Genomic DNA, 93,324 nt, shown 5'->3' on the forward strand with positions numbered 1-93,324 from the left:
CGGGGGAGTCGGACGCGGCGACCGTCAGCAGCGCGGTGAGCCTCGCTCCGGGCCACCCGGCGACGTCGTCCAGGCGGGCGGAGGCCCAGCCGAAGCGGCGGTAGCGGGCGGACTTGTGACCCACCATCGCGTCCAGCGTGTTCACCGCCCGGAACGCCAGCAGCCCGGGCGCGCCCGCGAGGCCGCCCCACACCAGCGCGTTGACGACCGCGTCGGCGGTGTTCTCCGCGACGGACTCCACCACGGCCCGCGCGATCTGCTGCTCGTCCAGGCCGGACGGGTCGCGCCCGCACAGGTGGGGGAGCCGTTCCCGAGCGGCCGTCAGGTCGCCGTCCGCCAGCGACTTCCCGATCGTCCGGGCCTCCCGGGAGAGCGACGTCCCGCCGAGGACGGTGAAGGTCGCACCGGCGGTCAGTGCCGCCGAGGCCAGCGGCGAACGCCGCACGGCCCGCGCGGCGAGCGCCGCGCCGCCCGCGACGGCGCCGACGGCGATCGCGGTGTAGGCCGCGCCCGCACCGCGGTGGTCGCGCCAGAGCCGGCGTTCCAGTCGGGTCGCGGCGGTGCCGAACAGGGCGACGGGGTGTCCGCGCCGAGGGTCGCCCAGCCGGGCGTCCGCGAGATATCCCGCGACCGCGCCCACCAGGTACGGGGCAGCCCGCATGGCGTCGTGTCCTCACTCAGGGTCCGCGCCCTGGATCGACGGAACGAAGGCCAGAGTCTCCTGACTTCCGGTCACCCCCTCGTCGTGGGGCGCCCGGTCACAGTGGCGGGACCGCGCCGGACTCGCACCGGCTTCCTCTGTTTACCTCCGTTTGGCCCGAAGATCCCACCACGCCCGCTTCCGGCCAGTCAACCGACGCGACAGAGCGTTTGGTCACACACCGTCGCCACCCGCAGACGTCGGGAGGCGGCGGGAGCGGGCCGGACCCGCCCCCCGAAGCCGTTCCGGAAAAGGCCCGCCCGGTCCCCCGCGGTACGTGTCCGCCCCCCTCCGCGGGGAGGACGACGCCGGCCCGCCGGAAGCCCACCCGGATTCGAATGGTGTGCGAATTGAAGAATCGTCAGGGGGCAATCGGTACGGGCCCGGAACCGGCCCCGCCGTCACTCCCGGTGGGGTTCCGATTCGCCGTGGGGCGGGCGGGCAGGTGCACTGGAGGCAGTGGATCGTCAGGACTCGGGAGATTGCCATGCGTTGGGGAACCGCCGCCGTTGTCGCAGCCGCCGCCGCAGGGGCCGGAGTGGGGGCGTTCCTGCTGCTGGGCCGGAAGGTGTCGGACGGGGTGGTGCAGCCGGGAGCGGTGGAGCCGCCGCCGGCGGTGACGGTGCACGAGCTGGGGCCGGGGCGGGTGACGCTGACGGCGACGCCGGACACCGTCCGGCGCGGGCACTACGCCCTGGAGTGGGGGGAGGGCGGCCACGCGGTGGTGGGGGAGGTGCTGGCGGCCGCGGGCGGGCGGGTGACCAGGCGGCTGGAGCGGGCGGAGCACGGCACCCTCGCCGTCGGCACCGAGGTGCGGCTGACCCCGCGGGTGCTGATCGGGGATCCGCGCAGCGCGCTCGGCCTGGACTTCACCGACACCGCCGTGCCCGGCGATCTCGGCGCGTTCCCGGCGTGGCGGACGACCGGGATGCGCGGCACCTGCGTGGTGCTGATCCACGGCGCGGCCGCGGGCCGTTCGCAGGCGCTGCCGGTGCTGCCGCTGCTGCACGCCCTGCGGCTGCCCACGCTGACCGTCACCTACCGGGGCGACGCCGGCGCCCCGGTGTCGCCGGACGGGCTGGCGCACTTCGGTGAGACCGAGTGGCAGGACGTGGACGCGGCGATCGGGTCGGCGCTCGACCACGGCGCGGGCCGGGTGGTGCTGTGCGGGTGGTCGATGGGCGCGACCATCGCGCTGCAGACGGCCGCCCGTTCGGCCCGGCGGGAGCGGATCGCGGGGCTGGTGCTGGACTCCCCGGTGCTGGACTGGTCGGAGTCGGTGCGCCGGGCGGCGGCCGGTCGCGGCGCGTCCCCGATGCTGGCCGAGCTGGGCGCGCTCTCCGCGCAGGGCCGCACCGGCGTGGACCTGGCGGACTTCGCCCGGATCGCGTCGGGCGCCGACCTGCCCGCGCCGACGCTGCTGCTGCAGAGCCCGGACGACCCGATCACGCCGTGGGCCCCCGCCCGGCGGCTCGCGGCGGAGCGGGAGGACCTGGTGAGCCTGCACTCGGTGCCACATGCGCAGCACGCGGCGCTGTGGAACGCCGATCCGGCGGGGTACACCGAGGCGCTGCGGCGGTTCCTGACCCCGTTGCTGTGAGCGTCCGGCGGGTGCGCGGCGGAACCGGAACCGGGTCCGCCGCGTCCTCATGTCGTAGCGGTGACCCCCTGCGACATGTCCATGACGGAAAGCGGAGTGGTTCGTCCCGCTTTGACACGGCTTGTCCGCCCGTCGTTCGAACGGTTCGGACAATGCGCCGAGACAGCCCGGCAGTCGATGTGACAGAAGGCCGGTGCAAGGGGAAGACTGCACGGCGTGACGTCTCGGAACCCGCGCGACCGTGATGCCCCGCACCCGCCCCGCCGCATCGGTGCGACGGTGACCCGTCTGCCCGGAACGGCCGTCGGGCGTGCGGAGGGCACCGTACCCGCCGCAGCCAACCGCCGCCGGGTACCCGCCAAGCCCGGACGGGGCCGAGTGCCTGTCCCGGACGGCTTCCCCGCACCCGCCGAGCTCGCCCCGCTGGCCCGCCGGATGCTCGCCGACGCGGTCCGCGTCGCCCACTGGGCCGGCGAGCTCACCGAGGTCGACAAGCGCGGCGAACTCCTCCCCGAGGACGCCCGCGCCGCCGGCCGCGCCCTCTCGATGACCGTCGGCGCCGCCGCCAACGCCTGGGGCCAGGCGCTGCTGGTCGGCCTGGTCGAGCTCCGCGACGGCGGCGCCGGGCCGGGCTGGCGGCTGCACGCCTGGGAGCGCGACGACGAGGCCGTGATCCGCGGCTGGTCCGCGCTGTTCGACGCCTGGACGCTGCTCGCCCCGGTGCCGCCCGCCGCGCTCCGCGGGGTGTTCGCCCAGCTGGCCGGCCAGGCGGTCGACCAGGCCCCGCAGCTGCTGTCCTTCCTGCACCTGGTGGACGGGCCGGTCGCCGACAGCGAACTGCTCGAACTGCTCCGCCGCGGCCTGGACGAGCGCCGGCTCGGCCCGGGCACCTTCCCGCTCTCGCCGGTGCCGCACGCCGCGTCCGCGGTCTCCGCCGTCCGCGGCACCTGCCGCGAACCGCAGATCGACACCCCGCACTCGCCCGCCGACGTGGCCGCCGTCCTGGACTGGATGCTCGACGGCCTGGCCGCCGTCGGCGCGCTCGGCCGGGAGGACGAGGCCGCCGAGCTGTCCCCGCTCGGCCACTGGGCGGTGCGGGCCAAGCTGGAGGAGATCTGCACCGTCGCGCAGACCGCCGCCGGCCACATCGAGCAGAGCGCGCAGGAGCTGCTGAGCGCCTGCGCCGACTACAGCCCGGGGCCGGCCCGCGCCGAGTTCCGCGCCTGGGTCGCCGCCCGCCCCGCCGACCGTGCGGTCGCCGAACTGCTGGAGGCCGCCCGCGGCGAGGACGCGCTGGTCCGCGGCCTGGCGTTCGAGGCGCTGCGGGTGGTGGCGGGCTCCACCGCCGAGCAGGGCGTCCGGGCCGCCGTCGAGGAGGCCGTCCTGCGGCCCTACGCGCTGCTCTGGCTGGCCGAACAGCTGGACGAGGGGGGCGTCTCCCCGGCCGACGTGCTGGGCGCGGAGGACGCCGCCTGGCTGTGGGTGGACACCGCCGCCGCCGTCCTCGACCACGGCGAGACCGCGCTGCTGGTCGGGCACGTCGAGGGCGCGTCGGCGGGCGAGCCCGTCCGGCTGTTCCACCGGGCCCGGCAGTCCGGCCACCCGCGGGCCGCGAGCGTGCTGACGGCCGTGGCCTCGGTGCACCCGGACCCGGCGGTGGCCCGGGCCGCCCGCCGCAGCGCGTTCTCGGTGCACACCGGCGGCGCGTGACCGCACCGGACCACGAGAAAGCCCCCCGCTCGGACCGAGCGGGGGGCTTTCTGCTGTGCCGTCGTCAGCCGCGGTTCTCCGCGCGGCGGGCGCGGACCACGCCCACCTTCTCGCCGACCTTGCGGCGGATGACCAGCAGCGGCGCCATCGCGGCCAGCGCGATCTGGGCGAGCGCGCCGATGTGCATCAGGGTGTCGCCGCCGGGCAGGCCCGCCGCCCAGGAGGCCAGGCAGCCGATGGAGACCACGATCCAGGCCACCGTCGCGGTGGCCAGCAGGCCCTGCGGCTTCGGGTACTCGATCCGGCTGACCATCAGGTAGGCCACACCGAAGATCAGCAGCAGGCCGGGGACGAACGGCGGGTCGAGCAGCACGATCGCGATGACGGTCATCGCGCCCATCGGGCACGGCATGCCCTGGAAGATCCCCGGCCGCATCTTCACGGCCGAGAATCGGGCGAGCCGCAGCACCACCGCCAGCAGGACGGTCAGCGCGATGAACGCCGACAGCTGCTGGTTGGAGCCGGAGGAGACCAGGCCCCACACCGCGACGAAGTACGCCGGCGCGATGCCGAAGCTGATCAGGTCGGCCAGGTTGTCGAGCTCGGCGCCGAGCGCGGAGGAGCGCAGCTTGCGCGCCACCAGGCCGTCGAAGAGGTCGCACATCGCGCCGATCAGCAGCAGCGTCACCACGGTGGCGGCGCTGTGCTTGACGGGGGCGTTCGACTCACCGGTGAGGTGCGGCATCAGGATGCCGGTGGTGGTCGAGTAGATGGCGAGGAAGCCGCAGACCGCGTTGCCGAGGGTCAGGAAGTCGGCGGTGGACAGGTGCTGCGGGGAGCGGGGCGCGCGCAGTTCGCGGTCCCGCGCCCAGCGGCGGCGGCGCAGCTCGGTGGATTCCTCGTCGGCGAGGCCCACGAGAGCCTCCGGATCAGTCACGGTCAAGGCGAGTCACCCCGGCGGTGGTCTTCTGGCCGACCGTGACGCCGACCTCGACGCCCGCCGGCAGGTAGGTGTCGACGCGGGAGCCGAAGCGGATCAGACCGACCCGCTCGCCCTGCTCGACCTTGGTGCCGGCGTCCATGTAGGGGACGATGCGGCGGGCGACGGCGCCCGCGATCTGCACCATCTCGATGTCGCCGAGCTCGGTGTCGAAGTGCCACACGACGCGCTCGTTGCGGTCGCTGTCCTTGTTGAACGCCGGGACGAATCCACCGGCGATGTGCTCGACGGACGTCACGGTGCCGGGCAGCGGCGCGCGGTTGACGTGGACGTTGAGCGGGCTCATGAAGATCGCGACCCGGGTGCGGCCGTCCGGCCACTCGTCGATGGACTGGACCACGCCGTCGGCCGGGGAGATCACTCTGCCGGCGCCGATCTCACGCTCGGGGTCGCGGAAGAACCACAGCATGCCCGCGCTGAGCGCGCAGGCGGGCACGGCCGCCAGGGCCCACTTGCCGGAGCGCCGGGTGAGGGCGGTCGTCACGGCGGCGGTGGCCAGCGTGGGGACGAACCAGGGGGTGGCACCGCGCGCGATGGTCACGCGGGGACGCCGACCCTCGGGAACGAAACCCTGGGCGGAGGTGTGAGGGGACGGGCTGATGGGCATCGAAGACCTTTAGTCGCGGGCCCCGCGCGGGGACACAGAATGGCCCCTGGACGGGGGCCACCGCGGGGATCGAGTTGTCTGGGACGGCTGCTGTCCCGGTGGATGCTATCGGGACCTGCCGGTATCTGGGCAAGCCGCCTGCTAGTCGAACTACGCCTGCCTGCCGAGTCGTGCACCTGCTATGTGTACGACCGTAACCGGACGGGGTGCGGTTCCCCAAGAGGTCTCGGGTCACGGGTGATTCACGTCTCAGCGACACGCCGGTCACAGGCAGTGCACGGAAGCGGCCGTCCGGCGCGTACCTGGGGAAACGCGCCGGGCGGCCGCATCGTGCGCCGTGCCCGCCCCCGGGTCGGCTGACCAGGCCGGGGGGCGGGCACGGTCCGGCCGGGGCGGGCCCGCACGCCCGCCACCGGCTCCGGAACGGGACTGCCTCAGTCGGCGAGCCGGTACTCCTCCAGCAGGCGACGTCCCACGATCATCTTCTGGATCTCCGCCGTACCTTCACCGATCAGCAGCATCGGGGCCTCCCGGTACAGCCGCTCGATCTCGTACTCCTTGGAGAACCCGTAGCCGCCGTGGATCCGGAACGAGTCCTCGACGACCTCCTTGCAGTACTCGGAGGCCAGGTACTTGGCCATGCCGGCCTCCAGGTCGTTGCGCTGCCCGCTGTCCTTCTTGCGGGCGGCCATCACCATCATCTGGTGCGCGGCCTCGACCTTGGTGGCCATCTCGGCGAGCTTGAACTGGATCGCCTGGTGCTCGGCGATCTTCTTGCCGAAGGTGGTGCGCTGCTGCGCGTAGGCGATGCCCAGCTCGAAGGCTCGGCGGGCCACGCCGCAGCCGCGCGCGGCCACGTTGACGCGGCCGACCTCGACGCCGTCCATCATCTGGTAGAAGCCCTTGCCGGGGACGCCGCCCAGGATGCGGTCCGCCGGGATCCGGACGTCCTGGAGCACCAGCTCGGTGGTGTCGACGCCCTTGTACCCCATCTTCTCGATCTTGCCGGGGACGGTGAGGCCTGGAACGGTCTCGTTCGGCCCGAAGCCCGGGGTCTTCTCGATCAGGAAGGTGGTCATGTTCTTGTAGGGCGTGCTGCCGCCCTCGTCGGTCTTGCAGAGCACCGCGACCACGGACGAGGTGCCGCCGTTGGTCAGCCACATCTTCTGGCCGTTCAGGACGTAGAACTCTCCGTCCTTCACGCCCTTGGTGGAGATCGCCGACACGTCGGAGCCGAGGCCCGGCTCGGACATCGAGAAGGCGCCGCGCAGCTCGCCGGCGGCCATCTTCGGGAGGAAGTAGTCCTTCTGCTCCCGGGTGCCGTGCGCGTTGATCATGTGCGCCACGATGAAGTGGGTGTTGACGATGCCGGAGACGGACATCCAGCCGCGGGCGATCTCCTCCACCACCAGGGCGTAGGTGAGCAGCGACTCGCCGAGGCCGCCGAACTCCTCGGGGATGGTCAGCCCGAACAGGCCGAGCTGCTTCATGCCCTCGACGATGGCGGTCGGGTACTCGTCCTTGTGCTCGAGTTCGGTGGCGACCGGGATGATCTCCTTGTCGACGAACTCCCGCACGGTGGCGAGGATGTCCCGCTGGATCTCGGTGAGGCCGTCGGTCTGTGCGAGGCGTCCCATCGTGCGGCTCCGTGACTGCTCAAGAGGGTTGGGGGTGAGGGGGCTCCGCGGCGCGTGGCTGCCGCGGAGCCCCCGGTACCGGGTGGGGGCTGGGCCGATGACGGCGGCCCGCCCGTCCGGGGTCCGGGAGGCCGTCAGGCCAGCGGCTCGGGGCGGCCGGGCTGGTCGCCGCCGCGCTCCTTCAGGTACTGCTCGGTCGGCACCATCACCTTGCGGCGGAAGGTGCAGACGACGGTGCCGTCCTGCTTGTAGCCCTTGGTCTCGACGTGGACGATGCCGCGGTCCGGCTTCGAGGTCATGTGCTTGTCGAGGACCGTGGTCTCGCCGTAGAGGGTGTCGCCGTGGAAGGTCGGCGCGATGTGGCGCAGCGACTCGATCTCCAGGTTGGCGAGCGCCTTGCCGGAGACGTCCTCGACGCTCATGCCCAGCAGCAGCGAGTAGACGTAGTTGCCGACGACGACGTTCCGGCCCTGCACGGTGGTGGTCGCGTAGTTGGCGTCCAGGTGCAGCGGGTGGTGGTTCATGGTCAGCAGGCAGAAGAGGTGGTCGTCGTACTCGGTGACGGTCTTTCCGGGCCAGTGCTTGTAGACCGCGCCGACCTCGAACTCCTCGTAGGTGCGTCCGAACTGCATGGCTCAGGCTCCCGGGATCTCGAACTTGGTGGTGCGCTCCATGCCCGCGGCGCGGCCCTTGCCGGCGATGACCAGGGCCATCTTGCGGCTGGCCTCGTCGATCATCTCGTCGCCGAGCATCGCGGAGCCCTTGGCGCCGCCCGCCTCGGAGGTGCACCAGTCGTAGGCGTCGAGGATCAGCTCGGCGTGGTCGTAGTCCTCCTGCGCCGGCGAGTAGATCTCGTTGGCGGCGGAGACCTGGTCCGGGTGCAGCACCCACTTGCCGTCGAAGCCCAGCGCGGCGGAGCGGCGGGCGACCTCGCGGTAGCCCTCCTGGTTGCGGATCTGCAGGTAGGGGCCGTCGATGGCCTGCAGGTCGTTGGCGCGGGCGGCCATCAGGATGCGCATCAGGATGTAGTGGTAGGCGTCGGCGCCGTAGCCGGGCGGCTGCTCGCCGACCACCAGGGACTTCATGTTGATGGAGGCCATGAAGTCGGCCGGGCCGAAGATGATGGTCTCCAGGCGCGGCGAGGCCTGCGCGATGGCGTCCACGTTGATCAGGCCCTTGGCGTTCTCGATCTGCGCCTCGATGCCGATCTTGCCGACCTCCAGGCCGACCGTCTTCTCGATCTGGGTGAGCAGCAGGTCCAGCGCGATCACCTGCTGGGCGTCCTGCACCTTGGGCAGCATGATGCAGTCCAGGTTCTGCCCGGCGCCCTCGACCACGGTGATGACGTCGCGGTAGGTCCAGTGCGTGGTCCAGTCGTTGACCCGGACCACCCGGGTCTTGCCGCCCCAGTCGCCGTTGTTCAGGGCGTCCACGATGTTGTGGCGGGCGCTCTCCTTGACCAGCGGGGCGCAGGCGTCCTCCAGGTCCAGGAAGACCTGGTCGGCGGGCAGGCCCTGGGCCTTCTCCAGGAAGCGCGGGTTGCTGCCCGGCACCGCCAGGCAGGAACGGCGCGGACGGAGGCGGTTCACAGTCATGAGGGGAGTTCCTTCCGGGTCAGCTGGTCGCGGCGGTGGTCGCGGCCCACGGCTGAAGCCTGTTGGCCAGCCGGATCTCGTCCACGATCCGGCCGATGATGGTGGTGATGCCGAAGTCCTTGGGTGTGAACACGGCAGCGACTCCGGCGGCCCTGAGGGCCTCGGCGTCCGCTGCCGGGATGATGCCACCCACGATCACCGGCACATCCTCCACCCCGGCCCGGTCCAACCGCTGTATGACGTCGGGCACAAGCGCCGGGTGCGCGCCGGACAGGATGGACAGGCCGACGCAGTGCACGTCCTCGGCGACGGCGGCGGAGACGATCTGTTCGGGCGTCAGGCGGATGCCCTGGTAGACCACCTCGAAGCCGGCGTCGCGGGCCCGCACGGCGATCTGCTCGGCGCCGTTGGAGTGCCCGTCCAGGCCGGGCTTGCCGACCAGCAGGCGCAGCTTGCCGGTGCCGAGTTCGGCGGCGGTGGCGGCCACGGCCTCGCGGACGGCGGCGAGTTCGCCGCCCGGCTCGGCGGCGACCGCGACCGGCGCGCCGCCGACCCCGGTGGGGGCGCGGTACTCGCCGAACACCTCGCGCAGCGCGAACGACCACTCGCCGGTGGTGGCGCCGGCCCGGGCGCAGGCGAGGGTGGCGGCCATCAGGTTCTCCTCGGTGGCGGCCACCTCCTTGAGGCGGGCCAGCGCGACCTGCACCGCAGCCTCGTCCCGACTGCCGCGCCAGGCCTCCAGGTTGGCCAGCACGGACCGCTCGGAGGCCGGGTCGACCACCATGATGGCGGTGTCCAGGTCGGCGGTGAGCGGGCTCTCCTCGGTGGTGTCGAAGCAGTTGACGCCGACGATCTTGTCCTCGCCGGCCTCGATCCGGGCCCGCCGGGCGGCGTGCGAGGCCACCAGGCTGGACTTCAGGTAGCCGGACTCGACGGCCGGGATCACCCCGCCCATGTCCAGCACCTTGGCGATCTCCGCCTCGGCGCCGGCCAGCAGCTCCGCGGTCTTCTCCTCGACCACGTGCGAGCCGTTGAACAGGTCGCCGTACTCCAGCAGGTCCGACTCGTACGCCAGCACCTGCTGGATGCGCAGCGACCACTGCTGGTCCCACGGCCGCGGCAGGCCCAGGGCCTCGTTCCAGGCCGGGAGCTGGACGGCCCGCGCGCGGGCGTCCTTGGACAGCGTGACGGCCAGCATCTCCAGCACGATGCGCTGGACGTTGTTCTCCGGCTGCGCCTCGGTCAGGCCCAGCGAGTTGACCTGCACGCCGTAGCGGAAGCGCCGCTGCTTGGCGTCCTCGATGCCGTAGCGCTCCCGGGTGACCTTCTCCCAGAGCCGGGTGAAGGCCCGCATCTTGCACATCTCCTCGACGAAGCGGACGCCCGCGTTGACGAAGAAGGAGATCCGGGCGACCACCTCGCCCATCCGCTCGGCCGGGACCTGCCCGGAGTCGCGGACGGCGTCGAGGACGGCGATCGCGGTGCACATCGAGTAGGCGATCTCCTGGACCGGGGTCGCCCCGGCCTCCTGCAGGTGGTAGCTGCAGATGTTGATCGGGTTCCACTTCGGGATGTGCGCCACCGTGTAGGCGATCATGTCGGTGATCAGCCGGACGGAGGGGCCGGGCGGGAAGACGTGCGTCCCGCGCGACAGGTACTCCTTGACGATGTCGTTCTGGGTGGTGCCGGTGAGCTTGGCGATGTCCGCGCCCTGCTCCTCGGCGACCACCTGGTACAGCGCCAGCAGCCACATGGCGGTGGCGTTGATGGTCATCGAGGTGTTGGTGCGCTCCAGCGGGATCCCGTCGAACAGGGTCCGCATGTCGCCCAGGTGCCCGACCGGCACGCCGACCCGGCCGACCTCGCCGCGGGCGAGGACGTGGTCGGAGTCGTAGCCGGTCTGGGTCGGCAGGTCGAAGGCCACCGACAGGCCGGTCTGCCCCTTGGCGAGGTTGCGCCGGTACAGCGCGTTGGAGTCGCTCGCCGTGGAGTGGCCGGCGTAGGTGCGCATCAGCCAGGGGCGGTCGCGTTCCTGAGCGCCCATCAGATGTCCCGGAAGGCGTTGATCTTGGTGAGGTGCTGCGCCCGCAGCTCCTGGTCGCGCACGCCCAGACCCTCCTGCGGGGCCAGGCAGAGCACGCCGACCTTGCCCTGGTGGGTGTTCCGGTGCACGTCGAGCGCGGCCTGCCCGGTCTCCTCCAGCGAGTAGACCTTGGACAGGGTCGGGTGGATCTTGCCCTTGGCGACCAGGCGGTTGGCCTCGAAGGCCTCCCGGTAGTTGGCGAAGTGCGAGCCGACGATGCGCTTCAGCGACATCCACAGGTAGCGGTTGTCGTACTGGTGCATGTAGCCGGAGGTGGAGGCGCAGGTGACGATGGTGCCGCCCTTGCGGGTGACGTAGACGGACGCGCCGAAGGTCTCGCGGCCGGGGTGCTCGAAGACGATGTCCACGTCCTCGCCGCCGGTGAACTCGCGGATCTTCGCGCCGAACCGCTTCCACTCGCGCGGGTCCTGGTTGTGCTCGTCCTTCCAGAACCGGTAGCCCTCGGCGTTGCGGTCGATGATCGCCTCCGCGCCCATCGCCCGGCAGATCTCCGCCTTCTGCGGGCTGGAGACCACGCAGATCGGGGTGGCGCCGCCGGCCAGCGCGTACTGGGTGGCGTACGAGCCGAGGCCGCCGCTGGCGCCCCAGATCAGCACGTTGTCGCCCTGCTTCATGCCCGCGCCGTTGCGCGAGACCAGCTGGCGGTAGGCGGTGGAGTTGACCAGGCCCGGGGAGGCGGCCTCCTCCCAGGTGAGGTGCTTGGGCTTGGGGAGCAGCTGGTTGGTCTTCACCAGGGCGATCTGGGCCAGGCCGCCGAAGTTGGTCTCGAAGCCCCAGATGCGCTGCTCCGGGTCCATCATCGTGTCGTTGTGGCCGTCGGGGGACTCCAGCTCGACCGACAGGCAGTGTGCGACGACCTCGTCGCCCGGCTTCCAGGCGTTGACGCCGGCGCCGGTGCGCAGCACCACGCCCGCCAGGTCGGAGCCGAGCACGTGGTACGGCAGGTCGTGACGCTTCGTCAGCGGCGACAGGCGGCCGTAGCGCTCCAGGAAGCCGAAGGTGGAGACCGGCTCGAAGATCGAGCTCCACACCGTGTTGTAGTTGACCGAGCTGGCCATCACGGCCACCAGGGCCTCGCCGGGGCCGAGTTCGGGCAGCGGCACGTCGTCGAGGTGGAGCGACTTGCGCGGGTCCTTGTCGCGGCTGGCGAGGCCGGCGAACATCTGCTCCTCGTCCTTGTGGAGCGTCACGGCCCGGTAGGACTCGGGCAGCGCGAGGCCCGCATAGTCGGCGGACGTGGCGTTGCCGCTGAGGATCGCGTCGAGAATTTCCTGCATGGCTGCCTCCGAAGGCGTACCTGTGCGAGGGACACAGGGCGTCTGGGGGAGCCGGGAGCGGACACCGGCTTCGCTGAGGGTCTGAGGGCGGTACTGCGGTGGTGCGACGGAAGGGGTGGGGTCGCGGGTGCACGTCCCCCGGGTAGGGGGGACACCGGACGACGGCGCGCCGAGGTGGGGAGCCGCGGCGCCGCGACCGGTGGCAACAAGGTAGTGGCACCCTGTGCCACTCGTAAAGACACGGGGTGCCAACTTGTGGCGTGAGCCAGGACACTCCGTGCCGGGGCGTGCCGGGGACGCGCGAAGGCCCGTTCCCGAAAACGGGAACGGGCCTTCGAATCTGCCTGTCACCTGCTGAAACTGCCTGGATTACACGGTGTTTCGCCCCGCCAGCGCGGCCCGGATCGAATCCACCACGGTCTCCAGCGGAGCATCCGTGCGGGCCACTGTGATCAGTACCTCACCACCGGGGCTGGCACTCAGTGCGCTCACGGCAGCGGAGTCCTCCGGTGTCACACCGTCACCATTGGCACCCGGTGCCACGGTGGTGCCGCGGCGGCGGGCGCCGCTCGGCGGGGTCGGCCAGAACGTCCCCCGGATCACCTCGAAGGAGTGGTCGAGCTGCGCCTCCACGTCGCCGTGCCCGCCGGCCCGCAGCCACCGCCGCAGCACGTGGTTGTGGGCCGCGACCACCGCCGCCGCCGACACCTCGGCCAGCATCGAGTCGTCGTCCCCGCCGCGCTGCCAGCCCGGCGGGGTCTGCTCGGCCGCGTCGAAACGGCCCAGCAGGTAGCGGGTGAACAGCCGCTCGTACCGGGAGACCACCGCGATCTCCCGCTCGCGCAGCGCCGGCACCTGGCGGATCAGCTGGTAGCGGGCCACCGACATGTCCGGGGTGGAGGCGTACATCCGGAGCACCTCCTTGATGCCCCGGCACACCACGTCCAGCGGGTGCTCCTCCGGCTCGGCGCTGGCCAGCAGGTCGGCCACCCGCACCAGGGTGTCGTCGTGGTCCGGGAAGATCGCCTCCTCCTTCGACCGGAAGTACCGGAAGAAGGTGCGCCGGGCGACCCCGGCCGCGGCCGCGATCTGATCGACCGTCGTCTCCTCGTACCCCTGGGTGGCGAACAGCTGCATGGCCGCCGCCGTGAGGTCCTGGCGCATCTGCAGCCGCTGGGCGGCGGCCCGGCGACTGCCCGGTCCGGACTCCACCCCCGACCGCGACTGGTCCGGCCCGGCGGCCGGTGGCTGCTGCTGGGCAGGCGAGGTCTGGCGATCCATGCCGGGAACGCTACACGCACCCGGTGCCGCCCCTGCCGGCCTGGCCCTGCGCACCGGTGCCGAGGGGGGCGTCACGGCGGGCCGGGGCCACCGCGAGGAGACCGCGCCCGCACCCCAAGGAGGCCGCGGAACGGCCGGGTTGACGCCCCCGGCGGGCGACGGACGGGGGCTCGGCGAGGATCCCGGACGGCCGGTCATCGCCGTGCGTGGTCGCGGAAACCGCGGCCGGTCTTGCGGCCCAGGCAGCCCGCCGCGACCAGGTGCTCCAGCAGCGGCGCGGCCGCCAGACCCGGCTCCCGGAACTCCTGGTGCAGCACCTTCTCGATGGTCAGCGACACGTCCAGGCCCACCACGTCCAGCAGTTCGAACGGGCCCATCGGGTAGCCGCAGCCCAGCTTCATCGCGGTGTCGATGTCGTCCACCGTCGCGTAGTGCTCCTCCAGCATCCGCACCGCGTCGTTCAGGTACGGGAACAGCAGGGCGTTCACGATGAAGCCGGCCCGGTCGCCGCACTCCACCGGGTGCTTCTTCACCGTGCCGCACAGCTCCAGCACGGTCGCCGTGACGTCCTCCGCGGTCAGCACCGTGGAGACCACCTCGACCAGCCGCATGGCCGGCGCCGGGTTGAAGAAGTGCATGCCGACCACGTCCTGCGGGCGGCCGGTCGCCGTCGCGCAGGAGATCACCGGCAGCGAGGAGGTGGTGGTGGCCAGCACCGCCCCCGGCTTGACGATCTTGTCCAGGGTGGCGAACAGCTCGCGCTTCACCGCGAGGTCCTCCGCCACCGCCTCCACCACCAGGTCGACGTCCGCCAGGTCCTGGTAGCCGGCCGCCGGGGTGACCAGCGCCAGCGCCTCGTCCCGGGCCTGCTCGGTCAGCCGGCCGCGCGACACCGAACGCTCCAGCGCCTTCGCCAGCTGCGCCTTCGCCCGCTCCGCCTTCTCCTGGCTGCGGGCCGCCAGCAGCACCGGGAAGCCCGCCTTCGCGAACACCTCCACGATGCCGGTCGCCATCGTCCCGCTGCCGCACACGCCGACGCTGCGCACCTCGCGGCCGGCCGGCCGCGGCTTCGCGGCCGCGGCCCGCTCGTCGACCACCTTGGACGAGCCGGGGGCCGCGTAGGTGTAGAAGCCGCGGCCCGACTTGCGGCCCAGCAGGCCCGCCGCGACCAGCTGGCCGAGGATCGGCGCCGGGGCGTGCAGCCGGTCCCGGGACTGCTCGTACATCGCCTCCAGCACCGTGCGGGCGGTGTCCACGCCGATCAGGTCGAGCAGCGCGAGCGGGCCCATCGGCAGGCCGCAGCCCAGCCGCATCGCCGCGTCGATGTCCTCCCGGGTGGCGTACCGGGACTCGAACATCGCCGCCGCCTGGTTCAGGTAGGCGAACAGCAGGCCGTTGGCGATGAAGCCCGCCCGGTCGCCCGCCGCGACCGGCTCCTTGCCCAGGTCGCGGGCCAACTCGGCCACCTGGTCGGCGGCCTGAGGCGACGTCAGCACGGTGCGGACCACCTCGACCAGCTTCATGGTGTGCACCGGGTTGAAGAAGTGCACCCCGAGCACCCGCTCCGGGCGGGCGGTGGCCGCCGCGATCCGGGTCACGCTCAGCGCGGTGGTGCCGGTCGCCAGCACCGTCTCCGGCGGGCAGATCCGGTCCAGCTCGGCGAACAGCGAGCGCTTGAGCTCCAGGTCCTCCGGGACCTCCTCGATCACCAGGTCCGCCTGCGCGGCCGCGGTCAGGTCGTCGCCGACCTCGATCAGCGCGAGCAGCGCGGTGCGCTCCTCGGCGGTCAGCCGCTCACGCGCCACCGCACGGGCGGTGGCCGCCTCGATCCGGTCCAGCGCCCGCAGCGCCTGGGTCGGGCCGGCCTCCACGCCGATCACCCGCCGGCCGCTGCGGGCCACCGCCACGGCCACGCCGGCACCCATGGTGCCCAGGCCGACGACGGCAACAGTGGGGAAGGGACGCTCCATTGTCCTGACTCCTTGTCATGGGCCCGTGCCGCGGCCCCCGCCACCACCCGGCCGCGGCAGCGCGAACCCGGGTGGAGGGTGTGACGGGGGAGGGTGTGCCGGCGGCACGGGAGAAACGGGGAACGGAAGAAGAACAGCGGCGACCCCGCGGTACGGACCGGTCCGCTCCGGTTCCGTCGAGGGGCACGTGCCGTGGTGCTCAGGCGCTCCGACAAAGATCATGAAGCGACGCCGACGCGCACACAGAGGAAAGAAACGCGACCGCCCGGTGCGGCTCCCGAAGCCCGGCGCTGGCGCGTGCCGACACTGTAGCCCAGCTACTGGCGGGTAGGAAGAGGGAAAGACCCGTCGGCCGGGTGTCGAACTGCCCATACTGTGGCCGCAGCTCCCCGAGGAGGTCACCATGGCTGTCATGACGACTGAGCGCCCGCAGATGGAACTCGACGAGTTCAGAGAGATCGCCATAGCGGCAGAGCGAAGGGACGTGGTGCTCGAGTTCATCAACGGCAGGATCGGAGTCAAGCCGGTGCCCGACGGCGACCACGGCGAGATCATCATGTGGGTGCTGGAACGCTGCCTGGCGCAGCGTCCGGACCTGCGGCTGTACCCCGAGCAGGGCTTGCAAGTGGCGAACTACCGCAACGGGCGCGCCAAGCCGGACGGTTCACTCGCCCCCCGCCGCAACTTCGCGGGCCAGGGGGAGTGGGCCGACCCCTCCGGTGTGCTGATGGTGGTCGAGGTGACGTCGTACGACACCGACGCCAACCGGCGCGACCGGGTGGAGAAGCCGCAGGCCTACGCGGAGACCGGCATTCCGGTGTACCTGCTGGTCGACCGGGACGCCGGTTCGGTGACGGTGCACAGCGAGCCCGACAACGGCCGCTACGAGAGCGTCGTGACGCTGGCGTTCGGGCACGTGGCCGAGCTGCCGGGCCCGGTGAACGTGACGCTGGAGACCGAGGAGCTCAAGGAGTTCATCCGCTGAGTGCGGAAGACGACGGCCCCGCCCGGGAGTTCCGGGCGGGGCCGTCGTGCGGGCGGTGACGGGTCAGTGCGCCATGACGGGGACGGCGTCCTCGACGGCGGCGGTGGACTCGTCGTGCTGGGGCTTGCCGGCGTTGATCAGCGTGAAGGCGGTGACGCCCGCCAGCAGCAGGATGCCGAACGCGGCCCAGATGGCGATCGAGTAGGAGTGCACCTGGGTCTGCAGCGCGAACAGCTTCGGGTCGGTGGCGGTGGCCATGTGCGCCTTCGCGTACGAGGTGCCGGCGCTGTGCGCGACGGTGCTCAGCAGGGCGGTGCCGATCGCGCCGCCGACCTGCTGCGAGGTGTTGACCATCGCGGAGGCGACACCGGCGTCGCGCGGCTGGACGCCGTAGGTGGCCAGGCTCATCGCCGGCATGAACGCGGTGCCCATGCCGAGGCCCATCAGCACCAGGCCGGGCAGGATCTGCCAGTACGAGGTGTTCACGTCGATCTGGGTCAGGATCAGCAGGCCGAGCGAGGCGACCACGAAGCCGGGCGCCATCAGGTACCGGGCCGGGACCCGGGTCATCAGGCGGGCGCCGATCTGGGTGGAGCCGGTCACCATGCCGGCCACCATCGGCAGGAAGGCGAAGCCGTTGACCAGCGGCTTGTAGCCCAGCACGCCCTGCATGTAGAGGGTGAGGAAGAGGAACAGGCCGAACATGCCGATCACGGCCATGCCGAGCGAGAGGTAGACGCCGCCGCGGTTGCGGTCGGTGATCACGCGCAGCGGCAGCAGCGGGGCGGAGACCCGGCTCTCGACGACCACGAAGGCGGCCAGCAGCACCGCCGCGGCCACGAACAGGCCGATGGTGCTGGCGTCGCCCCAGCCCTCGCTCTCGGCGCGGGTGAAGCCGTACACCAGGGAGACCAGGCCGAGGGTGACCAGCAGCACGCCCGGGATGTCGAGGCGGTTGCGGTTCAGGCCGACGGCGGGCTCGCGGATGACCATGACCGCGCCGGCGATGGCGACCACGGCGAACGGGATGTTGACGTAGAAGGTCCAGCGCCAGTTCAGGTACTCGGTGAGCGCGCCGCCCAGGATCAGGCCGATCGCACCGCCACCGCCGGCGACGGCGCCGTAGATGCCGAACGCCTTGGCGCGCTCCTTGCCGTCCGTGAACATCACGGCGAGCAGCGACAGCGCGGCCGGCGCGAGCAGCGCGCCGAACACGCCCTGCAGGGCGCGGGCGCCCAGCAGCATGGCGGTGTTGACCGCGGCGCCGCCGAGCGCGGAGGCCGCGGCGAAGCCGACCAGGCCGACCATGAAGGTCCGCCGGCGGCCCCACAGGTCGGCGACCCGGCCGCCGAACAGCAGCAGACCGCCGAAGGCCAGCGCGTAGGCGGTGATCACCCACTGGGTGGTGCTGTCGGCGAAGCCGAGGTCTTCCTTGGCACGGGGGAGCGCGATGTTCACCACGGTCGCGTCGAGCACGACCATCAGCTGCGCCAGGGCGATGAAGAAGAGCGCCTTCCACCGGCGTGGATCCGGCTGGAGGGTTTCGGACATGGAGGTACCCACCTGTGAGTGCGAGAGAGCGTACGAGACGTGCGGAAGCATGCGGAACGGCGCAGACCGGTCAGGTCGGACGGTCCGTCAGGAGTCGTGGAGCGCGAGGCCGTTCGGCCCGGGCGGGGCCGAGGGGTTCAGACGCGGTGCGTGAGGTCCTCCAGGGTCACGGCACGGCCGGGCAGCGGGGACGGCGCGACGGTGCGCAGTCCGTCCAGCAGGAGCTGGAGGTGACGGTGGACGAACCGGTCCAGGTCGAGGCAGCCGGTGCCGGGGAGCGGTCGGGTGAGCTGGGAGACGGCGACCAGGACGTCGCCGGCCCCGATGTCGGAGCGGAGCAGCCCGTCGTCCTGCGCCCGGGTGATCAGGTCCTCGGTGACCTGCTTCAGTTCGGCGCGGGCGTCGACGAGCTCGGGGTCGTTCGGGTCGGTGGTGCCGGACAGCAGCGAACAGAGCGCGCCGATCCGCTCGTCGGCGGCGGCGTGCACGAAGCGGCTGACCGCGGCGAAGGAGTCGGGCTCCTCGGCGGTGGCCGCGTGCGCGTGCGCCATGACCCGTTCGATGACGGCGAGCGTCACCTGCTGGATCAGCGTCCGGCGGTCGGCGAAGTTGCGGTAGAGCGTGGCGTTGCCGACGCCGGCCCGGCGGGCGATCTCGTCGAGCGGGGCCATCGCCCCGTGGTCGACGAAGGCCTCGCGGGCGGCGGCGACGATGCGCGCGCGGTTGCGGGTGGCGTCCGCGCGCCGGCGGGGGGCGGCGACCGTGGTCATGGTGTGTGCGCTCCCTTCGGGCGGCGGTGGAGAGCGGGGAAGGACTCCCCGTTTCCCTGCGGACAGTGGTTCAAACGGGGAGTTGGTCCCCGGAATTTCATCATCTGATGTGACCTGCGTCACATTGCTGCTTCCACGGACGGGTGACCCGTCGGCCGAGTCGCCCGGACACCGCATCGTCGCAGGCCAGCATGGGTGCATGAGCACCGTGAAGCCGCGCGCCGAGCGCGCCGCCGAGGCCCGGTTGGCCGCCACCAGGATCGAGGCCGAGGGCGTCGACGGCGTGATCGTCGGCTGGGTCGACAACTCCGGCGTCACCCGGGTCAAGACCGTCCCCGTCCGCGGCCTGGAGAACGCCGCCCGCTGGGGCCTCGGCGCCTCGCCCTGCTTCGACGGCTTCCTGGTCGACGACTCGCTCGCCCCGTCCGCCGGCCCGGTCGGCGACCTGCGGCTGGTCCCCGACCTGGCCGCGCTGCACCGCCTCGCCGCTCAGCCCGGCTGGGCCTGGGCCCCCGGCGACCGCTGGACCCAGCAGGGCGACCCGCACCCCGGCTGCCAGCGGCAGTTCGCCCGCCGCGCCACCGAGGCGCTCGCCGAACGCGGCCTGACCGTCCGGGCCGGCATCGAGGTCGAATGGATCGTCGACGGCGGCGAGGCCGGCCCCGCGTACGGCATGCGCCGCCTGATCGGCCACAGCGACTACCTGCGCGACCTGCTGCGCACCCTGCGCGAGCAGAAGCTGACGGTCCTCCAGCTCCACCCCGAGTACAGCGACGGCCAGTTCGAACTCTCCCTCGCCCCCGGCGACCCGGTCGAGGCCGCCGACACCGCCATGCTGGTGCGGCACACCGTGCAGGCCGTCTCGCTGCGGCACGGCCTGCGGGCCAGCTTCGCGCCCGTCACCGCGCCGAACGGCGTCGGCAACGGCGGCCACCTCCACCTGAGCCTGTGGCGCGACGGCCAGAACCTCGGCCACGGCGGCAGCGGCCCGCACGGCCTCACCCGGGAGGCCGAGGCCTTCCTCGCCGGGGTGCTGGCCGAACTGCCCGCGCTGCTCGCCCTCGGCGCCCCGTCCGTCGCCAGCTACCTGCGGCTGGTCCCCGGGCACTGGTCCGGCCCGCACCGCTGCTGGGGGCTGGAGAACCGGGAGGCCGCGCTGCGGCTGATCACCGGCTCCGCGCCCGAGCAGGCCAACGCCGAGATCAAGTGCTTCGACGCCGCCGCCAACCCCTACCTGGCCGTCGGCGGGGTGCTGGCCGCCGGCCTGGCCGGCCTCGGCGCCGCCCTGCGGCTGCCCGCCGAGACCCCCGGCGACCCCGACGGCGTCGCCGAACGCCTTCCCGCCGGCCTCGGGCAGGCGGCGGACGCGCTGCGCAAGTCCGAGGTGCTGCGCGCCGCGATGGGCGACCCGCTGTGGCAGTCGGTGCTCGACGTCCGGGAGGCGGAGATCGCCCTGTTCGCCGAACTCGGCCCGGCGGAGATCATCGAGGCGGTCCGCTACCGGTACTGACGGGCCGTCAGCGCGGCGCCCGGTCCTTCACGGCGAGGGAGGCCAGCGCGTCCCGGAGCCGCGGGCCGAGATCGGCGGCGCCGGCCTCGTGGTGGGCGACCGGGAAGGACACCGCCGGCGGCTTGTCGCTCCACCAGAAGAACTGGCGGGCCGCCCGGCGCACGAACACCGTCGCGCCCACCACGTTGTTGACGAAGACGACCTCCAGCGCGGGGAACCCGGCCGGGTCGGCGGCCGGGTCCTCCACGTGGAAGACCTGGGTCCGCAGGCTGCGGTGGTCGATGCCCTCCACGGAGGTCGCCAGCAGCTCCGAGCCGGTGAACCGGTAGCCCTCCGCCAGCAGCGCGTCCATCACCGCCTCGTGCAGCGGCAGGGCCGCCACATGGAGGAAGTCGACGTCCCGGACGTCGTCCGAGTCGTAGCCGAGCGTGGTGACCAGGGACAGGTCGACACCGGTCGACCGGCCGCCGAGCTCGGTGACGGGGCAGTCCCAGCGGAGCCGGCCGTGGAAGCCGATCCGGCGGTCGGTGTTCCGCTCCACGTCGAACCACGTGATCTCGGGGCGGAGGTCGGTCTCGTCGCCGTCGACCGTGGTGCCCTCCCAGTCGCGGGCCTTGCTCACCACGTCCAGGTGCAGATCGTGGATCCGCAGCTTCAGCCAGCCCGCCCGGAACAGCACCTCGCCCTCGATCCGCTGCCCCGGCTGCGGGAGGACGGTGCCGATCACGGTGTCGATCCGCGGGTCGTGGCCGTTCCCGTCGCCGATCCCCAGCAGCTTCCGCAGCCCCATCGTCCGCCTCCCCGCGCAAAGTTCGGGCAAAGCCTAACGCCGCCCCGGCCGGGAAAACCCGCCCGCGGCGGGAGAGCGCCGCCCGGCTATGCTCGGCCCCCTGACCGCACCGAGGAGGGGGCCGCCGGTGGCCGAGCGAGGAACGTCGGAGAACGGGCCCGAGGCGGAGCTCACCGACCCGCCCGAGGTCGAACTGCGGCTCGACGACCCGGAACTGACCGACCGGTGGATCGCCGGCACGGCGGTGGTCCGGGCCGGCCGCCAGGCGCTGGAGCAGGTCGACTTCAGTATGGAACTGGTGGCCGACGCCTACAGCCACCGGGGCAAGCACCTGGAGATGGTGGTCTGCGGGCTCACCGTCGACGACTACTGCTTCGAACTGGCCGCGGGCGAGGAGCACCAGGTGCGGTTCCGGCGGGAGCTGCCCTGGGAGTGCCCGTTCACCGAGTACGAGGGCCGGGGCTTCGACTTCGGGGTCGGCGTGCGGGCCACGCTGCGCACCACCCCGGCCAAGCCGGGCGGCATCCGCCACCGCGTCCCGCTGCGGATACCGCCCACCGCCGCGCCGGCCGCCGCCGTCGCGGCCTTCGCCGAACTCGGCTACACGGAGCGCTCCGCCCGGGTGATCGACCAGCGCATCCCGGGGGCCGGGCAGTTCTACTCGGGCCACCAGTCGCTGTTCCTCACCGACCCGGCCGGGCAGGGCCGGGACTTGTCGCAGCTGGAGCTGTCCTTCGCCACCAACCAGGTCGGCGCCCTGCTGCACCTGCGCCGGGCCGCACCCGGCAAGTACAAGTGGACGTCCCGCCCGCCCACGGTCACCTTCCCCGTCGCCCACCACGAGACCCCCTACGCCGACCTCACCACCCGAGCCCGCGCCGCCCTGGATGAACTCCGCCTCCTGGAGCGCGCCTAGCCTTCAGCGGTGCCCCGGCTCCTGGAGCGCGCCTAGCGGTTCTCCGGCTCCGCTGTCGGTACCGTCCAGCCCGGGCACATGGCGATTGCGGTGAGTTGACTCGGCGTCAGCAGGGGTGGCTTGCCGGCCTCGGGGCTGCCTGCGCCCGCCGGGTTGAGGGCCGTCACGCGGACCCGGGTGCCGTCGGGGCGGAGGACGTCGACGATCGACTCGGTGGCGCCCTGCGAGCCCGGGACGGGGCGGGCGTCGACGCTGCGGAGGCGGGTGTCGTCCTCCAGCACGGCGGCCTCGGCGAACCAGTTCTGCGCGGCCCGGTCGGCCTTCTCCTCCTGGACCAGCAGCTCGACGGTGCGCCTGCCGTCCGTCAGGGTCGCCCGCTGGTTCGGCCCGGCGCCGGTGCTCGTCAGCACCTTCAGGCCGGGCGGCAGCAGGTCGGGGCGCTGCACCCGGATGCCGGTCACCGAGATGTTCGGGACGCCCGGCGTCAGCGCCGCCTCGAAGGTGCGCCACCCCGGGTCGGCGGCCAGCGCCCGCAGCTGGGCGACGCTCAGCAGCGGCTCCGGCCGGGTCGGCTCGCCCGAGGCGGTCGCCGAGTTGAACGAGGCGACGGTGACCCGCGTCCCGTTCGGCGAGTTCAGCTCCACCTCGGTGTACTTCTTCGGCGCCGCGTCCGGCGTGGTGTACTCGGTGACGGACACCCGGGTGCCGTCGGGCTCGGTCGTCTCCTCGCACTTCACGCCCTGGATCGGGTAGCTCGCGCACGCCTTGGACCCGCCCCACCCGACGGTGTTGTAGATGTCCACGCCGAGCACGCTCGCTCCGCGGCCGTCGTCCAGGGTCAGGACCGCGTTCGCCGTGCCGGACGGGAACGCGGCCACGCCGAGCGTCGATCCGGAGGAGCGCACCACCCGCAGACCCTTCGGCAGCCGCTCCGCCACCGCGGACACCAGGTGCGCCTCCTGCGGGATCAGGCCGACCTCGGACGGCGCCGGCGGGGCGGACACCGCCGGGGCGACGCTCTCCGTCCGCAGCACGGGCGGCAGCACGGCCGCGGACACCCCGGTCACGGCCAGCACCGCGACGGCCGCGCCCAGCACCGTCCGGCGGCGCTGCCGACGGCGGCCGAGGGCCGCGCCGCCCATGGCCAGGCGCGGGGTGTCCGGCAGGAAGCTCTCCCCGGTCTCGTGGAAGACCCGCGCCAAGCGGTCCTCGAAGTCGTGCTCGGGCAGTGCGGACATGCGTGATCACCGTCTCCGGGTGAGAAGGGCAAAGGGGAACAGGGTCGTTGACGGCACGTCAGTGCGCGGCGAGGTCGTTGAGGCCGTCGCCCAGCAGGGCCCGCAACCGGGTCAGCGCCCGGGAGGACTGCGACCGCACCGCACCCGGGCGGCAGCGCAGGATTTCCGCGGTCTCCTCGACGCTGACGTCCTCCCAGTAGCGCAGCACCAGCACCGCGCGGTCCCGCGGCGCGAGCCGGGCCAGCGCCTCCAGCAGCGTCATCCGCAGCGTGCTGGTGTCCTCCGGGCCCGCCAGGTCCGGCAGTTCGGCGACCGGGCGCTCGCTCGAACTGCGCCGCCGGTGGTGGTCGATGAACTGCCGGTACAGCACGCCCTGCGCGTAGCCGGCCGGATTCTCTATCGCCCGGCCGCCGAACAGCCGCCCCGGTCTGCGCCACACCAGGTACATCCGGCTCAGCGTCTCCTGCACCAGGTCCTCGGCGAGATGGGTGTCGCCGCCCGTCAGCAGACAGGCCGAACGGAAGAGCGGGCCGGACCGGTTGGCGGCGAACTCCGCGTACTCCAGGTCGCCGCTGCGCACTGCTGCTCGTGCCACGTTCGCTGTTCTCCCCCGGCTCCGTACCTTGTCACCCTTCTGACGTACCGGGGTGCCGGGGACGTCACGGGCCCGACCCGGGAAGTTTCCGCCCGGTCCGGATCGCGGAGGGGAGCGGCGGGTTCAGCGCCGCGGACGCTCGCCCGCGCCCCGGCAGAACGGGCACGCCCGGCTGCCCAGGCAGTCCCCGCAGCGCACCTGCCCCTCGGTCCGGCCGCCCCAGGTGACGCCGCCCATCGTCCAGCCGCGGCCCCAGCAGCGCTCGCACCAGCCCAACCCCTCGCACTCCGGGCACAGTTCGTGGCCCGGCCGGACGTTCTCCGGCGCGAGCAGCGGCTCCGGCCGGACGAACTCCTCCGGCAGGTGCAGCGCCATCGGCTCCAGATCGGCCCGACAGAGCGTCAGACCGCGCACCGGGTTCAGGTGCAGGCGCAGCGTCATGCCGTCCCGCCAGGCGTGCAGCACCGTCGAACCGGAGTCGGTGTGCTCCACCGTCACCTGCCAGTCGGCCAGCGCCGCCTTCGCCCGGGCCGGCAGGTCCGCCGCGTCCGGCGTGCGGTCGAAGGCGACCTGCCGGTGGTAGGCGAAGCTCAGCGGATTGCCGAAGGCGGTGATGTCCGGATGCTCCGGGAGCCCGACCACCGGCGCCATGCCGGGCACCAGCGCCTCCAGCAGCTCAGCGACCTCGGCGAACAGCCGCTCACCGCGCCGCCGCAGCTCCGCCCGCGCCCCGGGTATCTCCTCGCCCGCCATCGCCCCTCGCTTCGACGTGCCGCCAACCGGCCGGGCGCGTCCGGGAGTTGATCGACGCACGCGCCGGGCCCGCCGATTCTAGGCACCCGCCCCGCCCGACCGGCAGCCCCCCACGGAGACCGGGGACTCCCGGGAACGGGCGGACGGCCGGACCGGGCGAGTGGTACGAAGACCGGATGACGAGCTACTGGCAGGGCGAACGCGTACGGCTGCGAGCGGTCGAGCCCGGGGACGGGCCGCTGCTGGCGCTGCTCTCCGAGCAGGAGGAGCGGCTCGGAGACCTGCTCAACCCGCCGCGCTCCGCCGAGGGCTGGCAGGCCCGCGCCCGCGAACTGGCCACCGCCGACCCGGCCGCCGACACCTGGACCCTGATCGTCGAGTCGCGGGCCGACGGCACCCCGGTCGGCTCGATCGGCGTGCACCGCGCCGACCCGCGCAACGGCTGGTTCGAGTACGGCATCACCGTCGGCGCCGAGCACCGCCGCCGCGGCTACGGGGCCGAGGCCGCCCGGCTGGTGATCCGCCATCAGTTCGAGGAGCGCCGCTACCACAAGGCCACCGCGAGGGTCTTCGCCCACAACCTGCCCTCGCTGGAACTCCAGCGCCGCCTCGGCTTCACCGAGGAGGGCCGCCTGCGCCGCCACGCCTTCCTCTCCGGCCGCCACCTCGACGTGGTCCTGCTCGCCCTCTTCGCCGAGGACTTCCCGGCCGGTCACGGAGCGCCCGCACAGCCCTGATCCGAAACCCGATGGCAGGCCGGGTCGTTGCCCTGACACGATGACGGCCCGTCCGACCGGAGGAGCCCACCGTGCCCACGCCCGCCGACCGTCTCGCCGAGGCGCGCGAGTCGAGCGACCCGGCCGCGCTGCGCGCCCTCACCGCCACCGGGTACGCCTTCGTGGACCAGGCCCTGGCGGTCAACCCGCACACCCCGCCGGACGCGCTGGCGGTGCTGGCCGGGGCCCGGCACAGCGTCTGGAACGACAACTGCCTGCTGGGCCTGCTGGCCGAACACCCCGCCGCGGACGGGGCGGTGCTGCACGCCGTACTGGCGGCCGTGGCGGAGCGCCTCGCGGCGGGGGAGCGGCCCTACACGGCGGCGCTCGCGCTGGCGCGGCGGCCGGAGCTGCCGGCCGACGGGGTGCGGGCGCTCGGGCGGACGGCGGGGGCGTCGGCCCGGCTGCGCAGGCGGCTGGCGCGGGCGCTGGACGGGCGCGGCTGAGCGGCTCCCGGGTGCCGCCGGGCGAAAGTTTCAGGTCCGGAACCGGCGGGCGGGTGGCCGGAATGGGCGCGCTCCCACAGCTTGTCTTCGAACTGAGCTGGGAGGAAAGGGAGTTGTCCCTGCCATTGGCTGCGCAGTCTCTTGACACCGCCGATGGCCCTCTCGATATTTGGGAGCGCTCCCACAGCCACCCACCCCCACCCGAGGAGCCGTCATGTCTCCACCCCGCAACCGGGTTTCGGCGCTCACCGCCGCCCTCACCCTGCTCACCGCCGGCCTGTCCACCGCCGTCGTGGTGCCCGCGGCGGCCGCCGCCGTCCAGTGCTCGGTCGACTACACGGCCAACGACTGGGGCAGCGGCTTCACCGCCAACCTTTCGATCAACAACAAGGGCACCGCCGCGCTCAACGGCTGGAAGCTCACCTACTCCTACGCCGGCAACCAGACGCTCTCCGGCGTCGGCTGGAGCGGCACCTGGAGCCAGTCCGGCAAGAACGTCACGGTGGTCAACGCCGACTGGAACGGGACCATCCCGGCCGGCGGCTCGGCCAGCGCCGGCGCCAACTTCTCGTACAGCGGCACCAACGCGGCCCCGACCTCGTTCGCGGTCAACGGAACCGCCTGCACGGGTGCGCACGCCGCCCCGACCACCGCCCTGACCAGCCCGGCGCCGGGCGCCAACTACCAGGCGGGCGCGACGATCCCGCTGTCCGCGACGGCGAGCGCCGCGGACGGCGCGAGCATCAGCAAGGTGGAGTTCTACGACAACACCACGCTGCTCGGCACCGCCACCACCGCCCCGTACACCTTCAGCTGGACGGGCGCGGCGAGCGGCAGCCACTCGATCTACGCCAAGGCGTACGACAGCCTCGGCGCGAGCAGCGAGTCCACCCCGGCGGGCATCACGGTGGCGTCCGGGCCGGCCGTCACGGCCACGCCGGTGACGCTCTCGGTGAACCAGGGCAAGACCGGCAGCTTCACCGTGAAGCTGTCCAGCCAGCCGAGCGCGAACGTCACCGTCACCACCACCCGCACCTCGGGCAACACCGGACTGTCCGTCACTTCCGGCGGGACGCTGACCTTCACGCCCAGCAACTGGTCCACCGCGCAGACCGTCACGCTGACCGCCGACGCCTCCTCCACCGGCTCGGCCACCTTCACCTCCGCCGCCACCGGCTACACCTCCTCGGCGGTCACGGTGACCGAACTGGCCGCGGCGTCCGGCGTGTACAACGACCGGTTCCTGCAGCTGTACAACAAGATCAAGGACCCGGCGAACGGCTACTTCTCGCCCGAGGGCATCCCCTACCACTCGGTGGAGACCCTGCTGGTCGAGGCCCCCGACCAGGGCCACGAGACCACCTCGGAGGCGTACTCGTACCTGCTCTGGCTGGAGGCCCAGTACGGGCGGGTGACGAAGGACTGGTCGAAGTTCAACTCGGCGTGGACGCTCATGGAGACGTACATGATCCCGGGTCACACCGACCAGCCCACCAACTCGGCGTACAACGCGTCCAAGCCGGCCACCTACGCGCCCGAGCACCCGCTGCCGAGCGACTACCCGTCGGCCATGGACTCCTCCGCCACCCCGGGCAACGACCCGATCGCCGCGGAGCTGAAGAGCGCGTACGGCACCGACGACATCTACGGCATGCACTGGCTGCAGGACGTCGACAACGTGTACGGCTACGGCAACGCGCCCGGCAAGTGCGAGGCCGGTCCGACCGACACCGGGCCGTCGTTCATCAACACCTACCAGCGCGGCGCGCAGGAGTCGGTGTGGGAGACCATCCCGCAGCCGACCTGCGACAAGTTCACCTACGGCGGCAAGAACGGCTACCTGGACCTGTTCATCAAGGACAGCTCCTACGCCAAGCAGTGGAAGTTCACCGACGCGCCGGACGCCGACGCCCGCGCCATCCAGGCCGCCTACTGGGCCGACACCTGGGCCAAGGCCCAGGGCAACGGCTCGCAGGTCGCCACCACGGTGGCCAAGGCCGGCAAGATGGGCGACTACCTGCGGTACGCCTTCTTCGACAAGTACTTCAAGAAGGTCGGCAACTGCGTCGGCCCGACCGCCTGCGCGGCCGGAAACGGCAAGGACTCCGAGCACTACCTGCTCTCCTGGTACTACGCCTGGGGCGGCGCCACCGACACCTCGGCCGGCTGGGCCTGGCGGATCGGCGACAGCGCGGCGCACGGCGGCTACCAGAACCCGATGGCCGCGTACGCCCTGGTCAACGACCCGGCGATGGCCCCGAAGTCGACCACCGGCAAGAGCGACTGGACCACCTCGATGGCCCGTCAGGTCGAGTTCACCCAGTGGCTGCAGTCCAGCGAGGGCGCGATCGCGGGCGGCGCGACCAACAGCTGGAACGGCAGCTACGACACCCCGCCGGCGGGCACCCCGACCTTCTACGGGATGTTCTACGACGAGGCGCCGGTCTACCACGACCCGCCGTCCAACCAGTGGTTCGGCTTCCAGGCCTGGGGCCTGGAGCGGATGGCCGAGTACTACTACTCCAGCGGCGACGCCAAGGCCAAGGCCATCCTGGACAAGTGGGTGACCTGGGCGCTGTCCAAGACCACCTTCAACGCCGACGGCAGCTACCAGATCCCGTCCACGCTGTCCTGGAGCGGCAAGCCGGACACCTGGAACGCCGCTTCCCCGGGCGCCAACACCGGCCTGCACGTGAGCGTCGTCGACTACACCAACGACGTGGGCGTGGCCGGCTCCTACGCCAAACTGCTGTCCTACTACGCCGCCAAGTCCGGCAACACGGCGGCGAAGACCGCCGCGCAGAAGCTGCTGGACGGCATGTGGGCCAACAACCAGGACGCGATGGGCATCTCGGTCCCCGAGACGCGCACCGACTACAGCCGCTTCAAGGACTCGGTCTCGGTGCCGACCGGCTGGACCGGCACCATGCCCAACGGCGACCCGATCAACAGCAGCTCGACCTTCCTGTCGATCCGGTCCTGGTACCAGAACGACCCGTCGTTCGCGAAGGTGCAGAGCTACCTGAACGGCGGCTCCGCCCCGACCTTCACGTACCACCGGTTCTGGGCGCAGGCCGACATCGCCACGGCGATGGCCGCCTACGGTGAGCTGTTCGGCGGCTGATCCTCCGTCAGCCGCACGTCCCCCCAGCGCGGGTGCCCGGTCCGACCGACAGCGGACCGGGCACCCGTCCGTTCTACGACGATTGCTTTACTACCTCTTGATTTTTGTCATATGGGCTGAATAGTCTCCCGGCCATTCGTGCGCCTTCGATCACCTCGACCGCGCCGCCGACACTCGGGAGGGTCAACCCCTATGAGAGTTCCCCGGATCCGCCGCTCCGCACTCCTCGCCGCCGGTCTCGCAATGATCACGGCCGGCGCCCTCGCCGGACCGGTCGGCAGCGCCGCCGCGGCCACCCCTTCGGCCGCCGCCGGGCAGCCGATGAACTACGTGGTGAACACCAAGGCCAACCACGGGCAGACCAAGAAGGCCGAGCGCGAGATCCAGGCGGCCGGCGGCAGCGTGGTCGCCTCCTACGAGCAGATAGGCGTGGTGATCGCCCGGTCCAGTGACCCCGGCTTCGCCGCCCGACTGCGCCAGTCCAAGACCATCGACTCGGTCGGCGCCAGCCGCACCGCCGGCATCCAGGCCGCCGACGTCGAAGCCACCGTCGAGGAGACCGCGGCGCCCGCCGCCGCCGACGGCAACGAGCCGCTCTGGGCCAACCAGTGGGACATGCGGCAGATCGGCGTCGACCAGGCCCACACCACCACCCTCGGCAGCCGCGACGTGGTCGTCGGCGTCCTCGACTCCGGCATCGACGCCACCCACGAGGACCTGGCCGCCGCCGTCGACCCGTCGCTCTCCGCGTCCTGCCTCAGCGGCAAGGCCGACACCAACTGGCAGTCCTGGCAGCCCACCAGCAGCACCCACGGCACGCACGTGGCCGGGACCATCGCCGCCGCGAAGAACGGCAAGGGCGTCGAGGGCGTCGCGCCGGGCGTCCGGCTGGCCGCGGTCAAGGTCGTCGACGGCGGCGGGTTCATCTACCCCGAGTACGCGATCTGCGGCTTCGTCTGGGCCGCCGAGCACCACTTCACCATCACCAACAACAGCTACTTCGTCGACCCGTGGATGTTCAACTGCGCCGACGACCCCGACCAGGGCGCGATCAGCGAGGCCGTCCGCCGGGCCGTCGACTACTCCCGCCGGGGCGGCGTCCTCAACGTCGCCGCCGCGGGCAACGAGAACATCGACCTGGCGCACAAGACCGTCGACGTCAGCAGCCCCGACGACACCGTCCCCGGCGACCGGCCGATCGACGCGAGCTGCCTCAACCTGCCCGCCGAACTGCCCGGCGTGATCGCGGTGTCGGCGATCGGCGCGAAGGGCGACAAGTCCTACTACTCCAGCTACGGCCTGAACAAGGTCACCGTCTCCGCCCCCGGCGGCGACGCGACCGCCTTCCAGGCCCCCGACACCCCCGACCGCCGGGGCTCGATCCTCTCCACCCTCCCCGGCAACAAGTACGGCTACATGTCGGGCACCTCGATGGCCTCCCCGCACGTGGCCGGCGTCCTCGCACTGCTCGCCTCCACCCACCCGGGCGCCGGCCCCGAGCAGCTCCGCACCCTCCTGGTGAACCAGGCCGACCCGCACGCCTGCCCCACCGGCGTGTTCAACCCCGGCGGCACCGGCGCCTACACCGCCACCTGCGAGGGCAGCACCGCCAACAACGGCTTCTACGGCGCGGGCATCGTCTCCGCGGCGAAGGCCGCCCGCGGCTGACCCGCCGTCAGCCGGCCCTCGCCGGCCGGGCGCGGCCCGACTCCGGTCGCGCCCGCACCCGGCCGGCGGCGGTCGGGCTGCGCGCCGCGAGCTGCCCGACGGGGCGTCGACTGTGCCGTGGCCTCGCCTCGCCCGGAGACGGCCGGCGGGCGCCACCGCGACGGGGGCCGAGACCTGCGGGGCCGGCGGCCGGGGAGTCGGTGGTGGGGTCGCCGCGGGGCCGACGGTGAGTCGGGTGCGCCGCGGGCCGTTGCCTCCGCCGTGGGTCGGTGGACAGCGGGAGCCGCCGGTCCGGTCCGCCTCGCCGCCGCCGCGACCTGCCCGACGGCGCGTCAACTGTGCCGGTGGTCGCGGGCCGGGGGTGGCGCCCCGGTGGGCGGGAGGCGGGCGCTGGTCAGGCTTCGCGGTCGACGTGCCGGGACCAGTCCGACTCGACGGAGGCCAGGCCGGCGCGGTTGGGGACCTGCTTGAGCCAGGCGGGGCGGGCCGCGGTGCGGGCGGCGGCGGCCCGCTCCTCGGCGGCGCGGATCTGCTCGGGGGTGGCGAAGCCCTCGGGGAGCCAGGCGGAGGACTGCTCGACCCTGGCGGCGAGGTGTTCCACGTACGCGGCGCGGACCGCGGCCGGCGAGTCGAAGCCGGGCTCGTCGGCCAGCCAGGCGTCCGGCACCAACGCGGCGACCTCGGCGAGCAGTTCGGGGGTGACGAGCGGGGCGAGCGCGGCGTCCGCCGCGGCGACGTCGGGGCCGTAGCCGCCCAGGGCGTGGCCGCTGAGGTCGTAGCGCTTGTGCACCGAGGCGCGGGCCGAGGACCAGCGGTGGTGGAAGATCAGCCCGGCGCCGTTGTCGATCAGCCAGAGCCTGCCGTGCCAGACCATCAGGTTGGGGTTGTGCACGCTGCGGTCGACGTTGCCGGTGAGGGCGTCCAGCCAGACGACGCGGCCGGCCTCGGCGGGGGAGACGTCGATCATCCCGGGCGTGAAGTCGCGGGCGCCCGGCAGCAGGTCCATGCCGAGGTTGCGTCCGGCGCTGGCCCGCAGCAGGTCCTGGATCTCCTGGTCGGGTTCGTGGGCGGCGACCGCCGGGTCGAAGTCGACCAGGACCAGGGGCGGCACCCGCAGGCCCAGCCGCCGGGCCAGTTCGCCGACGATCACCTCGGCCACCAGTGCCTTCACGCCCTGCGCCGCACCGGTGAACTTCACCACGTACGTGCCCAGGTCGTCGGCCTCCACCACGCCGGGCACCGACCCGCCCGCCCGCAGCGGATCGACGTACCGCAGCGCCGTCACCTGTTCCAGCATCCGCCCACCCTAACGCGAGGGGGTTCCCGGTTTGGCGGGGGCAGGCCGCGGTGGTTGGCTTGGCGGCTATCGAGTGCAGACGCGCGGACGCGCGGACGACCGGATCCGAGGAGCAGTGAGCTGATGGGCAAGGTGCACGCCACCACCGAGCGGACGTACGGGGCCGACCCGGCCCGGGTGTACGAGGCGCTGGCCGACTACGCGGTGACCCGGCCGAAGCTGCTGCCCGCGCAGTACAGCGAGTACGAGGTGCGGGCGGGCGGCACCGGCGCGGGCACCCAGGTGCACTGGAAGCTCCAGGCGACCGAGAAGCGGGTCCGGGACTGCCTGTTCACGGTGACGGCGCCGACCCCGGACACCCTGGTGGAGACGGACGCCAACTCCTCGATGGTGATCACCTGGACGGTCGCGGCGGCCGGCGCGAGCGGCAGCAAGGTCACCGTCGAGGCGAGCTGGACCGGCGCGACCGGCATCGGCGGGTTCTTCGAGCGGACCTTCGCCCCGAAGGGCCTGAACCGGATCCACGACCAGGTGCTGGCCAACCTGGCGGCCCAACTCGGCTGAGCCCCACCGCGATTCGGACACCCGTACGGCTGGTCAGCCGTACGGGTGTTCTGCTTCCCCGGAAGGGTGAAGCGGGCCTGGGCAGGCGGGATCCTCAACTTAGGCTCCGGGCCGTGCAGCTGACGATCCTTCATGTCTCCCAGCCGGTCGACGGCGGCGTGGCCCGGGTGGTGGCCGACCTGGTCCGCGGCCAACGGGCCTCCGGCTGCCGGGTCCTGGTGGCCTGCCCGCCCGGCGGCCGGCTCGCCCGCGAGGCCGCCGCCGCCGGCGCCCGGGTGCTGGACTGGCCCGCCGAACGCTCGCCCGGACCGGGCACCCTCCGGGAGGCGTGGCGGCTGCGCCGGATCCTGCGCCGCACCGCACCGGACGTGCTGCACCTGCACAGCGCGAAGGCCGGACTGGCGGGCCGGCTGGCCGCCCGCGGCGACCTGCCGACCGTGTTCCAGCCGCACGCCTGGTCGTTCGCCGCCGTCGAGGGCGCGCTGGCCGACGCCAGCCTGCGCTGGGAGCGGTTCGCCACCCGCTGGGCCCGCACCGTGCTGTGCGTCAGCGAGCAGGAGCGGGCGGACGGCGTGGCGGGCGGACTGGTCGCGCACTGGCGGGTGGTGCCCAACGGCGTCGACCTGGAGCACTGGGCGCCCGTCGACCGGGCGTCCCGGCGGTCCGCCCGGATGACCCTGGGCCTGGAGCAGTCCGCCCCGCTGGCGGTGTGCGTGGCGCGGCTGTGCCGGCAGAAGGGCCAGGACGTGCTGCTGGACGCCTGGGCGGCGGTGCAGGAGCGGCTCCCGGCGGCCCGGCTGGTGCTGGTCGGCGGCGGCCGGAGGCGGACGCGCTGGCCGCGCGGGTGCGGACGCTGCCCGACCCGTCCCGGGTGCGGCTGGTCGGCGCCGTGGCGGACCCGCGGCTCTGGCTGGCCGCCGCCGACCTGGCGGTGCTGCCCTCGCGCTGGGAGGGGATGGCGCTGGCGCCGCTGGAGGCGATGGCCTGCGGGCGGCCGGTGCTGCTGACCGACGTGCCGGGGTCCAGGGAGTGCGTGCCGCCGGGTGAGCTCGGCCGTTCGGTGGTGCCGCCGGAGAATCCCGGTCCGATGGCCGAACGCCTGGTCGAATTCCTCTCCGACCGGATCGAGTGCGAACGGCGCGGTGTTCTGGCCCGTGCGCATGTGGCAGATCATCACGATATCCGGCAAGTAATTCCGCAGGTGGCGGCAATTTACCGGACGATTGTTCGGAGCCGGGTGGTCCCGGTGGGCCGCAGGTCCCGTGTCCCGCAGCGGTTCTGATCGTTTGTCAGGCCGTGATCGCCGACCCGAACGAGGCGGCCGTCTTTCCTGAATGTCTGATTATTGGGCGGGTGGAATGAAATGGCATGTCAGCTGCCAATGCGTGTAAGGGCGTTCGGTAATGTCTGATTCTGCCTGCTTCGTCACCATTCCTGGCAAAGAGATGGCCGACCGCCTTTCCCGGCAGCAGGTGCTTACCTGGACAGCAGGGGAGTGCGTGCGCTGATGACCATTGACCACGAGAGCGTGCCGCATCCGGGGCGGGTCCTGGCGGGCCCCGGGCGCCACGGCACGCACCACGGCGCCGGGCTGCTCGACCGGCCGGGCACCCGGCCCTGCCGCCCCGGCCGACCTCCGGGCCGGTCGCCGCCGCGGCCGCCCGCACTCCCGGGCCGCCCTGCCGCTCGCGCTGGCCGCCGCCGACGCCCTCGCGGTCGGCCTGGCCGTCGCCGCCACCGCCCCGGCCGGCTCCCGCCCCGTCGCCACCGCCGCCCTGCTGCTGCCCGCCCTGCTCCCGCTCAACCTGGCGGGCGGCCTCTACCGCTCCCGGCTCAGCCTCTCCGCCCTCGACGAACTCCCCGCCCTGGCCGCCCGCGCCACCGTCGCCACCGCGTTCGCGGTCACCGCCGACGCCTGCCTGACCGGCCACTGGAGCGACCTCCGCGCGATGGGCCCGATGCGGCTGCTCGCCCTGCTCGCCCTGATGCTCCCGATCGCCGCCCTCGGCCGCGCCTACGTGCACCACCGCACCCGGCTGGCCCGCCGCCGCCGGCCCAGCCCCGCGCTGATCCTCGGCGCCGGCGAACTCGGCCAGCGGATCGCCGCCGTCCTCACCGCCCGCCCCGAGTACGGCCTGCGGCCGGTCGGCTACCTCGACCCCGACCCGGTGCTGCTGCCGCCCGGCGGCCCGCTGCCGGTGTTCGGCGGACGCGAGGCGCTCGGCCGGGTGCTGCGCCGCTACCGGGTCCACCACGTGCTGGCCACCGGCGGCGCCGCCGATGACGCCGAGACACTGGCCGCGCTGCGGCTGGCCGCCCGGCTCGGCTGCCAGGTCTGGCTGGTCCCGGCCTGCGCGAGTTCGACTCGGTGCAGGGCGTCGGCGACCACCTGTGGGGATTCCCCTGCATGCGGCTGCCCGCCCCGCGATGCGCCGCCACGGCTGGATCGTCAAGCGCGGCTTCGACATCGCCGCGGCCGGCCTCGGCCTGCTGCTGATCTCCCCGGTGCTCGCCCTGTGCGCCCTCGCGGTGCGCCTGGAGACCGGCCCCGGCGTACTGTTCCGCCAGCAGCGCACCGGCGTCGACGGCCGGGTGTTCACCCTCCTCAAGTTCCGCACCCTGCGCCCCAGCAACGAGCACGAGTCGGCGACCCGCTGGAACATCGCGCAGGACCACCGGGTGGGCCCGGCCGGCCGCTTCCTCCGCAAGACCTCGCTGGACGAGCTCCCGCAGCTGTGGAACGTCGTCCGCGGGGACATGAGCCTGGTCGGCCCCCGCCCCGAACGCCCGTACTTCGTCATGCGGTTCAGCCAGGCCTACCCCGAGTACGCCGACCGGCACCGGGTGCCCGCCGGGCTCACCGGCCTGGCCCAGGTCAACGGCCTGCGCGGCGACACCTCCATCGAGGACCGGGCCCGCTTCGACAACCGCTACATCGAGGGCTGGACGCTGTGGCAGGACGCCAAGATCCTGCTGCGCACCGCGGCCCTGGTGGTCCGCCCGGACGGAAGCTGACAGCGCACGTGGCCCTCACCCTCCAACTCCCGCTCCCGGCCCGGCGCCTGGCGGCGATAGCCGCCCCCGGCCGAGCCGGCTGGCCGCCGCCACCGTGCTGCTGGTCTGCGTCCCCACCGGCGAGAAGGACGTCACCGCGGCCGTCCACGTCACCCCGGCCGACCTGGCCTCGCTGGCCCTGGTCGGGCTGATCGCCGTCGACCTGCTGCGCGGCCGGCTGCCCCGGATCGACCCGGCCGCCGCCGCCCTGTTCGGCGCCGTGGTGCTGGCCGCCGCGGTCGCCACCGTGCACTCCGTCGACCCGTCCGCCAGCCTCACCGGCTTCGTCCGGCTGGTGCAGATCTTCGTGCTGGTGCCCGCCGCCGTGCTGCTCGCCGTCCGCGACCGGAGCGACCAGCGGCTGGTGCTCGGCTCGTTCGTGCTGGCCGCGCTGATCGAGGGCGCGGTCGGCGCGAACCAGTACCTGACCCGCACCGGCGCCTCCTACACCGGGCAGCCGATCCGCGCCGTCGGCACCTTCGGCGCGCTCGACATCATGGCGATGTCCACCGTGGTCTCCTACGGCATGCTGGCCGCCCTCGCGCTGGCCCTCGCCGAGCGACGCCCGGGCGGCAGCCGCCGGCTGCGCCGCGCGATGTGGGCGAGCGCCGCGTTCCTGGCCTTCCCGCTGGCGGTCTCGTTCAGCCGCGGCAGCTGGATCGCCACCGCGGTCGCCGCCGCCGTGCTGCTGCTGCGCGCCGACGCCCGGCTCGCCGTCCGGAGCGTGCTGATCGGCGCGGCCGCCGCGGTGGTGCTGATCGGCGGGCTCGGCCTCGGCGCGTCCGGCGTCGCCGAACGGCTCGGCTCGATCGGCTCGGTCTCCGCCGCCCCCGACCAGTCCGTCTCCGACCGCTACGACCTGTGGTCCACCGCCGTCCGGATCTGGCAGGACCACCCCGCCACCGGCGCCGGCCCGAAGGCCTTCCAGCAACTGCGCGACAGCCACGCCCCGTTGCGGCTCTCCTCCGGCAGCGACGCCGCCGACGCCACCATCGGCTTCCAGCGCGAGCCGCTGCTCTCCCCGCACAACATGTACTTCCTGGTGCTCAGCGAACAGGGCCTGCTCGGCGTCCTCGCCTACCTGGCGCTGTTCCTGACCCTGCTGCTGGGGTGCCTGCGCCGCGCGACCGGCCCCGGCCTGGCCGCCCTCGCCCTGCTCGCCTGGGTGCTCTGGGACTTCCTGTACGCCGACATCGGCGGCACCACCACCGTGCTGACCTCCGTCGTGCTCGGCCTGGCCGCCCGCACCGCGCTCCCCGGCCCGGACGCCGGCGCGGCGGACGGTCCTGCCGCCGGCCCGGAGGACGGCCCAGACTCCCGTGGAGCGTGCGGCGCATGACGACCGATCAGCCGCTGGCCCAGGCCGCCCCGGCCGCCACCGCCCCGTACCGGCCCCGCGGGCGGACACCGACGCGCCGTCCCGGAGCGGCTTCCTGGCCAAGGCGTTCGGCGTCACCGCGCTGCTCAGCGCGGCCGGCTCCGGCCTCGGCCTGCTCCGCGACCTGCTGCTGGCCCGCTACTTCGGCGCCAACCAGGGCACCGACGCCTTCCTGGTCGCCTGGACGGTGCCGGAGACCGCCGCGCCGCTGCTGATCGAGGACGCGATGGCGTTCCTGATGGTCCCCGCCTTCAGCCTGGCCCTGGTGCTGCGCGAGGAACGCCCGCACGGGCCCGACCCGGTACGGCAGTTGACCCGCTCCACGCTGCCCTGGCTGCTGCTCGCGCTGTGCGCGCTGTCCGCCACCGCCGCGCTCGGCGCCCCGCAACTGGTCGAACTGATCGCCCCCGGCCTGGCCGACCCGCAACTGGCCGTCACCTGCACCCGGATCACCGCGATCACCGTGGTGCCGTTCGGCGTGGCCGGCTACCTGGCCGCCGCGCTGCGCGCCCAGGCCGCCTACACCGCGCCCGCCGTCATCTACGTGATGTACAACCTGGGCATCCTGGCGCTGCTGCTCAGCGGCCACCGGCTGCTCGGGGTGCGCTCCGCCGCGCTCGGCGTGGCGCTCGGCAGCCTGCTGATGGCGGGCGTGCTGGTGGTGCCGTTCGTCCGCCGGCTGCGCACCCGGCGGCGGACGGCCCGGCAGCGCGGCGCCGGGCGCGGGCTGGTGCTGATCCCGCTGGCGCTGCTGCCGGTCGCCGCGTTCTCGCTGACCCGGCAGTCCCAGGTGTTCATCGAGCGGTTCCTCGGCTCCGGCCTGCCGCCCGGTACCATCTCGCACCTCAACTACGCCGCGAAGGTCAGCCAGTTGGCGATGACCTCGGCGATCCTGATCGTCACCGTGACCTTCCCGGTGGTGGCCCGGGCGATGGCCGCGGGCGACCTCGCGGCCGCCCGCGACCGGGTCGAGAAGGACCTCGGCCAGGCCGCCGCCCTGGTGCTGCTCGGCACCGCCTTCCTGCTGGCCTGCGCGCCGGCCGTGGTCGCGCTGCTGTTCCAGCGCGGCGCGTTCGGCCCCGCCGACACCGACGCCACCGCGGCCGTCATCCGGGTCTACTCCTTCGGCCTGCCCGCGCAGGCGATGATCGGCGTGATGGTGCGGCCGTACTTCTGCGTCCGGCCGGTGGTGCGGCGCGCCGAGGCCCCGCGCGCCGAGGGCGACCGGACCACCTGGCTGGACTGGTACCCGGTCGGCGCGATGACGCTCGGACTGGTCGTCACCTTCGGCCTCGGCGTCACCCTCACCCCGCGCTTCGGGGCGCCCGGCCTGGCCGCCGGCAACGCGGTCGGGATCACCTGCACCGCGGCGCTGCTGATGCGCGGCCTGATGCTGCGCGGCATCGCGCTGCGGCTGGGCCTGGTGCTCGGCGGGCAGGCCCGGCTGCTGGCGGCGTCGATCGCCGCGGCCGGGGCCGGCTCGCTCGCCGTCCGCACCGCCACCGCGCCGCTGTCCGCCGCGCTGCTCGGCGGCGCCACCGTCCTGCTGGTCTTCGCGGCCCTCGGCGCGCTGTTCGGCGCCGCCGAGGTCCGCGGCCCGGTCCTGGCGCTGCTCGCCCGGGCCCGGCGACCGCACGCCCCCTCACCCGCCGAAGGGAAGCCGCATGGACGCTGAAGCCTGTCTGCCGGCGCAGGCGCTCGCACCCCGCTTCGCCCCCTGGATCCTGATGTACCACTCCGTCGCCGACGAGACCGAGGACCCGTACCTGCTGACCGTCAGCCCCGAGCGGTTCGCCGAACAGATGGACTGGCTGTATCGCTCCGGCCGGCGCGGCGTCAGCGTCCGCGAACTGCTGGCCGCCCAGGCCCGCGGCCGGGAGTCCAAACTGGTCGGCCTGACCTTCGACGACGGCTACGCCGACTTCGCCCGGCACGCCGTCCCGGTGCTCCGCGACCACGGCTTCACCGCCACCGCGTACGTGCTGCCCGACCTGCTCGGCGCCTGCAACCACTGGGACAGCGAAGGCCCCCGCAAGCAGCTGCTGACGGCCCGGCAGGTCACCGAACTCGCCGAGGCGGGCTGGGAGATCGGCTCGCACGGCCTCGGCCACCGGGCCCTGGCCGGCCTCTCGCCCGAGGAGCTGGAACGCCAGACCCGGGAGAGCCGGCGCGCCCTGGAGGACCTGGTGGCCGGCCCGGTCAGCGGCTTCTGCTACCCCTACGGCGCGGTCGACCTGCCCGCCGCCCGGGCCGTCCGGGACGCCGGCTACGACTACGCCTGCGCCATCGACCACTCCTCGCTGACCGGCCGCCACGCCCTGCCGCGCAGCTACGTCGGCGACCGCGACGGCGCCTGGCGGCTGCGCGCCAAGCACGGCCGGCACCACTGGCGGGAGGCCGTCACCGGGCTGCGCTGGGCCCCGCCGAGGTCCGCCGCGGGGGCGCGGCCGTGAAGGTCCTGCACGTGGTGACCGGCCTGCACGCGGGCGGCGCCGAACGCCAGCTCGCCCTGCTGCTGCGGCACCTGCCGAAGGACCAGCGGCACGAGGTGGCCACCCTGACCGACCCCGGCACGGTGGCCCGCGAACTGCGCGCCGACGGCGTCACCGTCCACCACCTCGGCATGCGCGGCAACCGCGACCTCGGCGTGCTGCCCCGGCTCACCCGGCTGATCCGGAACGGCCGCTACGACCTGGTCCACACCCACCTGTACCGCGCCATGCTGTACGGCCGGCTGGCCGCCCGGCTCGCCGGGGTGCGGGGCGTGCTCGCCACCGAGCACTCCCTGCAGGCCGGGGTGATCGAGGGCCGGCCCACCTCCCGGGGCGTCAAGGCGCTCTACCTGGCCGCCGAACGGCTCGGCAGCACCACCCTCGCGGTCTCCGGCCAGGTCGCCGCCGTGCTCGACGCCTGGGGCGTGCCGGCCCACCGGGTGCGGCGGCTGCCGAACGGCGTGGACGCCGCCCGGTACCGGTTCGGGCCCGCCGAGCGGGCCGCCCACCGGGCCCGGCTGCGCGCCGAACTCGGCCTGCCCGCCGACGCGTTCGTGGTCGGCGGGGTCGGCCGGCTGGTCGACGGGAAGCGCTTCCACGTCCCGCTGGCCGCGCTGGCCGCGCTCCCGCCCGCCGCCCGGCTGCTGCTGGTCGGCGAAGGCCCCGCCCGCGCCGCGCTCACCGCCCGCGCCCAACGGCTCGGCGTCCGCGACCGGCTGGTGCTCACCGGCGAACGCGACGACGTGCCCGAACTGCTCACCGCCATGGACGTGCTGGTCTCGCCGTCCCGCGCCGAGACCTTCGGCCTCGCCGCCCTGGAGGGCCTGGCCGCCGGCCTGCCGGTGCTGCACTCCGCCTGCCCGGCGCTCGCCGACCTGCCGACCGCCGCCGCCCCGCACGCCCGCCTGCTGCCCTCCGAACCCGACCACTACGCCCGCGAGTTGACCGCCCTGGCGGCCGCTCCGCCCGGCCTCCTCCCGGTGCCGCCCGCCGTCGCGCACTACGACATCACCCGGATCGCGGCCGAACTCGCCGCCCTCTACCGGGAGTCGGCCGGCGCTCTGCCCGGCCCCCGGCACCCCGCGCGGCGACGCACCGAACCCGCCCGCCTCCCGTCCCTGTAGCACCTGGAGCCCCCGATGCCCGATCCCCGCCGCAGCGCCCGCGCGCTGGCCCGCCGCTGGTGGCCGCTGGCCGTCGCCGTCCCGCTCGGCGCGGTGGCCGGCGCCGGCTACGCCGTCGTCTCGCACCCCTCCTACGTCGCGAGCTCGTACGTGGTGGTGGTCCCGCAGAACCCCGGCGACAACGTCAACACCGTCAACTTCGCCCAGGCGTACGGCCGGCTCACCGGCCAGCCGCAGGTGCTGATCGGGGCCGCCGCCGAGACCCACCACACGGTCGCCACGCTGACCAAGCTGGTCCGCGGCACCACCTCCCCGGACGCCCCGGTGATCGCGATCACCGGCACCAGCAGCACGGCCGACGACGCCGTGCAGAACGCCGACGCGGTCGCCCGCTCGCTGATCGCCTTCGGCAGCGCCAGCAGCAAGGAGACCGGCGTCAAGCTCGTCCAACTGGCCGCCGCCGCCGAACCCGACGCCCCCGCCTCGCCGTCCGCCGCGCTGGACACCGCGGTCGGCGGCGCCGCCGGCGTGCTGCTCGGCGCCCTGGCCATGCTCACCCGCCGCAAGGCTGCCCCTGCCGAGACCGCCGAGACCGCCGGGGCCGCCCCCGCCGCGCTGCCCGCCCAGGCCGCCGCCGGGACCGGGCCCGAGGCGGTGGCCGCCCGATGAGACTCCGTCAGCGGGCCGCCGCCGACCCCCGGGTGCCCGTCCAGGCCGGCCGCGCCGCCGCCGACCGCGAGCGGTGGACCGCCGAAGTGCTGCGCACCGACGACGCCCTGGACCTGGTCGCCGAGGAGTGGGACGACCTGTACCGGCGCTGCGCCACCGCCACCACCTTCCAGGCCGCACCCTGGCTGCGCTCCTGGTGGCGCGGCTACGGCCGCCCGGGCGCGCTGGTGCTGGTGCTGGTCCGCCGCGACGGCCGGCTGGTCGCCGCCGCCGCGCTGCGCCGCCGCGGCCCGTTCGGCGCGCTGACCAACCTGGGCGCGGGCCTGGTCGACTTCACCGACGTGCTGCTCGACGACGAGTGCGCCGACCGCGCCGCCGCCGAACTCGCCGCCGCCCTGCCGCTGCGCCTCCCGTGGCACAGCCTGGAACTGCGCGAGGTGCACCCCGAGGCCGCCGTGCAGAGGGTGTTCGCGCACTGGCGCGGCCGCCGGCACCGGTTCGCCGACTCGCTCTGCCAGTACCTGCCGGCCGTCCCGATGGACGAGCTGCTCAAGCGGCTGCCCGGCAAGACCGCCCAGCGCAGCCGGGTCAAGCTGCGCCGGATCGCCGAGGCCGGGATCCTGGTGCACTCCGCGACCGCCGACGAAGTCCCGGACACCGTCCGCGAGTTGCTGCGGCTGCACCGCCTCCAGTGGCAGGACCGCGGGGTCACCCCGGAGCACCTCACCGGGCGCTTCGAGGAGCACCTCGTCGAGTCCACCACCGGCCTGGTCGCCACCCGCCGGGCCGCCATACACCGCTTCGAGCTCGACGGCGAGCTGCTGGCGGTCAACCTGGTGCTGCTGTGCGCCCCGTTCGGCGGCCTCTACATGTACGGCGCGCACCCGCGGCTGCGCGAACGCTTGGACATCGCCGGCCTGCTGTTCGGCGCCGCGCTGGACGAGGTGCGGTCCGCCGGGATCCCGCAGTTGAGCCTGCTGCGCGGCCAGGAGCCGTACAAGCAGCGCTGGCGGCCCGACCGGCTGGCCAACCAGCGACTGGTGCTCGGCCCCGGCCGGCTCGCCCCGTGGGCCGCCGCCCGCGCCCTGCGGGTGCGGGCCCGGGGCGCCGCCGTACACCTGCTGCGGACCAGGCTGCCCGGCCTGAAGGAGGCGCTAGTGCGCCGACGCCTTGGGTGACGGCGGCGACGGCGGCGGGGACGGCTGGGCGGACGCCTTGGCCGGCCCTGCCGCCCCGGCCGAGCCGGCCATCAACTGCCGGTACACGGCGGCGGACCTCGGGTTGTCCTTGCACTCCCAGAAGCCGTGCGGACAGTAGTCGGTGACGGTCTGGTAGGCGGTGTCGTGGGTGCGCATCCACTCCACCATCCGCCGCACGAACTCCGGGTTGTCGCCGTTGCGGAACAGCCCCCACTCCGGGTACGAGACCGGCTTGCCGCGCTTGGCCGCGAACTCCACCTGGTCCTGCAGCCCGTACGGCTCGGTGACGTACTCGTCGAAGGTGCCGCCCGCCGGCTGGTCGTAGCTGTCCATGCCGATGATGTCGACCACGTCGTCGCCCGGGTAGCAGCGGGTCCACGGGACGGCGTCCAGGCCGCGGGTCGGGGTGAAGTCGAAGGAGAAGCGCTGCCCGGGCACCGAGCGCATCACGCCGACGATCCGCCGCCAGTACGTCTTCCACGCCGCCGGGTCGGGCTTGCAGCGCGAGGTGTAGGTGACGCCGTTCATCTCCCAGCCCAGGGTGAGGACGGTGTCGGCGCCGCCCAGCGCCACCAGCTTGCGGGCCAGCATCAGGAAGTGCTGGTCGAACTCGCCCCGGTTGCCGCGCTCCAGCAGCCGGGCCACCTCCTCGTCCGGCACGTTGCCCTCGTTCGGGACCAGCATCGGCACGCCCAGCACCAGCCGCCGCGACGGCTCGCCCTGCCGCCACTGCGACCACAGGCCGAGCACCGCCGCCTCGCCCTCGACGTCCTGCCAGCTGTTGCCGGCCAGGTAGGTGTGGCCGACCTGCATGTTGGCGTTGTCCAGCCAGGCCGCCATCCGCGCGATGTTCGGGATGTAGTCGTCCCAGGAGCCGACGAAGGCGCCGAACGGCACTTCGTGCGGGGCCCGTTGCACCACCGGCCGGGGCGCCCCGCCGCGCGGCTGGACGGCGTCCGAGGAGAGTGCCGTGTGCCGCTCGGTCTGGCTGAGCGGAGTGCCCGACGGCACGCTCGCGGTCGTCATCAGCAGCAGAGCGGCGGCGGCCAGGGTCAGGCGTCCGAGGCGCATGGGCTCTCTCCGAACGGGCTGGGGGCAACTTCGGCCCTCGGAGCCTAGCCTGACAGAACGTCATAAAGGCCGCATGTCACCCCATCGGGTCACCGCCGTCGCGGTCAGCCGAAGGTGTTGCACTTGGCCGGATCGCCGGTCCGGTAGCCGGTGGTGAACCACTGGGTGCGCTGGGCCGAGGAACCGTGCGTCCAGGTCTCCGGGTTGCTCTTCCCGGTGGCCCGCTGCTGGATCCGGTCGTCGCCCACCGACTCGGCGGCGTCCAGCGCCCGCGCGATGTCCTCGTCGGTCAGCCGGGTGATCAGCGGCCGGCCGGTGGAGGCCTGCGGGGTGGTGGTGGCGTGGTGCGTCCACACGCCCGCGTAGCAGTCGGCCTGCAACTCCAGCTTCACCGAGGCGCTGTCCGCGCCCTGCCGGTCGCTGCCCACCCGGTCCATGGTGCCGAGCAGGGTCTGCACGTGGTGCCCGTACTCGTGGGCCACCACGTACGCCTCGGCGAACGGGCCGCCCTGGGCGCCCAGTTGGCGGGTCATGTCGTTGAAGAAGCCGAGGTCGAAGTAGGCCTTGTGGTCGCCCGGGCAGTAGAACGGCCCGACCGCCGAGGACGCCGGGCCGCAGGCCGTGGACACCCGGTCGGTGAACAGCACGGTCTGCGCCTGCGCGTACTTCCGGCCGCGCGAGGCGAAGTCGGCCTGCCAGTAGTTCTGCACGCTGTTGACCACCGCGAGGATCCGGCAGTCCTGCCGCTTGTTGGCGTCCGCGCCGGTCCGGCACTCCTGGGACACCTGGTCCGCGCCGGCGCCCTGCCCGGCCGGCTTGGCGCCGTCGGAGCCGGACAGTCCGATCATGCCCGGGTCCACGCCGAGCACCAGGGCGATCACCAGGCCCAGGATGCCGATCGCGCCGCCGCCGATCGCCAGGCCGCCGCCGGGGAAGCCCCGCCGGTCCTCCACCTGCGAGTCGTCGAGCCGGGCATCGTCGTCAAACTGCATCCTGTTTCACCTCTGTAACAGTCCTTTGGCCCTTCGAAGCCGTACCCTAACGGGCCGCCCGGGCCGCGGAGGCCTTCGGTGACGCAGGTCGGAGCAGGTTGTGTCGGAACCGTATAAGGGCTGCCGCGGTGGCGTGGCGCGTTCGAATCCAGCTGAATTCCGTCACGGGCGGACGGTACGCTCCGGCGGTGTCCTTCAATCCGCTGCGCAGTCTGTCGCCCCGATCGGTCCTGCCCGCCGCTGCCGTCCTGCTGGTCCTCGCGGCCGGTGCGGCGGCGCACGCCAACCGCCCGCAGCCGTTCGGAGACCAGGTCCTGCCCGGAGCGGCGGACGTCAGCCCGGTCGGCGCGCAGTCGGCCGGCGCGGGCGACCTCGACCTGCAGGTCGGCCCCGGCCTGGAGGCCTACTCGAAGACCACCGGCGCCCACCTCTGGTCCTACCGCCGGGACGGCAGCACCGCGCTCCACCAGACCATGATCGGCAACAACGTGGCGGTGGTCTGGGACGACGGCATGGTCACCTCCGTCGACCCGGCCGACCACTCGGTGCGCTGGCACCGCAGCGTCCCCGGCCTGGCCGACTGGCTGCACGCCGACGGCGAACCCGGCGCGGCCGACCGCACCGAGGAGCAGCGCCGGAAGCTGGCGGAGCACCGCGCGGCGATCGCCCTCCAGCCGTCCGCCGACCCGAAGGCCGACGCCTTCGTCACCGTGGTCACCCCCGGCCTGCTGATGGGCTTCCGCGACCGCGACGGCGACCTGCGCTTCAACTCCCGCCCCCCGGCGGGCTGCACCTTCGACCCGGCGCGCACCGCGCATACCGACGACGCGGTGCTGATCCCCCGGGCCTGCCCGCCCGCCCCCGGCTCCGGCACCCGCCCGCTGCCCGGCGGCGTCATGGTGTTCTCGCTCAACGCCCCCGGCAACTTCCTCAACACCGGCCCCGACGTGGAGATGCGCGCCCTGGACGGCCACCGGGTCGCGATCGACGACGGCCCGGTCATCGGCACCTGGGTCTACGACACCACCCGCGGCGCCCGGGAGAGCAACTGCGGCGCCGCCTCGGTGCCGTTCGCGGCAGCGGCCCCGACCTGCGAGAAGTGACCGGGCAGGGCCGGCGCGGGCGGGTGCGGGAACAGGGGGCGCGCAGGGGTTCGGGCCCTCGCGTCCGGCCGCCGGAAGAAAAGGGATTGGCGGCCTCCCGTAGACTGGAGCGCATGGCTGAGTGCCATACCCACGTCTAGGAGTGACCCCAGCCATGATTTCCGCGAACGCCCTGGAGCTTCGTGCCGGTGCCCGCATCCTGATCGAGTCCGCCAGCTTCCGGATCGCCCCGGGCGACCGGATCGGCCTGGTCGGCCGCAACGGCGCGGGCAAGACCACGCTCACCAAGGTGCTCGCCGGCGAGGGCCTGCCCGCCGGCGGCACGGTCACCAGCTCGGGCGAGGTCGGCTACCTCCCGCAGGACCCGCGCACCGGCGACCTCGACGTGCTCGCCCGGGACCGCATCCTGTCCGCCCGCGGCCTCGACACCGTGCTCAAGAAGATGCGCGAGAACGAGGAGCGGATGGCCAACGGCAAGGGCGCCACCCGCGACAACGCGATGAAGAAGTACGCCCGGCTGGAGACCGAGTTCCTGACCAAGGGCGGCTACGCGGCCGAGGCCGAGGCCGCCACCATCGCCGCCGCGCTGGGCCTGCCCGACCGCATCCTCGGCCAGCCGCTGCACACCCTCTCCGGCGGTCAGCGCCGCCGCGTCGAACTGGCCCGGATCCTGTTCTCGGACGCCGACATCCTGCTGCTCGACGAGCCCACCAACCACCTCGACGCGGACTCCATCGCCTGGCTGCGGGACTTCCTGAAGACCTACAAGGGCGGCTTCATCGTCATCTCGCACGACGTCGACCTGGTCGAGACGGTCGTCAACAAGGTCTTCTACCTGGACGCCAACCGCTCCGCCATCGACATCTACAACATGGGCTGGAAGCAGTACCAGCAGCAGCGCGAGGACGACGAGAAGCGCCGCAAGCGCGAGCGCGCCAACGCCGAGAAGAAGGCCGCGACGCTGAACTCGCAGGCCGACAAGATGCGCGCCAAGGCGACCAAGACCGTCGCCGCGCAGAACATGGCCCGCCGCGCCGAGAAGCTGCTCTCCGGCCTGGAGCAGGTCCGCCAGTCCGACAAGGTCGCCAAGCTGCGCTTCCCGGACCCGGCCCCGTGCGGCAAGACGCCGCTGACGGCCGAGGGCCTGTCGAAGTCGTACGGCTCGCTGGAGATCTTCACGGACGTGGGCCTGGCGATCGACCGCGGCTCCCGGGTCGTCATCCTCGGCCTCAACGGCGCCGGCAAGACCACCCTGCTGCGGATGCTGGCCGGCGTGGAGCAGCCCGACACCGGCGAGGTCATCCCCGGCCACGGCCTGAAGATCGGCTACTACGCCCAGGAGCACGAGACGCTCGACCCCGAGCGCACCGTGCTGGAGAACATGCGGTCCGCCGCGCCCGACACCGACCTGGTGCAGATCCGGAAGATCCTCGGTTCCTTCCTGTTCTCCGGCGACGACGTGGACAAGCCGGCCGGGGTGCTCTCCGGCGGCGAGAAGACCCGGCTCGCGCTGGCGTCGCTGGTGGTCTCCAGCGCCAACGTGCTGCTGCTCGACGAGCCCACCAACAACCTGGACCCGGCCAGCCGCGAGGAGATCCTCGGCGCGCTGCGCACCTTCACCGGCGCGGTCGTGCTGGTCACCCACGACGAGGGCGCGGTCGACGCGCTCCAGCCCGAGCGGATCATCCTGCTCCCCGACGGCGTCGAGGACCTGTGGAGCCCCGCCTACCACGACCTGGTGTCGCTGGCCTGAACCCCGCCCGCCGCCCCGGCGGACCGTCCGGGTCCGTCGGACGGAACCGGCGAGTAGACGCCGGGTCGGCCGCCGGTACGAGGGGAACTGGTCTTCCGTCGATCCCGGGAACACCCGGGCCGGTCCGCCCGTTGGCTCTTCGGCCCCCCGCTGCGGTACCCGGCCGCCCTCCCCGCCCGGCCGGGCTGAGCAGCGGATTCGCTCACCGGGGCGAATCACAGGAGGGGGCGCACACCCTCCGTGAGCGCCGTAGTGCGGAGCGAACACCACCGGCCGCGCCCGCATTCCGACGACGGACCTTGTCGAATGGGTGGCCAGGAGCCTTGCAATGGGTGATCATGGGAATCTGACCGATCACCTCTACGAGGAGGCACGGGTGGCCGAGACTCTGAAAAAGGGCAGCCGGGTGACAGGCGCCGCGCGTGAAAAGCTCGCGGCCGATCTCAAGAAGAAGTACGACTCCGGCGCGAGCATTCGCGCCCTCGCGGAGGAGACGGGCCGCTCCTACGGCTTCGTCCACCGGATGCTCAGTGAGTCCGGGGTCAACCTCCGGGGTCGCGGCGGTGCCACTCGCGGCAAGGGCAAGGCCGCTGCGGCCGCCGGTTCCTGACGGTCCATCACATCCGGCGGGCGGCGCCCGAGCAGCCCCGGCCGCCCACGCTGCACCAGCATGCTGCTCGCCATGCACGACGTTCCACACGGATCGGCGGCCGGGTTCTCCCGAGCCGCCGACCGCCGTTTCCGGGCCCTTCCGTCGGGCATTTCGCACGCATTCCCCGGGCATTCCTGTACGCGGATCCGGGGCTTTGTTACTCTCCAGTAGCCCGTCGGGGTCGGCGGGCGTCCCCGCCTGTCGCTGGAGGTAGCACCGCCATGACCACCCACATCCCCGACGCCGACCGCACCGCGTGGGAACAGGCCGGCGTCCGCCTCGACCTGGACGGCGAACTCGCCGTCGTCACGCTCTGCGACCCCAAGCGCCGCAACGCCCAGACCCCCGCCATGTGGCGCGCCCTCGCCGCGATCGGCCGCGCCCTCCCCGGCACCGTCCGGGTCGCCCTCCTCCAGGCCGAGGGCAGCTCCTTCTCGGCCGGCCTCGACCGCGCCATGTTCACCCCCGAGGGCATCCCCGGCGAGACCGGCTTCCTCCAGCTCGCCGCCTCCACCGACGCCGAACTCGACGAGGCGATCGCCTCCTACCAGGAGGCCTTCACCTGGTGGCGGCGCGCCGACCTGGTCTCGGTCGCCGCCGTCCAGGGCCACGCCGTCGGCGCCGGCTTCCAGCTCGCCCTCGCCTGCGACCTCCGCGTGGTCGCCGAGGACGTCCAGTTCGCCATGAAGGAGACCTCGCTCGGCCTGGTCCCCGACCTCACCGGCACCAAGCCCCTCACCGACCTGGTCGGCTACGCCCGCGCCCTGGAGATCTGCGCCACCGGCCGCCGGGTCGGCGCGGAGGAGGCCGTCGCCACCGGCCTCGCCAACGTCGCCGTCCCCGCGGACGAACTCGCCGCCGCCGCGCGCGACCTCGCGGCCGCTCTGCTGTCCGCCCCGCGCAGCGCCGTCATCGAGACCAAGGCCCTCCTCCAGGGCGCGGGCGGGCGCAGCTACGACCAGCAGCGCGCCGCCGAGCGCCAGGCGCAGGCGCGCCGCCTGCGGGACCTCGCCGGCATGTAGGCGCGGCAGCACCGGCCGGCAGGGGCGCGTGCGGGTACCTCGAAGGTGCTCGCCGTGCCCCTGTTTGCGTGCACCGGCGCGCGTCCTGCGTGGCGAAATGTCAGGGTTGGGGTGATTTGCGATATAGCTGGACTCGAACGTCAGGAGGCCCGACATGGCGCAGCCCCACACCCCCACGCCCGCAGACCTGCAGAAGAACGCGACGGAGTCGCACGCGTCGACGCCGAGCGACGAGCGCGGGCGTACGGCGCTCGCGGTCGGAGTGGTGGAGAAGATCGCCGGCATGGCGGCCCGCGAGGTGTCCGGGATCCACGCGCTGGGATCGGGCTTCTCACGGACGTTCGGTGCGATGCGCGACCGGGTGCCCGGGACGAAGTCCAGCATCGGTCGCGGGATCAAGGCGGAGGTCGGCGAGAAGCAGACCGCCATCGACATCGCGCTGGTGGTGGAGTACGGCGTGGTGATCCCGCGGCTGGCCGGCGAGGTCCGGTCGAACATCATCGAGGCGGTCGAGCGGATGACCGGCCTGGAGGTGGTCGAGGTGAACATCGCCGTGAACGACGTGCACCTGCCGGACGAGCCGGACGAGGAGGAGGAAGAGGAACCCTCGACCTCCGGACGGCGCCCCCGGGTGCAGTGAGCCTCCCGACGAGCCATCGAGCCACTGAACTGCTGAGCCATTGAGGCACGGAGACGGACCCCGAAGGAGTGGGCGGATGAACCTGGCGTTGGTGGGCCTGCTCGTCGGCATGGCCCTAGGTTTCGCCGGCTACTTCGGCGGTTTCGCCGCGTTCCTGCTGGTCGCGGTGCTCGGTGCCGCGGGCTTCGTGGTGGGCCGGCTGATCGAGGGGGACATCGACCTCGGTGACCTCGGCGATCTGCTGCGCGGCCGGGACCGGCGGGGCTGATGGCGTACTCGGGGGCGGTGGCGGGCCCGCCCGCACAGCGCGGCAGCGAACAGATCGCGGACCGGGTGTACCGGCGGATCGCGGCCCGCGCCGCCGCCGACGCGCTCGCCCCGGCCTGGCATGGCCGCCCGGACCCGCCCTACCCGAAGGTCTCGGCGCTGTACGCGCACGGCCGGGTCCGGCTCACCCTGCACGTCGAGCTGCCGTTCCCGTGCGACGTCGCGGAGCTGAGCCGGACGGCGCAGGACGCGGCCTGCACCCGGGTCGCCGAGCTGACCGGTACCACCGTCACCTCGGCCGAGGTGATCGTGGACCGCCTGCACCCCGCGGGGCTGCGATGAGCGACACGGCGAAGGACCCGAGGAAGCGGAGCGCCGGCCGCTGGCTGCGCTCCGAGCGCGGCGTGGTCACGGCGCTGGTGGTGGTGGTCCTGGTGGTCGCCGCCGGGACGCTGCTCTACGACGTGATCGCGGTGCGGGCCGGCGGCCAGGCCCGGCCCTGGCGGAAGGACCTGGCCCACCAGTTGGCGACCCGTCACCTCGACGACCCGTGGGTGCTGGGCATCGCCGCCGGCGTGGCGCTGCTCGGACTGCTGCTGCTGGTGCTGGCGTTCGGACGCGGACTGCGCGGCTGGCTGGCCCTGGAGCCGCGCGGCACCGCCATGCACCGCAGCGCGGTCGGCGCGCTGATCGCCCGCCGGGCGCAGCAGCGCGCCGACGTGCACTCCTGGAAGGTGAAGGTGGGGCGGCGGCGCACCCGGGTGACGGTCAGCGGCACCACCGACCCGGCCGGGGTGGAGCGCGACCTGCGGGCCGAGCTGGCCCGGATCCCGCTGGCCGCCCCGCACCGGCTGGACGTCCGCACCAAGCCGGTGCGGGAGCGCCACCACCGCCGTGAACTCGCCGAGCTGGAGCCGCCCCGATGAGCCGACGCGCCGTCAACCGCACCCTGCTGGCCGTGGTCGGCCTCCTGCTGCTGGCCGGCGGGGTGCTGGTGCTGCTCGGCGGCCTGGACGTCTACCGGCACCTGGGCGTCACCCCGCCGCCGCACTGGCCGTTCACCTCGCCCGACCAGCCGGTGCTCAGCACTGCGAGCCGCACCCGCTGGAAGGACGAGACCTGGTTCTGGCCGGTGGCGATCGCCGTGCCCGCGCTGGTGGTGATCGGCGGCCTGTGGTGGCTGTTCTCGCAGCTGCGCCGCGGCGGCCCGGCGGGCGTCGACCTGCCGTCCCCGGCCGCGCCCGGCCGGCCGCACTTCGCCCTGCACGTGCGCAGCCGCGCCGTCGAGGACGCGATCGAGACGGAGACCGTCGCCCTCCCCGAGGTCGACCGGGTGACCGTCCGCGTCACCGGCGCCGCCCGACGGCCCGAGGTCCACACCGTCCTCCGCCTCACCCCCGGCGCGGACACCGCCGCCCTGGTCGACGCCTACCGCACCGGCCCCGTCGAGCACGCCCGCCACTCCCTCGGCCTGGCCACCCTCCCCGCCGAACTCCGCCTCCGCATGGCCCGCCCCCGCAAGAACCGCACCAAGACCCCCCGCGTCCACTGACGCCGGTCCGCGGGCAGGTTCGCGGTCGCCGGCAACGGCCCGCCGGCGACCGCGACTTGCGGACAGTCGGTCCGTCCCGGGCTACAGGCCCCGGGTCGCTCCGCCGTCGACCGGGACCATGAGGCCGGTGAGGTAGGAGGCGGCGGGGGAGAGGAGGAAGGCGGCGGTGCGGCCGAACTCCTCGGGGGTGCCGTAGCGGCGGAGGGGGATGGCTGCGGCGGCGGACTCGCGGGCGGCGGCGGGGTCGGGGGCGAGGGAGTCGAGTTCGCGGACCCGGTCGGTGTCGATGCGGCCGGGGAGCAGGCCGAGGACGCGGATGCCGCGGGGGCCGAGTTCGTCGGCGAGGGTCTTGGCGGCCATGGCGAGGCCGGGCCGCAGGCCGTTGGAGATGCCGAGGCCGGGGATCGGCTGGCGGACCGAGGTGGAGAGGACGAAGGCGATGACGCCGCCGGAGGGGAGGCGTTCGGCGGCGGCCCGGGCCAGCCGGATCGCGCCGAGGAAGACGGAGTCGAACGCCGCGCCCCAGGCCTCGTCGCTGGCGGTGGCGACCGGCCCGGCGGCGGGCCGCCGACGCTGATCAGCATGCCGTCGAAGCCGCCGAACCGGCTGGTCGCGGCGTCGATCAGGCGCTGCGGCGTGGCCGGGTCGGCGTTGTCGGCGGCCACGCCGTACGCGCGGTCGCCGAGGGCGTCGGCCGCCGCGGCGACCGCGGCTTCGGTGCGGCCGGTGACGACGACGCGGGCGCCTTCGGCGACGAGTTGTGCGGCGGTGGCGTGGCCGAGTCCCCGGGTCGAGCCGGTGACCACGTACACCTTGTCCTTGAGTCCGAGATCCATGCCGACCATTCTCGCCGGTCGGCCGGGCCGGGTGACGGAGGGTCAGCCCACCGGGATGCCGGGGTTGACCAGGGCGGTGCCGCCGGTGACGGTGTTGTCGGCGGTGACGGTGACCGGGCAGGCGGCGCGGTCGTAGTCGGTGACGTCGATCGCGTACTTCGCGGCGCTGGAGCCGCCGGCCCCGGTCAGGTCGGAGCGGTTGTTGCGGAAGACGGTGCCGCAGCCCCAGCCGGCGGCCTGGCTGTGGACCTGGTAGCCGTCGTTCATGGTGCGGACGCCGGTGTTGTTCTCGATGACGTAGCCGTTGCCCTTCACGTCGACCCACGAGTCGTCGTAGTTGACGTTCGTCAGCCCGTTGCCGTCGAAGCGGTTGCCGGAGACCAGGCCGCCGGTGGTGCCCTCCTTGAGGTCGATGTTCTCGCCGCCGATGTTCGGGCCGATCACGTTGTCCAGGATCTGCACGTAGTCGCTGCGGTCGGTGAGCGTGTTGGCGGTGCCCACGTACACGCCCTCGCCCTTGCCGTCGTGGGCGGTGCCGGTGTCGTGCACGGTCGAGTTGCGGAGCACGCCGTGGCTGGAGGAGGTGCGGAAGTGCACGCCCTCCATGGTGGTGTGGTGGACCGTCACGCCGTCGAGCACCACCCAGTCGGAGGCGTCGACCATGATGCCCTTCTGCGCGCCGGTGACGGTCAGGCCCTGGACGGTCCAGTAGGAGGCGCCGTTCAGGGACAGGCCGTAGCCGCCGCCGGTGGAGGTGGTGAGGACCGCGCCGGGGGAGCCGGTGAGGGTGATCCGGGCGGCGGCCGTGCCCGGTGTGGTGATCTTGAAGTTGCCGGTGTAGGTGCCGTCGGTGAGCCGGATGGTCCTGCCGGGGGCGGCGGCCGTCAGCGCGGCCTGGAGCTGCTTGCCGGTGGAGACCGTGACGGTGTCGGAGGACGGCGTCGCGGCCCAGGCCGGGGCGGGGAGCAGGGCGGCGGCGAGGGCGGCGACGCCCAGCGCGAGGCGGGGGCGGTGCGTCATGACGGTGCGCTCCTGGTGGGGGAAAGAGCGGATCAGGACAACTGCACCGTCAATGTGGAGTAGACCAATACGGGCCGTCAATGGCTGTGCGCCGACCAGGTGCGGCGACCGGCCGTCAATGGCGCGCGACCGGGAACCGTCCGAAGATGGGGGGACCGGACCACCCACCCGAGGTGCAGCGCATGGAGAGTCGGCGGTTGCCGTACATCGACGGCGTCGCGGCCGCCCTGGTCGACGGCGACGGACGCGTCGTCGGCTGGACCGCCGCCGCCGAGCAGCTGCTCGCCCTGGACGCCGCCCAGGTCACCGGCCGCCCCGCCCGCGAACTGCTGGCCGACGGCGCCGTCGACGAGCACGTGCTGGGCCGGCGGGCCGGCGAGGTGCGGCTGCGCACCGGCACCGGCGACCCGCTCGCGGTCGCCTACCAGGTGCTGCCGCTGTCCGGCGCGGGCGGCGAGGTCCGCGCCCTGGTGCTGGCCACCCCCGCCGACACGGTCGCCCGCCGGCGCCAGGACGAGGCGTTCACCCGCGAACTGTTCCTGCAGGACCGGGTCGGCCTCGCGGTGTTCGACTCCGACCTGCGGCTGCTGCGCACCAACACCCACCTGCTGCCCTACACCGGCCTGCCCGACGGCCTGGCCGGCCACCACCTGCGCGACTTCCTGCAGCCCGAGGACGCCGACGCGACCGAGGCGATCCTGCGGCACGTGATCGCCACGGGCGAGCCCGTGGTCCGCACCGCACTGCGGATCCGCACCCTGGACGACCCCGGCAGCGGCGTGGTGATGGAGATCCAGGCGTTCCGGCTGCAGTCCCTGGACGGCGCGGTGATCGGCGTCACCGCGCTGTTCGGCGACGTCACCGAACTGCACCGCTACCGGCGGCGGGCCGACGTGCTGCACCGGGCCACCGCCGCCGTCGGCGGCTCGCTGTCGGTGGCCGGCACCGCCGAGGACCTGGCCGGGGTGCTCGTCCCCGGCCTCGGCGACCGGGCCGAGGTGGACATCGCCGAGGCCGTGTTCACCGGCGACGAGCCGCAGCCCGCCGGAGACGGCCGGCTCGCCGTCCGGCGCACCGCCACCGCCGGGCCGCCGCGCGCCGACGACCGCCCGCTCGGCCCGCTGGGACGCGAGGAGCTCGGCGGCCCGGCCGGATCGGTCCCCGACCCGCCGTCGATGAGCGCCCCGCTGCAGGCCCGCAGCGGCCCGCTCGGCCGGGTCACCGTGCACCGCGACCGCGCCGAGGGCCCCTACCGGCGCGAGGACCTCGAACTGCTCCGGGAGATCGCCGCCCGGGCCTCGCTCGCCCTGGACAACGCCCGCCGCTACACCCGCGAGCACCGCGCCGCCGTCGGCCTCCAGCGCAGCCTGCTGCCGCCCGCCGAGACCGCCGTGCCCGCCGCCACCACCGCCAGCGTCTACCGGCCCACCGACACCGCGACCGGCGTCGGCGGCGACTGGTTCGACGTGATCCCGCTCTCCTCCGCCCGGGTCGCCCTGGTGGCCGGCGACGTGGTCGGCCACGGGCTCCAGGCCAGCGCCACCATGGGCCGGCTGCGCACCGCCGTCCGCACCCTCGCCGACCTGGACCTGGAGCCCGACGAACTGCTGGTGCACCTGGACGACCTGGTCTCCCAGCTGGTGGTCGAGGGCAGCGAGGAGGAACGCGAACGCGGCGTCGCCGACCCGTCCGGGGCGACCTGCGTGTACGCCGTCTACGACCCGGTGTCCGGGCTCTGCCAGACCGCCAGCGCCGGGCACCCGCCGCCCGCCGTGGTCCACCCCGACGGGCGGGTCGAGTACCTGCCGGTCAACCCGGGCCCGCCGCTGGGCGTCGGCGGGCTGCCGTTCGAGACCGCCGAGTGCGCGCTGCGCGCGGGCAGCGTGCTGGCGCTGTACACCGACGGACTGATCGAGGGCGGCGACGGCGGCGACCTCGACGAGGGCATGGCGCAGCTCGCCGCCCAGCTCGGCGCGGCCGACCTGGACGGGGACCTGGCCGCCGCCGGGCGGGCGATCGTCGCGGAGATGGCCACCGCCGGGCAGAGCGACGACGTCACGCTGCTGCTGGCCCGGCTGCACCCCGTGCTGCCCGACGACACCGCCGCCTGGACCATCGAGGCCGACCCGTCGGCCGTCGCCGGGGTGCGGGAGGCGGCCAGTCGCACCCTGGAGCAGTGGGGGCTGGGCGAGCTGGTGTTCACCACCGAACTGGTGCTCAGCGAACTGGTCACCAACGCGATCCGGTACGCGGGCGGGCCGGTGATGGTGCGGCTGATCCGCTCCTCGGTGCTGACCTGCGAGGTGTCCGACCCGTCCGCCACCCAGCCGCGGATGCGCCGGGCCCGGCTCACCGACGAGGGCGGCCGCGGCCTGTACCTGGTCGCCCAGCTCACCGAACGCTGGGGCAGCCGCTACACCCGCACCGGCAAGACCATCTGGGCCGAACAGCCGCTGGAGCCGTCCCCGCTCAGCTGGTAGCGCCGACCAGTTCCTCGGCCTTGGCGGGCTGCGCCGCCTGCTGCTTGGCCTCGCGGCGGGCGAGCACCACCAGGCCGACCGGGATCAGCGTGGTGAACAGCCACCACTGGATCGCGTACGCCATGTGCGGGCCGATGTCGGAGTGGCCGGGTTCGGCGAGCAGGGTGGGGGAGGCGCCGGCCGCGGGCTGGGAGGAGGCCAGCTCCAGGTAGCCGCCGAGCACGGGGGCGCCGGAGTACTTGGCCTGCTCCGCGCTGTTGATCACCTTGTACATCCGGTCCGGCAGGCCGCCGCGGTTCTTCACGCCCAGCGAGGCGTACGTCTCGTCGGCGCGCAGCCGCCCGGTCACCGTCACGTCGCCGGACGGCGGGGCGGGCACGGCGGGCAGGCTGGCGGCGTCCGCGGCGGACTCCACCCAGCCGCGGTTGACCAGCACCGAGCCCTTGCCGTCGGCCAGCACCAGCGGGGTGAGCACGAAGTAGCCGATGGAGCTGCCGCCCGGCTCGGTGCGGCCGCGGACGACCACCTCGTGCGCGGTGTCGTAGTGCCCCTGCGCGGTGACGGTGCGCCACACCTGGTCGCCGGGGACCGACCAGCCCGGGGAGGAGAGCGAGTCGAAGGCGACCGGCGGGCTGCCCAGGTTGCGGGCCACCAGGTCGTTGCGGGCCACCCGCGCCTCGTGGCGGTGGTACTGCCAGAAACCCAACCGGACCATGGTCGGGATCAGCACCAGCGCCAGCAGGACGATGACCGCCCAGCGCGCGGACAGCATGAATCGGTACACACCCGGCACGCTAACCCTCCTTACCGCCGCGTCACGCACCGGGGTGCGGCGCGACCTCCCGCAGCAGCTGCAGGAACGCGTCCTCGCCGACCACCGGGGTGCCGTACTCGCGGGCCTTGCGGGCCTTGCCGCTCCACGAGGTGGGCTCGTTGGTGACCAGCAGGCTGGTGAGCCGGCTCACCGAGGAGGCGATGTGCAGGCCCGCCTCGATCATCCGGTCCTCCAGCAGTTCGCGGTCGGTGGCGGTGTCGCCGGTGATCGCCACCCGCATGCCCTGCACCAGCGGCGAGCCGTCCACCCAGCGCCCCGGGTTCGGGTACGGGCAGGCCGGGCGCTTGCGGGAGGGCCGGTACGAGCTGCTCCAGGAGCCGCGGGACGGGCCGGCCGGGGCGTTCTCGCCGAGGTCGGTGACGGCCACGCAGGCGGTCAGCGGCAGCGGCACCCCGCCGTTGCGGGCCAGCTGGAGGGACGGGCGGAACACCTCGGCGAGCACCCGGGCGTCGTCCAGCGCGTGGTGCGCCTGACGCTGGCTCACCCCGAAGTGGGCGGCCAGCGAGGAGAGTTTGCCGTTCGGCAGGGGCAGCCGCAGGTCGCGGGCCAGCACCATGGTGCACAGCCGCTGCTCCACCGGGGCGCGCAGGCCGGCCCGGGAGAACTCACGGGAGATCATGTTCCAGTCGAACAGGGCGTTGTGGGCGACCATCACCCGGTCGCGCAGCCGCTCGGCGAGCTCGGCGGCGACCTCCGGGAAGGTCGGCGCGCCCGCCAGCACCTCGCTGGTCAGGCCGTGGATCCACACCGGGCCGGGATCCCGCTCCGGGTTGACCAGGGTGTACCAGTGGTCGGTGATCTCGCCGTCCGGGTCGAGCTGGTAGACGCCCGCCGAGATGACCCGGTCCGAGCGCCCGAGTCCGGTGGTCTCCACGTCGACCACCGCGAAGCCGCGCCCGGTGCCCCCGCCGGGGCCGGTGCGCTGTGCCGGGAGCGGCGAGGTGGTGAATGGCGCGTACATAGCGCACCACTTTACGGGGAGCCGGGGCGGGCTCCGGCCGGATCGGCGGTTCCGGGGGCGTCCTACAGTGGAACGCGGGTGCGAACCCGGCATCCGACCCCTGCACCGAAGGACAACCCTCATGCGCGCCACCGTGATCCACGGCCCCCAGGACATCCGGATCGAGGAGGTGCCCGATCCGCGGATCCAGCGCCCCACCGACGCCGTGGTGCGGGTGCTGAACGCCTGCATCTGCGGCAGCGACCTCTGGGCGTACCGTGGCGTGGCCAAGCGCCAGGCCGGCCAGCGGATCGGCCACGAGTTCCTCGGCTTCGTCGAGGAGGTCGGCGCCGAGGTGCGCGATCTCACAGTCGGCGACCTGGTGGTGGCCCCGTTCGTCTGGTCCGACGGCGTGTGCGAGTACTGCCGCGAGGGCCTGCAGACCTCCTGCCCGCACGGCGGGTTCTGGGGGATCCCCGGCTCGGACGGCGGGCAGGGCGAGGCGGTCCGGGTGCCGTTCGCGGACGGCACCCTGGTGAAGCTGCCCAAGGAGGCGGCCGGCGACGAGAAGCTGCTGCCGGCGCTGCTGGCGCTGTCCGACGTGATGGCGACCGGCCACCACGCCGCGGTGTCGGCGGGCGTGCGGCCCGGCGCGACCGTCGCGGTGGTCGGCGACGGCGCGGTCGGCCTGTGCGGCGTGCTGGCCGCGCACCGGCTGGGCGCGGGCCGGATCATCGCGCTCGGCCGGCACGAGGGCCGCACCGCGATAGCCCGCTCCTTCGGCGCCACCGACGTGGTGCCGGAGCGCGGCGACGCCGCGATCGAGGCGGTGCGCGAGCTGACCGGCGGCCGGGGCGCGCACGCCGTGCTGGAGGCGGTCGGCACCGAGGAGTCGATGCGCACCGCGATCTCGATCGCCCGGGACGGCGGCGGGGTCGGCTACGTGGGCGTGCCGCACGGCGGCAGCGCGGGCGTGGACATCCGTCAGATGTTCGACCGGAACGTGCGGGTGGGCGGCGGCGTCGCCCCGGCCCGGGCGTACATCCCCGAACTGCTGCCCGACGTGCTGTCCGGGGCGATCGACCCGGGCGCGGTGTTCGACCGGACGGTGGACCTGGACGGGGTGCCCGAGGGCTACCGGGCGATGGACGAGCGGACCGCGCTGAAGGTCCGAATTGCCTTCTGACGCAGTCTGATTGGCGGATCATCAGATCGGGGCGGCCGTGCGACGGCCGCCCCGTTCCGCGTTCCGGTCAGTTTTCGGCCGGAACGTGCGGGGAACCTTCTCGCGACCACGTTCCGGATCTAGCATGCAGCGCACTCCGAGTGACGCCCCACACGCCCGTCCGATCGTCCGCCGCACCGAAGACGACAGGAGGCCCCGCGTGGCACCCCCGCCCGAGACCGCCCCGGAAACGTTCCAGCACATCGAGCAGTCCCCCGAGTTCCGCCAACTGCGCAGCTCCTTCCGGAACTTCGCATTCCCGGTCACCGCCGGATTCGTGCTCTGGTACCTGCTCTACGTCCTGCTCTCCTGCTACGCCCCCGGCCTGATGAGCACCAAGGTCGTCGGCAACGTCAACCTCGCGCTGGTGCTCGGCCTCCTCCAGTTCGCCAGCACCTTCGCCATCGCCGCCTGGTACGCCCGGCACGCCGACCGCCGGCTCGACCCGAGCGCCGCCGCCATCCGCTTCCGCGCCGACGCCGTGCTGCCCGCCCAGGCCGACCACACCACCGTCGCCGAGGAGGCCGCCGAATGACCCACCTGGCCAGCTCCGCGAGCGACCACCGCACCCTGATCATGTGGCTGTTCGGCGTCTTCGTGGTCGCCACCCTCGGCATCACCCTGTGGGCCGGCCGGCAGACCCGCGACGCCGCCGACTTCTACGCCGGCGGCCGCGCCTTCACCGGCTTCCAGAACGGCCTGGCGATCTCCGGGGACTACATGTCCGCCGCGTCCTTCCTCGGCATCGCCGGACTCATCGCCCTCTACGGCTACGACGGCTTCCTCTACTCCATCGGCTTCCTGGTCGCCTGGCTGGTCGCCCTGCTGCTGGTCGCCGAACCGCTGCGCAACTCCGGCCGCTACACCATGGCCGACGCCCTCGCCTTCCGGATGCGCCAGCGCCCCGTGCGCACCGCCGCCGGCATCTCCACCATCGTGGTGTCGATCTTCTACCTGCTCGCCCAGATGGTCGGCGCCGGCTCGCTGGTCGCCCTGCTGCTCGGCGTCAGCGGCGACGGCGCCAAGCGCTGGACCATCGTCGCGGTCGGCGCGCTCATGGTGATCTACGTGACCGTCGGCGGCATGAAGGGCACCACCTGGGTGCAGATAGTCAAGGCCGTGCTACTGATCGCCGGCGCCGCGACCATGACCGTCATGGTGCTGGCCAAGTACCACTTCAACCTGTCCGGCCTGCTCGGCGCCGCCGCCGACGCCAGCGGCAAGGGCCACGCCTTCCTCGAACCCGGACTCAAGTACGGCGTCACCGGCACCACCAAGCTCGACTTCCTCAGCCTCGGCATCGCCCTCGTCCTCGGCACCGCCGGACTGCCGCACATCCTGGTCCGCTTCTACACCGTGCCCACCGCCAAGGCCGCCCGGAAGTCGGTGCTCTGGGCGATCGGCATCATCGGCGTCTTCTACCTGATGACGCTCGCCCTCGGCTTCGGCGCCGCCGCCCTGGTCGGCCCCAAGACCATCAAGGCCTCCAACACCGCCGGCAACACCGCCGCCCCGCTGCTCGCCGAACAGCTCGGCGGCGGGGCCGGCTCCACCGGCGGCGCGGTGCTGCTCGCGGTGATCTCCGCCGTCGCCTTCGCCACCATCCTCGCCGTGGTCGCCGGACTCACCCTCGCCTCCTCCTCGTCCTTCGCGCACGACCTCTGGGCGAACGTGATCCGGCGCGGGAAGGCGAGCGAGAAGGAGGAGGTGGCGAGCGCCAAGCTGGCCGCCGTCGCGATCGGCGCGACCGCCATCGTGCTGTCGATCTTCGCCGACAAGCTGAACGCCGCCGCCCTGGTCGCGCTGGCCTTCGCGGTCGCCGCCTCCGCCAACCTGCCCACCCTGCTGTACTCGCTGTTCTGGAAGCGGTTCAACACCGCCGGCGCGGTCTCCGCCACCTACGCCGGACTGATCACCTCCGTCACCCTGGTGATCTTCTCCCCGGTGGTCTCCGGCAACCCCAGGACCTCGCTCTTCCCGCACAGCGACTTCCACTGGTTCCCGCTGGAGAACCCCGGCCTGGTGTCCATCCCGGTCGGCTTCCTGGCCGGCGCGATCGGCACCTGGCTGGCCCGGAACCCGGCCGACCCGGCGAAGTACGCCGAACTCGAGGTCCGTTCGCTCACCGGCCTCGGCGCGCACTGACGCCGGAGCAGCCCGCACGCACCGTTAAGCTGGCCCGGCCGCCGCCCGGCGGCCGGGCCAGCTTGGCTTCCAGGGAAAGGCGGGCCGCGATGCTCCTCGACACCTACGGACGACAGGCCGTCGACCTGCGGGTCTCCCTCACCGACCGGTGCAACCTGCGCTGCACCTACTGCATGCCCGAAGAGGGCCTGAACTGGCTCGGCAAGCCCGAGCTGCTCACCGACGAGGAGATCGTCCGGCTGGTCGGGCTGGCCGTCCGCGACCTCGGGGTGCGGGAGGTCCGCTTCACCGGCGGCGAACCGCTGCTGCGGCCCGGACTCGTCCCGGTCCTCGCCGCCTGCGCGGCGCTGGAACCCCGGCCCGAGATCTCCCTCACCACCAACGGCATCGGCCTGGCCCGGGTCGCCCCCGCGCTGCGGGACGCCGGCGTCGACCGGGTCAACGTCTCCCTCGACACCCTCGACCCCGCCGTCTTCCAGCGCCTGACGCGCCGTCACCGCCACCAGGACGTGCTCGACGGCCTGGCCGCCGCGGAGGCCGCCGGGCTGCGGCCGGTCAAGCTCAACGCCGTGCTGATGCGCGGCGTCAACGAGCACGAGGCCGCCGACCTGCTGGCCTGGGCGATCGAGCACCGCTACCAGCTCCGGTTCATCGAGCAGATGCCGCTGGACGCCCAACACGGCTGGGACCGCACGCAGATGGTCACCGCCGAGGAGATCCTCGCGCTGCTGCGCACCCGCTTCACGCTGACCCCCGAACCGTCCGCGGCGCGCGGCGCCGCCCCCGCCGAACGGTGGCTCGTCGACGGCGGCCCCGCGACGGTCGGCGTCATCGCCTCCGTCACCCGCCCGTTCTGCCGCGCCTGCGACCGCACCCGGCTGACCGCCGACGGCCAGGTCCGCAACTGCCTGTTCGCGACCGGCGAGACGGACCTGCGCGGCGCGCTGCGCTCGGGTGCGAGCGACGCGGAACTGGCGGAGCTGTGGCGCGCGGCGATGTGGGGCAAGAAGGCCGGCGCGGGCATCGACGACCCGGAGTTCCTCCAGCCCGCCCGGCCGATGTCGGCGATCGGGGGCTGACCGGAGGTCAGGAGACCGGGCCCTCCAGGAGGTCGAGGGCGGTGGCGGCACGGCCGGCGGCCGGTCCGGCGGCCAGCTCGCGGAGGTAGCCGCGGAGCGTCCCGACGATCCGGTACGGGTCGGGGAGAGCGAGGAACTCGGCCACGGCGGCGGGCAGTTCGACGTCGGGGAGGGCCACGGCGCGCAGCACGGCGGTGGCCGCGCGCTCTTCCCCGTCGGAGTGCCGGGCCGCGGCCAGCGCGGCGTCCCAGGCGGCAGCCGGGCCGTCCGATGCGGGGTCGAGCGACTCCAGCATGGCGGCTTCGAGCAGCACCGCGGCGTGGGCCGGGTCCTGGCGCGCGGCCTCGGCCAGGGCCTCCCGGGCGGGCTGCCGAAGGCCCTGCCGGCGAAGGACGGAGACCAGGTCGCAGCGGGCGTCGAGCTGCGAGGGGTCGAGGGCCAGCACGGCGGTCAGATCGGCGTGCGCGTCGTCGAGGCGGCCGGCGCGGCGGTGCAGTTCGGCCCGGAAGTAGCGGGCGAAGACGTGGCCGGGTTCGAGGGCGAGGGCGGCGTCCAGGTCGGCGAGGGCCTGCTCGGGGCGGTCGGCCTGGTGGTGGGCCGTGCCGCGGCCCAGGTGGGCGCCGGCGTTGTCCGGGTCGACGGCGAGGGCGGCGGTGAAGTCCGCGACCGCCCGGTCCGGCCGGCCCGCCAGGCGGTGCAGTTCGCCGCGGCAGTGCAGCGCCCACGAGTGGGCCGGGTCGGCGGCGACCGCCCGGTCCAGGTCGGCGAGTTCGAGGTCCGTCCGGCCGGCCTCGCGGTGCAGCAGCGCCCGCCGGACCAGCGCCCAGCCGTCGTCGGGATTCAGGGCGAGCGCGGCGTCGAAGTCGGCGAGCGCCTGCTCCGGCCGGCCGGCCGCGGCGTGGGCGGTGCCGCGGCCGAGGTGGGCGGCGGCGAAGGCCGGGTCGAGGGCCAGCGCCGCCGTGTAGTCGGCGACGGCCTCGGTGTGACGGCCCGCCAACTGGTGGGTCTCGGCCCGCTGGTGACGCGTCCAGGGATCCTCGGGTTCGAGGGCGAGGGCGGCGTCCAGGTCGGCAAGGGCCTGCTCGGGCTGCCCGGCCTCGTGGTGGGTCCGGCCGCGCCGGGCGAGGGCGTTGGCGTAGTCGGGCAGGGCGGCGAGGGCGGCGGTGAAGTCGGCGACGGCGAGGTCGAACCGGCCTGCGGCGCGGTGCACTTCGCCCCGTTCGCAGAGCGCCCACGCGTAGCCGGGGTCGGCGGCGAGGGCGGCGGTGAAGTCGGCCAGGGCCCGGTCCGGCCGGCCGGACATCCGGTGGACGAGGCCGCGGATGCTGAGCGTCCAGGCGTCGCCGGGTTCGAGGGCGAGGGCGGCGTCCAGGTCGGCGAGGGCCTGCTCGGGCCGGCCGGCCTCGTGGTGGGTGCAGCCGCGCCAGGCCAGCGCGGTCGCGTAGTCGGGGACGGCGGCGAGGGCGGCGGTGAAGTCGGAGACGGCGAGGTCGAACCGGCCTGCGGCGCGGTGCACCTCGCCCCGTTCGCAGAGCGCCCACGGGTAGCCGGGCTTGTGGGCGAGCGCGGCGTCGAGGTCGGCCAGGGCGTGGTCCGGGCGGCCGGCCAGGCGGTGGGTGATGCCGCGCTCGCACAGCGTCCAGGCGTCCGCGGGGTCCAGGGCGTGGGCCGCGTCGAGGTCGGCGACGGCCTGGTCGAACCGGCCCGCCCGGCGGTGGATCTGCCCGCGCCAGGCAAGGGCATTGACGTTGCCGGGGTCGGCGGCGAGGGTAGCGGTGAAGTCGGCGACGGCGAGGTCGAACCGGCCCGCCACCAGGTGGATCGCACCGCGCTCGCACAGCGCCCGGACGTTGTCGGGTTCGAGGGCGAGGGCGGCGTCGACGGCGGGGAGGGCCTCGTCCGGGCGGCGGGCCACCCGCAGGGCCATGCCGCGGAACAGGAAGGCGTCGGCGTGGTCCGGATCGGGGGGCACGGCCGCCGCGCGCTCCGCGACGGCGGCGGCCAGCAGGTGCGGCCGGTCGCGGGCCGCGCGGACCTCCGCGGCGAACGGGGTGCGGTCGAGCGCCGCGTCGAGGTCGGTGACGGCCAGGTCGTGCCGGTGGAGGTAGGAGTGCACGCGGCCCCGGTGGAGCAGGGCGGGCAGCAGGTCCGGGGCGAGCAGCAGGGCCCGGTCCAGCAGGGCGAGGGCCGCGGTGTCGTCGTCCCGGTCGATCAGCCGGCGGCCCTGCCAGGCCAGGGCCCGGGCGCGCAGGCGGGCCGGCCGGCCGGGGGCGGCCAGCGCGTCGAGGACGGGGACGTCGGGTTCCGGCGCGGTGACGGCGGTGCGCAGCAGGGCGGCCCAGCCGAGCAGTTCGGGGTCGGCGGTGTCGCGGGCCGCGAGGTCGAGGGTGTCGGCCCAGGCGGTGAGCGAGTCGGGGGAGCGGCCGGCGGCGTCGGCGAGCCGGTCGAGGGCGGCCGGCAGTTGGGCGGCGGGGTCGGTGCAGAGCAGGTGGTAGGTCTCGTCCAGCAGGTGGCGGCGCAGGCGGGCGTCGCTGCGCAGGAGGGAGAGCGGCAGGCTCCGTTCGAGGGCGGCGCGGGCGGCGGCGTGGTGCCGGGCGAGGCGGGTGTGGCCGTCCTGCCAGGCGTGCGGGGAGCGGACGCGGTGGCGCCGGAGCAGGCTGGCGCGGACCACGGCGTGGTACTGGTGGGCGTCGCCGCGGCCGGTGACGAAGGGCTGGTCGAGCAGCCACTCCCAGCCGCCGGCGGCGGGGTCGTCGACGGCGTGGCAGTACAGGTCGCGGTCGAGGCGGGGCGGCAGGGCGGCGGCGAGCACGGTGTCGCGGAGCGAGGGTTCCGGGATCCACTGGAGGAAGCGCTGAACGGCCTTGTCCACGGCGTCCGTTCCGGCCTCGGCGACGTCGCCGGCGGAGTGCGGGTCGGTGCCGGCCAGCAGAGCGAGCAGCAGCGGCAGGCCGAGGGACATCCGGACGATGGCGTCGACGGCGTCGGGGGCGAGCACGCCGCGGCCGGCGAGCAGGTCGCGGGCCTCCTGCTCGGTGAAGGCCTCCAGGGCGACGTCCACCACGGCGGGGCGCAGCCGGGCCCAGTCGCGTTCGGCGAGTTCGTCGCGGCCGGCCAGCACGATGATCACTTCGAGCGGGAGGTCGCCGTACCCGCCGTCGATCAGCTCGCGGAGCCAGCCGTCGAGGTGGCGGCCGGTGATCTCCCAGGTGTCGAGGAACAGCACCACCCAGGGGGCGGGCGGACGTTCGCAGAGGCGGGCCAGTTCGGTGACGAACGCCCGGCTGAGGGCGATGAGTTCGGTGTCGCCCGCGGGCCGGCGGCGGCGGACGGCGGCGATCAGGCGGTCGGTGCCCTGGGCGACCGTCTCGGGGGTGGTGAAGGCGGCGCTGCCGGGGGCGAGGGTGTTGGCGGCGCCGAGGGCGGCGTGGGCGACCACCCGGGCGGGCAGCGAGGGCAGGTCGGTGTGTTCGGCGGGGGCGGTGCGGTCCCGCCGGTACTGTTCCAGGGCCCGCTCGAAGTCCTTGAACGGGGCGGTGGGGGAGGCGAGTTGGGCGGCGAGTGCGGCCAGTGCGGTGTCGATGCCCTGGACGTCGGTGTCGTCGATGCGGGCGGTGCGGCCGCCCGCCCGGCGGGCGGTCTCCTGCCACTGGGCGATCAGCGTGGACTTGCCGATGCCGCCGACGCCGCGGACGTGGAACAGGAAGTCGGCCGGGTCGGGGCCGGCCTCCGGGTCGGGGTTGCGGCCCAGGTTCTCGGCGAACAGCGCGAGTTGGGCCCGCCGGCCGACGAACTGGGAGTCGACGCGGCGGCGCAGGGCCTCCGCCCGGGACATCCGCCGTGGACCACGAGACACCGCATTCCCCCCACCGCCGCCGTGCGGACCACGCTACTGGGCGGCGGGAAGCCGGCGGCCGGTTATCCGGAGAACGGCCCGGCGCCCTCGAACGGCTCGGTGTCCTTGAGGAAGCCGCGGACGGCGAGGAACTGGCCGAGGGTCTCGCGGTGGGTGTCGCAGGCCAGCCAGGCCTTGCGGCGGTCGGGGGTGTGCAGCTTGGGGTTGTTCCAGAGCAGCGTCCAGGCGGCGGCCTCGCGGCACCCCTTGGCGGAGCACTTCGGGGGGCCGTCCGGGCCGTCGGTGCCGGTCGGGGTGCCGAAGAGGGGGTGCGCGGTGTCCATGGGTTCGATCCTATGCCCGGGCATGACGACGCCGGGCAGCCACGGGGGGAGCTGCCCGGCGTCGGTCCGTCGCTCCGACGGGGGATGCGGAGCGCTTAGGAAGTATGGCACGGTACGGGGCCGGGAAGCTCGTCCGTCCGGTGATTAATTTGAGGATCGTCTGAGCTTTCCGGCGGTCATACCGCCGCAACAACGGTCATATCGGGCAGCGGAATTGAGGGATTCTCAATCCTGTGGCCGGTTATCGGCGGCGGTGGCCGAAGAGCTGCCCGCCCCGCCGCCGCCCGTCCCGCCGGGGCCGAGCATCAGCGGGGTGTCCGGCGAGAACGCGAAGGTCGAGGGCAGCCCCGGCGCGCGCTCGCGGCCCGCGTTGGCGATCAGCACCGCGAAGTACGGCAGCAGCACGCCGCCGGCCAGCGCGGCGAACGCCAGCCAGCGCTGCACGTCCCACAGGATGACGGCGAGCAGCACGCACACCGTGCGGATCAGCATGGAGATCACGTACCGGCGCTGCCGGCCCCGGACGTCCTCGCTGAGGCTGCTGCGGGCACCGGTGATCCGGAAGACCTGGTCGTCGTCCGCGCTCTTGCGCATGTCCATCCATCCTCGGTCGGTCCGGCTCCCTACGACCGACCACGGTAACCCCGCTGACGCCGCACCGACCCACGCGGGGTCGGTGCGGCGCTCAGGAGGTGCGGCGCAGGTACTGGACGGGCACGGCGTCGGTGAGCCAGACACCGTTCGCAGACACCCGGAATTCGTAGCCGGCCCGGGCCATCGCCGCCGCGTCGACCTCCAGCACCACCGGGCGGCCGTGCCGGGAGCCGACCGTGACGGCCGTCCCGGTGTCGGCGGACAGGTGGACGTCCTGCCGGGACATCGGGCGCAGCCCCTCCGCCAGGATGTACCGCAGGCTGCGCTCGGCGGTGCCGTGGAACAGCACGTCCGGCGGGGTGACGGCGGGCAGGCCGAGGTCGACCTCGACGGTGTGGCCCTGGCTGGCCCGGATGGACCGGCCGTCCTCGGAGTAGGCGAAGCGGCGCTTGTTGTTGGTGGCGACCACGTGGTCCAGTTGGGCGCGGCCGAGCGGCCGGCCGTGCCGGGCCAGCGCGGCGAGCAGGGCGTCGACCTCCACCCAGCCCGCCGCGTCCAGGGAGACCCCGACGGAGCCCGGGTCGTGTCGCAGGATGCGGCTGAGCATCTTCGACGTCTTCACGGTGTACTTCTCGTCCATCGGGATCCCCCCAGGGTCGGCCGGCCGGTCAGGAGGCCTGACTGACCGAGCTCATGTTGAAGTCGGGCACCCGCACCGGCGGCATCGCGGCCCGGGTGAACCAGTCGCCCCACTCGCGGGGCAGGCAGCGCTCGGTGCGGCCCGCCTCGGTGATCCGGCCGAGCAGGTCGACCGGCGACTCGTTGAAGCGGAAGTTGTTGACCGCGCCGACCACCTCGCCGTTCTCGACCAGGTACACGCCGTCCCGGGTGAGGCCGGTGAGCAGCAGGGTGGCCGGGTCGACCTCGCGGATGTACCACAGGCAGGTCAGCAGCAGGCCGCGCTCGGTGCGGGCGACCATCTCCTCCAGCGTCGGCGCGTCCGGCGCGGAGCTCTCCAGCACCAGGTTGTCGACCGGCGGGGTGAGCGGCAGCCCGGACAGGCCCGCCGAGTGACGCGTCGTCAGCAGGTGGGCGAGGCGGCCGTCGCGCAGCCAGTCGGTGGCGGCCAGCGGCGCGCCGTTGTCGAACACCGAGTCGTTCTCGCCGGAGGACCTGGTCAGCACGAACGGGGCGGCCTGCAGGCCGGGTTCGGCCGGGTCGGAGCGCAGCGTCAGCGGCAGCGGGCTGAGCTGCTCGCCGACCCGGGTGCCGCCGCCCGCCCTGGAGAACACCGACCGGCCCTCGACCGCGTCGCGCGCGCCGGACGACCAGGACAGGTAGACCAGCAGGTCGGCGACGGCCGACGGCGGCAGGATCGTCTCGTAGCGGCCGGCCGGCAGGTCGATCCGCTTGCGGCCCCAGCCGAGCCGGCGCGTCAGGTCGGCGTGCAGCGCGGTCACGTCGACGTCCGCGAAGTCCTGGGTGGCGGCGCCCGCCCAGGCGGAGCCGGACAGGTCGGCGGTCTTGGCGTTCAGCTCGACCGTGCCGGTGGGCTGGTCGTGGCGCAGCCGCAGGCCGGTGGAGCTGCCCAGGTAGGAGGAGAGCAGCTCGTGCCGGGCGAAGCCGTACAGCAGCTCGCCGTTGGCCCGGGCGCGGGCGAAGGCCTCGCCGAGGGCCGGCGCGAACGCGTCGAACACGCCGATGTCGGTGACCTGCGGGGCCGCGGTGAACCGCGGGTCGGCGGGCCGGCCGGTGATCAGCGGCTGGGCGTCCTCCGCGGGCTCGGCGGCCCGGGCGGCGGCCTCGGCGGCGCGCACCAGCTGCTCGACCTCGTCGAGCGTGACGGCCTCCTGGGCGACCACGCCGGAGGCGGTGCCCTGCGCGCCGTTCACCGTGGAGATCACGGTCAGCCGGCGGCCGCGGGTGACGCCGTTGGTGGTCAGCGCGTTGCCGGCCCAGCGCAGGTTGGCGGTGGACTCCTCGTCGGCGATCACCACGCAGCCGTCGGCGCGGGACAGTTCGAGGGCGCGTTCCACCAGCTCGTGGGGGTGCGTGAGGGACATCAGTGACCCGCCTCCTGCTGGGTGTTGAGCACGTTGACCTGACGGAACAGCGCGGACGGGCAGCCGTGGCTGACCGCGGCGACCTGGCCCGGCTGGGCCTTGCCGCAGTTGAAGGCCCCGCCGAGCACGTACGTCTGCGGGCCGCCGACGGCGCTCATCGAGCCCCAGAAGTCGGTGGTGGTGGCCTGGTAGGCGAAGTCCTTCACCTGGCCGGCGAGTTCGCCGTTCCGGATGGCGTAGGCGCGCTGCCCGGTGAACTGGAAGTTGTAGCGCTGCATGTCGATCGACCAGGAGCGGTCGCCGACGATGTACAGCCCGTTCTCCACCTGGGAGACCAGGCCCGCGGTGTCGGGGCCGTCGGCGGCCGGCTGGAGCGAGACGTTGGCCATCCGCTGCACCGGCACGTGCGCCGGGGAGTCCGCGTAGGCGCAGCCGTTGGAGCGCTCGAAGCCCTTCAACCGGGCCATCGGGCGGTCGAGTTGGTACCCGACCAGGACGCCGTCCCGGATCAGGTCCCAGGACTGGGTGGCCACGCCCTCGTCGTCGTAGCCGATGGAGGCCAGGCCGTGCTCGGCCGTCCGGTCGCCCGTGACGTGCATCAGCTCGGAGCCGTACTTCAGGCTGCCCAGCTGGTCGAAGGTGGCGAACGAGGTGCCCGCGTAGGCGGCCTCGTAGCCCAGCGCGCGGTCCAGCTCGGTGGCGTGGCCGATCGACTCGTGGATGGTCAGCCACAGGTTGGACGGGTCGATCACCAGGTCGTAGCGGCCCGCGGCGACCGACGGCGCGCGCATCTTCTGCGCCAGCAGCTCGGGCAGCTCGGCCAGTTCGGCGTCCCAGTCCCAGCCCGTGCCGCGCAGGTACTCCCAACCCCGCCCGGCCGGCGGCGCGATGGTGCGCATCGAGTCGAACGCGCCCGTCCGCTCGTCCACGCTGGTCGCCTCCAGCCACGGGTGCAGGCGCACCCGCTGCTGGGTCGTCACGGTGCCCGCGGTGTCCGCGTAGAACTTGTTCTCCTGCACCGTCAGCACCGCCGCCGACACGTGCGAGACGCCGTCCGCCGCCAGCAGCCGGGAGGACCACTCGGCCAGCAGGCCGGTCTTCTCCGCGTCCGGCACCTCGAACGGGTTCACCTCGTACGCGGAGACCCACTCCGCGTCCGGGTACACCGGCTCCGGGGCCAGCTCCACCCGCTCGCCGGAGCCCGCCGCGCGGCTGATCCCGCCCGCCAGCCGGGCCACCGCCACCGCCTGCTCGGCGACCGCCGCGGCGGCCTGCGGCGTCAGGTCCACCCCGGCCGCGAAACCCCAGGAGCCGTCCAGCAGCACCCGGACGGCGAAGCCCAGCTGCACGGTGTCCGACGAACCGGACGGGCGGGCGTCCCGCAGCCGCCAGGACGCCGAACGGACCCGCTCCAGGCGGAAGTCGGCGTGCGAGACGCCCAACTGCCGGGCCCGGGACAGGGCCGCGTCCGCCAACGGACGCAACGGGTAGGAGAGGAAGTGAGGATCCAGCGCGGAGGGGGGCATCGGGCTCCCTGGGTCGAGGGTCGGGTGCGGCGGGCCGCCCCCGGGCCGAGGGCACCCGATCGCATCATCCCCGTCGACCGGCCGTTCGGCCAGCAAATATTCCCCGCGCCGCCCTGACGGTGCGTCAGGCCGGTGCTACGCCAGCGCCTCCCACCAGCCGTCCAGCTCCGGCGGATCCGCCACCTCCACCCGCTGGCCGGGACGCGGCACCGCCAGTGGCACCCCCTGCGCCTTCGCCTCCGCCAGCAGCCGCTCCACCGGCTCCGCCCAGCGGTGCGGCGCCAGGTTGAACGTGCACCAGTGCACCGGCAGCAGCAGACCGCCGCGCAGCTCCAGGTGCGCCCGGACCGCGTCCTCCGGAGTCAGGTGGATGTCCGCCCACGCGTCGTCGTACGCGCCGATCGCCATCAACGCCGCGTCGAACGGGCCGTGCTGCTCGCCGATCCGGGCGAAACCCTCGAAGTAGCCGGAGTCACCGGTGAAGAACACCTTCCGCTCCGGCCCCGCCACCACCCACGAACCCCACAGCGTCGGATTGCGGACGAAGCCACGGCCCGAGAAGTGGTGCGCCGCGGTCAGCGTCAGCGTCAACTCGCCGAGCGTGCACGTCTCGTCCCAGTCCAGCTCGATGATCCGGTGCTCCGGCACGCCCCAGCGGCGCAGGTGCCCGCCGATGCCCAGCGGCACCGCGAACGGCGCCGACTGCAGCTCCACCAGCCGGCGCACCGTCGCCATGTCCAGGTGGTCGTAGTGGTCGTGCGAGATCAGCACCGCGTCCACCGGCGGCAGCGATGCCAGCTCCACCGGCACCGGGTGCAGCCGCTTCGGCCCCGCCAGGTGCGAGGGCGAGCAGCGGTCCGACCAGACCGGGTCCACCAGCACCCGGCAGCCGTCCAGCTCCAGCAGCGCCGACGCGTGCCCGAACCAGGTCACCGCCACGCCCTCGGACGCCGCCGCCGGCTGCTCGGGCGCCGCCAGCGGCACCGGCCCGGCCGGCACCCGCCCGTCCTTCTCGAACAGCATCCGGCGCAGCGTCGCCCCGTCCGGACGGCCCGGCGCACCCGGCGACACCAGCGACGGCGCGTTGTGGAACACCCCGTCCCGGAACTGCGGGGACACCCGCACCCGCGGGTCCAGCGGATCCGGGCGGCGCCCGAACTGGGCCGGCAGCTCCCGCAGCGCCCACGCCGCCGCACCCGCCACCGCCAGTGCCGCCACCGCCGTCAGCGCCCGGCGGCCGACCCGGCCAGGGTGTGCACCACTCATCGCGTCCGCTCCGATCGGCTCGCTCGAACCGGCGCCCCGGACTCTCCGAAGCACCCCCGGGGCAACGCCCGCCACCGGCCCGGCGTTCCCCGGACCCGGCCGCGACCCGGATTGTCGGGAAGCGACAGAACTCACCCGGGATTGCCTGTCGAAGGCCGCTTCGCCCGAGCTCGCACCCTACCGATAGCGTCACAGGTGGCTACGCGTGCGGTCGGCACGCGCACATCGACAGGGAAAGAGGTAGGCCGTTGAGCCGCTCGGTACTCGTCACCGGAGGTAACCGGGGGATCGGCCTGGCGATCGCCCAGAGCTTCGCCGAGGCCGGCGACAAGGTCGCCATCACCAGCCGCAACGGCGAGGTCCCCGCGGAACTCGCCAAGTACGACGTCCTCGCCGTCCGCGCCGACATCACCGACACCGAGCAGGTCGACGCCGCCTTCACGGAGATCGAGGCCGCCCACGGCCCGGTCGAGGTCCTGGTCGCCAACGCCGGCATCACCAAGGACACCCTGCTGCTGCGCATGTCCGAGGACGAGTTCACCTCCGTCCTGGACACCAACCTCACCGGCACCTTCCGGGTCGTCAAGCGCGCCGCCGCGAAGATGCTGCGCGCCCGCAAGGGCCGCGTGGTCCTGATCTCCTCCGTCGTGGGCCTCAGCGGCTCCGCCGGCCAGGCCAACTACGCCGCCTCCAAGGCCGGCCTGGTCGGCTTCGCCCGCTCGCTCGCCCGCGAGCTCGGCTCCCGCAACATCACCGTCAACGTGATCGCGCCCGGCTTCGTCGACACCGACATGACCGCGGTGCTCAGCGAGGAGCGCCGCAAGGAGATCGTCTCCGGCGTCCCCCTGGGCCGCTACGCCGCCCCCGCCGAGATCGCCTCGGCCGCGCGGTTCCTGGCCTCCGACGAGGCCGCGTACATCACCGGAGCCGTCATTCCCGTCGACGGCGGATTGGGCATGGGTCACTGACCATGACTGGAATTCTCGAAGGCAAGCGCATCCTGATCACCGGCGTGCTGATGGAGTCCTCCATCGCCTTCCACACCGCGAAGCTCGCGCAGGAGCAGGGCGCCGAGATCATCCTCACCGCCTTCCCCCGGCCCAGCCTCACCGAGCGGATCGCCAAGAAGCTCCCCAAGCCGGTCAAGGTCCTGGAACTCGACGTCTCCAACGCCGAGCAGCTGGCCGGCATCGCCGACCAGGTCCGCGAGCACCTGCCCACCCTGGACGGCATCGTCCACTCCATCGGCTTCGCCCCGCAGGACGCGCTCGGCGGCAACTTCCTGGACACCCCCTGGGAGTCCGTCGCCACCGCCATGAACGTCTCCGCGTTCTCGCTGAAGTCGCTCACCACGGCGCTGCTCCCGCTCATGCAGGACGGCGGCTCGGTCGTCGGCCTCACCTTCGACGCGCAGTTCGCCTGGCCGCAGTACGACTGGATGGGCCCGGCGAAGGCCGCCCTCGAGTCCACCAACCGCTACCTCGCCCGCTACCTCGGCGAGCGCGACATCCGCTGCAACCTGATCTCGGCGGGCCCGATCGGCTCGATGGCCGCGAAGTCGATCCCCGGCTTCCCGGACCTGGCCGCGACCTGGGACTCCCGCTCCCCGCTCAAGTGGGACCTCTCCGACCCGGAGCCGGCCGGCCGCGGCATCGTCGCGCTGCTCAGCGACTGGTTCCCGAAGACCACCGGCGAGATCATCCACGTCGACGGCGGTCTGCACGCGATCGGCGCGTAGCGCCCGACCGGGGCCCGTGGGGGCGCCTACCGGCCCGTCAGGGCAGGGGAGGCGCCCCCACGGGCCCCTCGTCGTCGGCCCCCGGGCTCAGTTCTTGCAGCGGCCGATGGCACGGCCGGCCGCCTCGGCGGCCTTCTCGACGTCGCCCGCGCGGATCGCGTCCAGGATGTCGGCGTGCGGAACCCAGCGGTGGGGGAGCAGGTCGGGGCCGACGTCGTGCCGGAGGTGGGCGAGCAGGACCTCGCCGAGGTCGGCGTAGATCGCGGCGAGGACGTCGTTGTGGGCGGCGGCCACCACGGCGTGGTGGAACGCGGCGTCGGCCTGGATGAAGTCCTCCGGGTCGCCCGCGTGCCAGGCGGCGTCGCGGCGGGCCAGGGCGGATTCGAGGAGTTCCAGGTCGCGCGCGGTGCGCCGGGTCGCGGCGAAGCCGGCGGCGGAGGTCTCCAGGGTGGCGCGGAGCTCGGCGACCTGGTCCTGGTCGGCGTCGGCGAAGCGGCGGTGCATGACGCCGGCGAGCTCGCTGGTGGCGAGGACGTAGGTGCCGGAGCCCTGGCGGATGTCGACCAGCCCGTTGTGGGCGAGGGCGCGGACGGCTTCGCGGATGGTGTTGCGGGCGACGCCGAGCTGGTCGACGAGTTCCGCCTCGGTGGGGATGCGTGATCCCACCGGCCACTCGCCCGAGGTGATCTGGGCCCGGAGCTGGGCGATCACCTGGTCGGAGAGCGGGGTGCGGCGAGTGGTCGACAGCGCCAAGATCGGCTCCTTCTGTGGTCTACCTCATCAGGATACCGGGGCGACGTAAGTCATCCCATGATTCTATGATTGCGCCATGTCTACCGCAGCAGACCCCTCCGCCCCCGAGACCGGGAGTCCCGCACCAGCCCCGACGTCCTCCGCCACCGCGACCGGCCCGTCCCCGGCGGTCCGCAACGGCGCCGCCGTGCTGCTCGCCGTCGGCGTGGCCGCCGCCGCGGTGAACCTGCGCCCCGTGGTGACCAGCCTCGGCGCGCTGCTCGACCCGGTCCGCGAGGGCCTCGGGATGAGCGCCACGCTGGCCGGCCTGCTCGCCGCGGTGCCGCCGCTGTGCTTCGCGCTGCTGGGCATCGCCGCGCCCGCCCTGGCCCGCAGACTGGGCCCGATGACCGTGGTGACGGCCGCCATGGGCGCCGTCGCGGCGGGCGTGCTGGCCCGCTCCTTCACCGGCTCCGCCGCGGTGTTCCTGCTGCTGACCGCGCTGGCGCTGGCCGGAGTGGCGCTGGCCAACGTGCTGCTGCCGGTGGTGATCAAGCGGTACTTCCCGGACCGGGTCGGCCCGATGATCGGCCTGTACTCGATGGCGCTGTCGGTCGGCACCGCGGCGGCCGCCGCCGCCACCGTCCCGCTGACGGACGCGCTCGGCGGCTCCTGGCGGATCGGCCTCGGGCTGTGGGGCCTGCCCGCGGTCGCGGCGCTGGTGCTGTGGCTGACCGTGCTGTTCCTGCGCCGCGAGAAGGGCGGCGCCCCGCCGTCGCCGCCCCGGTGCACGCCCGGCTGCCGATCCTGCGCAGCCGCACCGCGTGGGCGCTGGCCGCGTTCTTCGGCCTGCAGTCCACCAGCGCGTACAGCGCGATGGGCTGGCTGCCGAAGATCTACCACGACGCCGGGGTGTCGGAGTCCGCGTCCGGCGTGCTGCTGGCGCTGGTGATGGCGATCAGCGTGCCGATCTCCTTCGTGCTGCCGAACCTGGCCGCCCGCCGCGGCGACCAGCGGCTGTACGTGGTGGTGCTCGGGCTGTGCGGCATCGCCGGCTTCCTCGGCCTGATGCTGGCGGCCGGGACGGTGCCGTGGCTGTGGGCGATCCTGGTCGGCCTGTCGATGTGCGCGTTCCCGCTGGCGCTGACCATGCTCGGCCTGCGCGCCCGCACGCCGGGCGGGGTGACCCAGCTGTCGGCGTTCGCGCAGAGCCTGGGCTACCTGATCTCGATCCCGGGCCCGATCCTGATGGGCGCGCTCTACCAGGGCACCGGCGAGTGGTACCTGCCGCTGGGCCTGTTGGCGCTGCTGCTGGTGCCGCAGATCCTGGTCGGCCTGCGGGCGGCCAGGGCCCGGCACATCGAGGACGAGGCCGTCGGTTAGGCTCGGCGTCATGCCAGTACTCGACCCGAATCCCCAGGGCGGCCAGAAGAAGCTGCTGCAGATGCTCGGCCTGATCGCCGGGATCGTGGTGCTGCTCGCCGTCGTCGCGAGCATCGCCCAGAGCATGGGCTGACCCCGCGCAGGAGCCCACCTCGCGCACGGGCCGCCGCCCGCGCCGTTCCGGCGTCGCCGCCACCCGCAGGGGTGGCAGCTTCCCGGAGCGGGCGACCGGGCGGCGGTTTTCTGCGAAGCTCTAGGGGTATGAGCGCCGACACTCCCCGTAGGATCATCGTTCTTCGCCATGCCCGGGCCGACTGGCCCAACCAGGTCGACGACCACGACCGCCCGCTGGCCGACCGCGGGCGGGTCCAGGCCACCGAGGCCGGCCGCTGGCTCGCCGACTCCGGCGTCAACCCCGACCACGTCCTCTGCTCCACCGCCCTGCGCACCCGGGAGACCTGGAAGCTGGTCGCCCACGAGCTGCCGAAGCGGCCCCGGAAGACCGTGTACGAGGACCGGGTGTACGAGGCCCAGCCCGGCAAGCTGATCGAGGTGATCCAGGAGACCCCCGAGGAGCACGCCGACCTGCTGCTGGTCGGCCACAACCCCGGGGTGCTCGGCCTGACCCAGGTGCTGGCCGGCGACGAGGGCGACGCCGAGGCGCTCAACCGGATGCGGCTGAACGGCTTCCCGCCCGCCGCGGTGGCGGTGCTCAGCCTGGACGGCCCGTGGAAGCAGGTCGAGCCCGGCGTGGCCCGCCTCGACTCGTACTTCATGCCGCAGGACTGACCGCACCCGTGCGGAGGGGCGGGACCCGGCACCGGGTCCCGCCCCTCCGCACGACCCGGGTCAGTCCTCGGTCGGCGTGCCGTCCAGCTCGTCGGCCGCCTCGACCTCTTCCCGGGTGACGCCCAGCAGGTACAGCACGGTGTCCAGGAACGGCACGTTCACGGCGGTGTCGGCCTGCTCGCGGACCACCGGCTTGGCGTTGAACGCCACGCCCAGGCCGGCCGCGTTCAGCATGTCCAGGTCGTTGGCGCCGTCGCCGATCGCCACCGTCTGCTCCAGCGGCACCCCGGCCTGCTCGGCGAACCGGGCCAGCCAGCGGGCCTTGCCGGCCCGGTCGACGATCTCGCCGGTGACCCGGCCGGTGAACTTCCCGTCCGCCACCTCCAGGGTGTTGGCCGCCGCGAAGTCCAGGCCCAGGCGCTCCACCAGGTGCTCGGTGACCTGGGTGAAGCCGCCGGAGACGATCGCCACCTGGTAGCCGAGCCGCTTCAGGGTGCGGATCAGGGTGCGGGCGCCCGGAGTGAGCCGGACCTCCGCACGGACCTTCTCGGTGACCGCCGCGTCCAGGCCCGCCAGCAGCGCCACCCGGGCGCGCAGCGACTCGGCGAAGTCCAGCTCGCCGCGCATCGCCTGCGCCGTCACCTCGGCGACCTGCGCCTCGCAGCCCGCGTGGGCGGCGAACAGCTCGATCACCTCGTCCTGGATCAGCGTGGAGTCGACGTCCATCACCACCAGGCGCTTGGCCCGCCGGTGCAGCCCCGAGCGGACCACCGCGATGTCCACCCGCTGGACGGCGGCCTCCGCCGCCAGCACCGCGCGCAGCTCCTCGGTGGGCACGCCGGAGATGGTCAGCTCCACCGCCGTCACCGGGTACTTGGCCAGCCGGAACACCCGGTCGATGTTGCCGCCGGCCTCCGAGACCCGGGCCGACAGCGCGGCCACCGCGGCCGCCGTCAGCGGGTGGCCGAGCACCGTGACGTGCGAACGGCCCTCGCGGCGCGGACGGTTGTCGCCGGTGCCGGAGATGATCTCGGCCTGCAGCCGGTGCTCCTCGGCCCAGCGGTGCACCGTCACCCGCAGGGCGCCCTCGGCGCCCGGCGCGGGCGGGGAGTGACCAGGGCGCACAGCGTTATCCGGCCACGGGTGACCACCTGCTCGATGTCGATCACCTCGACCCCGAAACCGGCGAGCTCGGCGAACAGGCCCGCGGTGATGCCCGGGCGGTCCTTGCCGAACACCTTGACCAGCAGCGTCCGGTCGGTCTCGGTGCTCACGGGCGGCGCGGCGGAAAGGGCCTGAGCGGCCGGATCTGTTGCGTTCATGGTGCCCCCCACGCTACCCGGACCCTCCCCGCGCGGGCCGCGCGCGTCCGGGTCGTGGGACGCCCGCCGGACGCCCGGGCAGGTCCGGGAGCGGTCGCCGGGCGGTCACAGAACCGTGTCCCGGCTACCGGGCACCCCGGCCGGGCTGGAATGATTCCCCCCGTCAGATGCAACATCCTGGGGGACCGGAGAGCGGGGCGGGCGGAGAGTTGCCGCAACTCGTACTTGAAATCGACGGCCGGCAGCGGGTACTGGAACCCGGCCGCGCCTACACCATCGGCCGTGACCCGGCGTCGGACTTCCCGTTCGACGACGCCAGGGTCTCCTGGCGGCACGCCACCGTCAGCTTCGACGGCGCCGGCTGGCAGTTCACCGACCACGGCTCCACCAACGGCACCTTCGTGGCCGGCGCCCGGATCCAGCAGGCCGCCGTCCACCCCGGCACGGTGATCCACCTCGGCAACGGGCAGAACGGCCCCCGGCTGGCCTTCACCGCGCCCGCCACCGCGCCCGCGCAGCCCGGACAGCTGCACGAGGCCGCCACCACCCGCGCGCCCGGCCCGCAGGCCCAGCCGCCGTACCAGCAGCCGCAGTTCGGGCCGGCCCGGCCGCCCAGCAGGGGCACCGGCCGCCGGCGGTCGAGCAGCCGATCCCGCAGGGCTGGGACGCGCCCACGCCGCGGCCCGGCTTCCCGCAGCAGCAGAGCTTCCCGCCGCCGCAGCAGGGCTTCCCGGGCCAGGCCGCCGCACCGGTGCCGCAGCCGCCCTTCCCGCACGCCGCCGAGCAGCAGCAGTTCCAGCCGCAGCCGCCGCAGGCCTTCCAGCCGCCGGCGCAGCAGCAGAGCTTCCCGCCGCCGCAGGCCTTCCAGCCGCAGCAGCAGGCCCAGCCGCCCGCGCCGCAGCACCCGGCGGCGGCCGGCGGCCTCGGCAACCCGACCATGGTCCGCAGCCTGAGCGGCGGACGGACCATCCGGATCGGCCGCGCCCTGGACAACGACATCGTCGTCTCCGACCTCCAGGTCTCCCGGCACCACGCCGAACTGCGTCAACTCCCGGACGGCCGCTGGGAGATCGTCGACCTCGGCAGCCACAACGGGATCTTCCTGAACGGCCAGCCGACCCGCCGCCAGCTGATGGGACCGCAGGACCGGCTCACCGTCGGCCACTCCTCCTTCGTGCTGGTCGGCGACCAGTTGCAGGAGTTCGTCGACAACGGCGCCGTCACCTTCTCCGCCCACCACCTGACCGTCGAGGTCGACTTCAAGGGCGGCAAGAAGACCCTGCTCGGCGACGTCTCGTTCTCCGTCCCGGAGAAGTCCCTGGTCGCGGTGATCGGCCCGTCCGGCTCCGGCAAGTCCACCCTGCTGCGCGCCCTCACCGGCTACCGGCCCGCCGACCGCGGCGACGTGCTGTACGACGGCCGCAACCTGTACCGGCAGTTCGCCGAACTGCGCTCCCGGATCGGCCTGGTGCCGCAGTCCGAGATCCTGCACAAGGAACTCACCGTCCGCACCGCCCTCAAGTACGCGGCCCGGCTGCGCTTCCCCGGCGACACCGAGGCCGCCGAGCGCGACCGCCGGATCGACGAGGTGCTGTACGAACTCCGCCTGGACAAGCGCGCCGACAACCGGATCACCGCACTCTCCGGCGGCCAGCAGAAGCGCGTCTCGGTGGCGCTGGAGCTGCTCACCAAACCGTCGCTGATCTTCCTGGACGAGCCCACCTCCGGCCTCGACCCGGGCATGGACCGCGAGGTCATGCAGACCCTGCGCGGCCTCGCCGACGACGGCCGCACCGTCCTGGTGGTCACCCACTCGGTCGCCGAACTCGCGCTCTGCGACCGGCTGCTGGTGATGGCCCCCGGCGGCTCGGTGGCCTACTTCGGCCCGCCCGCGGAGGCCCTGCACTTCTTCGGCTACGAGACCTGGGCCGACGTCTTCCAGGCCTTCGAGAACTACCCCGACCACGACTGGGCCGGCCGCTACCGCAACTCGGTGCACCACCAGCAGTACTCGGCCAACGTCGACGCCGCCGTCACCCAGGCCCAGCCCAACGCGCTCAACCAGCTGCGCCCGCCCAAGCCGCAGAGCTGGGGCTCCCAGCTGTGGACGCTGATCCGCCGCTACCTCGCGGTGATCGCCTCCGACAAGGGCTTCATCGCCCTGTCGCTGCTGCTGCCGCTGGTGCTCGGCGCGGTCTCCGCGGTGATCCCCGACAAGTGCGGCCTGGCGCCGTGCGCCAGCAACGGCCGCAACGACGTCGCCCGGCTGATCCTGATGGTCGTCGCGTTCTCCGCCTGCCTGTCCGGCTCGGCGAACTCGGTCCGCGAACTGATCAAGGAACGGGCGATCTACGAACGGGAACGCGCCACCGGCCTGTCCCGGTCGGCGTACCTGATGTCGAAGATCATCGTGCTGGGCGCGATCAGCTTCCTGCAGGGCGGCATCATCTCCGCCATCGCCTTCAAGGTCCGCACCCTGCCCGCCGAGGGCCTGCTGCTGAAGCACCTGCCGGCCGCCGAGATGGCGATCGGCGTGATCCTGCTCAGCTTCACCTCGATGATGGTCGGCCTGGCCATCTCCTCGCTGGTGAAGACCGCCGAGAAGACCATGCCGCTGCTGGTGATGTTCGCCATCGTGCAGATGGTGTTCACCGGCGCGATCTTCCAGCTGTTCGACAAGCCCGGCCTGGAGCAGTTCGCCTGGCTGATGCCCGCCCGCTGGGGCGTCTCGGCCAGCGGCAACACCCTCGACCTGGCGCACATCTCCCCGGTCGTGATCGTCAAGCCGCCGGAGACCGGCCCGTACGACACGCTGTGGAACCACTCCGTCGGGATCATGTTCCTCAACTGGTTCATGATGATCGCCATCTCGGTCGGCCTGGCCTTCGCCATCCAGCGCTTCCAGAAGCGCCACGAGCCCGAGGTCATGCAGAAGGGCTGATCGTCCGACCGACCACCCGGAAGGGCCGGGGAGCACACGCTCCCCGGCCCTTCGACGTAGGTCCGTCGGCCGAGGCGGCAGCCATGATCGCGGCGGTAGCGTGGCCGCATGGACAGTCCCCCCGGGTGCGACCCCTCACTGAAGGGCATCGAGGCGGTCAGCGCCGCCGTCCTGGCGATGAGCCGCCCGCTCGAAGTGCGCGAGGTGCTCCGCCGGATCACCGCCTCCGCCCGCACCCTGCTCGGCGCCGAGTACGCCGCCCTCGGCCTGCCCGACGACCACGGCGGCTTCGCCCAGTTCGTGGTCGACGGCGTCAGCGACGACCAGTGGCGCGCCATCGGCCCGCTGCCCCGCCAGCACGGCGTCCTCGCCTCGATGCTGCACGACCGCGAACCCACCCGGCTCAAGGACGTCCGCACCGCCCCCGCCTTCGGCGGCTGGCCGGACGCCCACCCCGACATGACCGACTTCCTCGGCATGCCGATCATGGACGAGGACGAGATCGCCGGCGCCCTCTTCCTCGCCAACAAGCCCGGCGGCTTCACCGACCACGACGAGGAACTGCTGCGCATCCTGGTCGCCCACGCCGCCCTCGCCCTCGGCAACGCCCGGCTCTACGAACGCAGCCGCGAACTCACGCTCTCCGGCGAACGCGCCCGGATCGCCCACGACCTGCACGACGCCGTCTCGCAGAAGCTCTTCTCGCTGCGCCTCACCGCCCGCGCCGCCGCCACCCTGGTCGAACGCGACCCCGCCCGGGCCCGCGACAACCTCGCCGAGGTCGCCCGGCTGGCCGCCGAGGCCGCCGACGAACTGCGCGCCGTGGTCGTCGAGTTGCGCCCCGCCGCGCTGGAGGAGGACGGCCTGGTCGCCACCCTCGCCTCGCAGACCCAGGTGCTCGACCGGGCGCACAGCGCCAGCGTCCGCTTCACCGCCGACGGCGTCCGCGCCCTGCCCGCCGGCCAGGAGTCCGCCGTGCTGCGGGTCGCCCAGGAGGCCCTGCACAACGCGCTGCGGCACGCCCACGCGACGACCGTCACCGTCACCCTCACCGGAACCCCCGGGCGCGGCGCGAAACTCACCGTCGCCGACGACGGTCACGGCTTCGACCCCGAGTCGGTCCGCCGGGCCGGCCGCCACCTCGGCCTGGTGTCGATGCGCGACCGGGCCGCCGCGGTCGGCGGCCGGCTGTCCCTGGAGTCCGCCCCGGGCCGGGGCACCCTGGTCGAACTGGAGGTCCCCGGTGCCTGACATCGCGTCACCGATCCGCGTCCTGCTGGTGGACGACCACCAGGTGGTCCGCCGCGGCCTGCGCACCTTCCTGGAGGTGCAGGACGACATCGAGGTGGTCGGCGAGGCCGCCGACGGCGCCGAAGCCGTCGAACAGGCCGGCGCCCTCGCCCCCGACGTGGTGCTGATGGACCTCAAGATGCCCCGGGTCGACGGCATCGAGGCCCTGCGGCTGCTGCGCGAACAGGACAACCCCGCCAAGGTGCTGATCGTCACCAGCTTCACCGAGCACCGCACCATGGTCCCCGCGCTGCGCGCGGGCGCCGCCGGCTACGTGTACAAGGACGTCGACCCGGAGGCGCTCGCCGGAGCGATCCGCTCGGTGCACGCCGGCCACGTCCTGCTCCAGCCCGAACTCGCCGCCGCGCTGCTCGCCGAGGACGTCCCCGCACCCCCGCAGGGCCGCGGCGGCAGCCTCACCGACCGCGAACGCGAAGTGCTCTCGCACCTCGCCGACGGCCGCTCCAACCGGGAGATCGCCCGGGCGCTCCACCTCTCCGAGAAGACCGTGAAGACCCACGTGAGCAACATCCTGATGAAGCTGGACGTCGCCGACCGCACCCAGGCGGCGCTGTGGGCGGTCCGCAACCAGGGCTGACCGCCCAGGGGCCGACGGGCCGTCAGCCCCGCTCGTCGACGATCGCGTTGTACGCCGCGACCTGCGCCCGCCGGGCGGTGCGGTCCAGCGGGGCGAGGATCTCCCGGCGGGCCGCCATCTCCGAGGCGGAGACCGCCGCGCCGTGCCCGCCCGCCGCGATCCCCAGCAGCGCCGACACCTGCCGGGCCGACTCCAGCACCCGCACCGCGCGCGGCGGGTAGCCCGGCGCGAGCAGCTCCCGGTGCCCGCGGCGGCGGAAGTCCTCCAGGGCGCGCAGCGTCTCCGGCCCGGCCCCGGCCACGTCCAGCCGGGTCAGCATCACGGTGGCCTGCCGCAGCCCGTCCGCGAGCTCCCGCTCCGCCTCGTCCAGCGACGGCACGTCGGCCGGCAGCGCGTCCTCGACCGGCAGGCACTGCCACAGCACCCGCACGCCCTGGTCGCCCTCCGGGCCGTACACCTCGACCTCCGGCACCAGCCCGTACGGGACGCCCACCACGAGCACCGCCTCGCCGGCGCCCAGCGCCAGCGCGTTGAACGGCGGCGGCCCGGTCAGGCCCAGCGGGTGCCCGGCCACCGGCAGCGCCAGCCGCAGGCCCTTCGCGCCCAGCACCCGCAGCTTCCCCAGCGCCCAGGTCAGCCCGTGCAGCGAGTCCGGCTGCTCGCCGGGCAGGCCGGTCACCCGGTGCGCGTCGTCGACGCCCTGCACCGCGGCGGCCGCGTCGTCGGGGGAGCAGGCGCCGGCCAGCAGCGCGTTGCCCCACGCGGTGAGTCGCCCCGAACGGGGCTCTTGGTACGGATTGTCGGCAGGAGTCGCGAGCATCGGACCAGCCTACGGACAACCGGGCCGGGCGGGTGGCGTAGGTTTGGCCTGACACAGGTTGGACCGCACCCCGAGGACCTTCGCGCAGGTCCCACGGACGGCCGGATTCTTGCATTTGGGGAAGGCGTAGGCATGAGCGACGTGCTGGAGCTGGTGGACGTTTCCGTGGTCCGGGAGGGTCGTGCGCTCGTCGATCACGTGTCCTGGACGGTCAAGGAGGGCGAGCGCTGGGTGGTGCTCGGCCCGAACGGCGCGGGCAAGACCACGCTCCTGCAGATCGCCGGCGCCTACCTGTTCCCGAGCTCGGGCCAGGCCGTCGTCCTCGGCGAGAAGCTCGACCAGATCGACGTGTTCGAGCAGCGCGCCCGGATCGGCCTCGCCTCCGCCGCCATGTTCGACAAGCTGCCGGGCAAGCAGACCGTGCTGGAGACGGTGCTGACCGCCGCCTGGGGCCTGACCGTGCACGGCAAGGAGACCTACGAGAAGCCCGACGAGGCCCGCGCCCTCGCGCTGCTCGACCGGCTCGGCATGGCCGGCTTCACCGACCGCACGTTCGGCACCCTCTCCGAGGGCGAGCGCAAGCGCACCCTGATCGCCCGCGCCCTGATGACCGACCCCGAGCTGCTGCTGCTCGACGAGCCCGCCGCCGGCCTCGACCTCGGCGGCCGCGAGGACCTGGTGCGCCGCCTCGCCGCGCTCGCCCAGGACGAGTACGCGCCGTCCATGGTGATGGTCACCCACCACGTCGAGGAGATCGTCCCCGGCATGACCCACGTCCTGATGATCCGTCAGGGCAAGGTCATGACCGCCGGCCCGATCGAGACCACCCTCACCGCCCGCAACCTCTCGCACTGCTTCGGCCTGCCGCTGACCCTGGAGCAGCGCGGCGACCGCTGGACGGCGCAGGGCCTGCCGCTCGGCTGACGGCCGGATCCCGCCTCGAACGGAACCGGTCGCACAGGCGACCGGTTTCCCGGCACCTACCTGCGGGAAGCTACGCGGGAAGAGCCCTCACTTCCCTAGGATGGACGCGTGGACGGCTGGATCTGGTGGCTGCTGCTCGCAGTGGGCCTGGGCATTCCGCTGGTGGCGACCGCGGCGCCCGAATTCGCCATGTTCGCGGTCGGGGCCGGCGCGGCCGCCCTGACGGCCGGGCTCGGCGGCGGCACGGTCCCGCAGTTCCTGGTGTTCGTGGGGGTGTCGGCGGCGCTGCTGGTGTTCGTACGCCCGATCGCGTACCGCCAGCTCAAGAAGAGTCCGGAGTACCGGACGGGCGTGGCGGCGCTGACCGGCGCCACCGCAGTGGTACAGGAAACAGTCGACGGAGGGGACGGCGGCCGGATCAAGCTCAACGGCGAGATCTGGTCCGCCCGGGCACTCCACCCGGGCTCGGTCTTCGAGCCCGGCCAGCAGGTCGACGTCGTCGAAATCCAGGGCGCGACCGCCCTGGTCATCTAGGGGAGAAGCGTTGGAACCCGTCCTCATCGTGCTGATCGTCCTGGTCGTGGTGGCATTCATCGCCCTGATCAAGACGATCCAGGTGATTCCGCAGGCCAGCGCCGCGATCGTGGAGCGCTTCGGCCGCTACACCCGCACCCTCAGCGCCGGCCTGAACATCGTGGTGCCGTTCATCGACACCATCCGCAACCGCATCGACCTGCGCGAGCAGGTCGTCCCGTTCCCGCCGCAGCCGGTCATCACGTCGGACAACCTGGTCGTCAACATCGACACCGTCATCTACTACCAGGTGACCGACCCCCGGGCCGCGACCTACGAGGTGGCCAGCTACATCCAGGCCATCGAGCAGCTCACCGTCACCACCCTGCGCAACATCATCGGCTCCATGGACCTGGAGTCCACCCTGACCTCCCGCGAGGTCATCAACGCCGGCCTGCGCGGCGTCCTCGACGAGGCCACCGGCCGCTGGGGCATCCGGGTCAACCGGGTCGAGCTCAAGGCGATCGAGCCGCCGACCTCCATCCAGGACTCGATGGAGAAGCAGATGCGCGCCGACCGCGACAAGCGCGCCGCCATCCTCACCGCCGAAGGCGCCCGGCAGGCCCAGATCCTGCGCGCCGAGGGTGAGAAGCAGGCCGCCGTCCTCCAGGCCGAGGGCGAGGCGCAGGCCGCCGTGCTGAAGGCCGACGGTGAGGCCGCCGCGATCCGCACCGTCTTCGAGGCCATCCACGAGGGCGACGCCGACCAGAAGCTGCTCGCCTACCAGTACCTGCAGACCCTGCCCGAGCTCGCCAAGGGCGACGCCAACAAGCTGTGGATCATCCCCAGCGAGGTCGGCGACGCGCTCAAGGGCCTCGGCGGCGCCTTCCAGGGCGCGACCGGCGGCGGCAACGGCGCGGCCCCTCGGCCTCCGCCGTCACCCCGCCCGCCGCCCGCGTCCCGGTCGACCCCGCCACCGCCCCGCGGCCGGTCGACACCGAGCACAAGAACCTCCGCCCGCGGGTCGAGCCCACCCGCGAGTACCCGAAGATCGACGAGTAGCCGGCCCGCCCCCGCAGGCCCCGCTCCGCAGGCCCGCCCGTGCCAACGGGCGGGGCCTGCTCGTGTGTTGACCCCGTGTCGAATCCCGGACGACCCCTGGTCAAACGCCGACCCCTCCGGCATGATCAACCGGCCCGACAGCAGTCAACGAGGGGAAAGCAGATGACACTCTGGGAGGCGCTCGCCGTCCTGCTCGCCGGAACCGCCGCCGGCACGATCAACGCCATCGTCGGCTCCGGCACCCTGATCACCTTCCCCGTCCTGCTCGCCATCGGCCTGCCCCCGTCACCGCCAACGTCTCTAACACCCTCGGCCTCGCCCCCGGCTCGCTCGCCGGCGCCATCGGCTACCGCGCCGAACTCGCCGGCCAGGGACGCCGACTGCTCCGCTACGGCACCGCCTCGCTGATCGGCGGACTCACCGGCGCCGCCCTGCTGATCGTGCTCCCCGGCAAGGCCTTCGACGCCATCGTCCCGGTCCTCATCCTCACCGCCCTGGTCCTGGTCGTCCTGCAACCCCGGGTCGCCCGCGCGATGGCCGCCCGCCGCGCCGCCGGAACCCTGCCGCCCGCCACCGACGGCGGACCGCTGCTGCTCCTCCTGATCGCCCTCACCGGCGTCTACGGCGGCTACTTCGGCGCCGCCCAGGGCGTCCTGCTGCTCGCCCTGATGGGCATGCTGCTCCCCGACACCCTGCAGACGATCAACGGCATCAAGAACGTCCTCGCCCTGATCGTCAACGGCGTCGCCGCGGTCTTCTTCGTCCTCACCTCCCACATCGACTGGACCGCCGTCCTCCTGATCGCCGCCGGCTCCACCCTCGGCGGCATGCTCGGCGCCAGGATCGGCCGCCGCCTCCCGCCGATCGCCCTGCGCACCCTGATCGTCGTCGTCGGACTCGCCGCCGTCACCAAGCTCCTGTTCCTCTGAGCCGTCGTAGGCTCGGCCGCGACAGCCGCCGCACCCCCGGACGGAGACCGCCATGAGCCGCACCCGCCTCAGCGAGGACCAGATCACCGCCGCCCTCGCCGAACTCCCGCAGTGGACCCGCACCGGCGAGTCCCTCACACGCACCGCCGAGACCGCGAGCTTCCCCACCGCGATCAAGGTCGTCGACGCCGTCGCCGAACAGGCCGAGGCCCTCGACCACCACCCCGACATCGACATCCGCTGGCGCACCCTCACCTTCGTCCTCTCCACCCACAGCGCAGGCGGCCTGACCAGCCTCGACTTCACCCTCGCCCACCTGATCGACCGGGCCCTCGACGACGCCTCCTGACCCGCCGTCCGGCCCCCGCGCAACGCCCCGGCACAAGCCGTCCGCACGGCGTGAGATGCTGGCTGCTTGCCAGACCGCAGTCGGGACGGACGGAACGCATGGCTCAGGAACCCTCCACGACCCCCGGGTACGACCAGCAGCAGCCCTGGTACCCCCAGCCGCAGCCGTCCTACGGCGAGCAGCACGCGTACGGGCAGCAGCCGGTCCACGGCGAGCAGCCGGCCTACACCGAGCAGCAGCAGGCCTACGGCTACCCGCAGCCCGGGGGATACCTGGACCCGGCCGCCCAGCAGCAGCTCTACGGCCGCCCCGACCAGCCCCAGCAGGCGCAGGACTACGCCCAGGCGTACGGCCGGCAGCAGGGCTACGCCGACCCGCAGACGTACGGTCAGCAGGCCTACGGCCAGCAGGCGTACGGCTACCAGCAGCAGCCCGGGGGCCACCAGGACCCGGCCGCCCAGCAGCTGTACGCGCCCGCCGACCCGTTCGCGCAGCCGGAGACGGTGTCCGTGCCGGCCCCGTTCGAACAGCAGGCCGGGGCGCCCGCGTTCGAACAGCGGCCCGCCGCCGAGGCCGGCCCGGTGACCGCCACCGACTACCCGCAGACCAGCGCCCGGGACCCGTTCGCGCCCGGCGCCGACGGCACGTCAACTCCCGGCGCCCGCACCGCCGTCGACACCGACCCGGACGCCACCGCGCCGGCCGGCGGACTGGTCGCCCGGGCCCGCACCGCCGTCACCTCCGGCCCGGGCGCGCCCAGCAGGCGCGGCCTCGCCATCCGGATCGGCGCCGGCGTCGCCGCCCTCGCCGTGCTGGCCACCGCCGCCGTGCTGGCCACCTCCGAGGACGACGGCGGCAGCAAGACCCCCGACAAGCCCGGCCAGGGCGTCGCCCAGAACATCGCCGTCGCCCACACCAAGGCCTGGACCGCCGCCGCCGACCCGGCCGCCGCCGGAGCCCAGGGCCCCGACGACACCCTGGTCGGCAGCTGGCTGCTCGGCGACGCCGTGGTCCGCGCCGACGCCACCGGCGTGCACGCCTACGGCCTCGCCGACGGCAAGCCCGGCTGGACGCTCGCCCCGCCCGCCGACGGCGCCGTCCCCTGCGGACTCTCCCCGACCGTCAACTCCGCCGGCATCGGCGCCGTGGTCTACCGCCCCGCCGCCGACCCCAACAGCCCGTGCAGCACCGCCGTCGCCGTCGACACCAAGGCCGGAAAGGCAACCTGGTCCAAGACGCTGTCCGACGCCAAGGAGAAGTACGCCGCGCACGTCTCCGTCACCGACGACAAGGTGATCGCGGTCGGCGACGACAAGGCCGCCGCCTGGGCCGTCGCCGACGGCGCCGAAGCCTGGCAGTACGGCGGCCAGGGCAAGTTCTGCAGCATGTCCGGCAGCGCCGGCCCCACCACCGTCCTGCTGCACAGCAACTGCGCCGACTCCACCCCCGCCGACCAGGCCGTGGCGCTGAACACCTCCGACGGCAAGGTCAAGTACTGGCGGGGCCTCAACAACCAGCCGAAGACCGTCACGGTGCTCTCCGCCGAACCCGCCGTCGTCCTCACCACCGGCAACCAGCCCGCCGACGACCGGGTCTTCGCCTGGGGCGCCAACGGCGACCCCGGCGTCGAGATCCCGCTCGCCGTCGAGGGCGGCGGCCGGCTGGACGTCGCCCGCGGCAGCTTCGCCGCCGTCCCCGGCGTCTGGTTCCAGGGCACCAGCATGCTCGCCGCGATCGTCCCCGACTCCGGCGGCAGCCCCACCGCGATCACCGCCTACGACCTGGGCACCGGCAAGCCCCAGTGGCGCACCCCCGTCGCCGAGAAGGGCAAGTCCCGCCCGGCCGGCGTCGACAGCGGCGGCCTGCTGGTCGCCGTCGACGAGCGCGCCGACCAGCCCGCCCACCTCAGCCGCTTCGCCCTGGCCGGCGGCCAGGAGACCCAGGGCGGCGCCTTCCCGCAGGGCACCGGCTCGCTGCTCTCGGCCGGCCGGGTGCTCACCTCCGCCGGCCACGTGGTCGCCGTCCCCGAGCACGCCGCCAACTTCGGCATCGCCACCGCGTTCACCAGCAAGAGCTGACCGGCCGTCAGCCCCCGCCCGTACGACGACGGGCCCGACCTGTCCCCTGATCAGGTCGGGCCCGTCGGCCTTTCACGCGCCCGCCGGCAGCCAGGCGGCCAGCTCCCCGAGCTCACCCGCCCGCAGCCCGAGCGCGAGCATCAACGTCGCCTCCGGCGTCGGCTCGAACGGCCGCCGCAGCAGCCGCATCCCGGCCTGCTCCGGCGTGCGGTCCGCCTTCCGCTGGTTGTCCTCCGGGCAGGCCGCCACGGTGTTCAGCCAGCTGTCCGCCCCGCCGCGCGACCGCGGCACCACGTGGTCCACCGTGGTGGCCCGCCGGCCGCAGTACGCGCACCGGTGCTGGTCCCGCGCCAGCACACCCCGCCGCGACCACGGAGCCTGTTGTCGGAACGGCACCCGCACGTACCTGGTCAGCCTGATCACCCGCGGCACCGGCACCTGCACCCCCGAACCGCGCACCACCCGCAGCGGATGCGCCTGCTCGACCACCGCCTTGTCCTGCAGGACCAGCACCACGGCACGGCGCAGCGGCACCGTGCTCAGCGGTTCGTAGCTCGCGTTCAGGACAAGGGTGTTGCGCATGACGGGCCACCTCCGGTGCTCGCTCCGCCGGTCGGCGGTGGCACCACTGTGAACGCCCGCCCCGCCCCGAACAACGGAATTTCCGTCCCACCCACCGACCTGTCCCCGAACCCGCAGGCCGGGACCGCGTAGGCTCTACCCGCTGGAACCGTCCGGCGCGCAGCCCACCGGGCCGCACCGCGCCGGACCCACGACCGAAGGAGACGCGGGACCGTGACCGACATCGTCGACGAGCTCCAGTGGCGCGGGCTGATCGCCCTGTCCACTGACGAGGACGCACTGCGCAAGGCGTTCGCGGACGGCCCGGTCACGTTCTATTGCGGCTTCGACCCGACCGCCCCCAGCCTGCACCTCGGCAACCTGGTCCAGATCCTGACCATGCGCCGCATCCAGCAGGCCGGAAACCTCCCGCTCGGCCTGGTCGGCGGCGCCACCGGCCTGATCGGCGACCCCAAGCCCACCGCCGAGCGCGTCCTCAACGACCCCGAGACGGTGGCGGCCTGGGTCGAGCGCCTGCGCGGCCAGGTCTCCCGCTTCCTCGACTTCGACGGCCCCTACGCCGCGCGCATGGTCAACAACCTGGACTGGACGTCCGGCATGTCGGCGATCAGCCTGCTGCGCGACGTCGGCAAGTACTTCCGGGTCAACAACATGATCGCCAAGGAGGCGGTGGCCCGCCGGCTCAACTCCGACGCGGGCATCAGCTACACCGAGTTCAGCTACCAGATCCTGCAGGGCATGGACTACCTGGAGCTCAACCGCCGCTACGGCTGCACCCTGCAGACCGGCGGCAGCGACCAGTGGGGCAACCTCACCGCCGGCACCGACCTGATCCGCAAGGCCGAGAGCCGCTCCGTGCACGCCCTCGCCACCCCGCTGATCACCAAGGCCGACGGCACCAAGTTCGGCAAGACCGAGTCCGGCACCGTCTGGCTCGACCCCGAGCTCACCACCCCCTACGCCTTCTACCAGTTCTGGCTGAACGCCGACGACCGCGACGTCGCCAAGTTCCTGCGGATCTTCTCCTTCCGCTCCCGCGAGGAGATCGAGCAGCTGGAACGCGACACCGCCGAGCGCCCCGCCGCCCGCCTCGCCCAGCGCGCCCTCGCCGAGGAACTCACCACCCTGGTCCACGGCGCCGAACAGTACGAGCGCGCCGTCGCCGCCTCCAAGGCCCTCTTCGGCCAGGGCGACCTCGCCGACCTCGAACCCGCCACGCTGGCCGCCGCCCTCGCCGAGGTCCCCAAGGCCACCGTCGCCGAACTCGGCCAGATCGTCGACCTGCTGGTCGAATCCGGCCTGGCCCCCAGCCGCTCCGGCGCCCGCCGCACCATCAAGGAAGGCGGCGCCTACCTCAACAACGCCAAGGTCGCCGACGAGGAGGCCGTCGCCACCACCGACGACCTCCTGCACGGCCGCTGGCTGGTCCTCCGCCGGGGCAAGCGCAACCTGGCCGCGGTCGAACTCGCCGCGTCCTGACAGCTCCGCACCTTATTTTTCCGCCGGCCGGCCTGCGCCAGTTGGCTTGAAACACACCGCAGTTGACCTGCGGCCCACCCGTGGAGGGGCCGGATCCAGCCAGATCCGGCCCCTCGATGTTTGACTCGGCCGCCCGGGTGACCTAACGTAGTCCGAGTCGCTGGAACCGGTCCGAGACCGGGAGGCGGCCCCCAAACCCTGCCGAGCGACTCGTCGCGCGTCCATTCGAAATTCCGAGTGGAAATGCGGACTGAATAGCTCTGCTAGAGTCTGGGAGTGCCGAAAGGCGAAAACGCGGAAAGCGAATCGGATCGAAACTCCGGAAAACGGAGCGGAAAACATCTGATAAGCTGGAAACACGAAAGAACGAAGCGCCCGGAGGGTCCGCAGGAATGCGGCTCGAAGGAAGCGTCCGTTCCTTGAGAACTCAACAGCGTGCCAAAAGTCAACGCCAGATATGTTGACATCCCCGGCCAGCCGGTATCGGTTGGTTGGAGATTCCTTTATGAAGTAACACTAGCGAGGACGCAGTGCGCAGGACCGCCCTATTCCGGTGGTTGCTGTGCCGCTCCCCGTGGAGACATTCACGGAGAGTTTGATCCTGGCTCAGGACGAACGCTGGCGGCGTGCTTAACACATGCAAGTCGAACGGTGAAGCCCTTCGGGGTGGATCAGTGGCGAACGGGTGAGTAACACGTGGGGAATCTGCCCTGAACTCTGGGACAAGCCTTGGAAACGAGGTCTAATACCGGATACGACCTTCTCCCGCATGGGGGTTGGTGGAAAGCTCCGGCGGTTCAGGATGATCCCGCGGCCTATCAGCTTGTTGGTGGGGTAATGGCCTACCAAGGCGACGACGGGTAGCCGGCCTGAGAGGGCGACCGGCCACACTGGGACTGAGACACGGCCCAGACTCCTACGGGAGGCAGCAGTGGGGAATATTGCACAATGGGCGAAAGCCTGATGCAGCGACGCCGCGTGAGGGATGACGGCCTTCGGGTTGTAAACCTCTTTCAGCAGGGAAGAAGCGCAAGTGACGGTACCTGCAGAAGAAGCACCGGCTAACTACGTGCCAGCAGCCGCGGTAATACGTAGGGTGCGAGCGTTGTCCGGAATTATTGGGCGTAAAGAGCTCGTAGGCGGCCTGTCGCGTCGGATGTGAAAGCCCGGGGCTTAACCCCGGGTCTGCATTCGATACGGGCAGGCTGGAGTGTGGTAGGGGAGATCGGAATTCCTGGTGTAGCGGTGAAATGCGCAGATATCAGGAGGAACACCGGTGGCGAAGGCGGATCTCTGGGCCATTACTGACGCTGAGGAGCGAAAGCGTGGGGAGCGAACAGGATTAGATACCCTGGTAGTCCACGCCGTAAACGTTGGGAACTAGGTGTTGGCGACATTCCACGTCGTCGGTGCCGCAGCTAACGCATTAAGTTCCCCGCCTGGGGAGTACGGCCGCAAGGCTAAAACTCAAAGGAATTGACGGGGGCCCGCACAAGCAGCGGAGCATGTGGCTTAATTCGACGCAACGCGAAGAACCTTACCAAGGCTTGACATACACCGGAAACGCTCAGAGATGGGCGCCCCCTTGTGGTCGGTGTACAGGTGGTGCATGGTTGTCGTCAGCTCGTGTCGTGAGATGTTGGGTTAAGTCCCGCAACGAGCGCAACCCTTGTTCTGTGTTGCCAGCGAGTAATGTCGGGGACTCACAGGAGACTGCCGGGGTCAACTCGGAGGAAGGTGGGGACGACGTCAAATCATCATGCCCCTTATGTCTTGGGCTGCACACGTGCTACAATGGCCGGTACAAAGGGCTGCGATGCCGTGAGGCGGAGCGAATCCCAAAAAGCCGGTCTCAGTTCGGATTGGGGTCTGCAACTCGACCCCATGAAGTTGGAGTTGCTAGTAATCGCAGATCAGCATGCTGCGGTGAATACGTTCCCGGGCCTTGTACACACCGCCCGTCACGTCACGAAAGTCGGTAACACCCGAAGCCGGTGGCCTAACCCGTAAGGGGAGGAGCCGTCGAAGGTGGGACCAGCGATTGGGACGAAGTCGTAACAAGGTAGCCGTACCGGAAGGTGCGGCTGGATCACCTCCTTTCTAAGGAGCACATAGCCGCTTGCGAGCGAATGTCTCGCACGGTTGCTCATGGGTGGAACGTTGACTATTCGGCAC

76 protein-coding genes, 1 rRNA gene, 7 pseudogenes and 1 riboswitch are annotated in these 93,324 nt (G+C 73.3%); of the genes and pseudogenes, 50 read left to right on the forward strand and 34 right to left on the reverse strand.

The window, feature by feature from the left end; genetic code table 11:
* On the reverse strand, window positions 1-661 hold a 661-nt coding region (locus KCH_RS26665; protein WP_063750185.1), incomplete at its 3' end, for a cobalamin biosynthesis protein.
* Window positions 662-692: 31 nt separating this feature from the next.
* Window positions 693-825, reverse strand: a riboswitch (cobalamin riboswitch).
* Between the two features lie 362 nt (window positions 826-1,187).
* On the opposite strand from KCH_RS26665, the gene KCH_RS26670 reads away from it, so the two are divergent.
* The gene (locus KCH_RS26670; RefSeq protein WP_035867159.1) at window positions 1,188-2,300 is read left to right on the forward strand and encodes an alpha/beta fold hydrolase; all 1,113 of its coding nucleotides are present in this window, start codon (window positions 1,188-1,190) and stop codon (window positions 2,298-2,300) included.
* A 378-nt stretch (window positions 2,301-2,678) separates the two neighbouring features.
* Window positions 2,679-4,010 (forward strand): hypothetical protein, encoded by a 1,332-nt coding sequence (locus KCH_RS26675; RefSeq protein WP_035867161.1) that lies wholly within the window; start codon window positions 2,679-2,681, stop codon window positions 4,008-4,010.
* A gap of 64 nt (window positions 4,011-4,074) precedes the next feature.
* On the opposite strand, the gene KCH_RS26680 is transcribed toward KCH_RS26675, so the two are convergent.
* The 9 genes from KCH_RS26680 to KCH_RS26720 all read right to left on the reverse strand — a co-directional run bounded on the left by KCH_RS26680 (window position 4,075) and on the right by KCH_RS26720 (window position 15,481).
* The gene (locus KCH_RS26680) at window positions 4,075-4,953 is read right to left on the reverse strand and encodes a CDP-alcohol phosphatidyltransferase family protein (RefSeq protein WP_380365256.1); all 879 of its coding nucleotides are present in this window, start codon (window positions 4,951-4,953) and stop codon (window positions 4,075-4,077) included.
* The gene (locus tag KCH_RS26685) at window positions 4,940-5,617 is read right to left on the reverse strand and encodes a phosphatidylserine decarboxylase (protein ID WP_035867163.1); all 678 of its coding nucleotides are present in this window, start codon (window positions 5,615-5,617) and stop codon (window positions 4,940-4,942) included. The genes KCH_RS26680 and KCH_RS26685 overlap by 14 nt, the downstream gene beginning before the upstream one ends.
* A gap of 434 nt (window positions 5,618-6,051) precedes the next feature.
* Window positions 6,052-7,254 carry an acyl-CoA dehydrogenase family protein gene (locus tag KCH_RS26690; RefSeq protein ID WP_035867166.1) on the reverse strand — a complete coding sequence of 401 codons (1,203 nt, stop codon included), beginning with the start codon at window positions 7,252-7,254 and terminating at the stop codon, window positions 6,052-6,054.
* Between the two features lie 134 nt (window positions 7,255-7,388).
* Entirely contained in the window at window positions 7,389-7,886 is a 498-nt protein-coding gene (locus KCH_RS26695; protein ID WP_035867168.1) for a MaoC family dehydratase, read from the reverse strand.
* 3 nt (window positions 7,887-7,889) lie between these two features.
* A complete protein-coding gene (locus KCH_RS26700) occupies window positions 7,890-8,849 on the reverse strand; it encodes an HpcH/HpaI aldolase/citrate lyase family protein (RefSeq protein WP_035867169.1) in 960 nt (319 codons plus the stop codon).
* 19 nt (window positions 8,850-8,868) lie between these two features.
* Window positions 8,869-10,893: a protein meaA gene (locus KCH_RS26705; RefSeq protein ID WP_084223936.1), complete on the reverse strand. Its 2,025-nt coding sequence runs from the start codon at window positions 10,891-10,893 to the stop codon at window positions 8,869-8,871.
* On the reverse strand, window positions 10,893-12,230 hold the full coding sequence (ccrA, locus tag KCH_RS26710) for a crotonyl-CoA carboxylase/reductase (RefSeq protein ID WP_035867170.1): 1,338 nt from the start codon (window positions 12,228-12,230) through the stop codon (window positions 10,893-10,895). Before ccrA ends, KCH_RS26705 begins: the two co-directional genes overlap by 1 nt.
* Before the next feature lie 369 nt (window positions 12,231-12,599).
* Complete coding sequence (locus tag KCH_RS26715) at window positions 12,600-13,511, reverse strand: TetR family transcriptional regulator (RefSeq protein ID WP_035867173.1); 912 nt, start codon at window positions 13,509-13,511, stop codon at window positions 12,600-12,602.
* A 194-nt stretch (window positions 13,512-13,705) separates the two neighbouring features.
* Complete coding sequence (locus tag KCH_RS26720; protein WP_035867176.1) at window positions 13,706-15,481, reverse strand: 3-hydroxyacyl-CoA dehydrogenase family protein; 1,776 nt, start codon at window positions 15,479-15,481, stop codon at window positions 13,706-13,708.
* A 403-nt stretch (window positions 15,482-15,884) separates the two neighbouring features.
* Between KCH_RS26720 and KCH_RS26725 the strand changes: the two genes are divergently transcribed.
* Complete coding sequence (locus tag KCH_RS26725; protein ID WP_035867177.1) at window positions 15,885-16,466, forward strand: Uma2 family endonuclease; 582 nt, start codon at window positions 15,885-15,887, stop codon at window positions 16,464-16,466.
* A gap of 63 nt (window positions 16,467-16,529) precedes the next feature.
* Here the strand turns inward: KCH_RS26725 and KCH_RS26730 are convergent, their stop codons facing one another.
* Window positions 16,530-18,017: an MFS transporter gene (locus KCH_RS26730; protein ID WP_035867179.1), complete on the reverse strand. Its 1,488-nt coding sequence runs from the start codon at window positions 18,015-18,017 to the stop codon at window positions 16,530-16,532.
* A 137-nt stretch (window positions 18,018-18,154) separates the two neighbouring features.
* A complete protein-coding gene (locus tag KCH_RS26735; RefSeq protein ID WP_035867181.1) occupies window positions 18,155-18,787 on the reverse strand; it encodes a TetR/AcrR family transcriptional regulator in 633 nt (210 codons plus the stop codon).
* A gap of 199 nt (window positions 18,788-18,986) precedes the next feature.
* Here KCH_RS26735 and KCH_RS26740 point away from each other — a divergent pair, with 199 nt between their 5' ends.
* The gene (locus KCH_RS26740; protein ID WP_084223937.1) at window positions 18,987-20,297 is read left to right on the forward strand and encodes a type I glutamate--ammonia ligase; all 1,311 of its coding nucleotides are present in this window, start codon (window positions 18,987-18,989) and stop codon (window positions 20,295-20,297) included.
* A gap of 7 nt (window positions 20,298-20,304) precedes the next feature.
* On the opposite strand, the gene KCH_RS26745 is transcribed toward KCH_RS26740, so the two are convergent.
* Window positions 20,305-21,087: a sporulation protein gene (locus tag KCH_RS26745; RefSeq protein ID WP_035867185.1), complete on the reverse strand. Its 783-nt coding sequence runs from the start codon at window positions 21,085-21,087 to the stop codon at window positions 20,305-20,307.
* Window positions 21,088-21,214: 127 nt separating this feature from the next.
* Between KCH_RS26745 and KCH_RS37860 the strand changes: the two genes are divergently transcribed.
* Window positions 21,215-22,003 carry a sporulation protein gene (locus tag KCH_RS37860; RefSeq protein ID WP_051653480.1) on the forward strand — a complete coding sequence of 263 codons (789 nt, stop codon included), beginning with the start codon at window positions 21,215-21,217 and terminating at the stop codon, window positions 22,001-22,003.
* A 32-nt stretch (window positions 22,004-22,035) separates the two neighbouring features.
* Here the strand turns inward: KCH_RS37860 and KCH_RS26755 are convergent, their stop codons facing one another.
* The 3 genes from KCH_RS26755 to KCH_RS37865 all read right to left on the reverse strand — a co-directional run bounded on the left by KCH_RS26755 (window position 22,036) and on the right by KCH_RS37865 (window position 24,589).
* Window positions 22,036-23,241 carry a hypothetical protein gene (locus KCH_RS26755; RefSeq protein ID WP_035867187.1) on the reverse strand — a complete coding sequence of 402 codons (1,206 nt, stop codon included), beginning with the start codon at window positions 23,239-23,241 and terminating at the stop codon, window positions 22,036-22,038.
* A gap of 58 nt (window positions 23,242-23,299) precedes the next feature.
* Window positions 23,300-23,836: a SigE family RNA polymerase sigma factor gene (locus KCH_RS26760; protein WP_084223939.1), complete on the reverse strand. Its 537-nt coding sequence runs from the start codon at window positions 23,834-23,836 to the stop codon at window positions 23,300-23,302.
* 123 nt (window positions 23,837-23,959) lie between these two features.
* Window positions 23,960-24,589 (reverse strand): DnaJ-like cysteine-rich domain-containing protein, encoded by a 630-nt coding sequence (locus KCH_RS37865; RefSeq protein WP_051653481.1) that lies wholly within the window; start codon window positions 24,587-24,589, stop codon window positions 23,960-23,962.
* A 176-nt stretch (window positions 24,590-24,765) separates the two neighbouring features.
* Between KCH_RS37865 and KCH_RS26770 the strand changes: the two genes are divergently transcribed.
* From KCH_RS26770 to KCH_RS26785, 4 genes are all read left to right on the forward strand, one after another.
* On the forward strand, window positions 24,766-25,326 hold the full coding sequence (locus KCH_RS26770) for a GNAT family N-acetyltransferase (protein ID WP_035867191.1): 561 nt from the start codon (window positions 24,766-24,768) through the stop codon (window positions 25,324-25,326).
* Between the two features lie 71 nt (window positions 25,327-25,397).
* Entirely contained in the window at window positions 25,398-25,811 is a 414-nt protein-coding gene (locus tag KCH_RS26775; RefSeq protein WP_035867199.1) for a hypothetical protein, read from the forward strand.
* A gap of 214 nt (window positions 25,812-26,025) precedes the next feature.
* Window positions 26,026-28,935, forward strand: a complete 2,910-nt coding sequence (locus KCH_RS26780) for a glycoside hydrolase family 48 protein (protein WP_035867201.1) — start codon at window positions 26,026-26,028, stop codon at window positions 28,933-28,935.
* A gap of 192 nt (window positions 28,936-29,127) precedes the next feature.
* The gene (locus KCH_RS26785) at window positions 29,128-30,603 is read left to right on the forward strand and encodes a S8 family peptidase (protein ID WP_035867204.1); all 1,476 of its coding nucleotides are present in this window, start codon (window positions 29,128-29,130) and stop codon (window positions 30,601-30,603) included.
* A gap of 394 nt (window positions 30,604-30,997) precedes the next feature.
* Here KCH_RS26785 and KCH_RS26790 read toward each other — a convergent pair whose 3' ends face one another.
* Window positions 30,998-31,900 (reverse strand): HipA family kinase, encoded by a 903-nt coding sequence (locus KCH_RS26790; protein ID WP_035867205.1) that lies wholly within the window; start codon window positions 31,898-31,900, stop codon window positions 30,998-31,000.
* A 123-nt stretch (window positions 31,901-32,023) separates the two neighbouring features.
* Between KCH_RS26790 and KCH_RS26795 the strand changes: the two genes are divergently transcribed.
* The 10 genes and pseudogenes from KCH_RS26795 to KCH_RS26835 all read left to right on the forward strand — a co-directional run bounded on the left by KCH_RS26795 (window position 32,024) and on the right by KCH_RS26835 (window position 42,359).
* A complete protein-coding gene (locus tag KCH_RS26795; RefSeq protein ID WP_035867207.1) occupies window positions 32,024-32,464 on the forward strand; it encodes an SRPBCC family protein in 441 nt (146 codons plus the stop codon).
* A gap of 170 nt (window positions 32,465-32,634) precedes the next feature.
* A pseudogene (locus KCH_RS44965) lies at window positions 32,635-33,033 on the forward strand (glycosyltransferase); the annotation flags it as partial.
* Window positions 33,034-33,308: 275 nt separating this feature from the next.
* Complete coding sequence (locus tag KCH_RS44970; protein ID WP_244305445.1) at window positions 33,309-33,746, forward strand: glycosyltransferase; 438 nt, start codon at window positions 33,309-33,311, stop codon at window positions 33,744-33,746.
* 1,109 nt (window positions 33,747-34,855) lie between these two features.
* Window positions 34,856-35,479 carry a sugar transferase gene (locus KCH_RS26805; protein ID WP_244305446.1) on the forward strand — a complete coding sequence of 208 codons (624 nt, stop codon included), beginning with the start codon at window positions 34,856-34,858 and terminating at the stop codon, window positions 35,477-35,479.
* A gap of 94 nt (window positions 35,480-35,573) precedes the next feature.
* A complete protein-coding gene (locus tag KCH_RS26810; protein ID WP_063750186.1) occupies window positions 35,574-36,857 on the forward strand; it encodes an O-antigen ligase family protein in 1,284 nt (427 codons plus the stop codon).
* The gene (locus KCH_RS26815; RefSeq protein WP_084223942.1) at window positions 36,838-38,571 is read left to right on the forward strand and encodes a lipid II flippase MurJ; all 1,734 of its coding nucleotides are present in this window, start codon (window positions 36,838-36,840) and stop codon (window positions 38,569-38,571) included. The genes KCH_RS26810 and KCH_RS26815 overlap by 20 nt, the downstream gene beginning before the upstream one ends.
* The gene (locus tag KCH_RS26820) at window positions 38,561-39,349 is read left to right on the forward strand and encodes a polysaccharide deacetylase family protein (RefSeq protein WP_035867209.1); all 789 of its coding nucleotides are present in this window, start codon (window positions 38,561-38,563) and stop codon (window positions 39,347-39,349) included. Before KCH_RS26815 ends, KCH_RS26820 begins: the two co-directional genes overlap by 11 nt.
* The gene (locus KCH_RS26825; protein ID WP_035867211.1) at window positions 39,346-40,512 is read left to right on the forward strand and encodes a glycosyltransferase; all 1,167 of its coding nucleotides are present in this window, start codon (window positions 39,346-39,348) and stop codon (window positions 40,510-40,512) included. Before KCH_RS26820 ends, KCH_RS26825 begins: the two co-directional genes overlap by 4 nt.
* Window positions 40,513-40,527: 15 nt before the next feature.
* Window positions 40,528-41,181 carry a YveK family protein gene (locus KCH_RS46205; protein ID WP_051653482.1) on the forward strand — a complete coding sequence of 218 codons (654 nt, stop codon included), beginning with the start codon at window positions 40,528-40,530 and terminating at the stop codon, window positions 41,179-41,181.
* A complete protein-coding gene (locus tag KCH_RS26835; protein WP_051653483.1) occupies window positions 41,178-42,359 on the forward strand; it encodes a GNAT family N-acetyltransferase in 1,182 nt (393 codons plus the stop codon). Before KCH_RS46205 ends, KCH_RS26835 begins: the two co-directional genes overlap by 4 nt.
* On the opposite strand, the gene KCH_RS26840 is transcribed toward KCH_RS26835, so the two are convergent.
* Together KCH_RS26840 and ypfJ are read right to left on the reverse strand one after the other, a co-directional pair.
* Window positions 42,336-43,451, reverse strand: a complete 1,116-nt coding sequence (locus KCH_RS26840) for a glycoside hydrolase family 26 protein (protein ID WP_051653484.1) — start codon at window positions 43,449-43,451, stop codon at window positions 42,336-42,338. The two genes, KCH_RS26835 and KCH_RS26840, sit on opposite strands and share 24 nt — an antisense overlap.
* 104 nt (window positions 43,452-43,555) lie before the next feature.
* A complete protein-coding gene (gene ypfJ, locus KCH_RS26845) occupies window positions 43,556-44,443 on the reverse strand; it encodes a KPN_02809 family neutral zinc metallopeptidase (RefSeq protein ID WP_035867213.1) in 888 nt (295 codons plus the stop codon).
* A 188-nt stretch (window positions 44,444-44,631) separates the two neighbouring features.
* On the opposite strand from ypfJ, the gene KCH_RS26850 reads away from it, so the two are divergent.
* From KCH_RS26850 to KCH_RS26890, 9 genes are all read left to right on the forward strand, one after another.
* The gene (locus KCH_RS26850) at window positions 44,632-45,546 is read left to right on the forward strand and encodes a PQQ-binding-like beta-propeller repeat protein (RefSeq protein ID WP_035867216.1); all 915 of its coding nucleotides are present in this window, start codon (window positions 44,632-44,634) and stop codon (window positions 45,544-45,546) included.
* A 154-nt stretch (window positions 45,547-45,700) separates the two neighbouring features.
* Window positions 45,701-47,299 carry a ribosomal protection-like ABC-F family protein gene (gene abc-f, locus KCH_RS26855; protein ID WP_035867218.1) on the forward strand — a complete coding sequence of 533 codons (1,599 nt, stop codon included), beginning with the start codon at window positions 45,701-45,703 and terminating at the stop codon, window positions 47,297-47,299.
* A gap of 376 nt (window positions 47,300-47,675) precedes the next feature.
* Window positions 47,676-47,909, forward strand: a complete 234-nt coding sequence (locus KCH_RS26860; RefSeq protein ID WP_014138756.1) for a helix-turn-helix domain-containing protein — start codon at window positions 47,676-47,678, stop codon at window positions 47,907-47,909.
* A 263-nt stretch (window positions 47,910-48,172) separates the two neighbouring features.
* Window positions 48,173-48,973 carry an enoyl-CoA hydratase/isomerase family protein gene (locus KCH_RS26865; RefSeq protein ID WP_051653485.1) on the forward strand — a complete coding sequence of 267 codons (801 nt, stop codon included), beginning with the start codon at window positions 48,173-48,175 and terminating at the stop codon, window positions 48,971-48,973.
* A 154-nt stretch (window positions 48,974-49,127) separates the two neighbouring features.
* The gene (locus KCH_RS26870; RefSeq protein ID WP_035867220.1) at window positions 49,128-49,613 is read left to right on the forward strand and encodes an Asp23/Gls24 family envelope stress response protein; all 486 of its coding nucleotides are present in this window, start codon (window positions 49,128-49,130) and stop codon (window positions 49,611-49,613) included.
* Window positions 49,614-49,689: 76 nt separating this feature from the next.
* A complete protein-coding gene (locus KCH_RS26875; RefSeq protein ID WP_035867222.1) occupies window positions 49,690-49,881 on the forward strand; it encodes a hypothetical protein in 192 nt (63 codons plus the stop codon).
* The gene (locus KCH_RS26880) at window positions 49,881-50,222 is read left to right on the forward strand and encodes a hypothetical protein (protein WP_035867224.1); all 342 of its coding nucleotides are present in this window, start codon (window positions 49,881-49,883) and stop codon (window positions 50,220-50,222) included. Before KCH_RS26875 ends, KCH_RS26880 begins: the two co-directional genes overlap by 1 nt.
* The gene (locus KCH_RS26885; RefSeq protein WP_051653486.1) at window positions 50,219-50,806 is read left to right on the forward strand and encodes a DUF6286 domain-containing protein; all 588 of its coding nucleotides are present in this window, start codon (window positions 50,219-50,221) and stop codon (window positions 50,804-50,806) included. The genes KCH_RS26880 and KCH_RS26885 overlap by 4 nt, the downstream gene beginning before the upstream one ends.
* Window positions 50,803-51,432, forward strand: coding sequence for an Asp23/Gls24 family envelope stress response protein (locus tag KCH_RS26890; protein WP_035867226.1), 630 nt, complete (start codon window positions 50,803-50,805; stop codon window positions 51,430-51,432). Before KCH_RS26885 ends, KCH_RS26890 begins: the two co-directional genes overlap by 4 nt.
* A gap of 81 nt (window positions 51,433-51,513) precedes the next feature.
* Here KCH_RS26890 and KCH_RS26895 read toward each other — a convergent pair.
* Together KCH_RS26895 and KCH_RS26900 are read right to left on the reverse strand one after the other, a co-directional pair.
* Window positions 51,514-52,268, reverse strand: a pseudogene (locus KCH_RS26895) (SDR family oxidoreductase).
* Window positions 52,269-52,310: 42 nt separating this feature from the next.
* Window positions 52,311-53,288, reverse strand: a complete 978-nt coding sequence (locus tag KCH_RS26900) for a right-handed parallel beta-helix repeat-containing protein (RefSeq protein WP_035867228.1) — start codon at window positions 53,286-53,288, stop codon at window positions 52,311-52,313.
* A gap of 182 nt (window positions 53,289-53,470) precedes the next feature.
* Here KCH_RS26900 and KCH_RS26905 point away from each other — a divergent pair, with 182 nt between their 5' ends.
* A complete protein-coding gene (locus tag KCH_RS26905) occupies window positions 53,471-55,768 on the forward strand; it encodes a SpoIIE family protein phosphatase (RefSeq protein WP_035867229.1) in 2,298 nt (765 codons plus the stop codon).
* Here the strand turns inward: KCH_RS26905 and KCH_RS26910 are convergent.
* Together KCH_RS26910 and KCH_RS26915 are read right to left on the reverse strand one after the other, a co-directional pair.
* Window positions 55,758-56,552 carry an SURF1 family cytochrome oxidase biogenesis protein gene (locus tag KCH_RS26910; protein WP_035867230.1) on the reverse strand — a complete coding sequence of 265 codons (795 nt, stop codon included), beginning with the start codon at window positions 56,550-56,552 and terminating at the stop codon, window positions 55,758-55,760. The two genes, KCH_RS26905 and KCH_RS26910, sit on opposite strands and share 11 nt — an antisense overlap.
* A 31-nt stretch (window positions 56,553-56,583) precedes the next feature.
* Complete coding sequence (locus KCH_RS26915) at window positions 56,584-57,564, reverse strand: DEDDh family exonuclease (protein ID WP_035867233.1); 981 nt, start codon at window positions 57,562-57,564, stop codon at window positions 56,584-56,586.
* A gap of 121 nt (window positions 57,565-57,685) precedes the next feature.
* On the opposite strand from KCH_RS26915, the gene KCH_RS26920 reads away from it, so the two are divergent.
* From KCH_RS26920 to moaA, 4 genes are all read left to right on the forward strand, one after another.
* Complete coding sequence (locus KCH_RS26920; protein ID WP_035867234.1) at window positions 57,686-58,729, forward strand: zinc-dependent alcohol dehydrogenase family protein; 1,044 nt, start codon at window positions 57,686-57,688, stop codon at window positions 58,727-58,729.
* 199 nt (window positions 58,730-58,928) lie between these two features.
* Window positions 58,929-59,303 (forward strand): DUF485 domain-containing protein, encoded by a 375-nt coding sequence (locus KCH_RS26925; RefSeq protein ID WP_035867235.1) that lies wholly within the window; start codon window positions 58,929-58,931, stop codon window positions 59,301-59,303.
* The gene (locus KCH_RS26930; protein ID WP_035867238.1) at window positions 59,300-60,913 is read left to right on the forward strand and encodes a solute symporter family protein; all 1,614 of its coding nucleotides are present in this window, start codon (window positions 59,300-59,302) and stop codon (window positions 60,911-60,913) included. The genes KCH_RS26925 and KCH_RS26930 overlap by 4 nt, the downstream gene beginning before the upstream one ends.
* An 89-nt stretch (window positions 60,914-61,002) precedes the next feature.
* Window positions 61,003-61,992 (forward strand): GTP 3',8-cyclase MoaA, encoded by a 990-nt coding sequence (gene moaA / locus KCH_RS26935; RefSeq protein ID WP_035867239.1) that lies wholly within the window; start codon window positions 61,003-61,005, stop codon window positions 61,990-61,992.
* A gap of 7 nt (window positions 61,993-61,999) precedes the next feature.
* Here moaA and KCH_RS26940 read toward each other — a convergent pair whose 3' ends face one another.
* The 7 genes from KCH_RS26940 to KCH_RS26970 all read right to left on the reverse strand — a co-directional run bounded on the left by KCH_RS26940 (window position 62,000) and on the right by KCH_RS26970 (window position 71,620).
* Window positions 62,000-65,827, reverse strand: a complete 3,828-nt coding sequence (locus KCH_RS26940; RefSeq protein WP_051653488.1) for a tetratricopeptide repeat protein — start codon at window positions 65,825-65,827, stop codon at window positions 62,000-62,002.
* 83 nt (window positions 65,828-65,910) lie between these two features.
* Window positions 65,911-66,171: a hypothetical protein gene (locus tag KCH_RS26945; RefSeq protein ID WP_035867241.1), complete on the reverse strand. Its 261-nt coding sequence runs from the start codon at window positions 66,169-66,171 to the stop codon at window positions 65,911-65,913.
* A gap of 225 nt (window positions 66,172-66,396) precedes the next feature.
* Window positions 66,397-66,765, reverse strand: a complete 369-nt coding sequence (locus KCH_RS26950; protein WP_051654049.1) for a DUF3099 domain-containing protein — start codon at window positions 66,763-66,765, stop codon at window positions 66,397-66,399.
* Window positions 66,766-66,856: 91 nt separating this feature from the next.
* A complete protein-coding gene (locus KCH_RS26955) occupies window positions 66,857-67,405 on the reverse strand; it encodes an RNA 2'-phosphotransferase (RefSeq protein ID WP_035867243.1) in 549 nt (182 codons plus the stop codon).
* A gap of 28 nt (window positions 67,406-67,433) precedes the next feature.
* On the reverse strand, window positions 67,434-68,828 hold the full coding sequence (locus tag KCH_RS26960) for a metallopeptidase TldD-related protein (protein WP_035867245.1): 1,395 nt from the start codon (window positions 68,826-68,828) through the stop codon (window positions 67,434-67,436).
* On the reverse strand, window positions 68,828-70,354 hold the full coding sequence (locus KCH_RS26965; protein WP_035867246.1) for a TldD/PmbA family protein: 1,527 nt from the start codon (window positions 70,352-70,354) through the stop codon (window positions 68,828-68,830). Before KCH_RS26965 ends, KCH_RS26960 begins: the two co-directional genes overlap by 1 nt.
* A 135-nt stretch (window positions 70,355-70,489) precedes the next feature.
* Window positions 70,490-71,620: an MBL fold metallo-hydrolase gene (locus tag KCH_RS26970; protein ID WP_035867248.1), complete on the reverse strand. Its 1,131-nt coding sequence runs from the start codon at window positions 71,618-71,620 to the stop codon at window positions 70,490-70,492.
* A gap of 248 nt (window positions 71,621-71,868) precedes the next feature.
* On the opposite strand from KCH_RS26970, the gene fabG reads away from it, so the two are divergent.
* Together fabG and fabI are read left to right on the forward strand one after the other, a co-directional pair.
* A complete protein-coding gene (gene fabG, locus KCH_RS26975; protein WP_035867251.1) occupies window positions 71,869-72,588 on the forward strand; it encodes a 3-oxoacyl-[acyl-carrier-protein] reductase in 720 nt (239 codons plus the stop codon).
* A 2-nt stretch (window positions 72,589-72,590) separates the two neighbouring features.
* Window positions 72,591-73,358, forward strand: a complete 768-nt coding sequence (gene fabI, locus KCH_RS26980; RefSeq protein WP_035867253.1) for an enoyl-ACP reductase FabI — start codon at window positions 72,591-72,593, stop codon at window positions 73,356-73,358.
* Window positions 73,359-73,445: 87 nt separating this feature from the next.
* On the opposite strand, the gene KCH_RS26985 is transcribed toward fabI, so the two are convergent.
* Window positions 73,446-74,111, reverse strand: coding sequence for a FadR/GntR family transcriptional regulator (locus KCH_RS26985; RefSeq protein WP_035867255.1), 666 nt, complete (start codon window positions 74,109-74,111; stop codon window positions 73,446-73,448).
* 286 nt (window positions 74,112-74,397) lie between these two features.
* Here KCH_RS26985 and KCH_RS26990 point away from each other — a divergent pair.
* From KCH_RS26990 to KCH_RS26995, 3 genes and pseudogenes are all read left to right on the forward strand, one after another.
* Window positions 74,398-75,473 (forward strand): annotated as a pseudogene (locus KCH_RS26990) (MFS transporter).
* Window positions 75,474-75,483: 10 nt separating this feature from the next.
* Complete coding sequence (locus KCH_RS46210) at window positions 75,484-75,606, forward strand: SGM_5486 family transporter-associated protein (protein ID WP_279635913.1); 123 nt, start codon at window positions 75,484-75,486, stop codon at window positions 75,604-75,606.
* Between the two features lie 128 nt (window positions 75,607-75,734).
* Window positions 75,735-76,262 carry a SixA phosphatase family protein gene (locus KCH_RS26995; protein WP_035867257.1) on the forward strand — a complete coding sequence of 176 codons (528 nt, stop codon included), beginning with the start codon at window positions 75,735-75,737 and terminating at the stop codon, window positions 76,260-76,262.
* 60 nt (window positions 76,263-76,322) lie between these two features.
* Here KCH_RS26995 and serB read toward each other — a convergent pair.
* Window positions 76,323-77,584, reverse strand: a pseudogene (gene serB / locus KCH_RS27000) (phosphoserine phosphatase SerB).
* A gap of 167 nt (window positions 77,585-77,751) precedes the next feature.
* On the opposite strand from serB, the pseudogene KCH_RS44990 reads away from it, so the two are divergent.
* The 4 genes and pseudogenes from KCH_RS44990 to KCH_RS27015 all read left to right on the forward strand — a co-directional run.
* Window positions 77,752-77,988: pseudogene (locus KCH_RS44990) on the forward strand (FHA domain-containing protein); the annotation flags it as partial.
* Window positions 77,989-78,335: 347 nt separating this feature from the next.
* Complete coding sequence (locus KCH_RS27005) at window positions 78,336-80,525, forward strand: ATP-binding cassette domain-containing protein (RefSeq protein ID WP_244305447.1); 2,190 nt, start codon at window positions 78,336-78,338, stop codon at window positions 80,523-80,525.
* Between the two features lie 108 nt (window positions 80,526-80,633).
* Entirely contained in the window at window positions 80,634-81,776 is a 1,143-nt protein-coding gene (locus tag KCH_RS27010; protein ID WP_035867259.1) for a GAF domain-containing sensor histidine kinase, read from the forward strand.
* Between the two features lies 1 nt (window position 81,777).
* The gene (locus tag KCH_RS27015) at window positions 81,778-82,413 is read left to right on the forward strand and encodes a response regulator (RefSeq protein ID WP_035873955.1); all 636 of its coding nucleotides are present in this window, start codon (window positions 81,778-81,780) and stop codon (window positions 82,411-82,413) included.
* A gap of 22 nt (window positions 82,414-82,435) precedes the next feature.
* Here the strand turns inward: KCH_RS27015 and KCH_RS27020 are convergent, their stop codons facing one another.
* A complete protein-coding gene (locus KCH_RS27020) occupies window positions 82,436-83,233 on the reverse strand; it encodes a hypothetical protein (RefSeq protein WP_035867261.1) in 798 nt (265 codons plus the stop codon).
* A gap of 132 nt (window positions 83,234-83,365) precedes the next feature.
* Here KCH_RS27020 and KCH_RS27025 point away from each other — a divergent pair, with 132 nt between their 5' ends.
* The 6 genes and pseudogenes from KCH_RS27025 (at window position 83,366) to KCH_RS46215 (ending at window position 89,088) form a co-directional block, all read left to right on the forward strand.
* Entirely contained in the window at window positions 83,366-84,157 is a 792-nt protein-coding gene (locus KCH_RS27025) for an ABC transporter ATP-binding protein (protein WP_035867263.1), read from the forward strand.
* 108 nt (window positions 84,158-84,265) lie between these two features.
* On the forward strand, window positions 84,266-84,691 hold the full coding sequence (locus tag KCH_RS27030) for an NfeD family protein (protein WP_244305448.1): 426 nt from the start codon (window positions 84,266-84,268) through the stop codon (window positions 84,689-84,691).
* Window positions 84,692-84,716: 25 nt separating this feature from the next.
* A pseudogene (locus tag KCH_RS27035) lies at window positions 84,717-85,622 on the forward strand (SPFH domain-containing protein); the annotation flags it as partial.
* Between the two features lie 272 nt (window positions 85,623-85,894).
* Window positions 85,895-86,661: pseudogene (locus KCH_RS27040) on the forward strand (sulfite exporter TauE/SafE family protein).
* 52 nt (window positions 86,662-86,713) lie between these two features.
* Entirely contained in the window at window positions 86,714-87,010 is a 297-nt protein-coding gene (locus KCH_RS27045; protein WP_035867265.1) for a 4a-hydroxytetrahydrobiopterin dehydratase, read from the forward strand.
* 98 nt (window positions 87,011-87,108) lie between these two features.
* The gene (locus KCH_RS46215; protein WP_035867266.1) at window positions 87,109-89,088 is read left to right on the forward strand and encodes an outer membrane protein assembly factor BamB family protein; all 1,980 of its coding nucleotides are present in this window, start codon (window positions 87,109-87,111) and stop codon (window positions 89,086-89,088) included.
* 72 nt (window positions 89,089-89,160) lie between these two features.
* Here KCH_RS46215 and KCH_RS27055 read toward each other — a convergent pair whose 3' ends face one another.
* The gene (locus tag KCH_RS27055; protein WP_035867268.1) at window positions 89,161-89,670 is read right to left on the reverse strand and encodes an HNH endonuclease; all 510 of its coding nucleotides are present in this window, start codon (window positions 89,668-89,670) and stop codon (window positions 89,161-89,163) included.
* A gap of 213 nt (window positions 89,671-89,883) precedes the next feature.
* On the opposite strand from KCH_RS27055, the gene tyrS reads away from it, so the two are divergent.
* Entirely contained in the window at window positions 89,884-91,149 is a 1,266-nt protein-coding gene (gene tyrS, locus KCH_RS27060) for a tyrosine--tRNA ligase (RefSeq protein ID WP_035867269.1), read from the forward strand.
* Window positions 91,150-91,732: 583 nt separating this feature from the next.
* Window positions 91,733-93,249 (forward strand): 16S ribosomal RNA (locus tag KCH_RS27065).
* Window positions 93,250-93,324 lie beyond the last annotated feature (75 nt).

The organism is Kitasatospora cheerisanensis KCTC 2395 (genome assembly GCF_000696185.1).
GTDB lineage: Bacteria > Actinomycetota > Actinomycetes > Streptomycetales > Streptomycetaceae > Kitasatospora > Kitasatospora cheerisanensis.

What these genes read in the sequence shown, in the direction of transcription:
- KCH_RS26670 (WP_035867159.1), top strand. Translation starts at nt 1,188, where the DNA reads ATGCGTTGGGGAACCGCCGCCGTTGTCGCAGCCGCCGCCGCAGGGGCC.
- KCH_RS26685 (WP_035867163.1), bottom strand. Translation starts at nt 5,617, where the DNA reads ATGCCCATCAGCCCGTCCCCTCACACCTCCGCCCAGGGTTTCGTTCCC.
- KCH_RS26690 (WP_035867166.1), bottom strand. Translation starts at nt 7,254, where the DNA reads ATGGGACGCCTCGCACAGACCGACGGCCTCACCGAGATCCAGCGGGAC.
- KCH_RS26695 (WP_035867168.1), bottom strand. Translation starts at nt 7,886, where the DNA reads ATGCAGTTCGGACGCACCTACGAGGAGTTCGAGGTCGGCGCGGTCTAC.
- KCH_RS26700 (WP_035867169.1), bottom strand. Translation starts at nt 8,849, where the DNA reads ATGACTGTGAACCGCCTCCGTCCGCGCCGTTCCTGCCTGGCGGTGCCG.
- KCH_RS26705 (WP_084223936.1), bottom strand. Translation starts at nt 10,893, where the DNA reads ATGGGCGCTCAGGAACGCGACCGCCCCTGGCTGATGCGCACCTACGCC.
- ccrA (WP_035867170.1), bottom strand. Translation starts at nt 12,230, where the DNA reads ATGCAGGAAATTCTCGACGCGATCCTCAGCGGCAACGCCACGTCCGCC.
- KCH_RS26715 (WP_035867173.1), bottom strand. Translation starts at nt 13,511, where the DNA reads ATGGATCGCCAGACCTCGCCTGCCCAGCAGCAGCCACCGGCCGCCGGG.
- KCH_RS26720 (WP_035867176.1), bottom strand. Translation starts at nt 15,481, where the DNA reads ATGGAGCGTCCCTTCCCCACTGTTGCCGTCGTCGGCCTGGGCACCATG.
- KCH_RS26725 (WP_035867177.1), top strand. Translation starts at nt 15,885, where the DNA reads ATGGCTGTCATGACGACTGAGCGCCCGCAGATGGAACTCGACGAGTTC.
- KCH_RS26730 (WP_035867179.1), bottom strand. Translation starts at nt 18,017, where the DNA reads ATGTCCGAAACCCTCCAGCCGGATCCACGCCGGTGGAAGGCGCTCTTC.
- KCH_RS26735 (WP_035867181.1), bottom strand. Translation starts at nt 18,787, where the DNA reads ATGACCACGGTCGCCGCCCCCCGCCGGCGCGCGGACGCCACCCGCAAC.
- KCH_RS26740 (WP_084223937.1), top strand. Translation starts at nt 18,987, where the DNA reads ATGAGCACCGTGAAGCCGCGCGCCGAGCGCGCCGCCGAGGCCCGGTTG.
- KCH_RS26745 (WP_035867185.1), bottom strand. Translation starts at nt 21,087, where the DNA reads ATGGGGCTGCGGAAGCTGCTGGGGATCGGCGACGGGAACGGCCACGAC.
- KCH_RS26755 (WP_035867187.1), bottom strand. Translation starts at nt 23,241, where the DNA reads ATGTCCGCACTGCCCGAGCACGACTTCGAGGACCGCTTGGCGCGGGTC.
- KCH_RS37865 (WP_051653481.1), bottom strand. Translation starts at nt 24,589, where the DNA reads ATGGCGGGCGAGGAGATACCCGGGGCGCGGGCGGAGCTGCGGCGGCGC.
- KCH_RS26770 (WP_035867191.1), top strand. Translation starts at nt 24,766, where the DNA reads ATGACGAGCTACTGGCAGGGCGAACGCGTACGGCTGCGAGCGGTCGAG.
- KCH_RS26780 (WP_035867201.1), top strand. Translation starts at nt 26,026, where the DNA reads ATGTCTCCACCCCGCAACCGGGTTTCGGCGCTCACCGCCGCCCTCACC.
- KCH_RS26785 (WP_035867204.1), top strand. Translation starts at nt 29,128, where the DNA reads ATGAGAGTTCCCCGGATCCGCCGCTCCGCACTCCTCGCCGCCGGTCTC.
- KCH_RS26790 (WP_035867205.1), bottom strand. Translation starts at nt 31,900, where the DNA reads ATGCTGGAACAGGTGACGGCGCTGCGGTACGTCGATCCGCTGCGGGCG.
- KCH_RS26795 (WP_035867207.1), top strand. Translation starts at nt 32,024, where the DNA reads ATGGGCAAGGTGCACGCCACCACCGAGCGGACGTACGGGGCCGACCCG.
- KCH_RS26820 (WP_035867209.1), top strand. Translation starts at nt 38,561, where the DNA reads ATGGACGCTGAAGCCTGTCTGCCGGCGCAGGCGCTCGCACCCCGCTTC.
- KCH_RS46205 (WP_051653482.1), top strand. Translation starts at nt 40,528, where the DNA reads ATGCCCGATCCCCGCCGCAGCGCCCGCGCGCTGGCCCGCCGCTGGTGG.
- KCH_RS26835 (WP_051653483.1), top strand. Translation starts at nt 41,178, where the DNA reads ATGAGACTCCGTCAGCGGGCCGCCGCCGACCCCCGGGTGCCCGTCCAG.
- KCH_RS26840 (WP_051653484.1), bottom strand. Translation starts at nt 43,451, where the DNA reads ATGCGCCTCGGACGCCTGACCCTGGCCGCCGCCGCTCTGCTGCTGATG.
- ypfJ (WP_035867213.1), bottom strand. Translation starts at nt 44,443, where the DNA reads ATGCAGTTTGACGACGATGCCCGGCTCGACGACTCGCAGGTGGAGGAC.
- abc-f (WP_035867218.1), top strand. Translation starts at nt 45,701, where the DNA reads ATGATTTCCGCGAACGCCCTGGAGCTTCGTGCCGGTGCCCGCATCCTG.
- KCH_RS26865 (WP_051653485.1), top strand. Translation starts at nt 48,173, where the DNA reads ATGACCACCCACATCCCCGACGCCGACCGCACCGCGTGGGAACAGGCC.
- KCH_RS26870 (WP_035867220.1), top strand. Translation starts at nt 49,128, where the DNA reads ATGGCGCAGCCCCACACCCCCACGCCCGCAGACCTGCAGAAGAACGCG.
- KCH_RS26875 (WP_035867222.1), top strand. Translation starts at nt 49,690, where the DNA reads ATGAACCTGGCGTTGGTGGGCCTGCTCGTCGGCATGGCCCTAGGTTTC.
- KCH_RS26880 (WP_035867224.1), top strand. Translation starts at nt 49,881, where the DNA reads ATGGCGTACTCGGGGGCGGTGGCGGGCCCGCCCGCACAGCGCGGCAGC.
- KCH_RS26885 (WP_051653486.1), top strand. Translation starts at nt 50,219, where the DNA reads ATGAGCGACACGGCGAAGGACCCGAGGAAGCGGAGCGCCGGCCGCTGG.
- KCH_RS26890 (WP_035867226.1), top strand. Translation starts at nt 50,803, where the DNA reads ATGAGCCGACGCGCCGTCAACCGCACCCTGCTGGCCGTGGTCGGCCTC.
- KCH_RS26900 (WP_035867228.1), bottom strand. Translation starts at nt 53,288, where the DNA reads ATGACGCACCGCCCCCGCCTCGCGCTGGGCGTCGCCGCCCTCGCCGCC.
- KCH_RS26905 (WP_035867229.1), top strand. Translation starts at nt 53,471, where the DNA reads ATGGAGAGTCGGCGGTTGCCGTACATCGACGGCGTCGCGGCCGCCCTG.
- KCH_RS26915 (WP_035867233.1), bottom strand. Translation starts at nt 57,564, where the DNA reads ATGTACGCGCCATTCACCACCTCGCCGCTCCCGGCACAGCGCACCGGC.
- KCH_RS26920 (WP_035867234.1), top strand. Translation starts at nt 57,686, where the DNA reads ATGCGCGCCACCGTGATCCACGGCCCCCAGGACATCCGGATCGAGGAG.
- KCH_RS26930 (WP_035867238.1), top strand. Translation starts at nt 59,300, where the DNA reads ATGACCCACCTGGCCAGCTCCGCGAGCGACCACCGCACCCTGATCATG.
- moaA (WP_035867239.1), top strand. Translation starts at nt 61,003, where the DNA reads ATGCTCCTCGACACCTACGGACGACAGGCCGTCGACCTGCGGGTCTCC.
- KCH_RS26940 (WP_051653488.1), bottom strand. Translation starts at nt 65,827, where the DNA reads ATGTCCCGGGCGGAGGCCCTGCGCCGCCGCGTCGACTCCCAGTTCGTC.
- KCH_RS26945 (WP_035867241.1), bottom strand. Translation starts at nt 66,171, where the DNA reads ATGGACACCGCGCACCCCCTCTTCGGCACCCCGACCGGCACCGACGGC.
- KCH_RS26950 (WP_051654049.1), bottom strand. Translation starts at nt 66,765, where the DNA reads ATGCGCAAGAGCGCGGACGACGACCAGGTCTTCCGGATCACCGGTGCC.
- KCH_RS26955 (WP_035867243.1), bottom strand. Translation starts at nt 67,405, where the DNA reads ATGGACGAGAAGTACACCGTGAAGACGTCGAAGATGCTCAGCCGCATC.
- KCH_RS26960 (WP_035867245.1), bottom strand. Translation starts at nt 68,828, where the DNA reads ATGTCCCTCACGCACCCCCACGAGCTGGTGGAACGCGCCCTCGAACTG.
- KCH_RS26965 (WP_035867246.1), bottom strand. Translation starts at nt 70,354, where the DNA reads ATGCCCCCCTCCGCGCTGGATCCTCACTTCCTCTCCTACCCGTTGCGT.
- KCH_RS26970 (WP_035867248.1), bottom strand. Translation starts at nt 71,620, where the DNA reads ATGAGTGGTGCACACCCTGGCCGGGTCGGCCGCCGGGCGCTGACGGCG.
- fabI (WP_035867253.1), top strand. Translation starts at nt 72,591, where the DNA reads ATGACTGGAATTCTCGAAGGCAAGCGCATCCTGATCACCGGCGTGCTG.
- KCH_RS46210 (WP_279635913.1), top strand. Translation starts at nt 75,484, where the DNA reads ATGCCAGTACTCGACCCGAATCCCCAGGGCGGCCAGAAGAAGCTGCTG.
- KCH_RS26995 (WP_035867257.1), top strand. Translation starts at nt 75,735, where the DNA reads ATGAGCGCCGACACTCCCCGTAGGATCATCGTTCTTCGCCATGCCCGG.
- KCH_RS27010 (WP_035867259.1), top strand. Translation starts at nt 80,634, where the DNA reads ATGGACAGTCCCCCCGGGTGCGACCCCTCACTGAAGGGCATCGAGGCG.
- KCH_RS27020 (WP_035867261.1), bottom strand. Translation starts at nt 83,233, where the DNA reads ATGCTCGCGACTCCTGCCGACAATCCGTACCAAGAGCCCCGTTCGGGG.
- KCH_RS27025 (WP_035867263.1), top strand. Translation starts at nt 83,366, where the DNA reads ATGAGCGACGTGCTGGAGCTGGTGGACGTTTCCGTGGTCCGGGAGGGT.
- KCH_RS27045 (WP_035867265.1), top strand. Translation starts at nt 86,714, where the DNA reads ATGAGCCGCACCCGCCTCAGCGAGGACCAGATCACCGCCGCCCTCGCC.
- KCH_RS46215 (WP_035867266.1), top strand. Translation starts at nt 87,109, where the DNA reads ATGGCTCAGGAACCCTCCACGACCCCCGGGTACGACCAGCAGCAGCCC.
- KCH_RS27055 (WP_035867268.1), bottom strand. Translation starts at nt 89,670, where the DNA reads ATGCGCAACACCCTTGTCCTGAACGCGAGCTACGAACCGCTGAGCACG.